Annotated in this window: 94 protein-coding genes and 6 pseudogenes (1 of these 100 only partly in view); 43 read left to right on the top strand and 57 right to left on the bottom strand. The window is 52.2% G+C overall.

Going from position 1 to position 115,343, the window contains the following annotated elements:
- Positions 1-1,269 carry the 5' portion of a Cu(+)/Ag(+) sensor histidine kinase gene (locus SK32_RS10230; protein WP_048212368.1) on the bottom strand. The gene continues 183 nt to the left of window position 1, outside the view, so the window shows 1,269 of its 1,452 coding nt (coding positions 1-1,269); it begins with the start codon at positions 1,267-1,269; its stop codon lies off the left edge, out of view.
- Positions 1,259-1,942: a copper response regulator transcription factor CusR gene (gene cusR, locus SK32_RS10225; protein ID WP_048212367.1), complete on the bottom strand. Its 684-nt coding sequence runs from the start codon at positions 1,940-1,942 to the stop codon at positions 1,259-1,261. The genes SK32_RS10230 and cusR overlap by 11 nt, the downstream gene beginning before the upstream one ends.
- Positions 1,943-2,124: 182 nt before the next feature.
- Between cusR and SK32_RS10220 the strand changes: the two genes are divergently transcribed.
- The 6 genes and pseudogenes from SK32_RS10220 to SK32_RS10190 all read left to right on the top strand — a co-directional run bounded on the left by SK32_RS10220 (position 2,125) and on the right by SK32_RS10190 (position 9,188).
- Positions 2,125-3,507 carry an efflux transporter outer membrane subunit gene (locus tag SK32_RS10220; protein WP_048212366.1) on the top strand — a complete coding sequence of 461 codons (1,383 nt, stop codon included), beginning with the start codon at positions 2,125-2,127 and terminating at the stop codon, positions 3,505-3,507.
- A 32-nt stretch (positions 3,508-3,539) separates the two neighbouring features.
- Positions 3,540-3,887 (top strand): cation efflux system protein CusF, encoded by a 348-nt coding sequence (cusF, locus tag SK32_RS10215; protein WP_048212365.1) that lies wholly within the window; start codon positions 3,540-3,542, stop codon positions 3,885-3,887.
- A gap of 77 nt (positions 3,888-3,964) precedes the next feature.
- Positions 3,965-4,930 (top strand): annotated as a pseudogene (locus tag SK32_RS10210) (efflux RND transporter periplasmic adaptor subunit); the annotation flags it as partial.
- A gap of 55 nt (positions 4,931-4,985) precedes the next feature.
- Positions 4,986-5,683, top strand: a pseudogene (locus SK32_RS10200) (IS1 family transposase).
- Positions 5,684-5,697: 14 nt separating this feature from the next.
- Positions 5,698-6,033 (top strand): annotated as a pseudogene (locus SK32_RS10195) (efflux RND transporter periplasmic adaptor subunit); the annotation flags it as partial.
- 11 nt (positions 6,034-6,044) lie between these two features.
- Positions 6,045-9,188: a CusA/CzcA family heavy metal efflux RND transporter gene (locus SK32_RS10190; RefSeq protein WP_048212363.1), complete on the top strand. Its 3,144-nt coding sequence runs from the start codon at positions 6,045-6,047 to the stop codon at positions 9,186-9,188.
- Between the two features lie 40 nt (positions 9,189-9,228).
- On the opposite strand, the gene rclR is transcribed toward SK32_RS10190, so the two are convergent.
- On the bottom strand, positions 9,229-10,083 hold the full coding sequence (gene rclR / locus SK32_RS10185; RefSeq protein WP_048212362.1) for a reactive chlorine-specific transcriptional regulator RclR: 855 nt from the start codon (positions 10,081-10,083) through the stop codon (positions 9,229-9,231).
- A 236-nt stretch (positions 10,084-10,319) separates the two neighbouring features.
- Here rclR and rclA point away from each other — a divergent pair, with 236 nt between their 5' ends.
- The 6 genes and pseudogenes from rclA to SK32_RS10160 all read left to right on the top strand — a co-directional run bounded on the left by rclA (position 10,320) and on the right by SK32_RS10160 (position 14,903).
- Positions 10,320-11,645 (top strand): reactive chlorine resistance oxidoreductase RclA, encoded by a 1,326-nt coding sequence (rclA, locus tag SK32_RS10180; RefSeq protein ID WP_048212361.1) that lies wholly within the window; start codon positions 10,320-10,322, stop codon positions 11,643-11,645.
- 50 nt (positions 11,646-11,695) lie between these two features.
- Positions 11,696-11,845: pseudogene (locus SK32_RS24630) on the top strand (YdgH/BhsA/McbA-like domain containing protein); the annotation flags it as partial.
- Positions 11,846-11,910: 65 nt separating this feature from the next.
- Positions 11,911-12,150: pseudogene (locus SK32_RS10175) on the top strand (DUF417 family protein); the annotation flags it as partial.
- 584 nt (positions 12,151-12,734) lie between these two features.
- A complete protein-coding gene (locus SK32_RS10170; RefSeq protein ID WP_048212359.1) occupies positions 12,735-13,430 on the top strand; it encodes a flagellar brake protein in 696 nt (231 codons plus the stop codon).
- A 21-nt stretch (positions 13,431-13,451) separates the two neighbouring features.
- Positions 13,452-14,033 carry a helix-turn-helix transcriptional regulator gene (locus tag SK32_RS10165; protein WP_170927356.1) on the top strand — a complete coding sequence of 194 codons (582 nt, stop codon included), beginning with the start codon at positions 13,452-13,454 and terminating at the stop codon, positions 14,031-14,033.
- Between the two features lie 102 nt (positions 14,034-14,135).
- A complete protein-coding gene (locus SK32_RS10160) occupies positions 14,136-14,903 on the top strand; it encodes a putative bifunctional diguanylate cyclase/phosphodiesterase (RefSeq protein WP_048212357.1) in 768 nt (255 codons plus the stop codon).
- Between the two features lie 194 nt (positions 14,904-15,097).
- On the opposite strand, the gene SK32_RS10155 is transcribed toward SK32_RS10160, so the two are convergent.
- The 3 genes from SK32_RS10155 to SK32_RS10145 form a co-directional block, all read right to left on the bottom strand.
- Positions 15,098-24,436 (bottom strand): autotransporter outer membrane beta-barrel domain-containing protein, encoded by a 9,339-nt coding sequence (locus SK32_RS10155; protein ID WP_048212356.1) that lies wholly within the window; start codon positions 24,434-24,436, stop codon positions 15,098-15,100.
- 196 nt (positions 24,437-24,632) lie between these two features.
- Positions 24,633-25,211, bottom strand: coding sequence for a helix-turn-helix transcriptional regulator (locus SK32_RS10150; RefSeq protein WP_048212355.1), 579 nt, complete (start codon positions 25,209-25,211; stop codon positions 24,633-24,635).
- A gap of 737 nt (positions 25,212-25,948) precedes the next feature.
- Positions 25,949-27,124, bottom strand: coding sequence for a coiled-coil domain-containing protein (locus SK32_RS10145; RefSeq protein ID WP_048212354.1), 1,176 nt, complete (start codon positions 27,122-27,124; stop codon positions 25,949-25,951).
- Between the two features lie 300 nt (positions 27,125-27,424).
- Between SK32_RS10145 and SK32_RS10140 the strand changes: the two genes are divergently transcribed.
- The 3 genes and pseudogenes from SK32_RS10140 to pheP all read left to right on the top strand — a co-directional run bounded on the left by SK32_RS10140 (position 27,425) and on the right by pheP (position 32,285).
- Positions 27,425-28,507: a YncE family protein gene (locus SK32_RS10140; RefSeq protein WP_048212353.1), complete on the top strand. Its 1,083-nt coding sequence runs from the start codon at positions 27,425-27,427 to the stop codon at positions 28,505-28,507.
- Positions 28,508-28,566: 59 nt separating this feature from the next.
- Positions 28,567-30,765 (top strand): TonB-dependent receptor, encoded by a 2,199-nt coding sequence (locus SK32_RS10135; RefSeq protein ID WP_048212352.1) that lies wholly within the window; start codon positions 28,567-28,569, stop codon positions 30,763-30,765.
- Positions 30,766-30,890: 125 nt separating this feature from the next.
- Positions 30,891-32,285 (top strand): annotated as a pseudogene (pheP, locus tag SK32_RS10130) (phenylalanine transporter).
- Between the two features lie 54 nt (positions 32,286-32,339).
- On the opposite strand, the gene SK32_RS10125 reads toward pheP, so the two are convergent.
- From SK32_RS10125 to SK32_RS10110, 4 genes are all read right to left on the bottom strand, one after another.
- Entirely contained in the window at positions 32,340-33,584 is a 1,245-nt protein-coding gene (locus SK32_RS10125) for a mechanosensitive ion channel family protein (protein WP_048212351.1), read from the bottom strand.
- Positions 33,585-33,648: 64 nt separating this feature from the next.
- Positions 33,649-34,302: an oxygen-insensitive NAD(P)H nitroreductase gene (nfsB, locus tag SK32_RS10120; RefSeq protein WP_048212350.1), complete on the bottom strand. Its 654-nt coding sequence runs from the start codon at positions 34,300-34,302 to the stop codon at positions 33,649-33,651.
- A gap of 119 nt (positions 34,303-34,421) precedes the next feature.
- Complete coding sequence (locus SK32_RS10115; protein ID WP_048212349.1) at positions 34,422-34,790, bottom strand: MmcQ/YjbR family DNA-binding protein; 369 nt, start codon at positions 34,788-34,790, stop codon at positions 34,422-34,424.
- Positions 34,790-35,371, bottom strand: a complete 582-nt coding sequence (locus SK32_RS10110) for a TetR/AcrR family transcriptional regulator (RefSeq protein ID WP_048212348.1) — start codon at positions 35,369-35,371, stop codon at positions 34,790-34,792. The genes SK32_RS10115 and SK32_RS10110 overlap by 1 nt, the downstream gene beginning before the upstream one ends.
- Before the next feature lie 191 nt (positions 35,372-35,562).
- Between SK32_RS10110 and SK32_RS10105 the strand changes: the two genes are divergently transcribed.
- Positions 35,563-36,675 carry an MBL fold metallo-hydrolase gene (locus SK32_RS10105; RefSeq protein ID WP_048212347.1) on the top strand — a complete coding sequence of 371 codons (1,113 nt, stop codon included), beginning with the start codon at positions 35,563-35,565 and terminating at the stop codon, positions 36,673-36,675.
- Between the two features lie 17 nt (positions 36,676-36,692).
- Positions 36,693-37,034 carry a RamA family antibiotic efflux transcriptional regulator gene (locus SK32_RS10100; protein ID WP_005122005.1) on the top strand — a complete coding sequence of 114 codons (342 nt, stop codon included), beginning with the start codon at positions 36,693-36,695 and terminating at the stop codon, positions 37,032-37,034.
- A gap of 22 nt (positions 37,035-37,056) precedes the next feature.
- On the opposite strand, the gene SK32_RS10095 is transcribed toward SK32_RS10100, so the two are convergent.
- Together SK32_RS10095 and SK32_RS10090 are read right to left on the bottom strand one after the other, a co-directional pair.
- Positions 37,057-37,305: a DUF1158 family protein gene (locus tag SK32_RS10095; RefSeq protein ID WP_005122002.1), complete on the bottom strand. Its 249-nt coding sequence runs from the start codon at positions 37,303-37,305 to the stop codon at positions 37,057-37,059.
- A gap of 66 nt (positions 37,306-37,371) precedes the next feature.
- Positions 37,372-38,490 carry a YbdK family carboxylate-amine ligase gene (locus tag SK32_RS10090; protein ID WP_048212346.1) on the bottom strand — a complete coding sequence of 373 codons (1,119 nt, stop codon included), beginning with the start codon at positions 38,488-38,490 and terminating at the stop codon, positions 37,372-37,374.
- A 143-nt stretch (positions 38,491-38,633) separates the two neighbouring features.
- On the opposite strand from SK32_RS10090, the gene SK32_RS10085 reads away from it, so the two are divergent.
- Complete coding sequence (locus SK32_RS10085; protein WP_048212345.1) at positions 38,634-39,338, top strand: GNAT family N-acetyltransferase; 705 nt, start codon at positions 38,634-38,636, stop codon at positions 39,336-39,338.
- Between the two features lie 79 nt (positions 39,339-39,417).
- Here the strand turns inward: SK32_RS10085 and SK32_RS10080 are convergent, their stop codons facing one another.
- Genes SK32_RS10080 through SK32_RS10065 form a run of 4 tightly spaced genes read right to left on the bottom strand, consistent with a single transcriptional unit; the run spans position 39,418 to position 44,182 of the window.
- Positions 39,418-40,926 carry an FGGY family carbohydrate kinase gene (locus SK32_RS10080; protein WP_048212344.1) on the bottom strand — a complete coding sequence of 503 codons (1,509 nt, stop codon included), beginning with the start codon at positions 40,924-40,926 and terminating at the stop codon, positions 39,418-39,420.
- A gap of 32 nt (positions 40,927-40,958) precedes the next feature.
- Entirely contained in the window at positions 40,959-42,377 is a 1,419-nt protein-coding gene (locus SK32_RS10075; protein ID WP_048212343.1) for an L-fucose/L-arabinose isomerase family protein, read from the bottom strand.
- 34 nt (positions 42,378-42,411) lie between these two features.
- Entirely contained in the window at positions 42,412-43,359 is a 948-nt protein-coding gene (locus SK32_RS10070; RefSeq protein WP_048212342.1) for a transketolase family protein, read from the bottom strand.
- Positions 43,352-44,182, bottom strand: coding sequence for a transketolase (locus SK32_RS10065; RefSeq protein ID WP_048212341.1), 831 nt, complete (start codon positions 44,180-44,182; stop codon positions 43,352-43,354). The genes SK32_RS10070 and SK32_RS10065 overlap by 8 nt, the downstream gene beginning before the upstream one ends.
- A 316-nt stretch (positions 44,183-44,498) precedes the next feature.
- Here SK32_RS10065 and SK32_RS10060 point away from each other — a divergent pair, with 316 nt between their 5' ends.
- A complete protein-coding gene (locus SK32_RS10060; protein ID WP_048212340.1) occupies positions 44,499-45,449 on the top strand; it encodes a sugar-binding transcriptional regulator in 951 nt (316 codons plus the stop codon).
- A gap of 127 nt (positions 45,450-45,576) precedes the next feature.
- Here the strand turns inward: SK32_RS10060 and SK32_RS10055 are convergent, their stop codons facing one another.
- From SK32_RS10055 to SK32_RS10030, 6 genes are all read right to left on the bottom strand, one after another.
- Entirely contained in the window at positions 45,577-46,665 is a 1,089-nt protein-coding gene (locus SK32_RS10055; protein WP_048212339.1) for an ABC transporter permease, read from the bottom strand.
- Between the two features lies 1 nt (position 46,666).
- Positions 46,667-48,193, bottom strand: coding sequence for a sugar ABC transporter ATP-binding protein (locus SK32_RS10050; protein ID WP_197081312.1), 1,527 nt, complete (start codon positions 48,191-48,193; stop codon positions 46,667-46,669).
- A complete protein-coding gene (locus SK32_RS10045) occupies positions 48,193-48,801 on the bottom strand; it encodes a DUF2291 family protein (RefSeq protein WP_048212338.1) in 609 nt (202 codons plus the stop codon). The genes SK32_RS10050 and SK32_RS10045 overlap by 1 nt, the downstream gene beginning before the upstream one ends.
- 11 nt (positions 48,802-48,812) lie before the next feature.
- Positions 48,813-49,754, bottom strand: a complete 942-nt coding sequence (locus SK32_RS10040; protein ID WP_048212337.1) for a D-ribose ABC transporter substrate-binding protein — start codon at positions 49,752-49,754, stop codon at positions 48,813-48,815.
- A 117-nt stretch (positions 49,755-49,871) separates the two neighbouring features.
- Positions 49,872-50,534 (bottom strand): enterobactin synthase subunit EntD, encoded by a 663-nt coding sequence (gene entD / locus SK32_RS10035; protein ID WP_048212614.1) that lies wholly within the window; start codon positions 50,532-50,534, stop codon positions 49,872-49,874.
- A 48-nt stretch (positions 50,535-50,582) separates the two neighbouring features.
- Positions 50,583-52,874: a TonB-dependent siderophore receptor gene (locus SK32_RS10030; protein WP_048212336.1), complete on the bottom strand. Its 2,292-nt coding sequence runs from the start codon at positions 52,872-52,874 to the stop codon at positions 50,583-50,585.
- A gap of 252 nt (positions 52,875-53,126) precedes the next feature.
- On the opposite strand from SK32_RS10030, the gene fes reads away from it, so the two are divergent.
- From fes to entF, 3 genes are read left to right on the top strand one after another with little or no spacing between them, the layout of a single operon-like run.
- Positions 53,127-54,344, top strand: a complete 1,218-nt coding sequence (gene fes, locus SK32_RS10025; protein WP_075551393.1) for an enterochelin esterase — start codon at positions 53,127-53,129, stop codon at positions 54,342-54,344.
- A 30-nt stretch (positions 54,345-54,374) separates the two neighbouring features.
- Complete coding sequence (locus tag SK32_RS10020) at positions 54,375-54,593, top strand: MbtH family protein (RefSeq protein ID WP_048212335.1); 219 nt, start codon at positions 54,375-54,377, stop codon at positions 54,591-54,593.
- A complete protein-coding gene (gene entF / locus SK32_RS10015) occupies positions 54,590-58,480 on the top strand; it encodes an enterobactin non-ribosomal peptide synthetase EntF (RefSeq protein WP_048212334.1) in 3,891 nt (1,296 codons plus the stop codon). The genes SK32_RS10020 and entF overlap by 4 nt, the downstream gene beginning before the upstream one ends.
- A 33-nt stretch (positions 58,481-58,513) precedes the next feature.
- Here the strand turns inward: entF and fepC are convergent, their stop codons facing one another.
- Genes fepC through fepD form a run of 3 tightly spaced genes read right to left on the bottom strand, consistent with a single transcriptional unit; the run spans position 58,514 to position 61,310 of the window.
- Entirely contained in the window at positions 58,514-59,317 is an 804-nt protein-coding gene (fepC, locus tag SK32_RS10010) for an iron-enterobactin ABC transporter ATP-binding protein (RefSeq protein ID WP_048212333.1), read from the bottom strand.
- A complete protein-coding gene (gene fepG, locus SK32_RS10005) occupies positions 59,314-60,306 on the bottom strand; it encodes an iron-enterobactin ABC transporter permease (protein ID WP_048212332.1) in 993 nt (330 codons plus the stop codon). The genes fepC and fepG overlap by 4 nt, the downstream gene beginning before the upstream one ends.
- Positions 60,303-61,310 (bottom strand): Fe(3+)-siderophore ABC transporter permease, encoded by a 1,008-nt coding sequence (fepD, locus tag SK32_RS10000; RefSeq protein WP_048212331.1) that lies wholly within the window; start codon positions 61,308-61,310, stop codon positions 60,303-60,305. Before fepD ends, fepG begins: the two co-directional genes overlap by 4 nt.
- 109 nt (positions 61,311-61,419) lie before the next feature.
- Between fepD and entS the strand changes: the two genes are divergently transcribed.
- Positions 61,420-62,655 (top strand): enterobactin transporter EntS, encoded by a 1,236-nt coding sequence (gene entS / locus SK32_RS09995; RefSeq protein ID WP_048212330.1) that lies wholly within the window; start codon positions 61,420-61,422, stop codon positions 62,653-62,655.
- A 61-nt stretch (positions 62,656-62,716) separates the two neighbouring features.
- Here the strand turns inward: entS and fepB are convergent, their stop codons facing one another.
- Positions 62,717-63,673 (bottom strand): Fe2+-enterobactin ABC transporter substrate-binding protein, encoded by a 957-nt coding sequence (fepB, locus tag SK32_RS09990; RefSeq protein ID WP_048212329.1) that lies wholly within the window; start codon positions 63,671-63,673, stop codon positions 62,717-62,719.
- Between the two features lie 188 nt (positions 63,674-63,861).
- Here fepB and entC point away from each other — a divergent pair, with 188 nt between their 5' ends.
- The 7 genes from entC (at position 63,862) to SK32_RS09955 (ending at position 71,295) form a co-directional block, all read left to right on the top strand.
- Complete coding sequence (gene entC / locus SK32_RS09985; protein WP_048212328.1) at positions 63,862-65,037, top strand: isochorismate synthase EntC; 1,176 nt, start codon at positions 63,862-63,864, stop codon at positions 65,035-65,037.
- A gap of 54 nt (positions 65,038-65,091) precedes the next feature.
- Positions 65,092-66,702: a (2,3-dihydroxybenzoyl)adenylate synthase EntE gene (gene entE, locus SK32_RS09980; protein WP_048212327.1), complete on the top strand. Its 1,611-nt coding sequence runs from the start codon at positions 65,092-65,094 to the stop codon at positions 66,700-66,702.
- 13 nt (positions 66,703-66,715) lie between these two features.
- Positions 66,716-67,573 (top strand): isochorismatase, encoded by an 858-nt coding sequence (locus SK32_RS09975; protein ID WP_048212326.1) that lies wholly within the window; start codon positions 66,716-66,718, stop codon positions 67,571-67,573.
- Complete coding sequence (gene entA, locus SK32_RS09970; RefSeq protein WP_048212325.1) at positions 67,573-68,328, top strand: 2,3-dihydro-2,3-dihydroxybenzoate dehydrogenase EntA; 756 nt, start codon at positions 67,573-67,575, stop codon at positions 68,326-68,328. The genes SK32_RS09975 and entA overlap by 1 nt, the downstream gene beginning before the upstream one ends.
- A 2-nt stretch (positions 68,329-68,330) precedes the next feature.
- On the top strand, positions 68,331-68,744 hold the full coding sequence (entH, locus tag SK32_RS09965) for a proofreading thioesterase EntH (RefSeq protein WP_048212612.1): 414 nt from the start codon (positions 68,331-68,333) through the stop codon (positions 68,742-68,744).
- Between the two features lie 184 nt (positions 68,745-68,928).
- Entirely contained in the window at positions 68,929-71,034 is a 2,106-nt protein-coding gene (gene cstA, locus SK32_RS09960) for a pyruvate/proton symporter CstA (protein WP_016152202.1), read from the top strand.
- Positions 71,035-71,097: 63 nt separating this feature from the next.
- Positions 71,098-71,295 carry a YbdD/YjiX family protein gene (locus SK32_RS09955; RefSeq protein WP_003022064.1) on the top strand — a complete coding sequence of 66 codons (198 nt, stop codon included), beginning with the start codon at positions 71,098-71,100 and terminating at the stop codon, positions 71,293-71,295.
- Between the two features lie 98 nt (positions 71,296-71,393).
- Here the strand turns inward: SK32_RS09955 and SK32_RS09950 are convergent, their stop codons facing one another.
- Positions 71,394-72,482 carry an oxidoreductase gene (locus tag SK32_RS09950; protein ID WP_048212324.1) on the bottom strand — a complete coding sequence of 363 codons (1,089 nt, stop codon included), beginning with the start codon at positions 72,480-72,482 and terminating at the stop codon, positions 71,394-71,396.
- Positions 72,483-72,614: 132 nt separating this feature from the next.
- Here SK32_RS09950 and SK32_RS09945 point away from each other — a divergent pair, with 132 nt between their 5' ends.
- Positions 72,615-73,775: a pyridoxal phosphate-dependent aminotransferase gene (locus tag SK32_RS09945; RefSeq protein WP_048212323.1), complete on the top strand. Its 1,161-nt coding sequence runs from the start codon at positions 72,615-72,617 to the stop codon at positions 73,773-73,775.
- A 13-nt stretch (positions 73,776-73,788) separates the two neighbouring features.
- Here SK32_RS09945 and SK32_RS09940 read toward each other — a convergent pair whose 3' ends face one another.
- The 4 genes from SK32_RS09940 to dsbG form a co-directional block, all read right to left on the bottom strand.
- Positions 73,789-74,406: an IbrB-like domain-containing protein gene (locus tag SK32_RS09940; RefSeq protein WP_048212322.1), complete on the bottom strand. Its 618-nt coding sequence runs from the start codon at positions 74,404-74,406 to the stop codon at positions 73,789-73,791.
- Complete coding sequence (locus SK32_RS09935) at positions 74,391-75,614, bottom strand: phosphoadenosine phosphosulfate reductase (RefSeq protein ID WP_048212321.1); 1,224 nt, start codon at positions 75,612-75,614, stop codon at positions 74,391-74,393. Before SK32_RS09935 ends, SK32_RS09940 begins: the two co-directional genes overlap by 16 nt.
- A 122-nt stretch (positions 75,615-75,736) precedes the next feature.
- Positions 75,737-76,678, bottom strand: a complete 942-nt coding sequence (gene citR, locus SK32_RS09930) for a DNA-binding transcriptional repressor CitR (RefSeq protein WP_048212320.1) — start codon at positions 76,676-76,678, stop codon at positions 75,737-75,739.
- A gap of 225 nt (positions 76,679-76,903) precedes the next feature.
- Positions 76,904-77,650 carry a thiol:disulfide interchange protein DsbG gene (gene dsbG, locus SK32_RS09925; RefSeq protein WP_048212319.1) on the bottom strand — a complete coding sequence of 249 codons (747 nt, stop codon included), beginning with the start codon at positions 77,648-77,650 and terminating at the stop codon, positions 76,904-76,906.
- A 374-nt stretch (positions 77,651-78,024) separates the two neighbouring features.
- Between dsbG and ahpC the strand changes: the two genes are divergently transcribed.
- Both ahpC and ahpF read left to right on the top strand, forming a co-directional pair.
- Positions 78,025-78,588 carry an alkyl hydroperoxide reductase subunit C gene (gene ahpC / locus SK32_RS09920; RefSeq protein WP_002894394.1) on the top strand — a complete coding sequence of 188 codons (564 nt, stop codon included), beginning with the start codon at positions 78,025-78,027 and terminating at the stop codon, positions 78,586-78,588.
- 187 nt (positions 78,589-78,775) lie between these two features.
- Complete coding sequence (gene ahpF, locus SK32_RS09915) at positions 78,776-80,341, top strand: alkyl hydroperoxide reductase subunit F (protein WP_048212318.1); 1,566 nt, start codon at positions 78,776-78,778, stop codon at positions 80,339-80,341.
- Between the two features lie 122 nt (positions 80,342-80,463).
- Here the strand turns inward: ahpF and uspG are convergent, their stop codons facing one another.
- Complete coding sequence (gene uspG / locus SK32_RS09910; RefSeq protein ID WP_005120854.1) at positions 80,464-80,892, bottom strand: universal stress protein UspG; 429 nt, start codon at positions 80,890-80,892, stop codon at positions 80,464-80,466.
- Positions 80,893-81,088: 196 nt separating this feature from the next.
- Complete coding sequence (gene rnk / locus SK32_RS09905) at positions 81,089-81,499, bottom strand: nucleoside diphosphate kinase regulator (protein ID WP_005120853.1); 411 nt, start codon at positions 81,497-81,499, stop codon at positions 81,089-81,091.
- Between the two features lie 975 nt (positions 81,500-82,474).
- Between rnk and SK32_RS09895 the strand changes: the two genes are divergently transcribed.
- Together SK32_RS09895 and SK32_RS09890 are read left to right on the top strand one after the other, a co-directional pair.
- Positions 82,475-83,305 carry an alpha/beta fold hydrolase gene (locus SK32_RS09895; RefSeq protein ID WP_048212316.1) on the top strand — a complete coding sequence of 277 codons (831 nt, stop codon included), beginning with the start codon at positions 82,475-82,477 and terminating at the stop codon, positions 83,303-83,305.
- A gap of 96 nt (positions 83,306-83,401) precedes the next feature.
- A complete protein-coding gene (locus tag SK32_RS09890; RefSeq protein WP_048212315.1) occupies positions 83,402-84,025 on the top strand; it encodes a flavin reductase family protein in 624 nt (207 codons plus the stop codon).
- A gap of 41 nt (positions 84,026-84,066) precedes the next feature.
- Here the strand turns inward: SK32_RS09890 and rna are convergent, their stop codons facing one another.
- The 8 genes from rna to citC form a co-directional block, all read right to left on the bottom strand.
- Complete coding sequence (gene rna, locus SK32_RS09885) at positions 84,067-84,873, bottom strand: ribonuclease I (protein WP_048212314.1); 807 nt, start codon at positions 84,871-84,873, stop codon at positions 84,067-84,069.
- 110 nt (positions 84,874-84,983) lie between these two features.
- Positions 84,984-86,447, bottom strand: coding sequence for a citrate/succinate antiporter CitT (gene citT / locus SK32_RS09880; protein ID WP_048212313.1), 1,464 nt, complete (start codon positions 86,445-86,447; stop codon positions 84,984-84,986).
- A 23-nt stretch (positions 86,448-86,470) separates the two neighbouring features.
- On the bottom strand, positions 86,471-87,376 hold the full coding sequence (citG, locus tag SK32_RS09875; RefSeq protein ID WP_048212312.1) for a triphosphoribosyl-dephospho-CoA synthase CitG: 906 nt from the start codon (positions 87,374-87,376) through the stop codon (positions 86,471-86,473).
- Complete coding sequence (gene citX / locus SK32_RS09870; protein ID WP_048212311.1) at positions 87,345-87,899, bottom strand: citrate lyase holo-[acyl-carrier protein] synthase; 555 nt, start codon at positions 87,897-87,899, stop codon at positions 87,345-87,347. Before citX ends, citG begins: the two co-directional genes overlap by 32 nt.
- A 3-nt stretch (positions 87,900-87,902) precedes the next feature.
- Entirely contained in the window at positions 87,903-89,435 is a 1,533-nt protein-coding gene (gene citF, locus SK32_RS09865) for a citrate lyase subunit alpha (RefSeq protein ID WP_048212310.1), read from the bottom strand.
- 9 nt (positions 89,436-89,444) lie between these two features.
- Positions 89,445-90,353 (bottom strand): aldolase/citrate lyase family protein, encoded by a 909-nt coding sequence (locus SK32_RS09860; protein WP_048212309.1) that lies wholly within the window; start codon positions 90,351-90,353, stop codon positions 89,445-89,447.
- A complete protein-coding gene (gene citD / locus SK32_RS09855; RefSeq protein WP_005120843.1) occupies positions 90,350-90,646 on the bottom strand; it encodes a citrate lyase acyl carrier protein in 297 nt (98 codons plus the stop codon). Before citD ends, SK32_RS09860 begins: the two co-directional genes overlap by 4 nt.
- A complete protein-coding gene (citC, locus tag SK32_RS09850) occupies positions 90,643-91,719 on the bottom strand; it encodes a [citrate (pro-3S)-lyase] ligase (RefSeq protein ID WP_048212308.1) in 1,077 nt (358 codons plus the stop codon). Before citC ends, citD begins: the two co-directional genes overlap by 4 nt.
- A gap of 389 nt (positions 91,720-92,108) precedes the next feature.
- Here citC and dpiB point away from each other — a divergent pair, with 389 nt between their 5' ends.
- Positions 92,109-93,770 (top strand): sensor histidine kinase DpiB, encoded by a 1,662-nt coding sequence (dpiB, locus tag SK32_RS09845; protein ID WP_048212307.1) that lies wholly within the window; start codon positions 92,109-92,111, stop codon positions 93,768-93,770.
- Positions 93,739-94,419: a two-component response regulator DpiA gene (gene dpiA, locus SK32_RS09840; protein WP_048212306.1), complete on the top strand. Its 681-nt coding sequence runs from the start codon at positions 93,739-93,741 to the stop codon at positions 94,417-94,419. The genes dpiB and dpiA overlap by 32 nt, the downstream gene beginning before the upstream one ends.
- A gap of 149 nt (positions 94,420-94,568) precedes the next feature.
- Here the strand turns inward: dpiA and dcuC are convergent, their stop codons facing one another.
- Positions 94,569-95,951, bottom strand: a complete 1,383-nt coding sequence (gene dcuC, locus SK32_RS09835) for an anaerobic C4-dicarboxylate transporter DcuC (protein ID WP_048212305.1) — start codon at positions 95,949-95,951, stop codon at positions 94,569-94,571.
- A gap of 457 nt (positions 95,952-96,408) precedes the next feature.
- On the opposite strand from dcuC, the gene pagP reads away from it, so the two are divergent.
- Together pagP and cspE are read left to right on the top strand one after the other, a co-directional pair.
- Positions 96,409-96,972 (top strand): lipid IV(A) palmitoyltransferase PagP, encoded by a 564-nt coding sequence (pagP, locus tag SK32_RS09830; protein WP_048212304.1) that lies wholly within the window; start codon positions 96,409-96,411, stop codon positions 96,970-96,972.
- A 189-nt stretch (positions 96,973-97,161) separates the two neighbouring features.
- Positions 97,162-97,371, top strand: a complete 210-nt coding sequence (gene cspE / locus SK32_RS09825; protein ID WP_000034825.1) for a transcription antiterminator/RNA stability regulator CspE — start codon at positions 97,162-97,164, stop codon at positions 97,369-97,371.
- Between the two features lie 51 nt (positions 97,372-97,422).
- Here the strand turns inward: cspE and crcB are convergent, their stop codons facing one another.
- Positions 97,423-97,806 (bottom strand): fluoride efflux transporter CrcB, encoded by a 384-nt coding sequence (crcB, locus tag SK32_RS09820; protein WP_043015566.1) that lies wholly within the window; start codon positions 97,804-97,806, stop codon positions 97,423-97,425.
- 90 nt (positions 97,807-97,896) lie between these two features.
- On the opposite strand from crcB, the gene SK32_RS09815 reads away from it, so the two are divergent.
- Together SK32_RS09815 and tatE are read left to right on the top strand one after the other, a co-directional pair.
- The gene (locus SK32_RS09815) at positions 97,897-98,685 is read left to right on the top strand and encodes a deaminated glutathione amidase (protein ID WP_048212303.1); all 789 of its coding nucleotides are present in this window, start codon (positions 97,897-97,899) and stop codon (positions 98,683-98,685) included.
- 128 nt (positions 98,686-98,813) lie between these two features.
- A complete protein-coding gene (tatE, locus tag SK32_RS09810; protein WP_048212302.1) occupies positions 98,814-99,017 on the top strand; it encodes a twin-arginine translocase subunit TatE in 204 nt (67 codons plus the stop codon).
- Positions 99,018-99,114: 97 nt separating this feature from the next.
- Here tatE and lipA read toward each other — a convergent pair whose 3' ends face one another.
- From lipA to SK32_RS09760, 10 genes are all read right to left on the bottom strand, one after another.
- Complete coding sequence (gene lipA / locus SK32_RS09805) at positions 99,115-100,080, bottom strand: lipoyl synthase (RefSeq protein WP_003022702.1); 966 nt, start codon at positions 100,078-100,080, stop codon at positions 99,115-99,117.
- Positions 100,081-100,286: 206 nt separating this feature from the next.
- On the bottom strand, positions 100,287-100,928 hold the full coding sequence (lipB, locus tag SK32_RS09800; protein WP_048212301.1) for a lipoyl(octanoyl) transferase LipB: 642 nt from the start codon (positions 100,926-100,928) through the stop codon (positions 100,287-100,289).
- A gap of 113 nt (positions 100,929-101,041) precedes the next feature.
- Positions 101,042-101,305: a DUF493 family protein YbeD gene (gene ybeD, locus SK32_RS09795; protein ID WP_000850547.1), complete on the bottom strand. Its 264-nt coding sequence runs from the start codon at positions 101,303-101,305 to the stop codon at positions 101,042-101,044.
- A gap of 106 nt (positions 101,306-101,411) precedes the next feature.
- A complete protein-coding gene (gene dacA, locus SK32_RS09790; protein WP_048212300.1) occupies positions 101,412-102,623 on the bottom strand; it encodes a D-alanyl-D-alanine carboxypeptidase DacA in 1,212 nt (403 codons plus the stop codon).
- A 142-nt stretch (positions 102,624-102,765) separates the two neighbouring features.
- The gene (gene rlpA, locus SK32_RS09785) at positions 102,766-103,869 is read right to left on the bottom strand and encodes an endolytic peptidoglycan transglycosylase RlpA (protein WP_048212299.1); all 1,104 of its coding nucleotides are present in this window, start codon (positions 103,867-103,869) and stop codon (positions 102,766-102,768) included.
- A gap of 10 nt (positions 103,870-103,879) precedes the next feature.
- On the bottom strand, positions 103,880-104,992 hold the full coding sequence (gene mrdB / locus SK32_RS09780) for a peptidoglycan glycosyltransferase MrdB (protein WP_003022718.1): 1,113 nt from the start codon (positions 104,990-104,992) through the stop codon (positions 103,880-103,882).
- Positions 104,993-104,994: 2 nt separating this feature from the next.
- Positions 104,995-106,896, bottom strand: a complete 1,902-nt coding sequence (gene mrdA, locus SK32_RS09775; protein WP_048212298.1) for a peptidoglycan DD-transpeptidase MrdA — start codon at positions 106,894-106,896, stop codon at positions 104,995-104,997.
- A gap of 30 nt (positions 106,897-106,926) precedes the next feature.
- On the bottom strand, positions 106,927-107,394 hold the full coding sequence (gene rlmH, locus SK32_RS09770) for a 23S rRNA (pseudouridine(1915)-N(3))-methyltransferase RlmH (RefSeq protein ID WP_003022725.1): 468 nt from the start codon (positions 107,392-107,394) through the stop codon (positions 106,927-106,929).
- Positions 107,395-107,397: 3 nt separating this feature from the next.
- Positions 107,398-107,715 (bottom strand): ribosome silencing factor, encoded by a 318-nt coding sequence (rsfS, locus tag SK32_RS09765; RefSeq protein WP_003022728.1) that lies wholly within the window; start codon positions 107,713-107,715, stop codon positions 107,398-107,400.
- A 255-nt stretch (positions 107,716-107,970) separates the two neighbouring features.
- Positions 107,971-108,582, bottom strand: coding sequence for an adenosylcobalamin/alpha-ribazole phosphatase (locus SK32_RS09760; RefSeq protein WP_048212297.1), 612 nt, complete (start codon positions 108,580-108,582; stop codon positions 107,971-107,973).
- A 97-nt stretch (positions 108,583-108,679) separates the two neighbouring features.
- Here SK32_RS09760 and cobD point away from each other — a divergent pair, with 97 nt between their 5' ends.
- Complete coding sequence (gene cobD / locus SK32_RS09755) at positions 108,680-109,774, top strand: threonine-phosphate decarboxylase CobD (protein ID WP_048212296.1); 1,095 nt, start codon at positions 108,680-108,682, stop codon at positions 109,772-109,774.
- On the opposite strand, the gene nadD is transcribed toward cobD, so the two are convergent.
- The 4 genes from nadD to leuS are packed head-to-tail and all read right to left on the bottom strand — an operon-like array spanning position 109,749 to position 114,613.
- Entirely contained in the window at positions 109,749-110,390 is a 642-nt protein-coding gene (gene nadD / locus SK32_RS09750) for a nicotinate-nucleotide adenylyltransferase (protein WP_086523834.1), read from the bottom strand. The two genes, cobD and nadD, sit on opposite strands and share 26 nt — an antisense overlap.
- 1 nt (position 110,391) lies before the next feature.
- Positions 110,392-111,423, bottom strand: coding sequence for a DNA polymerase III subunit delta (holA, locus tag SK32_RS09745; RefSeq protein WP_048212294.1), 1,032 nt, complete (start codon positions 111,421-111,423; stop codon positions 110,392-110,394).
- Entirely contained in the window at positions 111,423-112,016 is a 594-nt protein-coding gene (lptE, locus tag SK32_RS09740) for an LPS assembly lipoprotein LptE (protein ID WP_048212293.1), read from the bottom strand. Before lptE ends, holA begins: the two co-directional genes overlap by 1 nt.
- A 14-nt stretch (positions 112,017-112,030) precedes the next feature.
- Positions 112,031-114,613, bottom strand: a complete 2,583-nt coding sequence (gene leuS / locus SK32_RS09735) for a leucine--tRNA ligase (RefSeq protein WP_086523620.1) — start codon at positions 114,611-114,613, stop codon at positions 112,031-112,033.
- A 235-nt stretch (positions 114,614-114,848) separates the two neighbouring features.
- On the opposite strand from leuS, the gene SK32_RS09730 reads away from it, so the two are divergent.
- Positions 114,849-115,331: a zinc ribbon-containing protein gene (locus SK32_RS09730; protein WP_005121423.1), complete on the top strand. Its 483-nt coding sequence runs from the start codon at positions 114,849-114,851 to the stop codon at positions 115,329-115,331.
- Positions 115,332-115,343: the final 12 nt, after the last annotated feature.

The raw sequence follows: 115,343 nt of genomic DNA, 5'->3' as shown, positions 1-115,343 counted from the left end.
ATGTTCCGCGGCTATTGGCGTACCAGGATTTTCCACAATAATATGCACGAGATCATCAGCCTCTTTCACTCGCACGGTGACAGATTCGCCTTTGGGCGTATAGCGCATTGCGTTAGAGAGCAGGTTGCTCATTGCCCGGCGTAACATTAACGGGTCGCCAGAAACCCGGCATGCCCGACCTTCAAAGCGCAGGCTGACTTCGCGTTCTTCCGCCCAGGCTTCGAAAAAGTCGAACACTTTACTGACCTCATCCGCAAGATTCAGCGCTGTTTTTTCCGGGATCAACTGATTATTGTCTGCCTGTGCCAAAAACAACATATCACTCACCATCTTCGACATACGCCCAAATTCTTCGAGATTAGAGTAGAGCACATCTTCCAGCTCTTTCGTACTGCGGGGATGGCTGAGGGCAATTTCTGTTTGCGTGACCAGGTTGGTGATTGGCGTGCGGATTTCGTGAGCAATATCAGCAGAAAAATTGGACTGACGTTTAAACACATCTTCGATTCGTTCGATCATATGGTTAAATGACTCGACCAGTTGCTCAAGCTCAATCGGCACGGCCTGCGGGTCCAGGCGAACATCGAGATCTTTAGAGGTGATATTTTGGATGCGCCGACTGACATTACGGATCGGTTCATGACCTTTATAGACGGCGAACAGCACAATAAAAACAATCATCATGCTAATTAACGATGCTGTCATGATCAGTTTGTTTTTCAGATCGTTAATATAGTGCAGATGAAAATCAATCGATAACGCCATAAACAACGTATAGGCCGGTTTTCCGTCTGGCAACTGCCCAATGGGTAAACGAATCATTCGCCAGTTGGAGGATGCGTTTTTCCCGTGCGCATGTTCTGATGTTTGCAGCGTTGGGCCGGAAATTAAAAAGACATTACGGGTATGTGCATTTTTATCCGGCGTTGCCGAGGCGATAAACTGACGAAGATCCGGCGCATTAGGTGAATGGAAAATGGCCCTCTGATTGGCATCTTCCAGAGAAATAATGACGTTAGAATAACCCGAAACTACGTTTTTTAGTGTTTCCAGCCGACGCGATTCCGGTTCGTTCGGGTGGTTAATAATACGCTCCAGCGTCGCGCTGATCTCTTTTAAATCATTGATATCCTGCTCTGCGAAATGGACTTTCACCGAGTGGATCATTATCCATGCGAAAGCGAAAAATGAGGCGATAGTCGCCAGACTGATAAAAAAGGTTAACCGTGTTGCCAGCGAAAAAGGGCGCTGTAATCGTTTAGTTGCCATCCGGCACCTCAAGCATGTACCCCACGCCACGCACGGTCTGAATCAGTTTCGGCTCAAAGTCATTATCGATTTTGGCCCGCAGACGCTTCACGGCGACATCAATCGCATTGGTGTCGCTGTCAAAATTCATATCCCAAACCTGAGAGGCAATCAGCGAACGCGGCAACACTTCTCCCTGATGACGCAGGAAAAATTCAAGCAGCGTAAACTCTTTACTGGTCAGGGTGATGCGTGTGCCGTTGCGGGTGACCTTTCTGCTGACCAGATCGACCATTAAATCCGCGACCTGAAACTGACTTTCGACAATGACCGCGGCTCCCCGTCGCAGCAGCGTTCTGACCCGCGCCAGCAATTCTGCAAAGGCAAACGGTTTAACCAAATAATCATCAGCCCCCAGCTCCAGACCTTTGACCCGATGCTCAATGGTACCCAGTGCGGTGAGTAGCAGAATGGGCATGCCTTTATTGGCGGTGCGCAGCATCCGCACGATATCCCAGCCGTTTACATCGGGCAGCATGATGTCGAGAATGAGCAGGTCATAATCACCGGTCATTGCCAGGTGATATCCGTTCAGACCGTTGTCCGCCAAATCCACAACAAAACCCGCTTCCGTCAGGCCTTTCGTCAGGTATTCGCCGGTTTTTTTTTCATCTTCGACAATCAAAATCTTCATGACATTCTCCATCACGCACTGGCTGTGCGGATTTTCAATTCTAGAGAAGGCGGATCGGATAGCAATCGGTTATTGGGAAAATGACAGTTTTGTCATTTTCCTGTCACCGCTTAAACAGAGTCATTCAGGTATAAATTCACACATCTTTTATGGTTATCAGTCCGGTCTGGACGAGAAGAACTATGTACAAATTTAAGCTTCTTACCCTCAGCGCTATTTTTGTTCTGGCTGGCTGCTCGTTGGCTCCGGACTATCAACGTCCGGCATTGCCGGTTCCGCAGCAATTCTCCTTAAGTCAGCACACGCTGGTTTCGGCCCCGACGGGATATCAGGATACGGGCTGGCGTAACTTTTTTGTTGACTCCCAGGTGAAGGCGTTGATTGGTGAGGCGCTGGTCAATAACCGTGATTTACGCATGGCGGTACTGAAGGTTCAGGAAGCGAAAGCGCAATACGGTGTGACGGATGCCGATCGTTACCCACAGCTTAACGCTGGCTCCAGCGGTACCTATAGCGGGAAATTAAAAGGCGATAGCAGCACCAACCGGGAATTTGAAGCGGGACTGAATCTCAGTTTCGATCTGGATTTCTTTGGACGACTGAAAAATATGAGTGAAGCCGATCGGCAGAATTTTTTCGCCAGTGAAGAAGCGCGTCGAATGGTGCATATCTCATTAATTTCTAACGTGGCGCAAAGTTATTTCAACCAGCGTCTGGCTTATGCGCAACTGCAAATTGCCGAAGAAACGTTGCAAAACTACCAGCGCTCATATGCGTTTGTCGAGAAACAGTTGATGACCGGCAGTACGAACGTGCTGGCACTGGAGCAGGCTCGCGGCGTGATTGAAAGCACACGCAGCGATATTGCCAAACGTCAAGGCGAACTGGCGCAGGCGAACAACGCACTGCAACTATTGCTGGGGACGTACGGGAAATTACCGGACGACCGCGTGCGCAGTCGCGGTGATATAAAACCCGTGACACTGCCCCCCGCACTCCCATCGCAAATATTATTGCAGCGCCCGGATATTATGGAGGCCGAACATGGATTGCTGGCGGCGAACGCCAATATTGGCGCTGCACGAGCCGCATTTTTCCCATCGATTACGCTGACCAGCTCTGTATCCAGCAGCAGTGGCGATCTCTCCAGCCTCTTTAATGCGGCCAGCGGCATGTGGAATTTTGTCCCGAAAATAGACATTCCGATCTTTAACGCTGGACGTAATCAGTCAAATCTCGATTTAGCAGAAATCCGCCAGCAGCAATCGGTGGTGAATTACGAGCAAAAAATTCAGAACGCATTTAAAGAAGTTGCGGATGCACTGGTGTTGCGTCAAAGCCTTGCCGATCAAATTACCGGACAACAGCGTTATCTGGACTCATTACAAATCACGCTGCAACGCGCTCGTGCACTCTATCAACATGGTGCGGTTAGTTATATCGAAGTACTGGACGCCGAGCGTTCTTTATTCACTACACAGCAATCGTTGCTCGACCTTAACTATGCCCAACAGGTTAATGAAATTAAGCTGTTTGCTGCCTTAGGCGGTGGCTGGGTTGAATGATCTTTAATCTTAAATTCTCAGGAGTATATTGCATGAAAACTACCGCTAAAGCCGCTTTGTTTACTGTGTTATCTGTAGTCATGTTTAACGCTCAGGCCAATGAACATCAGCATGGCGAGATGATGAATATGGCGCCTGCGGCCCAGCAGGAGCAAGTGATTAGTGCGACAGGCGTGATTGAATCTATTGATATGGATAGCAAAAAAGTCACGATTAAACATGAACCTATTCCCGCAGTGAACTGGCCGGCAATGACGATGCGTTTCACGCTGGTATCTGATACCAGGGCCGACGATATTCAGCCAGGCGATAAAGTTACATTTACGTTTGTTCAGCAGGGAAATCTCTCTGTCTTACGCGATATTCACATCAGTAAATAACGGATCTCGCTGGTCTCTTTTATTCTTGCCCGGGTTTTCCTGGACACGGGCGAGACTATCGCGCAATGGAAATCACTATGGCGTCTTTAAATATTAAAAATACCGCGCTTATTCTCGGCAGCATGATTGTCGGCGGAATTATTTCTGTCGGTGTGTATACCTATTATTCATCCGCAAAAATATCGGCCGATACCGGCGCTGCTCAAAAAAAAGAAGAGCGTAGAGTTTTATTCTGGTACGACCCCATGTATCCCAATACGCGGTTTGATAAACCGGGTAAATCTCCGTTTATGGATATGGATTTGATCCCGAAATATGCCGATGAAGAGACGGCGAGTACATCCACACCGGGTGTGCGTATTGACCCGACACAGACTCAGAATCTGGGGCTAAAAACCGAACCCGTGCGCCGTGGGCCATTGCAATATGCACAAACTTTCCCGGCGAACGTCAGTTATAACGAATATCAATTTGTCATTGTCCAGGCGCGTTCGGCAGGCTTTATCGAGAAAGTTTATCCGCTGACTGTGGGCGACAAAATTAAGCAGGGCTCGCCGCTTATCGATCTGACAATTCCTGACTGGGTAGAAGCACAAAGTGAATATTTACTGCTGCGGGAAACGGGCGGCAGCGCGACGCAGGTTGAAGGTATTCTGGAGAGATTACGCCTGGCGGGAATGCCGGAGGCGGACATTCAACGCTTGAAAGCGACGCGGAAAATTCAGACCCGCTTTACCCTGAAGGCCCCTATTGATGGGGTGATTACCGCGTTTGATTTACGTACTGGTATGAACATCTCAAAAGATAATGTGGTCGCGAAAATTCAGGGAATGGATCCGGTTTGGGTCAGTGCTTCAGTCCCGGAATCTATCGCCTGGCTGATTAAAGACGCCTCGCAATTCACCATTACCGTACCTGCCTGGCCGGGTAAATCCTTCACCATTAGCAAATGGAGTATTTTGCCGAGTGTGGATTCCACGACGCGCACGCTCCAGCTTCGTCTACAGGTTAATAACCCGGATGAGGCCCTTAAGCCGGGAATGGGTAATGCTGCCAACTTACTGATTTAGTGTATGATGGTGATTTTAAGGTGCTTGCGTGGCTTCCATTTCCATCAGATGTCCTTCCTGCTCCGCTACTGAAGGCGTGGTGCGTAACGGCAAAAGCACTGCCGGACATCAGCGCTATCTCTGCTCTCATTGCCGTAAAACATGGCAACTACAGTTCACTTACACCGCCTCTCAGCCCGGTACGCACCAGAAAATCATTGATATGGCCATGAATGGCGTCGGATGTCGCGCCAGTGCACGCATTATGGGCGTTGGCCTCAACACGGTTTTACGTCACTTAAAAAACTCAGGCCGCAGTCGGTAACCTCGCGCATACAACCGGGCAGTGATGTGATTGTCTGCGCTGAAATGGACGAACAGTGGGGCTACGTCGGTGCTAAATCACGTCAGCGCTGGCTGTTTTACGCGTATGACAGGATACGGAGGACGGTTGTGGCGCACGTCTTCGGTGAACGCACTCTGGCCACACTGGAGCGTCTTCTGAGCCTGCTGTCGGCCTTTGAGGTCGTGGTATGGATGACGGATGGCTGGCCGCTGTATGAACCCCGCCTGAAGGGAAAGCTGCACGTTATCAGCAAGCGTTACACTCAGCGCATTGAGTGACATAACCTGAATCTGAGACAACATCTGGCAAGGCTGGGACGGAAGTCACTGTCGTTCTCAAAATCGGTGGAGCTGCATGACAAGGTCATCGGGCATTATCTGAACATAAAACACTATCAGTAAGTTAGAGTCATTACCCGGGAATGAATGCCTATCTGCAGCTAAAAACGCAAAGCGAGCCGATGCTGCTGATTCCGTCTAAAGCGCTGATTGATACCGGTACCGAACAGCGGGTTATCACCGTCGATAATGAAGGACGATTTGTACCTAAGCAGGTAGCCGTATTCCATGAGTCTCAGGGGTTAACGGCCATTCGCTCTGGTTTGAGCGAAGGTGAAAACGTGGTGTCCAGCGGTCTGTTTCTGATCGATTCCGAAGCGAATATTTCTGGCGCCCTGGATCGTATGCGCGCCCAGGCAAACGGGACGCTCGCTGTACCCGCGATGCCAGCCCAGGCGACCCATTCACACTGAGGACATGATAAATGATTGAATGGATTATTCGCCGCTCGGTGGCAAACCGTTTCCTGGTGATGATGGGGGCGCTGTTTCTCAGCATCTGGGGCACCTGGACCATTGTGAATACGCCGGTTGACGCACTGCCCGATCTCTCTGATGTGCAGGTGATCATCAAAACCAGTTATCCGGGGCAAGCGCCGCAAATTGTTGAAAATCAGGTGACCTATCCGCTGACCACCACCATGCTGTCGGTGCCGGGAGCGAAAACGGTGCGTGGTTTCTCGCAATTTGGCGACTCTTACGTATATGTCATTTTTGAAGACGGGACCGATCCTTATTGGGCGCGCTCCCGTGTCCTGGAATATCTCAACCAGGTGCAGGGGAAATTACCCGCTGGCGTCAGTGCTGAAATGGGACCAGATGCGACAGGGGTCGGCTGGATATTTGAATATGCGCTGGTGGATCGCAGCGGCAAACATGATCTTGCCCAATTACGTTCCCTGCAGGACTGGTTCTTAAAATATGAATTGAAAACTATCCCTAACGTGGCGGAAGTTGCCTCGGTGGGTGGTGTGGTCAAAGAGTACCAGGTTGTCATCGATCCGATGAAGCTGACGCAATATGGCATCAGTCTGGGTGAGGTGAAATCGGCGCTGGATGCCTCAAACCAGGAAGCCGGTGGTTCATCTGTCGAAATGGCAGAAGCGGAATATATGGTCCGCGCCAGTGGGTATCTGCAGTCCCTTGATGACTTTAATAATATCGTGCTGAAAACTGGCACAGATGGCGTTCCGGTCTATCTGCGTGATGTTGCCCGCGTACAAATTGGGCCGGAAATGCGCCGCGGGATCGCCGAGCTGAATGGCGAAGGCGAAGTGGCAGGCGGCGTAGTGATCCTGCGCTCCGGTAAAAATGCGCGCGAGGTGATCTCCGCGGTTAAGGCTAAACTTGAAACGCTGAAGAGCAGTCTGCCGGAAGGCGTTGAAGTAGTTACAACATATGATCGCAGTCAACTGATCGATCGCGCGATTGATAACCTGAGCCACAAGCTGCTGGAAGAGTTTATCGTTGTGGCGCTGGTGTGCGCGCTGTTCCTGTGGCATATCCGCTCGGCGCTGGTGGCCATTATTTCTCTGCCGCTGGGACTGTGTATCGCGTTTATCGTGATGCATTTCCAGGGACTGAACGCCAACATTATGTCGCTTGGGGGGATAGCCATCGCGGTCGGGGCGATGGTCGATGCCGCAATCGTGATGATTGAGAACGCGCATAAGCGGCTGGAAGAGTGGGGGCATCAGCATCCGGGTGAAACGCTGGATAACGAAACTCGCTGGAAAGTCATCACCAACGCCTCGGTGGAAGTCGGTCCGGCGCTGTTCATTAGCTTACTGATTATCACGCTGTCGTTTATCCCTATCTTCACTCTTGAAGGGCAGGAAGGGCGGTTGTTTGGTCCGCTGGCGTTTACCAAAACCTACGCTATGGCAGGTGCTGCGTTTCTGGCCATTGTGGTGATCCCGATCCTGATGGGATTTTGGATCCGTGGCAAGATCCCGGCGGAAAGCAGCAACCCGCTTAACCGTTTCCTGATTCGTATTTACCACCCGTTATTGTTGAAAGTGCTGCACTGGCCGAAAACGACCCTGCTGGTGGCGGTGCTGTCGATCCTGACCGTCATCTTCCCGCTGAATAAGGTTGGGGGCGAATTCCTACCGCAGATTAACGAAGGCGATCTGTTGTATATGCCTTCAACCTTGCCGGGGATTTCCGCAGCGCAGGCGGCAGATATGCTGCAAAAAACCGATAAGCTCATCATGACGGTTCCTGAAGTGGCGCGCGTGTTTGGTAAAACCGGTAAAGCTGAAACGGCGACCGACTCCGCGCCGTTGGAAATGGTGGAAACCACCATCCAACTGAAGCCGCAGGATCAGTGGCGTCCGGGGATGACGATGGACAAAATCATTGAGGAACTGGACAAAACCGTTCGTTTACCGGGGCTGGCGAATCTGTGGGTCCCGCCAATTCGTAACCGTATCGATATGCTCTCTACGGGGATTAAAAGTCCTATCGGTATTAAGGTTTCGGGTACCGTGTTGTCGGATATTGACGCCACGGCAGAGCAAATCGAAGAAGTCGCAAGAACGGTGCCTGGCGTGGCATCTGCATTGGCTGAACGTCTGGTCGGCGGACGTTATCTTAGCGTAGATATTCATCGTGAAAAGGCCGCCCGTTATGGGATGACCGTCGGCGATGTGCAACTGTTTATCACCTCAGCGGTAGGCGGTGCCATGGTAAGTGAAACGGTTGAAGGTATCGCCCGCTATCCGATCAATCTGCGTTATCCACAAAGCTATCGCGATAGCCCGGAAACGCTACGGCATCTGCCGATACTGACGCCAATGAAACAGCAAATCACGCTGGCTGATGTTGCAGATGTGCAGGTGGTTTCGGGGCCGTCGATGTTGAAAACCGAGAACGCGCGGCCAACCAGTTGGATCTATATTGATGCCCGCGATCGCGACATGGTGTCGGTGGTGAACGATCTGAAAAAAGCGATTGCTGAAAACGTCCAGCTAAAACCGGGAACCAGCGTGGCATTCTCCGGGCAGTTTGAGCTGCTTGAGCGCGCCAGCCACAAGCTTAAACTGATGGTGCCGATGACGCTGATGATTATCTTCGTGCTGCTGTATCTGGCATTCCGTCGTTTTGGTGAAGCACTGTTGATTATCACCAGTGTGCCCTTTGCGCTGGTAGGTGGAATTTGGTTTCTCTACTGGATGGGATTCCATATGTCGGTCGCGACCGGGACCGGATTCATCGCACTGGCAGGCGTGGCTGCCGAATTTGGCGTGGTGATGCTGATGTACCTGCGCCACGCCATTGAAGCAGAGCCTGCGCTGGAAAACCCGCAAACCTTTACCGTAGATAAACTGGATGAGGCGTTGTACCACGGAGCGGTACTGCGTGTGCGTCCTAAAGCAATGACTGTCGCGGTCATCATTGCGGGTCTGCTGCCGATTTTATGGGGAACGGGAGCCGGGTCTGAAGTCATGAGCCGTATCGCTGCACCGATGATTGGCGGCATGATCACGGCACCTTTGCTGTCACTGTTCATCATTCCGGCAGCGTATAAGCTGATGTGGCTACACAGGCATCGCACCCAGAAATAGCCCCTGATAGCGCTCGCCTTCAATCCTTTGAAGGTGGGCGCTATGATTCCAGCGCCTTCACCCGTTTACGGTACTCACCAGGCGTACAGCCGAATTCACGCAGAAAAACTTTGTGAAAAGATGACTCGCTGGCATATCCCACCGATTCGGCAATCACGACCAACGGCTGGGCGCCGCGCGACAGCATCTGGGCGGCGAATTGCAGACGCAATGTAGTGAGTACGGCGAGCGGCGTGGAGTTTGAAACCTCGCGAAACAGTTGAGCAAAACTGGCCCGGGACATATGCGCGCGCTGCGCCAGTTCTTCAACACTCCAGGGATGTGCGGGTGATTCCAGCATCTGGAACACCACCGCTCCCAGTCGGGGATGTAATAGCAGATTCAGCACATTTTTGGCAGGGGGGGCCTGAGATAACCATTCGCGAACGGCAAGCGTGAACAGCGTGGCGCATTGCTGGCTGCACACAACGTTGGAACCGGGCAGCATGCTCAATGATTCCTGCTGCATCAGCCCGATCATCGCCTTAAGCCAGTGGTAAACGGGGCTATTTTCGCCAGGTGCCAGCAGCAAAACTTCCGGCAGCGCGGTTAAAAAATAGCGGGAGGATGTCTGTAGTTGCAGACTTCCGCAGACAATATGCGTTTGCTCTTCACCTGACTGGCACAACCGATGCGCGGAGTTTTGCGGCAAGATGACTACCGTACCAGGACGCAGTGTATAAGTGTTGCCATCAGGCATCTCCAGTAAAGCGCTACCCTGGGTTACCGTATGCCAGCGGATCACGGATAACTCACCTGCTGCATGAGGGAGTTGCCAGTCTCTGCTCAATACGCAGTTTTGATCAATAGAACCCTGCGGATCGTTAAGCATTAGCAAGCGGCTAAGTGCATCCATAAAGACTCCTGAACAATTTTTATTGTTGTTGATAGAACCGTAATTATCGCCATATTTTTACATTAAATTAATTTTATCAAATAGTTACTTTTTGTTTTGTTTGGCAGATTTTTGGTTTTTATTATTTGGTCTTAGACGATTGAACAAAAAATTGCGCGTTATGGATATGCTGGCCTGACAGGGCACTGCCTATAATCCAGAGTAACAAATGAACAATGACTTTGCGGAGAGGCAGCATGAAACAATATCAGGCGATCATTATTGGATTTGGCAAAGCAGGTAAGACGCTGGCGGCTACGCTGGCAAAGACGGGCTGGCGGGTAGCAATTATTGAGCAATCCAACACCATGTATGGCGGAACATGCATTAATATCGGCTGTATTCCAACCAAAACCCTGGTACACGATGCTGAGCTGCAGCATGACTTTGCAACTGCGATGCAGCGTAAGGCTTCCGTGGTCAGTTTTCTGCGCGATAAAAACTTCCATAATCTGGCCAATCTGGAAAATGTGGACGTGATTGAAGGGCGTGCTGAATTTGTCGACAACCATACCGTGCGGGTAATGCAGTCGACAGGAACGCTTGAGCTGAGCGGTGAGAAGATTTTTATTAATACCGGTGCACAGTCGACGATTCCTGATATTGAGGGATTATCCAGTACGCCGGGCGTCTTTGACAGCACCGGGTTGCTGAATTTGACCCAACGCCCACAGCGCCTGGGTATCCTGGGGGGTGGCTATATCGGCGTTGAGTTCGCGTCGATGTTTGCCAACTTCGGCAGTCAGGTCACTATTTTTGAGGCTGCACCGCTGTTTTTGCCCCGTGAGGACCGGGATATCGCCGATGCGATCGCTGATATTTTACGCGATAAAGGCGTAGAGCTGATCCTCAATGCTAAGGTGCAGTCGGTTTCGTCTCATGATGGCGCGGTGCAGCTACAGATGCCGGAAGGGGAACAGGTTGTTGACGCACTGCTGGTCGCATCAGGCCGCAAGCCGGCGACGGAACAGCTGCAACTGAAAAAAGCCGGTGTCGATGTGAACGATCGTGGCGGCATTATTGTGAATAAATATTTGCGGACGTCGGCGGATAACATCTGGGCTATGGGAGATGTAACAGGGGGGCTGCAATTTACCTATATCTCACTGGACGACTTCCGTATTGTGCGTGATGGCCTGTTAGGCGAAGGGGTGAGAAACACCGGCGATCGGCAAAATGTGCCATATTCCGTCTTTATGACACCACCACTTTCCCGCGTGGGGATGACAGAAGAGCAGGCCCGTGCCAGCGGTGCGGCGGTACAGGTGGTGACGCTTCCCGTCGCTGCGATTCCACGGGCGCGAGTCATGGATGATACGCGTGGTGTACTTAAAGCTGTGGTGGACACGGATACGCAGCAGATATTAGGTGTCTCACTGCTGTGTGTGGATTCGCATGAGATGATTAATATCATTAAAACTGTGATGGATGCCGGGTTACCTTATACCGTGTTGCGTGACCAAATATTTACCCATCCAAGTATGAGTGAGTCATTAAACGATCTGTTTTCTCTCGTTCAATAATAAATATAGAGTCTGCATCTTTGCCCCACCTGTGTGGGGGTTTTTTGGCCCACGTCAGTGTATCCGCTGTTTCAGCGGCACCTTCTGATGTCGAAGAGGACATTGCTAAACTGGCGCAAGAAAAGCTGGCATCATCATGGAAAATTACTTCGATGAGAATTGATAGCAGTACTTATGTCACTGCAATTTTGTACAAGTAGGATTGCCATCATGGAAAAATATCTTCGTTTACTGGGGCAGGGGGATCGAATTGGATTAACCTTGACCGATTAGCCGTTGGTCAGGATTGATGGGGGAAATTCTGGCATTTGCAACGCCGGTGGTCACCTTGTTGCTTTTAATTACCACACCAGAAGTATGGGTTATGCCATTGGGTGATTTACACTACGGCTTTCCGTATTTATCGGGGGCGGGACGTCTGGTGCTAAAAAACACGTTAATGTTGGCTGGGGCAGTGATGATAATTGCTGATTCTGCCCGGGCAATCGTTAAACAACGGTATTGAATTTTTAACGCTGTACCCTCTGTAAGAGAGTTTGCCACTCTAATTTAATTCGGTATTTACCGGGGCCAGCATCATGCTGGCCTTTTTATCACTTAAGTTAAATTACGATTAATATACCTGAATGATACATTCATTCCTGTGAAATGAGACGTCATGGTATTGGTATCAGTTGGCTAATGACCACCTGCTGGATATTGTGCCTATAGGTTCAGCACCCCCCCTCCACGCTCTGTATTGTCAACTCCTTAGTTTTACAGCATTTTTTCTATTTTATTTCTATGCGATTATTGCTATTTATTATCTCAAAATCGCATTTTGAAAAGTCTTGTTATTCGCTTTTGTTATAGCTATTGCGTAGGTTTGCATGGTTTTAGGCATGGCTTAAGCTAAAATTAATTCTGATTAAATGTTTTTACGTATCAATAAATGACGAAAGATAGTTAAAAACTTAAGTTTTAATCAACTGTTCGACATGGAATCCACTATGGTAATTAGGCACCAGGGGTGGATGCTGATCTCGCGTTTTTGTCTGTCATCAGACCGGGGCCGAGACATATCTTAAATATGGAAATAAGGGTTTTAGAATGAACTTTGGATTAGCAAAGGACAACAAGTTTGAGATCATCGCTATCCTTCGTGAAGAGCTGCATAAGAAGACGAAGCTGGAAGTTTTATGTGAAAACACCAGCGTCATCACGCAGTTAGAAAGGATCGATTTCGAACGCTTTGTGGTCACCGGTCATGAAGACATCATTCCCGAAAAGATCCAATACTTTATCCTGCACAGTGACAGCGGGATTATAAAATTTAGCGCCAGATTTGAAGCCACCCCATCAACAGGTGCTGAGGCAGGATTATCCTACCTCATCCCGGATATGATTTTCTTTGCCCAACAGCGACAGAATCAGCGGTTTTCTTTTCTGAAGGGGTTCGTTTTTTTCTGTTTTGGTCGTTACAAAAACGGAGAGAACTACTCACTTAAGATTAAAAACATCTCTCAGGGTGGTTGTGCGTTAATCGCTAAAGATGTTAATGCCCGTTTTCTTTACAAGGATGCAGTGATTAAAAATGCTGCTCTGGATTTTGATACGTTCGGCAGTTTTCAGCTTGATCTAAAAGTCATTGATGTCGTCGCGATCAACGAATTTGATGAGGATAATCAATTGTATTCCTGTCATCAGGTTTCTTGCGAGTTCGATTTTAAGAACCGTCGTGAAGAGGCTGAAGTTGAGAAAACCATTATTAAATTTTTAATGAGTAATAAAATTAGAAGCTTATAAGGAGCGGTGAACAGGATGTTGATGTGTGGCAGTGATAATTTTGTGGGCAACGGTATGTTTGCCTACCTGACAAGCAAACATGTGCCGATAAAAACATTCCAGTTTGAGGATATGTTGCAGCAGTCGTCATTATGCCAGCATCAGACAATGGTTTTTAATATCATTAACAATGAACAGCCTTGTTCTGCCATTGTGCAGTTTTTGAATAAAAACCGGTTCAAGTTTTATAATAGCGTTGTCGTTATCGTTGCTGATAGTTTGGTGGCGAAATTATGTGTTGAATTATTATACGTTGAAAAAACCATAGTATTGACTGAGAAATCCTCATTGCGTGATTTTGCTCAGTTGGCTACGTTGTCGGTCGGGAAATGGAATCCCCGACTGTATCGTTCGCAGAAGAGATTGACGGAAAGAGAACAACAAATCCTCAATCTATTGGTAAGTGGTTATTCTGCCAAGGAAATCTCTGAGTTGGTTAGTCTGAACTATAAGACTATTCAGGCGCATAAGATGAGAGTTGTCGCCAAGCTGGGACTGACTAATACCTCTGATCTGAATAAACTGATTGTCAGATTTACCCACAGCATGTCTTTTTTACCCTAACCTGGCTATTCTTTTCTGATGTAACGCACTTAACAGCAGGTACAACTCGGGAGTGACTTTGACTGGTTTTTAATTTATATGATTTGTAGAGGGAGAGGGGGAATGTTTAATTCCGATGAGGTGCTCACCGCGCTTGAAAAGGCATTGAATACCAGTCAACTTTATATGGTTTATCAGCCTATTTTTAATTTACATACCGAGTGTATTAGCGGATTTGAAGCATTAATGCGGTGGAACAGCCCTCAGATGGGTATGATTTCTCCTGATGTATTTATTACGTTACTGGAAGACAGCGGCAATATATTTTCAATTGAAGATATGGTTGCCAGTCCGCCGTGGAATGTTGCGAGTACCTGGCCCGAACCTCTTGTATTATCAGTAAATATTTCTGCACTTGAATTCTGCGATCCTCTTTTACCTCAACGAATCAGACAAAACCTGGCCGCTTCCGGCCTTCCGGTTCATCGCTGCCAGATTGAAGTAACGGAAACATCGCCGCTGTGTGACAGCCAAATAGCGGCGAAAAATATGACGGAACTGAAGGCAATCGGGGTCAAGTTAGCGCTTGATGATTTTGGTACCGGGCACGCTAATCTTAATTATCTGTTGAAATATCCTTTTGATACCTTAAAAATTGATAAAGAGTTTGTCACCGAAATAGAGCCCGACACTAAATCGACAAGGATTATTGAGGGTATCATTTCTTTAGCGCACAATTTTGGCATTGAAGTCCTGGCCGAAGGGGTTGAAACCCAGTCTCAACTTGATCGCCTGACGCAGATTGGCTGTGACAAAATTCAAGGCTTCTTCATTTCTCCCCCGGTGTTGGCAGAAGAGATTCCTTCACTCTTAGCGCAATATAGCCGTTAATCTCATCCCTCTTTGTTGTTCCCCTTAGTCTGAATTCTTTCTCGTTGTCGGGTGGCGGCGCCTGTGCCTTATCCGACCTGCAAGAACGAACACTAATCCGTAGGCGTGATAAGTGCAGCGTTTCAGGCAGCGCTGTATTCTGGAGTGACAAAAAAAGCCCCCTGTGAACAGGGGGCTTGCGAGTTTATGCCTGCTTAAAACGATTTCTTAAAGCCAATCGACGCATTGACCGGGGCTTCAACCTGCGATTTATTGCTGCCGTTGCTGAACTGTGTCCCCAGTTCGCCGTAGACCTGCAGATTTCGGTCGATAGACCATGACAGACCCGCTGCAACCTCGGTGCTGGAGTACTGCTGTGAAGATTCCAGCGTGGTGGTGGCGACCGCGTTGCTGAAGTGCGTTTTATCTTTGGAACCCAGACCCTGCCAGACGTTTACCCGGCCGTACGGCTGGAACTTGCCATGGTTGGTGTCGTAGTCCGCGACCAGACGCACGCCCAGACGCGCGGTAAACGAATCGGCGGTATCCATTTTCACTTTCGTTTGGGTCACACCATCCAGCGTGCTGTTATCAACGTTGCTGTACTGATAGATCAACTGGGCCTGCGGTTCCAGGCTCCATGCGCTGGCACCTAAACGGAATGCTTTACCCACTTCAGTTGAGGCCGTCAGCGTATTGCCTTTGACGGTGTAAGAGCCGTTGTTACCCGATGCTGACAGGCGGGATTTATGGTTCCCGTATTGCAGCACGTTATCGACATACATACCGTCACCAGAGAACCAGGTAGCATAACCGCCAACGTAAAATGCGTTGTCGTCGATGTTGCCGCCTTTGCCGTTGCTGCCCGTTTTACTGCCTTTTACATTGCTGTCGATATCCAGAATGCTGGTATACATACCGGCTTTCCAGCTTTCATTGGCGTACATATCGACGCCGACCTGAATACCCATGGTATGGGAACTGGTTTGCGTACCGGCTGCATCATCCAGTTTGGTTTTACCGGAATAACCAATCATTCTCGCCCAGGCGCGATTGTCTTCATCAATACCCGGTTTAACCTCATCACCCATACGCTGGTGCATGTTGCCCAACAGACTGATATCCCCCTGGCGAACCACGCTGGCGAGACCGGAATACAGCATGGTTTCCGGACGATATTCACTCCTCAGGTACCAGTTTTCGCCCTGGCCCTGAGCGTTTCCGGCGTGGAGCTGATACTCAAAGGCACCCGCAGCCATACGTTCAGCGACAAGATGGAAGGCATCCCGTGAGGTTTGCGCCGTGGTGGTTGCACCGTTGAGCGCCGTAACCACTTCGATGCCGTCACCCACGGTCGGTGCGCCAAGGCCGGAGCCGTCGACATCCAGCAGCGTGCTTCCGCTGGCTTTACCGCCATCAATAATCAGGCGATCAGCAATACCTGTGCCGCCGGCATTCTGCCGGGCAGCCATGTTGATAGTGCCTTGTTCGCCGCTGTAATCCCCTTTAACCGTTAAGGTTGTGCCTGGTTGCTGGCCGGTGAGCGACACATCGCCACCGTTGCTCAGCCCTGCGACTGTCTGGTTATAACCCTGGGTATTCAGGGTGGTGCCCGCGACAACATAGTGGTGCGAGGCGGCGCTCAGAGTATTGGTATCACCGGCTTGCAATACCCCGCTGGTGATGAGCGTTGCACCGCTGTAGCTGTTTTGGCCTTGCAGCTCCGTTGTACCGCTACCGGTCTGATGCAGTTGGCCTGCACCACTGATGTTTCCGCCTAACGCCAACGTATCGGCGCGATTAACGTTGAGCACGCCGTTATCAACGATATCCCCTTCAATACTCCCTATCGTACCGCCCGTGCCGAGCTGCAATACACCTTGTTCGATGGTGGTGCCGCCGGTATAGGTGTTATCCAGCGTCAACGTCAGTGAACCTTTACCGGTTTTGGTCAGTTGACCGTTACCTTCGACTTCCGTCAGCAGGGACACATCATGTCCGTTGGTGTCGAATGTCCCACCACCAGATTCCAGCGTCACCTGACGGGCGGTATCAAACGCTTCACCATATTTCAGCGTACCGCCGTTAAAGGTGATTCCGGTCTCTGCTGCGCCGAGGTTGGTATCGCCTGCAACCTGAAGCGTCCCTGACGTGATAGTCGTGCCGCCGCTGTAGGTGTTGTTGCCCGTCAGAATTAACGTACCGAGGTCGCCTTTATTCAGACCACCGGTACCGCGGATCACGCTGTCAATGGTTGCGGTGTAGTTGACGCCATCGACCGTACCATCACCGACGCGAATCAACGTATTGGCGGTATCGGTAGTAATGGCTTCACCGCCTACACGATAACCGTCGGTGGCGAATTGTGCGCCACTGATGATGACATCGCCTTTACTGTTATCGACGGTCACATTACCGGCTTCCCCCTGGAAGACGGCAAATGCGGCATCGGTAAACGGAGCATTCAGCGCGCCCTCTGGCGTCGATTCATCCGTGGTCCAGTTGTCGTTCCCCTGGCTGGATTGCCAGATACCGTCGCCGCCGTTGATGACGCCGTTATTTTTCAGCTCGCCATTCTCACCGCCGGTGCCGTCCCAGAAGCGCAGCGTCAGTCCGGCATGGTTGACCAGGTTGACCTGATTTTTCACCGATGTTTGTACATACAGGCTGTCAGCCGCTTCCGGCGCGTTAGCAATATCCATCACATTGTTAGTCAATGTGCCGGTGTAGTTGATGACGCGATAGACACCAACATCAAAGCTACCGCCCGGTGAGGTTTCAATGTTGAGCTTACCGTCGAGCGTCAGGGAGCCATTCACGTCGATCAGGTCGTTGAAAGCACCGCCCGGGGTATAAGCCTGACCAAACTGATAATCCAGTTGGGCGTTATCGCTTAGCGTCAGTGAACCGGTAGTCAGTTTACCCACGCTATTGATGGCGGCACCGGCGGTAATATGGCCGTTATCCTGCACATCGACCGCACCGCCGATAATGCCGTTACCGCCGAGGGTGGCACCCGATTTCACTGTGACCTGACCGGTAGAAGCAGACTGATTGCCGTTGACCAGCAGCACACCTTCGTTGACGTCCGTGGTGCCGGTGTAGGTGTTGTCGCCGGTCAGGATCAGTGTACCGTTACCGATTTTCACCAGGCTGCCGTCGTTGCCGCTGATAATGCCGCTGATGGTGTCAGGCTCCGGAAGCACCAGATTCCCCAGCGACAATTCTTTATTGCCCAGTTCGACATTACCCGCACCGGACAATGAACCGATGGAAGTCGCGCTGTTGACTGCGCTGACATCTACCAGACCGCCTGCAAGGTTTTTGACGACGGTATTCTCTGCCATTGCCTGGTCAGCAAAGGTCATCAGCCCGCTGTTAGTTACATCGGCATTGCCGCCGTTGGCGTTTTCTTCCAGCGCCAGTGTGCTGTCTTTTGCCACGCTGACCGTCGCGTTGCCCGCAGTGGCGTTATTGGTTAACAGCGCTTTCGCTGTGTCCGTCAGGTTCAGTTTGGCGCGGGCGGCTGTGACGGTATCCGCCAGCGTTAACAGGCTGTCGGCAATGTTCATGGTCAGTGATTGTAGACGGGTGTCTGCGCCGCTGACGTTGAGCGTTGCCCCATTATTAACGGTGATGGTGCTGCTCTCGTTGCTGCCGAACGCGCCGGTTTTGCTGGCATTGACCGTCACATTGTTGGCATTGCCGGTGCCGGCAATTTCGGTGTCGCCTTTGTAGCTGTTCGCGCGGTCGAGCGTTAAGGTACTGCCCGCATCGCTTGAGCTGCTGGTGACTTTCAGTTTACCGTCGCCGGTAATCTCACCGGTTGGCGTGAAGTGGTGCGAATTAAGGTCAAACACCGCGGCTTTATCATTCGCGCCCAGTTCAATGGTGCGATTGCTGGTCAAATCCGCACCTAATTGCAATGTCGAGGCGTTGTTAATCGCCAAATCGGTTCCGCTCTGTCCGAGGTTATTATCGGAGGAGATCTGCAACGTGCCGCTATCAATGCGCGTACCGCCACGATACTCGTTATTGCCACTGAGGATCAGGCGACCGAGGTCGGTTTTCACCAGTGTCAGTTTGTCGTTGGTGCTGGCTTCACGAAGGATTGACTCAATGGTTGCCGTAAAGTTTTGTCCCGCACCGCCGGCGCCTACGCGCAGCAACAGTTCACCGGTCCCCGGCGTCTGCCCCGCATGGGTGGCATTTTCTGTGGTGGCCCAGGCGTTAAGTGCATCGCCTTTTACGACGTAACCATCGGCATCAAACTGCGCCCCGGAGAAGTTAACTTCACCTGCAGCGTTATCCACGGTAACGGTACCGCCTTTGGTGGTGAAGACGGCAAATGACTTCTGCGCCCACGGGGCGTTGCCCTCACCGGTGGATGTTGTCCAGTTGTTGTCGCCCTGAGCACCGATCGCCATCCATTTACCGTCGCCGCCGTCAATCTTGCTGTTGCCTTCGATGCCGGATGCGCCGTGACTCTGATTGACGGTTGCGCCATCCCAGAATTGTAGGGTAACGCCGTTGGCGTTCACCAGGTTGACCTGTTTGTCGATAGAGGTCTGGACAAAGATGTTGCTCTTATCCTGAGTGTCCGGTACAGCACCTAACTCCAGCGTCTGGTTATTCAGCGTACCGCCATAGTTATAAATACGGTACACACCAGGCCCGAAATTCCCGCCCGATGACGTGGTGACATCCAGAGTCCCGTCCAGTTGCAGATCGCCTGTGACGTTAATCAGGTCATTCAGCTTACCGCCCGGCGTATAGGCCTGGCCCAGTTCGAAGGCGGAAGTCGTTTTGCTGCCAAGCTGCAGATTACCGTTAATGGATAACGTACCCGCACCGCCGTCACCAGCGCTAATCGTTGTGGCGTCGTTCATCAACACGTTGCCGCCGATAATGCCATTCCCACCCAGTGTGGAGGTGCCGCTGACGGTGGTTGCGCCACGTGCCGCGCTTTGATCGCCATTCACCAACAGCGTGCCATGGGTGACAGTTGTGTCGCCGGTATAGGTGTTGTTGCCGGTCAGACGGGTAATGCCGCCACCTATTTGCTGCAGTGCACCGATACCGGATATAACGCCATTCAGCAGGACGTCGTTGGCGCGATTAATCGCCAGTATGCCGTTATCGATGATGTCAGATTCGGTGCTGACTTCGCCCGTGTTTCCGCCGGAACCTAACTGCAACGTACCTGTTTGCGCAATGGTGGTAGAGCCGGTGTAGCTGTTGTTGGCGGTAAAGACCGTGGTGCCGCCTGCCGCACGTTCAAACTTCCCGTCGCCGCTGATAGTACCGTTATAGATTTGCGCCGCGGTGTTATCACCCCGGGTATCAAAGACGACCCGGCTGTCTGGGCCATCGGTTGTGACATTGTAGTCGCCAATACTGGCGGCAGTACTGGTTGGCTCGACGTGGTCGCCGGTGCGCAGCGTTGCACCATTGTTTACAGCAATAGTTTTGCTTGCCAGACTCAGGTTTTCAACGATGCGGACATCCGCGTTTGACCCGCTGAGTGTCAGCGAATCCCAGCCGGTGCCAATATTCGTGCCGGTAGTCAGGTTGTCGCTGACCAGCGTTCCAATCTTCGCATCTTTTGTATCGGTGAAGGTGAGGGCGTTGCCCGTACCGGCAGCGGTAATGATGTGGCGCGTGTTCTCCAGCGTCACATTGCCGATGTTGGCTTTATTGTTACCGCCAGTACCGGCGAAATTCACTTCACCGGCATAGGAGCCGCTACGCCAGTTGAAGGTGTCCATACCTTCACCGGTATTGATTACGCCGCTGGTGACACCGCCGCTGATATCAATGGTGTCATTGCCTTTACCAGACTGAATGGCCACCGCAGTGTCGGTGATGGCCTGCAGAGTGCCGGTGTTGGTAATGGTTTTACTGCTGTCACCGCTGGCGTCGATTACCGGGGAGGTGGTGCTGGCAGAGATAATCTTGCCACTGTTGGTTAACGCGCTGACGTTTTTCGCGATGATTGCCGAACCGCCAGCGCTGTCGTGCACGTTAATGTCGGCCTTGGTGTCGATGCGGCCATCAGTATTGGCGCGGATACCGCTGCCTTCGCTGTTCAGTACCTCAATGGTATAGCCTTTGCCGACGGTCAGATTGCCCGTTACTGCGTCACCATTGCGCTGTTCAAAGGCGAAGCCGGTACCTTTACCGTTAACGTTAAGGATGTTGTTAAGCCCATCTTTCATGTTCAGGGCTACGCTGGTGCGGATCCCCGCGCCGTCGTTGGAATCGATGGTCACATTTTGCAGTGTGATATTGGTGTTGTTAGCATCGTTTTGAATGCCTGCGCCCGTGCCATCAGCACGGATCTTCACATGCTGCGCTGACAGGTCGCCGGCTTTATCTGCCAGGCGAATGCCATCAGCAGTACCGTTGGTGGTAATGCTGTCGCCACTAATGCCGTTAATCTGCAGGCTGGCCCCTTCCGTCAGTAATACGCCAGCGGTGCCATCATCAACCTTAACCTGGCCCAGTTGATTAATTTGCGCACTGGCACCCGACGCGCGAACGCCGATGCCGTTGCTGACATGCAGGGCGCTGGAGGAGTTGTTGGTTAAGCTACCGCCTTGTTGAACGTCCACGCCGATACTGTCGATGCTGGCCAGATCGATAATTGATTTGGTATCGAGGATCAGGTTACCCAGATTTCTCGCTATATAGGCGATCACTTCATTGCCACTGGCTTCAGAGGTGATCTTCGCGTTTGAAGTAAGCGTAGTGCTGGTGGCATTACCCTCTGCGCTGCCATTCAACCGATGCGCCTGGCCATCAACCACCCCGGCAACGGTACGTTCACCTGTTAAATTAATGGTGGTTTTGTCGCTGATATTACCGCTGGCGCCGCCTTCGATGACCAGTGCTGCGGAATCGCTACCCTGCACGGTAAATGTGGCTTCACCAGTATCGACTTGACTGCCTGCACCGGTAGCGAGAACGCCAACGGAGTTCTTACCGCTGAGGGTAAGGTCAAGGTTGGAGCTGGCCTGGCCGCCAGGAGGGGTGGTGTTACCGGCCAGCAATGCGCCATTGGCGATACGGAAAATGGTGGTGCGATCCTGACCGTTGTCATTCATCACCGCCTGACCAATATTGGCGATCGCGTCTTTCCCATACAGATAATAGCCAATCTGATCGGTGTTGTTGAACACCGGGCTACTCAGGCTATCAACGTTAGCAATGGCGTTATCACGCACGTGTACGCCGATGTTCCCGGCCTTGTCCAGCGTAATGTTGGAGTAGACGTTGACCACGGCCTGACCTTTGGCGCCTCCTTCAGCCCAGATGGCGTAGTTACGATCGTTGATGCCACCCGTACCGCCCACGATAATAGAGCCTGTGGCACTGGTGGTTACTTCGGCATTTTTGTTATTGGCGCTGACGTGGATCCCCACGTTATTCGTGCCGTTGACGTTAATCTTGCCGTCGTTGCGGATTTCCTGATTATTTTCCGTGCCGCTGTCACGCACGGAGATGCCGTAGTTCTTGTTGTTCCCCGCATCCCCATTACCATTGATGACGATGTTGCCCGTATTCAGTACGTTGCCTGTTGCGTTGCCGATCAAAATTCCTGCCGCGTTACGGACACCGGTACCCAACGTGATGAGACCGTTGTTAATCACCTCTTTGGCGCTTTTGGTCATAATTCCGGCGCTCAGGCTGGCACCACCTGGCATGATGACATCCTGGGTCAGGTTACTTGCGTCACGACCAAGGTAAATAGCGGCATCAGCACTGTTGGTAAAGGTCGCATTTCCGGCGACTTCCACGCCAAAGGCGGTGCCGTCACCGTAAGATGCACCGTTTTTACGTCCGTCGACGACGTTAATATTGCCGTTATTGACACCTTTTGCCTCGCCGGACAACTGCATACCAATGGCCAGCGTCAGCGAAGTATCAGGTTTATCCTTGCTCCAGGGATCGGCGGCAGATGCGGTGCCGAAGTTATCGGTGGTGATCGCCTGGTTGATGGTGCCTTCGTTGGTGATAACGCTGGTACCTTGTCCCTGCATACCGAATGCGCCGTAGCTGTTAACGTTCTGATTACCATCTTTATCAATGAACAGACCTGAGTTGATAGTCCCGCGGTTGGTTGCCTCGGCGTTTTGCGCCAACATGCCAATCGCCAGGCTTTGCCCGCCAGAACTGCGTAGCGCGTTCAGCTCGCCGAGGTTGTTGATAACCCCACCATCAATGGCTTTCATGACGCCATTGATACTGCCGTCAACGGCAATTATCGCCTCTTTGTTCAGAGTACCGGTGGTGCCAGCGCCGTTGGCATAAATGGCATGCAACTCACCGCGGGCGGCAGTGGCGTTGTTGATATGTGACTCTCCATCGGTCCAGACTTTGTAGTCCCAGGTGAGTTCATCAGACGGCTGACTGGAATTAATTAAGCTATCGATATACCCGGCATACTTTGCTTGTGCTGCTGTGACGGTGGTGACCTCTTCAGCCTCCAGCCACAATTGGATTTGGCTGACCTTATCGCCATTGGCATTTTCTGCGGCGTCGGCACTTCTGCCCAACAGGAAGTCGTTAAAATCAGCCAACTCCTGCGTACTGGTAATGGTGAATGTGCGCACCCCGGTTTCGATAACCTGGCCATCTGCATCATAGCCATAAGTCATCAGCGACACATCATCGCCAAAGACAGAGGCTTGCGCTGAGCCGGTGAACGTTTGTGTGGGGATCACGGGTGCTGCGTTAAATTTTATATAGTTGTCAGACTGCCAGTTTACCTGGCTGTTGGCGCCTTGTGCTTCCAGTAAGGAGGAGTCTTTGGCCAGTAACTCGATGGTATTGGCTTTGTCGCGTACATTGAGCGTGTCATTACCTATGTTCAGGTTGGCCGTAGCACCATTGGTTGCCAGCGCGATACCAAACTGCTTATAGATTTCAGACCTGGTTGCATCATAAGTATTTAATACGGAATCGCCGATTTGCGATTTAGTAAGAAAGCTACTTAACACATTGGTATCATAGACCTTAATGGTTTCTGTGCCGTCCGGGAATGCCGGGTCAACCACCTCGAAGTTTTCGCTTTGAGAAGGCGTAGCCGATTGGTTATACGTCAGGTATTCCGCCAGCTCTTCTGCTGTGGTGATTGTTTTTGCACCCTGGCCTGGGCTGGTAGCCTGCAGCGTGATTTTTCCTGTTCGCAGTAACTCACTGATGGTGGTTGATTCTACAACGCCGCTTTGACCCGGATTAATCGTCGGGATTGCGCCGCTGATATTGAGTGTCTGACTGGCAGTATTATTTTCATATAAGAAGCCGTAGTCGTGGGGAACCTGATAAACGCCCGCAGAAATACCGTTCTGGAAGTCGTCAGAAATATTTCGATCGCCCGTAGTGGTAATCTGCGCAGCTGAGGCCATCATCGTAGCGCCACTTAATGCGCTGGCGGCCAGTACCGCAACAGTTTTACGTGAACTGCTTTTTTTCTTACCTCTGGTTAATTCAGAGACGACAACCCAGATGCCGAGTGCCGCGTTCCAAATAATGCTGTAAACCTTATTCATATATAACCCTCGTTTACATTCCTGTTATGTATGTGTTAATGCGTTGAGTTGTTGGCGATGGTTGGCACGCGGATGTGCTACCCGGTATGTCGATTTTCGAAAATAGCGATCCCTTCCGGGCCAGGCGGAATTAAAAAATGAGCCGAAAGAAAATCTGTTAATAATTAACTGTGATTACTATCCTTAAATAAGTCAGTTACGGCTGGCTATAGTGAGAAATGGTGTACTTGAGCCGGGTATTACTTTTACCCAGCTTTCTGGCAATGTTGCTTTTGTACGCCCCGATTGTTTTTTCGCTTTTTTGCGATACTCCGGCGATTTGTGCCAGTGACCACCCGCGGGCTAGCATCATCATCACATTGAATTCGTTGGTCGTTATTTTTTTTTGTAGTTCTTTGATATTGCGTGGATTTTTTCTGTCGATGATACGAGTGATTGTTTGCAATAGCTGATCAAGACTGGTGTCCTGATCGAGGAACTGCAGGGCCATTCCGCACACTGTTTGAAAAATAGAAAAAGTGGCTTCATCGGCTAACACGATGATCGTTGTGGATGGTCGTATAGCCATGTTGCGGATAATCCTGGCATATTTTAAAAAATCTGACTTGTCAGGATTAATAATGATGCAATCCGTTTCATAAGATAGCGTTTGGACGGCAGAAAGCGTCTGGGAGGAATGGTACGCGATATCAATATATAATGATGAGCCACGTAGGATTTCTCGCATGCCTAGCCAGGGGTAAATTGAGTCACCCAAAAAAATAGCTTTAGACATAACGATCTCCTTGAAATTTTGGTGCAAGCAGTCGCCTCTTTTTTTGGTTAAAAAAGAGTTTCTCGCGATGCATGAAATGTTAATTAATTCTCGTATGCCCTAAATAATTCAAGTTACAGGAAGTCCGGGGAGAGAATTCCCAGGCGTACAGATACTATGTGGCTGAGGTGAACTAACGCAGCCAACGCATATGTAACTTGAAGTATGACGGGTATATTTCGCTCTTTGCTTTGAACGTATCCTTATTTATTCGGATATCAACAGATAATATCTGTCTTTATTTAAATCATTAACTATTCTTAAAGTGGATATTACACTTTGTTAAAATTTAAGATAAATCGTTTATATCACCTCTGTGAAGATGATTGATAGATTTCGCTTATTGATCGGCGAAGTTTTGTGTCCGTCGATTCGATAATGACAGGGGATTCCTATAGGTTTAGAGGGGGAATACTGTTAATTGTTATTAATTTCAAACAGATATGTGATTTTCTTAACGGGGTAGGAAACAACCAGGAGAATTCTTAATCAAAGGCCGGGCAGGGAAGGAGCTAAATGTTTGGAAGGAGAAAATAGTGTTTAATTTGAATTAATGGGCTGAAAATGAAAATAATTTAGATTTATATTCTTGTTTTGTTAATATTTTAAGGTGTTTAATCTGAAGTAAGCTTTTTGTGCTTAATCTGAAAATCAGTCTTGCAGCCGCTTTTTTGTCTGCTTTTTGTACGCGCATTTTCTCAGCCAGCCAATAGCTCTTGCTCCACTTGTTGTACCTGCATTTCCAGCGTAGTGCGGATTTCGGTCAGTGCCCGTTGCTGATCGGAGAAGTAGGCTTCTTTGTCTGTTACTGAAGTAGCAAGACGCCAGGCGTTTTCCGCTTCCAGATCGCTAATCTCTTTGAGCAGCGCATTAATTTGCTCCCTGAGCTGCTGAATCTTGCTACGTAAATGCTGCAGATCGTTTAATCGGTCACTTGCCATCATCGGTTCGAGTCCGCTTTGTAACTGGGTCAGCAATGCCCGAACTGCGGCCAGATCGGCATTTTGTCGTGCCTGATTAAGCTGCACCATCATCTGATGGGCTTTCTCTTTCAGGTCATCCGCTACCACGTCCGGGTGGCAAAGGCGACTGGCCTGACGCCACAGGCGTTTTAACTCATTACGTTCATCCGCTGAAAGCCGCTGGTCGCGGGTGTAGCGGTGCTGCGCATCCTGCTGTTGTTCCTGATATTCATCATATTCGTGGCTGGCTTCCTCCTGTGCCTGACGGGTCGCGCTGTCGTCCTGGCGAGAAAAGTCGTTTTCCAGTTCACGAATTTCCGCCAGCAGGGCGGTGATAAGCTCAGTCTGTTGCTGAATGCGCTGGCGAGTTTCCACGGATTCGCGGGAGTCCGAACTCAGATTTACCCAGTGCTGCTTGAGTTTCGCCAGTTGATCAACGGCCTGTGAAATATAGTGCAGACAGGACTGATAATCTTTTTCGCGACGTTTTCGTTCTGCTTCCTGCTTACGTTGTGCGCTGGCGGCCAACTGCTTACGCAGTTCGAGAATTCGGCTCATTAACGGTCCGAGGCGAAGATGATACAGGTCATTGAAATCATCGAGGATTTGAATGCGCGTGTTGCGCTTATCAATCAGATCACGCAGTTGGGTTTCAAGCGCTTTCAGTTCGAGCTTACTGGCGGCAATGCCGGGGTCCTGCCACGTTGATACTGCGCGCTGGGATTGTAGCCAGTGCGTAATTTCACGCAGGGCATCGCCGAAACGCCGTTCTTCAATCGCCTGCACGATGACGCCGGGAATGACTGGCAAAGGTTCATTTTTCAGATGCGCCAGCTGCTGGAAAATAATCTCTTCATCTTCCAGTTCGATGGCGCTTTTGACGATCTCAAGTCGTTTAATGATCTTATTCATGACAGTCGTTGCCTGGCGTGGTTCAAAAACGAGTGACTGAACCACGACAGGTTCACCCGTTTGAAAATGTTGGAAAAACAGTAAAGTGCATTCTGTGGCCTGCGATGCCTTTTCGTCCAGAATAATTAACTGTAATTATGAAAAAGCGGTACTGGCGCGCACTTCTTCATGTCTTTAAACCCTCGTTTCATCTTTTTTATTCACCGGCTAATTATTCTTGATCTGATAAAGATAATGCGTATAGTTCTCATTCTCTTTTGATATTAACAATCTGCGTGAATTCTGGTAAGGATCCTGACAATGAAACAAACAACATCCGCTCTGGCATTGTTGGCTGCCGTTGCATTGAGCGGCTGCACAGCTAACGCCACGCCAGCCAGTAACCCGCTGGCACAGGAAAAAGCAATCGCACCGGCAGCAACGGATATTCAGCAACGCGCACTGGCTGACGGCTTGTATGAAATGGCGCTGAGTCCTGCGGGTGATACGCTGTACGTCGCCAGCGCGGAAGGGTTCAAAGATGTTCAGGGTGGGGTGGTTTACAAGCTGGATCCGCAAACGCTGAAGACCATCGGTCTGAGCCACACCGATCTGAAAAACTTTGGTATGGCTATCTCGCCAGACGGTAAAACGGTGTATGTCACCAACTCTCTGGATGGTGGTCTAAGCGCGCTGAATGCCGCAGACGGCAAAGTGAAGAATCGCGTGCTGTTCCCGGAACGTAACCCGCAAGGTTTCCCATACGGTGCGCGTCAGGTACTGCTGCATAACGGTCTGCTCTATATTGGCGCCGTTGCCGATCCGGCGGTGATCTGGGTGGTTGATGCCGAAACGCTGAAACTAAAAACCCGGATTAAAAATACCGGTAAATGGATGACCGGACTGCATTACTCAGAAATGACGCAGCGTATTTATGCGGCAAATGGCGGCGGTGAAATCCTGGTTATCAACCCGCGTACTCAGCGCGTTGAAAAACGCTGGCAGCCGCTGGGCGATAAACCCGCGTTGCTGTTGAATATGGCGGAAGACCCGCAAACCGGTCGCCTGTTTGTCACCGACAATTCCAAAGCGAAAACGACATTGGTGTTGGATATTCATACGGGCAAGCTGCTCAAACAACTGGATATCGGGGATTCTCTGGCGGTGAAATTCAATGCGAAGCGTAATGAAATCTATATTACCCAGCGTGATTCCGGAAAACTGCTTAGCCTAAACGCAACGGATTACAGCGTGAAGAAAAGCTGGGAGCTCCTCCCCAATCCAAACAGCCTGTTGCTCTCTGCTGATGGCCAAACCTTGTTTGTCACCGTGAAACAGAAATTCAATAAAGACCACTCCACCTCCGCGCCAGATAACGTGGTGCGTATTGATCTGAATAAATAATAACAACATGTTGCCGGGGCGCTCTCCGGCAACGTCGTCAGACTTTTAATGGCATGGCTATGGACAACACTAAAACATACGCACAATTAATGAGAAAAACTGTGCTGGCCGCTACTATTGGCGCGCTTTCCGGCACGGTGAATGCTGCTGAAACCCCGACAGAAGCGGAAGATACCATTGTCGTACAGGCTGCAGAGGGACGTGATTTTAAACCCGGTGGCGATACGTTACTGCCTGCCTTCCTCGACGGCCAGGTCGCCAATGGCGGCAGGCTGGGGATGCTTGGTCAGCAAAATGCCATGGATGTGCCATTTAACGTTATAAGCTACACCTCAAAACTGGTCGAAGATCAGCAAGCTAAGACCGTAGCCGATGTTGTCGCCAATGACGCGAGCGTGCAGGCGGTGCAAGGCTACGGTAACTACGCAGAGACATACCGTATTCGCGGTCTGAAACTTGACGGCGATGATATGACCTTTGGTGGATTATCAGGTGTGCTGCCGCGCCAGGTGGTGGATACGCAGATGATTGATCGCGTTGAAATCTTTAAAGGCGCGAATGGATTGCTCAATGGCGCGGCCGGTAGCGGCGTTGGCGGGATGATTAATCTTGAACCCAAGCATGCAGACGATACGCCGATCACACGCCTTGGTATGGACTACACCAGTGACTCACAGGTGGGAACGTCGCTCGATGCCGGACGTCGTTTTGGTGACAATAACCAGGTCGGCGCCCGTGTGAATCTGTTGCATCGTGAAGGGGAGGGGGCGGTTGACGACGATAAACGTCGTACCACGCTGGCATCGCTGGGACTGGATTACCGTGGCGACCGTTTCCGCAGTTCATTAGACGTCGGGTATCAAAAAAAGACGTTTCACGGCGGTAACATGGGGATCAATGTCTACTATGTGCCATTTGTCCCCGATCTGCCGAAAAATACGCACAACTATAGCCAGAGATGGGGTTATAGCGATATTGAAAATGAGTTCGGAATGGCGCGCACGGAATATGATCTGACCGATAACTGGACCGCTTATGCTGGTTTAGGTGCGCAGCACGCGCATGAAATTGGTTTGTACAGTGCCCCGGAAATATACAACCAGGCCGGTGACGCCAAAGCCGGACGCCTTGATACCAATCGTATTATTGATGCGTTCAGCGGGATGGCAGGGCTGCGCGGGAATTTTGATACGGGTTTTGTGTCACATAAGGTTAATGTAGGTTATTCCGCCGTCACTAAAGAAGACAAAATCGCCTGGCGCATGGGGTCACGTGCCGCACGTCCGGACGTCAATATCTACGATACGCAAGCTGTAGCAAAACCAGCGGTGACGGCGACGGGAGGTAACTATAGCGATCCGTTAACCAGTGGACGTACGCGTAGCCAGGGGTGGTTACTCAGCGATACGTTGGGCGTGCTTGATGATCAGCTTCTGTTTACCGTCGGTGCCCGCCACCAAAAGGTCGTGGTACGTGATTACAACAAAGAAACAGGCGCTGAAAACGTTAAGAACAGTTTTGATGACAGCCGCTGGATGCCGACGTACGGTGTCGTATATAAGCCGTGGCAGGAACTTTCTCTTTATGCGAATCATACCGAATCGCTACAGCCTGGCAGCACCGCGCCAAGCAGTGCGGTGAACTACGGTCAAAGCACCGGAATCATCCATGCAAAACAGAATGAGGTTGGGGTCAAAACAGACTTTGGGCGTGTAGGCGGTTCACTGGCGCTGTTTGAAATCAAAATGCCGGTTGCGCAGTTGGATAGCCAGACCCGGTATTACGCAATCAACGGTGAGCAGCGTAATCGTGGCGTGGAGCTGAATGTATTTGGTGAACCGGTGTTAGGACTGCGGCTGAACGCCAGTGCAACGTGGCTGGATGCGACGCTCAGTAAAAATCAAAACGGTATCAACAACGGTAAGACGGCAATCGGCGTACCGGACTTCTATGCGGTGCTGGGGGCTGAATATGATATTAAACCTGTTGAAGGACTCACCGCGACGGCACGGCTGAACCATTCTGGCGCTCAGTATGCCAACGCGGAAAATACCAAGAAACTCGACAGTTTTACCACACTGGATTTAGGTGTGCGTTACCGTATGTCACTCAATCAAAATCAGAACCAGATGATTTTGCGTGCAGGGGTCGATAACGTCACCAACGAGAATTACTGGTCAGGTATTGATGATACCGGGACTTATCTGTTCCAGGGCGAGCCACGCACGCTGAAGGTTTCCGTCAGTTACGACTTCTGATTTTTTTCCTGGGCCTCGGTGCGTTGGGCAAGGATGCCCGGCGTATCCAAACGATTGCGCCTTGCGACAACCAGGTTGAAATGTTAAAAGAAGCCCCTTCAATAAAAACCACACAGGGGTAGGGCGTGAAAAACGCGTCAACTGCATCTGACACCAGCGTGTCTGATGCCGCGTCGACGAATGAACCGACGCTTCAGCGGGGGTTGCAAAACCGCCATATTCAGTTAATTGCGCTGGGCGGCGCAATTGGTACAGGCTTGTTTCTGGGAATCGGCCCGGCTATTCAGATGGCGGGACCTGCTGTATTACTCGGTTACGGTGTTGCCGGGATTATCGCGTTTCTGATCATGCGTCAGCTGGGCTAAATGGTGGTTGAAGAACCCGTTTCCGGATCGTTTGCCCACTTTGCCTATAAATACTGGGGTCCGTTCGCGGGTTTCTTGTCTGGCTGGAACTACTGGGTGATGTTTGTGCTGGTTGGCATGGCAGAACTCACCGCAGCCGGAATTTATATGCAGTACTGGCTGCCTGATGTCCCAACCTGGATTTGGGCCGCGGCTTTCTTCGTGATTATCAATGCGGTCAACCTGGTCAACGTGCGTCTGTATGGCGAAACGGAATTTTGGTTTGCGCTGATCAAAGTCCTGGCGATTATCGGCATGATTGGCTTTGGTATCTGGATGCTGGTTTCCGGCAACGGTGGCGAACATGCAAGTATTGATAACCTCTGGCGTTATAACGGCTTTTTCGCGACTGGCTGGAATGGACTGATCCTGTCGTTGGCGGTGATTATGTTCTCGTTTGGTGGTCTGGAACTGATCGGAATTACCGCTGCCGAAGCGCAGGATCCGCAAAAAAGTATCCCGAAAGCGGTAAACCAGGTGGTGTATCGTATTTTGCTGTTTTACATCGGCTCATTGGTGGTGCTGTTGGCGCTGTATCCGTGGGTGGAAGTGAAATCCAACAGCAGCCCGTTTGTGATGATTTTCCATAATCTTGACAGCAACGTGGTGGCTTCTGCGCTGAACTTTGTCATCCTGGTGGCTTCGCTGTCGGTGTATAACAGTGGCGTCTACTCTAACAGCCGTATGCTGTTTGGTCTGTCGGTACAGGGAAATGCACCGAAGTTCTTAACCCGAGTCAGCCGTCGTGGCGTACCGGTAAACTCATTGATTCTGTCCGGCGCGATTACGTCGCTGGTGGTGCTGATCAACTATGTGTTGCCGCAAAAAGCCTTCAGCCTGTTGATGGCGCTGGTGGTTGCGACGCTGCTATTGAACTGGATTATGATCTGTCTGGCACACCTGCGTTTCCGGGCGGCAATGCGTCGTAAGGGGCGTGATACTCAGTTTAAAGCGTTGTTGTATCCAGCGGGTAACTACGTGTGCATCGCCTTCCTTGGTATGATTCTGGTGCTGATGTGCACCATGGATGATATGCGCCTGTCCGCTATCCTGCTGCCGGTGTGGATCCTGTTCCTGTTCGTGGCCTTCAAACTGCTGCGTCGCAAGTCCCGCTAATATCTAACCGATCTCATCCTGGTGATGAGATCGGTCCTTTCTTCATGCTACCGATTAACGCTGAAAGACACCTGCCAGGGCGCGAATATCATTTCCGGTAGGGGATTGATGAATGCGTAAACCAAACTCTTCGACGACGGCAAAAATATGGTCGAAGATATCAGCCTGAATACTTTCATATTCCAGCCACACCACCGTATTGGTAAACGCATAAATTTCAATCGGTAAACCGTGGTCATCTGGTGCAAGTTGGCGCACCATTAATGTCATATCTTTGCGAATACGCGGGTGGTGGCGTAAATATTCGTTCAGATAAGCGCGGAAGGTGCCGATATTGGTCATCTGGCGATGATTCAATACGGACTCAGGCGCATCTAATTGCTGATTCCACGCGTCGATTTCCTGGTGACGCGTGGTCAAATACGGTTTCAGCAGATGCGCTTTATGCAATCGCTGACGTTCATCTTCATCAAGAAAATGAATGCTGGTGGCATCGATGCTGATGCTGCGTTTAATTCTCCGACCACCGGAAGCCGACATCCCGCTCCAGTTTTTAAACGAGTCTGATACCAGCGACCAGGTGGGGATCGTGGTGATGGTATTATCCCAGTTGCGCACTTTTACGGTGGTTAAGCCAATATCAATAACCGCACCATCTGCGCCGTATTTCGGCATTTCCAGCCAGTCGCCAAGCTTAAGCATGTCGTTGGCCGAGAGCTGTATTCCGGCCACCAGACCGAGAATCGGGTCTTTAAACACCAGCATTAATACGGCTGCCATGGCACCCAGACCGCTTATCAGTATTGCCGGCGATTGGCCTATCAGCAGGGAAATCATCAGGATCCCGACGAGGATGGCGGCAATCAGTTTGATACCCTGAAATATACCTTTCAAGGGCAACTGGGATGCGGCAGGGAGTTTTTGCGACAGGTTGAGAATAACGTCCAGCAGGGAGAATAAAGACAGCAGGGCGTACATCATGATCCACAGCTGTGCGCAAGTCACTAATATATCTGCCGCTTCACTGCCTTTTTGTAGCCAGAGTGTGGCCTGTATATTGACGATGATACCTTGTAGCGTAAACGCCAGACGGTGGAATAATTTGTTCTGCGTGATAATTTGCAACCACAGACGGGAACTGGTGCTGGCACGTTTTTCAAATGCGCGTAATACCACCCAGTGCAAAATAACGTGAACAATAATGGCGGTGATAAAAATAATGCCAAAAATCATCACCAGCGAGGTGGTGTGATTTATTTCAATGCCGAGTTCTTCTACCTGAGATATCAATTCCTGCATAATGTCTCCTTAATAAACAGCGGTCTATGATGACCGCTGTGTGGAGCTTATGCAAATGTGGGGATCAGACTTCTGTCAGCGTCGTTTCTTGCGGCAGACGTGATTTTGGCAGGGCGGCGTTGAAGTCTTCTACGCTGTGATGACCCACCGGGACCACGACAACGCTGGTGTAACCTTTTTCTTTCAGACCAAACTCTGCATCCATCACTGCCGCATCAAAGCCTTCAATCGGCACTGCATCCAGACCCATTGCTGCAACGCCCAGCAGGAAGTTACCGACGTTCAGGTACACCTGTTTTGCCATCCAGTGGTTGTCATCTTTCAGTTCTTTGCGATGCATATCAGCAAAGAAGGTACGACCTTTGTGGTTTGCGGCTTTGGCTTCAGGGGTGGCGAAGCGTCCATCGCGCTCTTCTTGATCCACCACGCGCTCCAGCCACGCATCGTCCATCGCCGTTTTGGCGCAGAACACCACGACGTGGGAAGCATCCAGCATTTTACGTTCGTTGAACACGAAGCCGCCGGCTGCGGATTTAGCCACCCGCACTTTTCCTTCGTCAGTGCTGGCAACGATAAAGTGCCATGGCTGAGAGTTGGTACTGGACGGACTAAACTGCAGCAGTGTTTTTAATTTTTCGGCCTGCTCAGCGGTCAGTTTTTTAGTCGGATCGAATGCCTTAGTGGAGTAACGTTTTAAGGCGACAGAAACAATATCCATAACTACTCCTGGTGGTTTTTTATACCCTGCGGGTACGTTTTGTTTCAGCAGGGTACAGGGTTAGCGGGAAAATGATAAGACCGAAAAATGCAAAAACACTTATCGACGCTAACGATAAATCAGCCAGGCCGCAGGCGTTTTTGATCCCGCTTAGGCAGGCCGTCTACCACCCGATGCCATGAGTCGTTCACCAGGTCAGTCAGTAATGACTCGCTAATATCATCGCCGGGGTAGACGGATATCCAGTGCTTTTTATTCATGTGATAGCCCGGTTCGATACTGCGGTAAATCTGCTGATTCAGCAGTGATTTTTGTGGGTCTGATTTCAAATTAACCAACGGACGACCGCGCTGCTCTGAGACAATCATAAAAATCTTACCGCCGACTTTGAAGACATCGTATTCCGGGCCGAACGGCCAGCATTGCTCAGTAAAAGGCAGTTCGAGCGCAATACGTTTAGCACAAGCATGCAGCGTTTGGCCGTCCATTATTTTTCCTCGCGGGTCAGTGCGCGCCACATGGCCTCAAACCCCATCGAAATATATTCATTCGCGCGGGCAGGATCGCGGGCGGCAAATTCCATGGTTGTTTCTGCCAGTGAAAGAAAAAGCCCATCACCGAAGGCACGATATTCGTCAGACATAAATTCAGGGCGAACGGAACGATGACATAAATCGCGCAGTTCCGGGAACATATCATCAGCCTGCTGTTCGGTTTCTTTGCTGATCTTTTCGCTGACGGCCAGTTGGCGGATAGTGCGATGTCCACAAGTATGGTCCAGACCCCAGCTAATGTAGCTGTTCCAGATGTAGTGAGTCATGGTTTTGGCATCGGTCACTGAGCGATCCAGATTTGCCATCATTGACTGGCAGAGGTCTTGCTTTAAATGGAGGTAAAGCTCGTTGATCAGATCATCTTTTGTTGCGAAATAGCGAAACAATGTTCCTTCTGCGACACCTGCATTGCGGGCAATTACGGCGGTAGAGGCCGCAATACCTGATTGTGCAAATGCTGCGGTTGCAGCTTCCAGTAATGCCTGTTTTTTGTCTTCACTCTTCGGACGAGCCACTACACTTTACCCCTAAGTCTGTAAAAAAATAGGATTGAATCACGGCCTTTGCAGCACCGCAACGGCGAATGTCAAAGATTGAAAATCATCTTGACGACAAACTTTCGATTTCTATAATGAGTGCTTACTCACTCATAATCAAGAGTCAGTCGCGCAACCCAGCGGAAAGGGTGCGCGTTTAAGGTCAGGATATGAAGCGTCTCACAGTTTGTGTGGTTGTTATTATGCTCATTGCCGCAGCAGCAAGTTTACCGTTTGTCCTCAATGCCGGATTTGGTCAGGCGCCGCAAGGAGCACAACTGAGTCAGGTTGAACAGTCACCACACTATCGTGATGGACAGTTTCATAATCAGGTCCCGACCCCGGGCTATACCGGCAACAAAGGTATGCTGGCGGCCTGGTGGGAGTTTCTGATCGCGAAGCGAGAAAACGCGCGACCCGCGCAGCCGTTACCACTGGTTGCGACCGATCTCGCCAGTTTATCGCCAGAGCAGGATACCCTTGTCTGGCTGGGACATTCCTCGTGGTATTTACAGTTGGCGGGCCAGCGTATTCTTATTGATCCGGTGTTGAGCAATTATGCCGCACCGTTTTCATTCCTGAATAAAGCTTTTGCTGGTGAGTATCCGTGGACCGCGCAGACGATGCCGGAGATCGATCTTCTTATTATCTCGCATGATCATTATGACCATCTGGATCTCGCCACCATCAAGGCCCTGATGCCGAAGATTAAGCGCGTGATTACGCCACTTGGCGTGGGATCGCACCTGCGTTACTGGGGAATGAACAGCGAGATTATTGAGGAACGTGACTGGAATCAATCCGTCAAAGTGACGGACTCGCTGATCGTCCATGTCCTGCCGGCCCGCCATTTTTCTGGCCGGGGGATTAAACGTAACCAAACGCTGTGGGCCAGTTTCATGTTTGAAACGCCGGAACAGAACGTTTACTACAGCGGTGACTCCGGCTACGGGCCGCATTTTAAAGCGATTGGCGAGCAGTTTGGCAAGGTCGATTTGGCAATCATGGAAAATGGTCAGTATGACCCGGACTGGAAGTTCATTCATATGATGCCGGAAGAAACCGCCCAGGCTGCGGCCGATCTCCACGCGAAAGCGGTATTACCCGGACATGCGGGTCGCTTCGTTCTGGCAAAACACACCTGGGATGATCCCTACAAAAGACTGGCACTTGCCAGTCGCCGCCAACATTACCGATTGCTGACGCCGATGCTGGGTGAGCCGGTAGCACTGTCCGAACCGGACCAACAGTTTACGGCCTGGTGGCAGCAGGCAACGCAATGAACAGAGGGGAGAGCATGATGACGATTTCTGCTCAGGTAATTGATACGATTGTTGAATGGATTGATGATAATTTGAACCAACCCTTGCGCATTGATGATATTGCGCGCCATGCGGGGTATTCAAAATGGCATCTGCAACGCCTTTTTCTGCAGTACAAAGGCGAGAGCCTCGGGCGTTATATCCGTGAACGTAAGCTATTATTAGCGGCACGTGATTTGCGAGATACCGACCAAAAAGTTTACGATATCTGTCTGAAGTATGGCTTCGATTCGCAGCAGACTTTCACGCGTATTTTTACCCGTACGTTTAGCCAGCCGCCTGGGGCGTATCGTAAAGAAAATCACAGCCGCACACATTAACGGTATACGGGTTCTCGCGGGTCTATTCTGCCAGCGAGAACCAACGCCGCCAGATGAAGCGCAGTACAAAATATTCAATCACCCCGAGAAGCAAGAACCACAGACAAAACAACAAAGTATAAAACTGATTAAGATCCATTAAATGAAAGGTTGTGACTAACTTTTGCGCCAACACCAGGCCAAGCGAAGGGGCGGGCAGCAGCAGGCAGGAAAGCAGAGCCAACAGCAGTATCCCGGCGGCGGTCATCAGTGATTCAAGCGGGTGTTTCATGGCATTGTTAAACTTGAGTTAAAAAGCCATTGTCCGGGATCTCGTTGGTTAACGCAAACGTCGCACTTAATGCCCCGCCCAGATCTCACAGTGTTTTTTCACCAGTCCACTCAGCGAGCCACCGTTTGCCACAAAATCACGCATGTGCCGTACCTCATTGTGACCCTTTTTCACCTGCTGATGTAAGGTGTGAACGGCACTCGCTGCCCCCACTTTTTCCGCCGACGCAGCGACAGTGTTCAGTAAGCGTAGCGTGTCATCCGCCAGGCAGTGGTGATCCCCGGTATTCACGTCGGTGAGTATTCCTTCCATACCAAAACGACAGGCCTGAAAACGGTTGAACTTGTACAACAGATAATCATTTTCCTGATGCCTGAATGGCCGTTCGGTGAGTAACCAGTGGGCGGTAGCCTGAATTAGACCGGCTATGTTGAGAGCATGCTCAAGGGTCAGCGGGGTATCCATCACCCGTACCTCTACCGTGCCAAAATGCGGACTGGGGCGGATGTCCCAGTGCAAATCTTTAATGCTGTCAATCATGCTGGTATACGCCAGTCGGCGAAAGAGCCTGGTAAATTCCTGCCAGTTGCTTACCCACGGCATCGGGCCATTATCGGGAAATCCGGAGAAAATGTTCAGCCGTGCGCAGGCAAAGCGTGTATCGGCAGCCTGCATATAGGGGGAGGCCGCAGAGAGCGCAATAAAGTGGGGGACAAATCGTGACAGGCCGTGCAGCAGGTAAATCGCATCGTCACCGTTGGCACAACCGATATGAACATGCTGACCGAAAACCGTTGCCTGCTGAATAAGGTAGCCGAAGTTCTCCAGGTTCCGCCGATAGCGTTCGTCATCACACACTTCCTGACGCTGCCATGTCTGAAATGGGTGCGTACCACCACCGCAGATTTCGAGGTGAAGCGTTTGGGCTGCGCGCAAAACAAGGTGTTGTATGGTGGAAAACTGCGCGGCCGCCTGGTCAACATCGCAACACACCCCGGTCGCCATTTCCAGCATACTTTCGGTGATATCGTGCTTCACCTCGCCGACAGTGAGTTCTGACTTCACGGCGTCAATCAACCTGGACGCGTCCTGACTCAGATCGTAGCCCGGAGGATTGATTACCTGCATTTCCAGTTCAATACCTAACGTAAAGGGGTCTGAGACATGAAAATCGGGAAGTGACATCGTGTTCTCCTGAGCGTTGATTTCTAATCAGTATAGAAGGGCGGCGATTTTCTGTTCCGCGTGAGAAATCCCTGACCAGTGCTTTGAAGGTGAAATGGCGGGTGCTATAAATTGGTTTTTGCTTGCATAACAGGGGTTGAACAGTGCCAGAGATAAATCTGTATGGGCAGACGGTGGGAGATGCCCTGCCGGACTGGAATGGCGCAACTGCGCTGCCACGGAGTGTGCTTATCGGACAATATTGCCGTCTGGAGCCCCTGAATGCTGACCGCCATGCCGCCGATTTGTTTGACGCCTACGCGCAGGCACCTGACGAACGTGACTGGACCTGGCTTGCCAGCACGCGTCCGGCGAGCGTAGAGGAGGCCGTGCGCTGGGTCACGGGTAAATCAACGGATGCCACTTTGGTTCCCTATGCGGTGATTGATTTACAATCCGGGCGCGCCGTGGGGTTAGTCTCATTTATGGCGATCGACCTTGTAAATGGCTCGGTCGAGATAGGCCATGTGACCTGGTCGCCACGAATGAAGAATACGGTGCTGGGTACTGAAACCGTCTGGCTGTTGCTGCGCCAGGCGTTTGCGCTGGGCTATCGCCGCGTGGAGTGGAAATGTGATTCCCTGAACATCGCATCCCGACGTGCGGCGGAGCGTTTAGGGTTTATCCATGAAGGGCGCTTTCGCCAAAGGATGGTGCGCAAGGGCCGTAATCGCGACAGCGACTGGCTATCAATGATTGACGATGAGTGGTCACAGTGTGACGCTGTTTTGCAGCGTTGGCTAGCAGCGGATAACTTTGATGAAAAAGGGCTGCAGCGCCAGTCATTGGCGGCATGTCGGCAGCAATAGTACGCTTCAGAAAAATTAACGATGCGCCCGCAGTCAGTACAGTCATGGAATGGGCGCATTTATTATGGGTGCTGATTCACTAACGGGTTTGCCAGCGGGTACGTTCGACGGCGCTTTGCCATTCATGCCAGCGTTTTTGCAGTCTTCCATGGCGTACCATATCGGGCTGGAACGACACGTGATCGGGCAGGTAGTCGTGTAACTGGCTGGTTGCTATACCCAGCAGGTTCTTGCGTGCCAGCAGTCCTGCACCTATCGCGGAAAGTTCAGGGATATCGCTGCGCATGACCGGACAGCCCAGCAAATCAGCCTGATACTGCATCAGCCAGTCATTTTTTGTTGGTCCACCGTCAACCATTAACGCACTGAGTTGAAAGCCTTTGTGCTGGCGCATCGCGGATACAACATCGGCAATCTGATAGGTAATGGACTCCAGTGCTGCACGTACCAGATGTGCGCGCTTTACTCCGCGGCTAAGACCGTGAATCAATCCTCTGGCATCTTCATCCCACCAGGGGGCGCCCAGTCCGGTCAGTGCCGGAACAAAATAGACGCCCAGTGTCGAGTCAACCGTGGCAGGCAGTGTATTGAGCTCGTGCAGCAATTGCGCGTCCGGTAATTCGCTAAGACCTGTGCTATCGGCCATCCATGCGACGGCGTCCCCGGTATGCGGAATATTGCCCTCCAGACCGTAGACCAGGGTATCACCATCATGCCAGGCGATGGTCGTTGCCAACGCGTTCACCGCAGACTGTGTCGTGAATACAGGAGCCATAACGGAAGATCCGGTGCCATAGGTGGCTTTGACACAGCCTTCGGTCCCCAGTCCATGAGCAAACAGCGCGGCATGAGAGTCGCCGATCATCGCCAGAATAGGGATGCCATCAGGTATCGTCGCCAGGCCTTGTGTGACGCCAAAAGGGTAGCTGGAAGGGCAAATTTCAGGCAGTGCCTGTCGTGGGATACCAAACAGCGCCAGCATCTCGCTATCCCATTGGCCACTGTTCAGATTGAGCAATTGCGTACGCGAAGCGTTCGAGATGTCGCAACGAAATGACTGGCCGTGTGTCAGGTTCCACAATAACCAGCTATCGATGGTTCCGAGACATATTTCGGCTTGCTGTGCGAGCGCCATACCGTTGGGAACAGACTCCAGTAGCCAGCGCATTTTAGAGGCAGAAAAGAGCGGGGCGACGGGTAATCCGGTGGCGGATTTTATGTGTGCCTCGCGGCCCTGTTCACGTAATGCACGACAAAAATCGGCCGTCCGCGAACACTGCCAGGTGATGGCAGGGCCGATGGGGCGTCCGCTGGTACGATACCAGCCGATCGCCGTTTCACGTTGATTGCTGATCGCCAGCGCGGCGACGCGATGTGCGCCAACGGCAGCAATGGCTTGTGCCACCACAGCCAGCGATGCTTCCAGCAGCGCATCGCCCGACTGTTCAACCCAGCCTTCGCGGGGCGTGTGGATCGCCAACGCCTGGGAGAATTTCGCGACCACATTTCCCTGGCTATCCAGCGCGACGGCTTTGGCATTGGTGGTGCCTTCATCGAGCGCAACAATAATGTCTTTTTGTGCTGACATTGTTTTCTCCAGCCCCTCTGATTCCCTGAGCATTAGCGATGGAAAAAGGTGTCCACCCCGAGATAGCGGGTGAAAGCTTCATGCAGCACCTCGGCACTGGCAGAATGGTTCATGGCCACGTGATGCTCAAAGCCGTTGCGACAGATCCAGGACAGTAGATCCTCCAGATGAGGCACCTGAATTACCGCGCGACAGCCAACCGTATCCAGTGGATCGTCAACCGATTGCCCTTCCCCGACGTAGGCTTTGATTTCACCGGTTAAATCGTCGGTGCTCAGGCGGAAGTAGGTCAGCGCACCGCTTTTCATGCGTCCATGTACCGCACCACAGGTGTTCTCTTTTCCCACCGTGGTGCCGATGATATCTGCCGTGCCCATCTTCGGGTTATCCAGACTGGCTGATGCGAAGTTACCGCAGTGAAACAGGACACATTTGTCACGATCGTCGCCGAAATTATTATTCCAGTCAGCAATCGATGCAGGGCTTAAATTACTGCTGGCGAGCGCGTACATTGACAATGCACCCATCACGTCCACTTCGCAGGCGCTGGGCATTAACTGCCCGGACATTACGCTCATGATCGAACAAACATTGATACCCAAATTTTCCTGCAGCGAGGTCCAGCACTGGATGGCTGTCGTATCAATATCGTTGGCAACAACCCATTCGCTGATAACGACAAACAGTTTTGCCATTGTGACCAGTTTGTCAGTTGGAATGGTGCTGGCGTCGGCGTTATCCAGCAACAGACGTCGCTTCTCATCCACGCGAATATCGTCGTCGCGCAGTCGTTTGATGCGGGTAAAGACTTCAGACAGGTCCAGTGTTTCCACGGCGATCCCCAGCCTTTCGAGTAATTTTTCGCTGTAGCGGACGGTATTAAACCCGGCCGGACGTGCACCGATTGCGCCGACGCGTACACCGCGCATGCTGGTAACAACCCGGCAGATTTGTTCGAAGCGTTTCAGATCCTGTTCAAACACTTCGCCTGACAGATCGCAGACATGCTGAGTGGTCAGCGTAAACGGTATACCGTACTGGCGCAGGTTATTGCACAGGGAGATCTTGCCGCAGAAGCTGTCACGGCGGGTGGCCAGTCCCATTTTATCAAGATTGTCCTCCTGCGCCTGTACCAGCACCGGCACATTTAAACCAGAAAGACGCAGCGTTTCCGCTATCGCTTTTTCGTCGCCAAAGTTAGGCAACAGTACCACCACACCGTGAATGTCATCGCGGTGTGTGCGGAATAATTCAGCACAAATTTTCGCATCCTGACGGGTTTCAACCCCACCGAGCTCGGTCTGCGTATCGTCGAGCATAATGGTTTTAATGCCCAGCCGGTCAAAGAGTGCGCTGGCCTGTTCGCGGGCTTCAGCAACCAGATAGCTCGGGAAAAATCCCCGGTTGCCAATGATGACAGCCATGGTCAGTTGTTGAGGAATTCGGGACATAGCTTTCTCCAGTAAGTGTTCTGTTATTATTGTTTTATCGTGTTGCCTGTAACAGCGCGGTGGCGTTTTTCACGACGCCCGCTGCGTCAATTTCGTGGCGCGCGCGTGTTGCCGCACGATCGGCGGCGATGGCATATTGGCCATCGCCAATGCCTAATCTACGCAGTGGAATCGCACTGCCTGCTTCTGCCAGCACTTCAGCCACCAGACTACCCACGCCACCATTCACGTTATGTTCTTCTACGCTGACCACAGCCTTGCAGTGGGCTAATGCCGCCAGCAACTGTTGGGTATTGCAGGGGCGAATTGACGGTACACTGATTACGCTGGCATCAATACCAGCCTGTTCCAGCTGTGTGGCAGCCTCGACAATTTCATGCACGGTTGAGCCCATCGCGACCAGCGCAACATCTTTTCCTTCCCGCAGAATATCGATATTCCCCGGGGCGAAGCGGTAGTTTTCGTCGTGCAATTCGGGCAGGGCTTTGCCATCAAGGCGAATATAAACCGGACCAACGTGGCTTAAGGCATAGTCGATAATTTGTCGGCATTCCACTGGACAGGATGGGGCGTAAATCTCAATATTGCCAAAACCTCGCAGCACGGAAATGTCATCAATGCTGTGGTGCGTACTGGCGAGCGGGCCGTAGCTGGCCCCCGCGTTCAGACCAATCAACTTCACGTTGGTATTGTTGTAGCAAATGTCGACTTTAATTTGCTCATTAGCCCGTGAAATCAGGAAGGGCGCGGCGTTACAGGTGACGGCGATTTTACCGCCCAACGCCAGACCAGCAGCGGCGCCGACCAGCGTCTGTTCGGCAATACCTACGTTGACCAGACGGCCGGGAAATTCCTGCATAAATGGGGCGATTTTAGCTGTTGATGTTGAGTCGGCCACGACGGGCACAACATCCATCCCGCGTTTGACTGCGGCAATTAACGTGTTCACCATCACGGTGGCGAGGTGTTCGCTATTACGCATCTTTCAGTTCCTCCAGCGCCAGTTCAATTTCTTCTCCTTTTGGCACACGGTGATGCCATTCCGGGCGGCCCTGAATAAAGGAGATCCCGGCCCCTTTGGTGGTGTGTGCAATGACAACGTGCGGTTTGCCTTCGGGTGTTAATCCTTCCAGCGTGCGCACCACATCATTCATATCGTTCCCACGGCACTCTGTAACCTGCATGCCGAAGGCACGCCATTTTTCATCCAGCGGATCGGTGTTCATGATCTCTTTGGTTGCTCCGGCGAGTTGGAGGTTATTTTTATCGTTGATAATAATGAGGTTATCGAGTTTATAGTGGGCGGCGACCAGGGCCGCTTCCCAGTTACTGCCTTCGGCCAGTTCTCCGTCACCGGTGACGACAAATACCCGGCGCTTGCTATTGCTACGTTTAGCTGCCAACGCAATCCCTACTGCAACCGGTAGGCCGTGGCCAAGAGTCCCTGTGTTCAGTTCGATTCCTGGTGTTTTATGTTTTACCGGATGGCCTGGCAGATGCGAATCGGCGTGTTGGTAGGTCGCCAGCCAGTCCACCGGAATAAACCCCGCTTCTGCCAGTACACAGTAGTACCCCCCCACGGCATGACCTTTCGACTGGATGTAGATATCGCGCTCGTCGCTCTCTTTAAGCGCCACAGAGCAGTTCAGGATGCGAAAATAGAGTGCTGTCAGCAGTTCAACCTGCGACAGGTCAGCGCCAGTGTGCCCGCCAGCCGGGCTTTCAGCATTCAACACGATTATGCGGCGACGCACGGCACGTGCTTTCTTTTCTAGCTCTGGTATTGAGAGCAAAAACGGATTCATAAGACACCTCTTGAATGTTTAATCTTAGTTGAATAAATATTCCGTACGGGTGCAGTAGTGCAACTGTCTCTCTATTCACTGCGTAATCTGCAGATAAAACAGTCTGTCGTTATTGGTTAGAATAAATATTCACTACTGATTTATTATTCATTATTGAAGATATGCCTTGTCTGGCAGTTTGTCTACGGCTTGTGCCACCAAATTTTGGAGAAAAGAGAAAAGGATCACACTAACGAGTTAACAGGAAAGGTGCAGATGGCTTGTTATCTATTCAGGTATGAATAAAAATAACAGGTAGTTTACCAGGGGGAATGCCATGTCAAAGCAGGATGAACAGCGGTTGCTGGTTAAGATAGCCACACTCTACTATGCCGAAAATAAAAAACAGTCTGAGATCGCTACGCTGCTGCACTTGTCGCAGTCCTTTGTCTCCCGTGCGTTGACGCGTTGCCAGAAAGAAGGGCTGGTGAAAATCACCGTCGTACAGCCGACCAATATCTTTGTGGAGCTGGAAAAAGCCATTGAAGAGCAGTTTGGTATTCGCCAGGCGATTGTCGTTGATGTTGGAGATAACCCCAGCAGTACGCAAATCAAACATGCTATTGGCAGCGCGGCGGCACACTATGTTGAAACCCGCCTGCGTGCCGAGGACCTTGTTGGGATTTCCTCCTGGAGTAGCACCATTCGTTGCATGGTTGATGAGATGCACCCGCAAAATATCCGTGCAGCGGGCGTCATTCAGTTGCTGGGGGGCGTAGGGCCGAACGGCAACGTGCAGGCCACGATTCTTACCCAGCAGTTGGCGGCGCACCTTGGCTGTCCGGCCTGGCTACTGCCTTCACAAAGCATTGAACATTCGGTGGAGGAACGTACGCGGTTGGTTAACAGCCCGGACGTTGCTGCTGTGGTTGAAAAGTTTGCCGAAGTGGATGTGGCGATTGTCGGCATTGGTGAACTCGAGCCTTCTCAACTGCTGAAAAACTCAGGCAACTACTACAACGAAGAAATGTTGCGACTGCTGGCCGAACGCGGCGCGGTCGGGGATATCTGTCTGCATTATTACGATGCAGCGGGAAATCCGGTACTTAACCATGAGGAAGATCCGGTCATCGGCATGGAGCTTTCGCAGATCCGCGACTGCAACCATGTGATTGCGCTGGCGGGCGGAGTGGAAAAACAGAATGCGATTCGCGGCGCACTGCAGGGAAATTATATTGACGTACTGATCACAGACTACCCGACAGCGCGTAGTCTGGTAAAAGGGTGATGTCGCGGCGAGTTCAGTTATAACCAGCCCCAGGGGCTGGCTATAGTCATCAGCGTTTTGTTAAGCGTAGTTTATCAGGCCTACTCTCATACGCGACGTAGGCCTGATAAGCACAGCACCTTGAGGGCTACTGCGTTTCCATCGCTGCTTTTTGCGCGACCACGGCGGCTTTTTGCTGCATGCGATTTTGCATCTGGTCGATGATGACTGCGACAATAATCACGATGCCCTTAATCACCATTTGCCAGAATTCGCTGACCCCCATCATCACCAGACCATCGGCCAGGAAACCGATAACGAAAGCGCCAATCAACGTGCCTAAGATGGTGCCACGACCACCCGCCAGCGACGTACCACCAAGTACAACGGCGGCAATGGCGTTCATCTCAAATGCCGTACCGTTCGCCGGATGGCTGGCGGAAAGTTGCGCTGAGACCACAATACCGGCAATGGCGGCACACAGTCCTGACAGGGTATAGACCCAGATTTTCACCTGTTTTACTTTTACTCCTGACAGCTCAGCAGCGCGTTCGTTATCCCCGATGGCGTACACGTGGCGACCAAAAGGCAGGCGACGGGCGACGTAAGCAATGACCAGGGCCAGCGCTATCATCATCCAGATGGCCCATGGAATGCCAAACAACGTTCCAGCACCAATCTCATCAAAACCGGTATTACCGAGCTGAGGATTACCGGAAAGCCCTGGGAAGGTTTGCCCATCGGAGGTCAGCATTGCCGCGCCGCGCAAAACGTACATGGTGCCAAGCGTACAAATAAACGGCGCAACGTTATACCGGGTGATGATCCAGCCATTCGTCGCGCCAATCAGTCCACCAATCAACAGAACGACAGGTACAATTACCCAGACACTGGGAAAAATTGCTATGCCGAACATCGGTAATACAATACCTTTGGTGATAAGCCATCCGGCAATCATGCCGCACAGCCCCAGCGTCGCGCCAATCGAGAGATCAATCCCGGCGGTAATAATGACAAACGTGATCCCCAGTGCCAGAAATGCGTTAATGGCAATGTGCTTGATCATAATGACCATACTGCCGCCAGAAAGGAATCCCGGTACGGTAAAAGCAAAAAAGCCGACTATCAAAAACAGTGCAATAAAGGTGCGTAATTTTAGGATCAACAGCAGGATATTTTCCCGTGAGAAAGCGACTGTGGAGCGAGGCGCGACGACAGCAGATTGTAGTGTTTTCATGTCAGAACCCCTGAGCACTTGCGGTTACCAGCGCCGACTCTTCGGCACGATCGCGGGCGATATCGGCCGTTAGCTTGCCGCCGGACATCACCAGAATGCGGTCAGAAACCGCCATAATTTCTTTTAAATCCGAGGTGGAGAAGACCACAGCAATCCCCTGCTGTGAAAGTTGGACCATCATGCGGAACACATCGGCTTTTGCCCCGACGTCGATGCCACGTGTCGGTTCGTCAAGAAATAGAATTTTGGGATTGGTGAGCAGAGAGCGACCAATCACCACTTTTTGCTGATTACCGCCGCTCAGCGCCTGAATTTCCACATCGGGTGAGGAAACTTTTATCGACAGATTACCAATTGTGCTGGCGACTACCGCCTCTTCATCTTTACGGGCAATGGCAAAGCCGCGCTGCAAACGGCGCCACAGGCTGGCAATGGTCAGATTGGTGGCAACGGATGAAATAGGGAAAATCCCCGTGCGTTTGCGGTCCTCTGGCACCAGACTCATCCCCATACGGATGCGATCGGCGGTCGTTAAGCGTTGCGGGACCGGTTTGCTGTCGAGCCACAGTTTGCCGAGATAGTTGCGCTCAGTCCCTAACAAGCACTCGAACAATTCAGTTCGTCCGGCTCCCATCAGCCCATAGATACCGACAATTTCACCCGCGTGAACGTTAAAGGTGACATCATTGATGACCGCGTTGCCCGCAGTATTGACGCAGGTAATATGTTCCGCTTCCAGAACCGGGGCGCCAAACGTGCGGCCAGGTTCGAGAAAGTTGCTCACCGGATCGCTGCCCAACATCTCGCGCACAATCCATGGCACATCGATCTCGCTCACCCTGGCTTCGGCCTGAAATTTACCATCGCGTAAAATGGTGATCACATCGCCAATCGACATCAATTCTTCGAGACGATGGGAAATGTAGATAATTGACACCCCCTGGCGGGTCAGTTCACGAATGACACGGAACAGGATCTCGACTTCAGTTTTACTGAGCGCTGAGGTGGGTTCGTCAAGGATCAGGATATCCGCATCTTCAGACAGGGCCTTCGCGATTTCGACCAGTTGTTGCTGTCCCACTTTGAGATTGCCAACCAGATCGCGTGGTGATATTGGCTGATCGAGTCGGGTTAACAGTTCGGCGGTACGTTTTTCCTGTTCGGCCTCATCAATGGGAGCCATGCCCGTTTGAATTTCCCGACCGAGGAAAATATTTTCCGCGACGGTGAGGTTCTCAAACAGGTTTAGTTCCTGATGCACCATGCCAATTCCGTGTGCCGCTGCGTCCCGGGTATTGGCGAAGCGCACGGGATTTCCATTAAGCGACATCTCGCCGCTGCTGGGCTGCTGAACACCCGCGAGGATCTTCATCAGTGTGGATTTTCCCGCGCCGTTTTCACCAATAATCACGTTCACTTTGCCGCGCCAGACCTGATAATCCACGCTGTCCAGCGCAATCGTGCCAGGAAACAACATGGAAATAGCATGGGTGCGCAGGATGATGTCATCAGCTGAGGTATTGCGCATTAATGAGTCTCCTGTTCAAGCGTCAGCGCTGCCGCGTTTTCCGCTTTTCCAGCATTCAACGTCACGGCGAACAGCACTGTCGCAGTCTTCCCTTGCCAACTCGTGTCTACGGCGGATAAGTGTTTTGCCGCTTCGCGGTTATAGGCCCGTGAAAGTTGGGCAAACTGAACCTGATTAGTAAAATCTTCGAACTTGAAACCGCTGGCATCACGAATAGCATTGCCGCGCATTACCGGACCAATCTGGACTGTGACGGGCATGTCATTGACCTTCACCACGATGGTGCGTTCACGCCCATTGGTGGTGTCGATGCTATCAATCGTGCTGGTCAGGCGTACAAACACGCTTTCGGGAGCGGGTGAGGGGGCCTTCAGGCGAGTGGTCAGCGCTGAAGCATCCAGAGCATGTTGCTGCGCCGCCTCCAGAACACGGGATTGCCAGGTTTGTTGCGCGATCTGATCGGGAGTTTGGTTGTCGAAACTGGCTTTGGCCTGTGGATCGGCCGGGATGATGGGTTTGCCGTTTTCGTCGAGGTCAACTACCGTGCAGGCCGTCAGCAACAGGGCGGCGCACCCAACCAGTGCGGCACCCCATTGTGTTAACGACATAGTGCCTCCGTTTAGTGGCTCAAATTAAACGAGTTCAGCTTGCTGGCATTGGTTTCATCAATCAGCACGCAATCCATAAGCTGTTTTTCCTCTTTCTGGGCTTTGCCGTTTTTCAGGTAATAATCTGCCTGCTCAACCGCCATTTGTGCCTGTTGCCAGCCGGGTTGCAGCACGGTCGCTTTGATATTGCTTTTATTGATGATTGAATCGCGGGTGTAGTCGCTACCATCAAAACCGACCACGATGACATTATTTTTCCCGGCAGCCTTCAGTGCGGCCTCGGCACCCAGCGCCATAGTGTCATTCCCTGAGATCACCCCTACGATATCCGGGTTGGTTTGCAGAATGGATTCCATGCGGGTAAAGGCTTCGGTTTGGCTCCAGTTTGCTGTTTGTTGGGCCACCATTTTCATGTCCGGGTAATCGTCGAGTACATCGTGATATCCCTGCGAGCGTACATGAGCGTTGGTGTCGGACTGACGCCCCAGTAGTTCAACGTACTTCCCTTTTCCGTCCAGCAGTTTGGCGAACGTCTCCGCACCGAGCTGTGCGCCTTGATAATTATTCGACACGATTTGTGCGACGGCGATGCCGGTTTTATTGATTTCGCGATCGATCAGAAAGGCAGGCACGCCTGCTGCTTTGGCTTTTTCCAGCGGACCCACGGTGGCATCCGCACCCGCATTATCGAGAATGATTGCTTTCGCTTTACGGGCAATGGCGGTTTCAATCAGCTGGTTTTGTTTATTGACGTCATCATCATGAGAGGCAACCAGCGTCGTGTATCCCAGCGCTTTTGCTTTGGCAACCGCGCCGTCGGCCTCGGCTTTAAAGAACGGGTTGTCGTGGGAAGGGGTAATAATCGCAATCAATCCGTTGTCAGCAGCATACAGCGAACCCGAGGCGGTCAGGATCGAGGCCAGTAATACGGATTTAACCAGGGTCTTGTTCATCTTTTTCTCCACTTTGAATATTTATTCAAATATGATTTATTATTCAAGTTAACGATAAATCGAGATAATCGAACTGTCTACGATTTGCGCAGCTAATTTCTTAAAAGGAGAAAAGGATCACGATCCTGATGGCGAGGCCGGGCACAGCGTAATGATGTTGTTACCACGCTGAAACCAACGCACGTTGACGTCCTGATTGCCGAGGTTTGCCGAAAATGATGGCATAATTTGCAGGGTTATATGCTGAGTCGTGAGGGCGGTAATTTTTGCGCTGGCGAAACCAGGTAACCCGCTTGCCTGGGTGGAGAATGCCTTATACAGACTCTCTTTGGCGCTGAAGGCCAGGGTTAAGGCAAGTGGAAAGGGGAGTGACGCATGAAGCAAAACCTTTCTCTCAGTGTTGTCTATAATGCTGTCAGCCAGCTCAGCTGCGACCTGCGGCGAAAAAATAGCCTCAATATCCAGTCCGACGGGGTGGCGTGAGACGACAGCCAGTGCCGTTGTCGCGCTATGACTGATACTGCCAAAGAGGCCATGTGGCCACAGCGGTTGTCGCTGCTCGCCGATGCCGGGCACCGTTTTGATACCGTATTCACGTAAAGCATGTATTGCGGCGATACGCCCTGCCAGGTGTTCTGCTTTACGTTTACGTGCGCCAGCGGTTAGCTGGGCATGGTGAGGGAGCCAGAGTAGATCGTGTTCGTGAAAGCTGTTGGGATCGAACTCGACAATGTGCAGCGTCTGGTCTGCGAAAGTGAGTGGTGTGTGCGTTGTGTGCATCATAGTTATGATTTCCCTCTCCCCGCAGCGAGGAGAGGGAAAGCGTTATCAGAAGTGCGTGTTAACGCTCATGAACCACGTACGACCCGGTTCGTTATAGGTGTACGCGCCAGCGCCCGCCATATAATTACCGGTAACGATATCACCAGTGGTCTGGGCATTGCCTTCACGCCACAGACGTTTGTCAAAGACGTTATCCACGCCGCCGGTCAGGCTGACGTTTTTGGTCACGTCCCAGGTCGCGCTCAGGCCGACTATGCTGTACGGACTCACTTCTTGTGCCGAGCTGCCGGTCACCGGTTTACCCTGGTAATCGTATTTCTTCGGCTGCTGTTTGCCGTACCAGGTAAAGGTGGATTGCAGTGACAGATCTTCACGCGCCTGCCAGCTCAATGTTGAGTTCAGCGTGTACTCAGGAATAATCGACAGACGTTCGCCAGTCTCTTTATTCTTGCTTTGCAGCATGTAGGTGATGTTGTTGGTCCAGGTAACGGTTTCGCTAACCGGCACGTTCAACGTTCCTTCCAGGCCTTCTACCACCGCTTTAGGAATGTTTCCCCACTGATAGATATCGGTGTAGGTTGTTGTGGTCTTGCCCGTTGTTGCGTTTTTCTTGCTGATCGAGGTTCTGTCAAACGGTACCGTACCTGCTTCAATCTTGTTACGGTAATCGTTGCGGAACCAGGTGATGCCGGCCAGCCAGCCGTCACGTTTGAACTCGAGACCAATCTCTTTGTTGATGCTGGTTTCAGCTTTCAGGTCATCGTTACCCATCATGTAGCAGCCAATACCGCTGGCAGAACCGGTGGCATAACAGCCCTGGCCTTTACTGTACAGAATGTAATTTGGGTTGAGTTGGTACAGGCTTGGTGCTTTATAGGCGCGCGCGATGCCCATTTTCAGCGTAAAGTCGTCGCCCAAACCTTGAGACAGATTCAGCGACGGGCTCCAGTTGTCGCCCACAATGCTGTGGTGATCGAAACGCAGACCCGGTGTCAGCATGGTGCTGTCGGTCAGCTCCATGTTGTTTTCGGCAAACAAAGAGAAGATCTCGGCTTTTGAATATGGGCTGCGATCGGTGCTGCTGTAGCCTGGAATATTACCGCCCATAAAGGTCTGCGAGTTAGACAACATGTCCTTCATGCGCTGCTGGTTCCATTCAGTACCCAGCGTCAGGTTTTGATTGACCAGTAGATCCAACGGAATGCTGATCTCACTGTGCAGCATGACGTCATTCAGGTCGGCATCGACATATTTTTGTGAAGCAGTCGGGTCGAAGATCCCCTCTGTTCCACCGGCCAGACCTTCCGGCGTGCGAGAGTTCCGCGTATGTTCGTACTGCACCCAGTTGCTGGTGGTGACACCATTATCCCAGCCGCCGTTCCAGGTCAGCGAGTAGTTCTGACGGTACAGACGGTTAGTTTCTTTACCGTAGTTATCTTTCACCAACTGGTTAGTGTTGGTATTTTGCGTGTCACCCGCGTACAGGTTGCCCTGGCGGCTATAACCCGCTTCCAGTTCAAGTGACTGAAGTGGGGCAAAATCCCAACGCACAATACCGTTGATGTCTTTGTTGATCACCCCTTCACGACCGGCGGGTAAGGTATTTGAATATGTGCCGGTACGTTCTGACTGATGACCCTGGTTGATGTCCCATGCGTCGGCCTGGGTTTTATCGAGATTACCGTACAGACGGAAGCTGAAATCTCCGCCCATTGGGCCGTTCAGGCTAAAGTTGGTGCGTTTGGTCGAACCTTCGTCTTTGTGTTCCGGGGCATTGAAATAGGTATCCCAGGAGCCGTGCCATTCACTGCTGCCTTTTTTGGTGATGATATTCACCACGCCACCCGCAGCACCGTTACCGTAGCGTGCCGCGGCTGGGCCGCGCAGCACTTCAATACGCTCGATCATTTCCGGCGGCACCCAGGCGGTATCACCACGGGTATCACGCTCGCCGCGCCAGCCCTGACGCACAGAGTTGCGGCTGGTGACCGGCTTGCCGTCGATCAGAATCAGGGTGTTTTCCGGGCCCATGCCGCGAATGTCTATCTGACGGTTGTTGCCACGTTGACCGCTGGTTGAGTTACCGGTCAGGTTAACGCCTGGCATGGTACGGATGATTTCCGACACGTCGCGAGCCGGAGGGTTCTTACGGATTTCATCTGCGGTGATGGTCGAAACGCCTGGAGCCTGCAGGTTCTGCTGAGCGGCGGTAACGACGATGGTGTCTTCATGAGAGATGGCGGCGCTATCGGTTTTATCTTCTGCCATCGCGGGCAGGGCTACCCCGTAAATCCCTAAATTGACCAATAAGGCCAGTGAATGAATCTTGTTGTTCATTGTATGTCCTGCTTTCTTTTAGCCACGAGTACCCGTGTGCCGTTTTGGGCACCAGGCCTGATGTCGCCCGCATCTGCGTAAACCCCTCCGTTCCAGAAAAAGTACGCAGCGCCAGGTCGGTTTATAAGTGGTGAAAAACTGTGCGCGCTTCCCACAGCGCGTCAATACGCTATTGCAAATGCAAATAGTTATCAATAATATTATCAATATATTTCACGCTCAGATATAAAATTTCACAATAAACATGGGGTTATGGCGGTGACGACGTTAATGATGGGAAGCGAGGCGTGGTGGCAGTCGAAAAAAGGCCCGGAGTGGGAGCGTGAAGACAACGGAAATTATCGGGTAACGTTCTGGTGGCGTGACCCGCAGGGAACGGAAAAAGAGTCCGCCATTCACCGCGTGTGGGTCTACATTACCGGCGTTACCGATCATCATCAAAACGCTACCCCTCAGTCGATGCAACGCATTGATGGAACAAATGTTTGGTGCTGGAGCATTTCCCTGAGCGCTAACTGGCGCGGCAGTTACTGTTTTATCCCCTCCGATCGAAACGATATTTTTGCCTCACTGGCACCGGGTGAAACACCCGATCGCACTGTGCTACGCGAAGGCTGGCGACAACTGCTGCCGCAGGCCATTGCCGATCCTCTTAATCCACAGAGCTGGCAGGGCGGTCGTGGTCACGCGGTATCTGCGCTGGAGATGCCAGATGCTCCCGTACAGCCGGGATGGGATCGCCCTGAAAATCCCGACTCGCCCGCAGTATGCCTGCAATGGCACAGCGATCGGTTGGGTAATACGCGCCGGGTGTGGGTTTTCACCACCGGTGAAGCCAACCCGCAAGAACGTCCCCTGGCTATTCTGCTGGACGGACAATTTTGGGCACACAGTCTGCCTGTCTGGCCTGCGCTGACCTCACTCACTCATCGTGGCCAGCTTCCTCCCGCGGTATATCTCCTGATTGATGCCATTGATACGCCGCATCGCAGCCATGAGTTGCCGTGTAACGCTGATTTTTGGCTGGCAGTTCAGCAGGAATTATTGCCGCTGGTCAAAACCACGACGCCATTCACCGATGACCCGCAGCGTACGGTGGTTGCCGGGCAAAGTTTTGGCGGTTTGGCTTCGCTGTATGCTGGCCTGAACTGGCCGGAACGGTTTGGCTGCGTACTCAGTCAGTCCGGATCTTATTGGTGGCCGCATCGCGGTGGTCATCAGGATGGCGTGATTATTGAACAACTGAAGGCCGGAACGGTAAGCGTTCAGGGTCTACGTATTGTGCTGGAAGCCGGGACCCGCGAGCCGATTATTTTTCGTGCTAATCAGGCGCTATTCGCCCAATTTCCCTCTGCACCACAGTCTATTTTCTGGCGTCAGGTTGAGGGTGGTCATGATGCGCTTTGCTGGCGCGGCGGCTTAATGCAAGGGCTGATGACGCTCTGGCAACCGCTCACCGACACGCTTTAACCGGATGATGTTCCACGACAGGAGTTGAGTATGGAATTCAGTAACCCCTTCGATAACCCGCAGGGACAGTTTTACATTCTGCAAAACCCACAACGTCAATTCAGCCTCTGGCCTCAGCAGTGCTCACTTCCTGCTGGCTGGACGGTTGCGTGCGAACCGCAGGCGCAGGACGCCTGCCAGCAATGGCTGGATGCGAACTGGACCACGCTGACGCCAGCAAACTATGTCGATGTACAGGAGGCGCAATGACTCAGCGCTTACCCTTAGTTGCGGCCCAGCCAGGGATCTGGATGGCAGAAAAGCTCTCCACATTGCCCTCGGCGTGGAGCGTTGCACACTATGTCGAATTAACCGGTGAACTGAATGCACCACTGCTGGCAAAGGCGGTCGTGGCCGGTCTGGAGCATGCGGATACCCTGCGGATGCAGTTCACTGAGGATAACGGTGACATCTGGCAATGGGTTGATCCTACGCTCACCTTTGCTGAACCTGACATTCTCGATTTACGCAATGAATCCAGTCCGCACGAGGCGGCACGCGCGTTGATGCGGGCGGATCTGCAACAGGATCTTCGCGCTGACGGCGGCAAGCCGCTGGTCTTCCATCTGCTCATTCAGGTGGGAGATAAACGCTGGTACTGGTATCAGCGCTATCATCACTTACTGGTTGATGGCTTTAGTTTCCCGGCTATTACCCGCCAGATTGCTGCAATTTACACAGCGTGGCTGCGCGGTGAATCCACGCCAGCCTCGCCATTTACGCCGTTTGCCGAGGTCGTGGAAGAGTATCAACAGTATCGTCAAAGCGATGCCTGGCAACGTGATAGCGCATTCTGGGCTGAACAACGCCAACAACTGCCGCCGCCGGCTTCATTGTCGAGCAAACCGCTGCCAGGTCGCTCAGCCAGCGCGGATATTATTCGTATGAAGTTAACTGCGCCTGAAGGTTCATTCCGCCAGCTTGCGTCACGCATGCCAGATGTTCAGCGTGCGGATCTGGCGCTGGCGCTGGTTGCATTGTGGCTCGGTCGTTTATGCAGCCGAATGGATTATGCCGCCGGGTTTATCTTTATGCGCCGCATGGGGTCAGCGGCGCTTACCGCTACCGGGCCGGTGTTAAATGTCCTGCCCTTTGGCGTGAGACTTGATGCAGCAGAAAGTCTCCCTGCGCTTGCGCAACGGCTGGCTGGACAGCTGAAGAAAATGCGCCGACACCAGCGCTATGATGCCGAACAAATTGTCCGTGACAGCGGGCGTGCGGCCGGGGCTGAACCACTGTTTGGCCCGGTGCTGAACGTGAAGATCTTTGACTATCAGTTGAATATTCCTGGCGTGCAGGCACAAACCCATACGCTGGCGACGGGTCCGGTGAACGATCTGGAACTGGCGCTGTTCCCGGATGAAAACGGTGGGCTGAGCATTGAAATTCTGGCGAATAAGCAGCGATATGACGCCGCTACGTTGGCACAGCATGCTTCGCGTTTAACGGCGCTTATCGCGCAATTTGCCGCAAATCCGTCGCTACGCTGCGGGGATGTGGAGATGCTGCTGGCGTCTGAGCACGAACAGTTGGCGACAATTAACAATACGGCAGTGACGATCCCTTCCACCACATTGAGTGCGCTGGTGGCCGGGCAAGCCAGCAAAACACCGGATGCGCCGGCGCTGGCCGATGCCCGCTATCAGTTTAGCTATCGCGAAATGCGTCAGCAGGTGGTGGCACTGGCAAAACTGCTGCGCGAACGCGGTGTGCGCCCAGGGGACAGCGTGGCGGTTGCCTTACCGCGCTCCGTGTTCCTGACGCTGGCGCTGCACGGTATCGTCGAAGCGGGAGCCGCCTGGTTACCGCTGGATACCGGATATCCGGACGATCGCCTGCGGATGATGCTGGAAGATGCTAAACCTACGTTGCTTATCACCACTGATGAACAACGGGTTCGTTTTAGCGGTATCCCTGGGCTGGAAAGCCTGTGCTACACCGCGCCGTTGCCAGAGCAAGATGACACACCATTCGCTTTATCACGACCAAATCATACGGCCTATATCATCTTCACCTCCGGATCGACGGGCAGACCAAAAGGGGTGATGGTGGGACAAACCGCCATCGTTAACCGTCTGCTATGGATGCAGAATCACTATCCGCTGACGGCCGACGATGTGGTGGCGCAAAAAACGCCATGCAGTTTTGATGTTTCGGTCTGGGAGTTTTTCTGGCCCTTCATTGCCGGCGCAAAACTGGTGATGGCTGAACCAGAGGCACATCGTGACCCGCTGGCGATGCAACAGTTCTTCGCGACGTTTGGGGTGACGACAACGCACTTTGTACCGTCGATGCTGGCGGCGTTTGTGGCCTCACTGACGCCAGAAACGGCGCGGGAAAGCTGCTCCACGTTGAAACAGGTGTTTTGTAGCGGTGAAGCGCTGCCGGCAGAATTGTGCCGCGAATGGGAGCAACTGACCCACGCGCCGCTGCACAATTTGTATGGGCCAACCGAGGCGGCGGTAGATGTAAGCTGGTATCCAGCCTGGGGTGAGGAGCTCGCTGCCGTAACCGGCAACAGCGTACCCATCGGCTATCCGGTCTGGAACACCGGTTTGCGGATCCTCGATGCCATGATGCGTCCAGTGCCCATTGGTGTCGCCGGTGACCTGTACCTGACGGGGATCCAACTGGCGCAAGGTTATCTGGGGCGTCCGGATCTGACGGCGAGCCGTTTTGTTGCCGATCCCTTTAGCCCAGGCGAACGTATGTATCGTACCGGAGACGTGGCGCGCTGGCTGGAAAATGGTGCGGTGGAATATCTTGGGCGCAGTGATGACCAGCTAAAAATTCGTGGGCAGCGTATTGAACTGGGCGAGATTGATCGGGTGATGCAGCAACTACCAGATGTGGAGCATGCTGTTGCCCATGCCTGCGTATTCAATCAGGCGGTAGCGACAGGCGGCGATGCGCGCCAGTTAGTGGGCTATCTGGTGTCACAATCGGGTTTACCGCTGGATATTTCGGCATTGCGCGAGAGTCTGCGCGCAACCCTGCCTGCACATATGGTACCGACAGTGCTGCTGCAACTGGCGGAGCTCCCGCTCAGCGCCAACGGCAAGCTGGATCGTAAAGCGTTACCAATGCCACAACTGACGTCACGTCAGCAAGGGCGGGCGCCGCGAGCAGGGACTGAAACCACTATTGCTCAGGCGTTCACGGCCTTGCTGGGCTGCGAGGTCAATGATGTTGAAGCGGATTTCTTTGCGCTTGGCGGGCATTCGCTGCTGGCGATGAAGCTGGCCGCGCAGTTGAGCCGCATTTTTGCGCGCCAGGTAACGCCTGGGCAGATTATGGTGGCCTCGACCGTCGAACAGCTCAGCGCATTGCTGGATAGCAATGATGACGAGCAGTCGCAACGGCTGGGATTTGAAACGCTGCTGCCGCTGCGTGAAAGCGATGGTCCTGTGTTGTTCTGCTTCCATCCGGCATCGGGTTTCGCCTGGCAGTTTAGCGTGTTGTCACGCTATCTTCCTCCACAGTGGTCGATTATGGGTATCCAGTCACCGCGACCGGATGGCCCGATGCAAACAGCAGAAAACCTGGATGCGGTGTGCGAACAGCACCTGGCAACGTTACTTCGTCAGCAACCTCATGGACCTTATTATCTGATTGGGTACTCGTTGGGCGGTACGCTGGCGCAGGGCATTGCTGCCCGATTACACGCGCGTGGAGAAACGGTCGCGTTTCTCGGCCTGCTGGATACCTGGCCGCCGGAAACGCAAAATTGGTCGGAAAAAGAGGCCAATGGACTCGACCCGGAAGTGTTGGCGGAAATTGATCGTGAGCGGGAGGCGTTTCTGACTGCTCAGCAGAGCAATGCATCCGACGCATTGTTTAGTGCCATTGAAGGTAACTACGCCGATGCGGTTCGACTGCTGAGTACGGCACATAGCGTACCTTTTGCGGGACACGCGACGCTGTTTGTTGCTGAACGCACGTTACCGCCGGGAGTCAGCCCGGAACGCAGTTGGTCGCCGTGGATTTCCAGTCTGGATGTTTATCGCCAGGACTGCGCGCACGTTGATATCATTACGCCAATGGCTTTCGAGAAGATTGGGCCAGTCATGCGTGACTTGCTCAGCGATATCCAATAAATAGACTCGCCACCTCTGCGGAGGTGGCGCGATTTACCTGTTTGCAGTGCGTCCTAACGGAACCACTAACGGCGTTCCGGCAACCGGATCGTTGATAATCATACACCGTAGCCCATAGATTTTTTCAATGAGCTCTGCCGTGACAATCTCTTTCGGCGCACCCTCGGCGACGATCTTTCCATCACGAAGTGCAATCAGATGGGTGGCATAGCGACACGCCTGATTCAGGTCGTGCAGAACGGCGGCCAGCGTGTAACCTTTCTCCCGGTTTAGCTCACTCAACAGCTCCAGCAGATCAATCTGATGGCTGATATCCAGCCAGGTGGTCGGTTCGTCGAGCAGCATAATAGACGTTTCTTGTGCCAGTACCATCGCTATCCACGCGCGTTGGCGTTGACCGCCGGAGAGGGTATCCACACTTTGCGCCGCCAGATGTGTGATCCCCGTGGCCTGCATCGCGTGGGTTACCGCGATTTCATCTTCTTTACGCCAGCGGGTAAATAAAGGTTGATGTGGATAACGCCCACGAGCAACCAGCTCCTGCACGGTAATATCGCCCGGCGTGGTGGCATTTTGCGCCAGCAGACCAATTCTGCGTGCGACCTCTTTACTGGGGTAATGTTGAATATGTTCGCCATCGAGCCAGACTTTGCCGTGCGCGGGCGTCATCAGACGACTCAATGTACGTAGCAGCGTGGACTTTCCACAACCGTTGGGGCCAATAATGGCAGTGAAGTGACCATCGGGGATCGAGACATTAAGGTTTTCTGCCACGGTAAACTTGCCATAACCCAGCGTTAACTGGTCGCCACGCAAACGGGCTACTGATTCGGTCATTTTTTGCGGGACTCCTGAATTAACAAGACGATAAGGTAAATACCGCCGAGGCTTACGGTGACAACGCCAACCGGAAGCTGATAAGGCATAAATAGTTGCTGAGCGCATAAATCGGCCATCAGCAGTAGCAGGGCGCCGCACAGCGCCGACTGCGTTAATCCCCAACGTGCCGTGCCGCTAAGCCGACGAGCGATGTGTGGGGCGACAAGAGCAATAAACGAGATAGGTCCTGCCAGCGCGGTGGCCGCAGCGGTCAACACCACGGCGACCAGCATCATCATTAAACGTGAACGCTCTACGCTGACTCCAAGCGCGCAGGCGCTGTCATCACCCATTTCCAGTAAACGCAGGCGGCGTACCAACAGCGCGGCGCACCCCAGCATCACGATAATTAGCGGCGCAGAAGGCCAGGTCTTCGCCCAGGTCAGACCGTTGAGCGATCCGGCGTTCCACAGCCCGGCGGTCAGCGCGGTTTCTAAGGACGCCTTCAGCAGCAGCCAGGTGTTGAAGGCTACCAGCATAGCGCGAATGCCGATCCCGATGATGATCAGCCGGAAGGTGTCGATGCCGTTGCGCCAGGCCAGCGCCCAGACCACCAGCGAAGTCAGGATCCCGCCGAGCATTGCCGCCAGCGCGATGGCGGTAAGATGCTGACCAAACAGCACCATTGCCACCAGTACGCCGCTCCAGGCACCGGTATTGAAGCCCATCACGTCCGGGCTACCCAGCGGGTTACGCATCAATGACTGGAATATCGCGCCGCTAACGCCCAGCGCCGCGCCAATCAGCAGCGCCATCAACACGCGTGGTAATCGCCACTCGGTCACCACCAGAGTAATGCTACGCGGTGCATCACCGAACAGGGCGGCAATAATTTGCGGGGTCTCGAGCATAACGGCACCGCTACGCAGGCTCCACAATCCAACGGCCAGGCAACCGACGACCAGCAGCAGACAACTGACAATCAGGCGACGGGAGAGGTGCATCATGCGCCACCCCCGCGCGATTTACGGCGTACCAGAAAGATAAGCACCGGCGCGCCGATAAACGCGCTGACGACCGAGACGCGCAGCTCGCCGGGCACAATCAGACGACCGATAATATCGGCAATCAACAGCAGAGAAGGGGTGGCCAGCAGAGTGACGGGCAGCGACCAGCGATGATCTGCGCCCACCAGCCAGCGTGCCATATGCGGCATCATCAGGCCGATAAAGGCGATAGGGCCGACGATGGCGGTCGCACTTCCGCACAGTACGGTAATCACCAACAGGCCAATAAACTGGGTACGCGCAACTTTGCTCCCCAACGCCGTTGCGGTGTCGCTTCCCAGACTGAGGCTATTCAGAGCACGGCTGAGGAACAGCGCGACAGCACCGGCCATCAGGACCGGGATCAGCACGACTTTCAGCGTCTGCAGGCTGCGGATATCCAGTGAACCGGCTTGCCAGAAACGCAACTGGTCGTAGACGTCCGGGTTGAGCAGGGCGATGCCTGTGGATAATCCTTCCAGAACAGCACCCAGCGCAACACCGGCCAATGTCAGACGTACCGGGCTGAGCTGCCCGCCGCCCTGACTGCCGGTAAATGCCACGATCAGCGATGCGACCAGCGCACCGGCAAAAGCCATCAGCAGTTGTTCTTGCGCAGAGGAGAAGCCGAACAGCGCGGCACCCAGCACAATAGCAAAGCTGGCACCAGAGTTGACGCCCAGAATACCGGGATCGGCGAGAGGGTTTCGCGTGAGCGTTTGCATCAGTGCACCCGCCAGGCCCAGTGCACCACCTGCGAGGAGCCCTGCCAGCGTACGCGGGAGTCGCGCGTCCAGCACGATGGTGCAATCGGCGCTTTGACAACTGCCGGTGAGTGCATCAAATACCACGGAGGTGGGCAGCGACTTTGCGCCAATAACCAGACTTAATGCCGTGGTGAGAACAAGTAGTAACAACAGTCCGGGCACGGCGAAGGCGCGTGTCACGGAAATAGAGCATGACATATCAACTTCCCTGATAATGATAGTAATTATCGTTATCGATCTTATTTGGATATGTTAGCATGTGCAGCCATTGAATGGATATTGAAAAAGTACCTGGTAAGGCTCTGTAATGAATCGACAATCCTGGCTGCTTAATCTCAGCCTGTTAAAGACCCATCCTGCATTTCGCGCCGTCTTCCTCGCCCGTTTTATTTCCATTGTCTCTCTGGGGCTATTGGGGGTTGCGGTCCCGGTACAGATCCAGATGATGACGCAGTCGACCTGGCAGGTCGGTTTGTCGGTTACGCTGACCGGGAGCGCCATGTTTATTGGTCTGATGGTGGGCGGCGTACTGGCCGATCGCTATGAGCGCAAAAAGGTGATCCTGCTGGCTCGCGGAACCTGTGGGATCGGTTTTATTGGCCTGTGTCTGAACGCACTGCTGCCCGAACCGTCGTTGCTGGCTATCTATATTCTTGGTTTATGGGATGGCTTTTTCGCCTCGCTGGGTGTCACTGCGTTGCTGGCGGCGACGCCGGCGCTGGTCGGGCGTGAAAATCTGATGCAGGCCGGGGCGATTACCATGCTGACTGTGCGTCTGGGATCGGTGATTTCGCCAATGCTTGGTGGGGTGTTGCTGGCGACCGGTGGCGTGGCCTGGAACTACGGCCTGGCGGCGGCGGGTACATTTATTACCTTGCTGCCGTTGTTGAGCCTTCCCGCATTACCGCCTCCGCCGCAGCCGCGCGAGCATCCTCTGAAATCGCTGCTGGCAGCATTTCGCTTTCTGCTTTCCAGCCCGCTGATTGGCGGCATTGCGCTGCTTGGCGGTCTGTTGACCATGGCGAGCGCCGTGCGCGTGCTGTATCCGGCACTGGCGATAAACTGGCAGATGTCGAGCGCACAGATTGGGTTACTGTATGCGGCTATTCCCCTGGGCGCGGCCATCGGGGCTTTAACCAGTGGGCAACTGGCGCACAGCGTGCGTCCGGGTCTGATTATGCTGGCATCAACTGTGGCCTCTTTCCTGGCTATCGGTCTGTTTGGCTTGATGCCCGTTTGGCAGCTTGGTGTGGTTTGTCTGGCGCTGTTTGGCTGGCTGAGTGCGGTCAGTTCTTTGTTGCAGTACACCCTGTTACAGACGCAGACGCCGGAAGCGATGCTCGGGCGAATTAACGGTTTGTGGACCGCACAGAACGTCACCGGCGATGCGATTGGCGCGGCGCTGTTAGGGGGGCTGGGGGCGATGATGACGCCTGCGGCCTCGGCAAGCGTCAGTGGGTTTGGGTTGGTGATTGTCGGTCTTTTACTGCTGCTGTTGTTGGGAGAAGTGCGCCGATTCCGGCAAGTTCCCGTGAATGTCTGATCGCGTTATGCTCTACGGATTGTAGGCCGGATAAGGCGTTAGCCGCATCCGGCACTGACCATTAAAACAGAGCCGACAGACGTTGCAGCAGCAGCGTTGCGCTGTAGTAGTCGAGACGGAAGGTTTCCGTGCCCAGCGCATAAACGCGTTTGTTTTGCACAGCAGGCAGATGCGCCAGCAGTGGATTAGCGTAAATCGCATCGGCATCTTTGCTGTCGCCTGCAAACAGGAACAGCGCTTCGCCATTCAGACCCGCCGCCAGGTTTTCACCACCAAGCTGGATAATATCGTGACGTTTACCCTGGCTCTGGCTGGTATGTAGTCCGGCAGGTAGTGGTGCCAGCGTGAAACCGAGCTGTTCCATCAGCTTGCCTTGCGCGGACTCCGGCGTCCACAGGTTGGCGCTGTGTGCGGCTGCGGTATACACCAGCGCACTGACTGGCTGTGGCGGCAGGGTGATACGTTGCTTTACCGCGAGCAGTTGCTTATCAAACTCAGCAATACGCGCCGCTGCCTGTTGCTCCTGCCCGGTGATTTCACCTAATTGTGTCAGCAGTGACTGCCAGCTTTTGTCGTCGTAATTAATGATAAGCGTAGGGGCTATGGTGGACAGTTGATCGTACAGTGCAAGCGCGGAATCTCCCCCGGTGGCGCTGACCAGAATCAGATCCGGCATTTGTGCTGCAACGGCTTCGGCGCTCGGCTCGCCAATATACAGGCGGCTCAGTTTGCGTTCTTTGGCGACGTCGCTCCACTGGCGTAAAAAGCCCTGAGCGTCACCAATACGGTTATTCGGTGTCGTGGCACCGCTGGCAATGATGGGCGCATCAATAGCGAGCAGAGAACCGGTGAGCGTGACGCTGGTGGACACAATGCGCAGTGGCTTATGTTCCAGCGTGTGCGTGCCGCGGCTGTCGGTAACCTGGCGTGGCCAGTCAGCGGCATGGCTTAAAGAAATTCCTGAAATAACGAGTCCAACCAGTAACAGCGCAGTGCGGTAAAACGCGGAAAATCTCACAAATAAGCTTCCTGTTATCAATGTGGTTAATGCTTCTCATTTTCATTGTTACGCGTCAGGGATGCAAGCCTAAGTCGCACATTGTGTTACCACAAGAGTTGACATACCGACGCTTTGCTTTTAGGTTAGCGACCGAAAATATAAATGATAATCATTATTAGAGCCTTTATCATTTTATGGAGGATGATATGGACACGTCACTGGCCGAGGAAAAAACGCAGACTATGGCAACTCTCGCTCCCGACAGTTTTTTCTTTATGTCGCCGTATCGTAGTTTTACGACGTCAGGATGCTTCGCCCGCTATGCGGAACCGGCAATTGATGGTGATTCACCAGACAGCCCATTCCAACAGAAAATGCACGCACTGTTTGCGCAGGCCAAATCGCAGGGCATCGCAAACCCCATTATGGTAGGGGCCATTCCCTTTGACACCCGCCAGCCCTCGTCGCTGTTTATTCCTAAATCATGGCAAAGCTTCTCACGCACGGCAAAGCAGCAATCAGCACGTTACTTTACTGCCCATCAGTCGCTGAATGTCGTTGAGCGTAAATCGATTCCTGAGCAGGATTTTTTCGAAGATATGGTCGCCAGAGCAGCGGCGCTGACGGCAACCCCGGAAGTCGACAAAGTGGTGCTGTCTCGCCTGATTGATGTGACCGCCGACGCCAATATCGACAGTGGTGCGCTGCTGGAGCGGCTGGTAGCGCAAAACCCGGCAAGCTACAACTTCCATGTGCCCATCGACGATGGTGGTGTACTGATCGGCGCCAGCCCGGAATTGCTGTTACGCAAAGAAGGCGACCATTTCAGTTCGCTGCCGTTGGCGGGATCTGCGCGTCGCCAACCGGACGATGTTCTGGACCGGGAGGCTGGGATCCGTCTGTTAGCTTCCGAGAAAGATCGCCATGAACACGAACTGGTCACCCAGGCGATGAAAGCGGTTCTGCGCGATCGCAGCAGTGAGTTGCAACTTCCTTCGTCTCCGCAACTGGTCACCACGCCCACGCTCTGGCATCTCGGTACCCCGTTTGAAGGTAAAGCCAATGCCCAGGAAAACGCACTGACGCTGGCTTGTCTGCTGCATCCAACACCGGCGCTAAGTGGCTTCCCGCATCAGGTCGCACGTAAACTTATCGCCGAACTGGAGCCGTTCGATCGCGAACTTTTCGGCGGCATTGTTGGCTGGTGTGATTCGCAGGGCAACGGCGAATGGGTCGTGACGATCCGCTGTGCGAAACTGCTGCGTAATCAGGTACGTTTTTTCGCCGGAGCCGGCATTGTACCCGCCTCGTCACCGATTGCGGAGTGGCGTGAAACAGGTGCCAAGCTATCCACCATGTTGAATGTTTTTGGACTGCATTAAGCGCCTGGTCTACCAGGCTATTCAGGCCTTATCGACAGGCTCTAAGGAGCAATAATGAGTATTCCTTTCACCCGTTGGCCGGAAGAGTTTGCCCGCCGCTACCGTGAAAAAGGCTACTGGCAGGATTTGCCGCTGACCGACATTCTGACCCGCCACGCCGATTGCGACCAGACGGCGGTGATTGACGGGGAACGCCATCTTAGCTACCGCCAGTTAAACCAGGTGACGGATAATCTTGCCTGTAGCCTGCGTTGTCAGGGGATCAAATCCGGCGAGACCGCACTGGTGCAGTTAGGCAACGTGGCTGAGCTGTATATCACTTTCTTCGCACTGCTCAAACTGGGCGTGGCTCCCGTATTGGCACTGTTTAGCCATCAGCGTAACGAACTCAACGCCTACGCAGCGCAAATTAAACCGGTGTTACTGATTGCCGATCGCCAGCATGCGTTATTCAGTGACGACGAGTTTCTGAATACCTTTGTTGCCGAACACGATTCAGTGCGCGTGGTCCAGTTGCTCAATGATGACGGCGAACACAATCTGCAAACGGCTATAAGCCAACCCGCAACGGCGTTTACCGCCACGCCATCGCCTGCCGATGAAGTGGCGTATTTCCAGCTTTCCGGCGGCACGACCGGGACGCCAAAGCTGATCCCGCGTACCCACAATGATTACTACTACAGCGTGCGCCGCAGCAACGAGATTTGCCATTTCACTGGAGAAACGCGCTATCTGTGCGCTATTCCAGCGGCGCATAACTACGCCATGAGTTCGCCTGGCGCGCTGGGCGTTTTCCTCGCGGGTGGAACAGTGGTGCTGGCGGCAGACCCGAGCGCGACGTTGTGCTTTCCGTTGATTGAACAGCATCAGGTAAACGTTACGGCGTTGGTACCGCCAGCGGTGAGTCTGTGGCTGCAGGCAATTCAGGAGTGGGGCAGTAACGCACAACTGGCTTCGCTGAAACTGTTGCAGGTGGGAGGCGCGCGGCTTTCGGCTTCGCTTGCCGCTCGCATTCCGGCGGAAATAGGCTGCCAGTTGCAGCAGGTCTTCGGTATGGCGGAAGGGCTGGTGAACTACACCCGTCTGGACGACAGTCCCGAGCGCATCATCAATACCCAGGGGCGTCCGATGTGCCCTGACGATGAGGTTTGGGTGGCAGACGCTGACGGTAATCCTTTACCACAGGGCGAGACCGGACGCCTGATGACGCGCGGTCCGTACACCTTCCGGGGTTACTTCAATAGCCCTGAACACAATGCCAGCGCGTTTGATGCTAACGGATTTTATTGCTCTGGTGATCTGATCGCCATCGATCGGGATGGTTACATCACCGTGCAGGGGCGCGAGAAAGATCAGATTAACCGCGGCGGGGAGAAGATCGCTGCCGAAGAAATCGAAAACTTGTTACTGCGCCATCCGGCGGTGATTCATGCGGCATTGGTCAGTGTGGATGACGAACTGATGGGCGAGAAAAGCTGCGCCTGCCTGGTGGTGAAAGAGCCGCTGCGCGCGGTACAGGTGCGTCGTTTTCTGCGCGAACAGGGCGTGGCGGAATTCAAATTGCCGGACCGTGTCGAGTGCGTTGAGTCATTGCCGCTGACCCCGGTAGGCAAAGTGGATAAAAAACAATTACGTCAGTGGCTGGCATCACGTTCACCGGCCTGAAGGAGAAGAAGAAATGGCAATCCCTAAACTGCAGGCTTATGCGCTGCCAACGGCGCTTGATGTTCCGGCAAATAAAGTTGACTGGGCATTTGAACCAGAATGCGCCGCGCTGCTAATCCACGACATGCAGGACTATTTTATCGGCTTTTGGGGCGAGAACTGCCCGATGATGGAACAGGTAGTGGCCAACATCGCCGCGCTGCGTCAGTACTGTAAAGCACATAATATTCCGGTCTATTACACTGCGCAGCCGAAAGAACAAAGCGATGAAGACCGTGCGTTGTTGAACGATATGTGGGGACCCGGCCTGACGCGCTCGCCTGAACAGCAAAAAATCGTCGATGCGCTGGCACCGGACGAAGCGGATACCATTCTGGTTAAATGGCGTTACAGCGCGTTTCATCGTTCACCGCTGGAGCAGATGCTAAGAGACACTGGACGTAACCAGCTGATCATCACCGGCGTGTATGCGCATATTGGCTGCATGACCACCGCGACTGATGCCTTCATGCGTGATATTAAGCCGTTTATGGTCGCAGATGCGCTGGCAGACTTTAGCCGTGATGAACACCTGATGTCACTGAAATACGTGGCGGGGCGTTCCGGTCGCGTGGTGATGACCCAGGAGTTACTGCCGACACCTGTTCCGGACAGTAAAGATGCGCTGCGCAGCGTGATTCTGCCGCTACTCGATGAGTCTGAAGAGCCAATGGATGACGAAAACTTAATCGATTACGGTCTGGACTCAGTACGTATGATGGCGCTGGCGGCTCGTTGGCGGAAAGTGCATGGCGATATCGACTTTGTGATGCTGGCGAAAAAACCGACCATTGACGCCTGGTGGACGCTGCTCTCCCGCGAGGTGAAGTGATGGCCGGATTTGACTTCACAGGGAAAACCGTCTGGATAACCGGCGCGGGAAAAGGCATTGGCTACACCACGGCGCTGGCGTTTGTTGATGCCGGGGCACAGGTTACGGGCTTCGACCGCGAGTTCGCGCTGGCAGAGTATCCCTTTGCTACTGAGGTGATGGACGTGGCGAACGCGCAGCAGGTGGCGCAGGTATGCGAGCGTTTGCTGGCGAATACCGGGCGTCTCGACATACTGGTGAACGCCGCAGGGATCCTGCGTATGGGACCAACCGACGCGCTGAGCGTGGAGGACTGGCAGCAAACCTTTGCCGTCAACGTGGGCGGAGCATTCAATTTGTTTCAGCAGACGATGGCGCAGTTTCGTCGCCAGCGGGGCGGGGCAATTGTCACCGTCGCATCGGATGCGGCGCACACGCCGCGTATCGGCATGAGTGCTTATGGGGCGTCAAAAGCCGCGCTGAAAAGCCTGGCGCTAACCGTGGGACTTGAACTGGCGGGCAGCGGCGTGCGCTGCAATGTGGTTTCGCCAGGCTCGACCGATACCGACATGCAGCGTACGTTGTGGGTCAGTGATGATGCGGAACAGCAGCGTATTCGAGGGTTTGGCGAGCAGTTTAAGCTCGGCATTCCGTTGGGGAAAATCGCCCGGCCGCAGGAGATCGCCAACACGATTTTATTCCTCGCCTCCGATCTGGCCAGCCACATTACGTTGCAGGATATTGTGGTGGACGGCGGCTCCACGTTGGGGGCATGACGATGATCTGGAAACGTCATTTAACGCTGGATGAACTGAATGCCACCAGTCAGAACACCATGGTGGCGCATCTGGGCATGGTTTATACCCGACTGAGTGATGATGTGCTGGAAGCCGAAATGCCGGTGGATGAGCGTACGCATCAGCCGTTTGGTTTGCTGCACGGCGGCGCGTCGGCGGCTCTGGCGGAAACGTTGGGGTCAATGGCGGGTTATCTGATGACTCGAGACGGGCAGTGTGTGGTGGGAACTGAGTTGAACGCCACGCATCACCGCGCAGTATCGCAGGGGAAAGTGCGCGGTGTGTGCCAGCCGTTGTATCTTGGGCGACAGAATCAAAGCTGGGAAATCGTCATCTTTGATGAACAGGGGCGGCGCTGCTGCACCTGCCGTTTAGGCACGGCGGTGATGGGGTGAAGTCACCCGGCAAAGTAAAATGAAATTGCAGGGTTAACAGGTAAATGAAGTGATCTAGTTAACAATGCAATGTAAATACTCAGTGATACTTCGGGTTTGCATGGTTGTCAGGTTGTTAAATCCAGAAAAGATGTTATAGAAACAAAATGTAACATCTCTCTGGATAGGACAACGGATAACAACTATGAATAAATCAGGGAAGTACCTCGTCTGGACAGTGCTCTCCGTAATGGGAGCATTTGCCCTCGGCTATATAGCATTAAACCGTGGTGAACAGATCAACGCGTTGTGGATAGTCGTGGCGTCGGTCTGTGTCTACCTTATCGCTTACCGTTTCTATGGCCTGTACATCGCGAAAAATGTACTGGCGCTGGACCCGACGCGTATGACGCCAGCCGTGCGTCATAACGACGGTCTGGACTATGTTCCCACCGATAAAAAAGTACTGTTTGGTCACCATTTTGCAGCGATTGCCGGAGCGGGTCCGTTAGTTGGACCGGTGCTGGCGGCGCAAATGGGCTATCTGCCAGGGATGATCTGGCTGCTCGCCGGGGTAGTGCTGGCCGGCGCGGTGCAGGACTTTATGGTGCTGTTTGTTTCTACCCGTCGCGATGGTCGTTCCCTTGGCGAACTGGTGAAAGAAGAGATGGGCCCAACGGCAGGCGTCATTGCGCTGGTGGCCTGTTTTATGATCATGGTGATTATCCTCGCGGTACTGGCGATGATTGTCGTGAAAGCGCTAACCCACAGCCCGTGGGGAACTTACACCGTAGCGTTCACTATCCCGCTGGCGATTTTTATGGGGATTTACCTGCGTTATCTGCGCCCGGGTCGCATTGGCGAAGTGTCGGTCATCGGTCTGGTGTTCCTGGTATTTGCCATTATTTCCGGTGGCTGGGTGGCGGAGAGTCCTACCTGGGCCCCTTATTTTGACTTTACCGGTGTACAGCTGACCTGGATGCTGGTGGGCTACGGTTTCGTGGCTGCCGTGCTGCCGGTCTGGCTGCTGCTGGCACCGCGCGATTACCTTTCTACCTTCCTGAAAATCGGCACCATTGTGGGTCTGGCGGTAGGGATCCTGATCATGCGCCCGACGCTGACCATGCCTGCGTTGACCAAGTTTGTTGACGGTACCGGCCCGGTCTGGAGCGGTAACCTGTTCCCGTTCCTGTTTATTACCATCGCCTGCGGCGCAGTCTCTGGTTTCCACGCGCTGATTGCCTCCGGCACCACGCCGAAGATGCTGGCGAATGAAGGTCAGGCCTGTTTTATCGGCTATGGCGGGATGCTGATGGAATCCTTTGTCGCCATTATGGCGCTGGTAGCGGCCTGTGTTATCGATCCGGGCGTCTACTTTGCGATGAACAGCCCGATGGCGGTACTGGCACCTGCCGGAACCACCGATGTGGTTGCGTCAGCGGCACAGGTCGTGAGCAGTTGGGGCTTTGTTATCACGCCTGATACGCTGCATCAGATCGCGAACGATGTCGGCGAACAATCCATTATCTCCCGTGCAGGCGGCGCGCCGACGCTGGCGGTGGGCATGGCGTATATTCTGCACGGTGCGCTGGGTGGCATGATGGATGTGGCATTCTGGTATCACTTCGCCATTCTGTTTGAAGCCCTGTTTATTCTGACGGCAGTAGACGCCGGTACGCGCGCCGCGCGCTTTATGCTGCAGGATCTGCTGGGCGTGGTGTCACCAGGGCTGAAACGTACCGATTCGCTGCCAGCGAACCTGTTGGCGACGGCGCTGTGCGTACTGGCCTGGGGTTACTTCCTGCACCAGGGCGTGGTGGATCCACTGGGCGGTATTAACACCCTGTGGCCGCTGTTTGGTATCGCCAACCAGATGCTGGCCGGTATGGCGTTGATGCTCTGTGCGGTGGTGCTATTCAAGATGAAACGCCAGCGCTACGCATGGGTGGCGCTGGTGCCAACCGCCTGGCTGCTGATTTGTACCCTGACCGCTGGCTGGCAGAAAGCGTTTAGCCCGGATGCGAAAATCGGCTTCCTGGCTATCGCCAACAAATTCCAGGCGATGATCGACAGCGGTAACATTCCGGCGCAGTACACCCAGTCGCAGCTGACGCAGCTGGTGTTTAACAACCGCCTGGATGCGGGTCTCACCATCTTCTTCATGGTAGTCGTTGTGGTGCTGGGTCTGTTCTCCATCAAAACTGCGCTGGCAGCGTTGAAAGAGGACAAACCAACGTCGAAAGAGACGCCGTACGAGCCGATGCCTGAGAATGTCGAAGAGATCGTGGCGCAGGCGAAAGGCGCGCACTAATATTCTCTTAACCAATGAGCCCTCTCCTGAACGGGGAGGGCGTTTGTACGACAGGGAATCACTATGTTTGAAACACTCGCCAAAGCCGGGAAGTATTTAGGTCAAACCGCCCGGTTAATGATCGGTGTGCCGGATTACGACAACTATGTTGAACATATGCGCGTCACGCATCCGGACCAAACGCCAATGACCTACGAAGAGTTTTTCCGCGAGCGCCAGGATGCGCGCTATGGGGGGAAAGGCGGCGCGAAGTGCTGTTGATTTTTTGCCGGATGGCGCTAACGCTTATCCGGCCTACAACAATGCTTTGACCGTAGTCCTGAAAAGGCGAAGCCGCCATCAGGCAACCTGCACCATAGTCATACCGTAAATGACTCTACCTTTTCGAATGCTGCGCGCAGTGTCTCCGACGTTAACGTTACCGGCAGGGCGTGAATGGACTCCACCGGGCGCAGGGTGTGCGCAATCACTTTGTCGATTTCTGCGCGGTTTTGGATGTCCACGTCCAGTTGAGCTAATCGGGTTGGCAAATTGAAGCGCTGATAGGCGGTAATTAACTGCGCCAGCACAGCATCTTGTCCCAACAACGCGCTCTGCACCAGTATGCCGTACGCTACTTTGGTGCCATGTAAAAATTTCTCCGTTTGCGGGAGGACGGTCAGGCCATTATGCACCGAGTGTGCCGCCGCCACGCGGGTGTAGCGCTCGCCCAGACCGCCGACCATGCCGCCTCCGGCAATGATCGCATCCACCACGTCGCAAAATGCACGGGTCAGTTCACCATGCTGCTTATCTGCCAGCGCCTGCTCGCTGCTCTGAAGGAGAACGTCGCGGATCGCCAATGCGCCGTTGATGCCAAGACGTACAGTCAGCGGCAAGGTTTCAGGCTGTGGGGCGAGCACAACCGCTTCGTACCATTTCGCCAACGTGTCCCCGATACCAGCCAGCAAATACGCGTCTGGCGCATTAAGCACGATCTCTGGCTCTACCAGTACCAAAAAATTGGCATCATCGAAAATTTCGAAATGCAGTGCCTGACCTGCATCGTTGTACCACACGGACAGCGGCGTCCAGGCAGCGCAGGTCGCCGCAATCGTAGGAATACCGACAAACGGCAAATCCAGACGACGGGCCAACGCTTTAGCGGTGTCGAGCAATGTTCCTCCACCCACGCCAATCACCACGCTGCGATTCTCTCCCGACTCTTTTGCCAGTTGAGTAACATCGGTTTCGCTGCAATGTCCCGTAAACAGTAGGCGCTTAGCCTCGGCAAGATGAAAGGCCTCTGGCAGATAAGGCCGGGCTGCATTGATGGCGCGCTCACCATATACCCAGACGGCGCGTGAGAGTTGATCCTTTGTGAAAAAATCGTTGAGTCTCGACAGGCTGCCGCGATGGGAAAAATAGTTAGCCGGGCCGGTGACGACGCGAATCTCGGTATTACTCATGTTGTGTTGTCCTTTTGGCTGTCCTGTCCAGGCAGGTTATTTTTATATAGACGTCTGAACGTCTTGATTGCCAAATACTAGCATCGTGCTATAGTGGCTTCAACCACAACATTACACGCTGGGATAACAATAATGAGTAATAACCCGCTGATTCCGAAAAGCAAACTGCCTAATCTGGGCACCACTATTTTCACGCAAATGAGCGCGCTGGCGCAGCAGCACCAGGCCATTAACCTCTCGCAGGGATTTCCTGATTTTGATGGTCCACTCTTTTTACAAGAACGTCTGGCGTATCACGTCGCGCATGGCGCAAACCAGTATGCGCCGATGACGGGCGTACAGCCGCTGCGAGAGGCCATTGCGGATAAAACCGCGCAGTTGTACGGCTATAGACCCGACGCAAATAGCGAAGTGACCGTTACTGCGGGGGCAACGGAAGCATTGTACGCCGCGATCACGGCACTGGTACGGCCTGGCGATGAGGTGATCTGTTTTGACCCGAGCTACGACAGCTATGCGCCCGCGATCGAATTATCCGGCGGCGAGGTTAAACGCATCGCGCTGCAACCGCCGTCTTTTCGCGTCGACTGGCAGGAATTTGCTGCGCTAATCAGTGACCGCACCCGGCTGGTGATCCTAAATACACCGCATAACCCCTCGGCTACGGTATGGCAGAAGGCGGACTTTGAGGCGTTATGGCAGGCTATTAACCGGCATGAGATTTATGTTGTCAGTGACGAAGTCTACGAGCATATCTGTTTTGCCACGCATGGGCATGCCAGCGTGCTGGCGCATCCGCAACTAAGGGCGCGCGCAGTTGCCGTTTCATCATTTGGCAAAACCTATCATATGACGGGCTGGAAAGTGGGGTACTGTGTTGCGCCACCAGCTATCAGCGCGGAGTTACGTAAGGTCCATCAGTATTTAACCTTCTCGGTCAACACGCCGGCACAACTGGCGCTGGCGGATATGCTGCGCGAAGATCCGACGCACTACCGTGAGCTGCCCGCGTTTTATCAGAGAAAACGTGATGTGCTGGTGAATGCGCTGCGTGACAGTCGGCTGGAAATACTACCCTGCGAAGGGACGTACTTTTTGCTGATTGATTACAGTGCTGTTTCTGATCTCAACGATGTGGCGTTTTGCCAATGGCTGACTAAAGAGGTCGGCGTGGCGGCGATACCACTGTCCGTTTTCTGCGCCGATCCTTTCCCACATAAGCTGATTCGCCTGTGTTTTGCTAAGCAAGAATCGACGCTGCTGGCAGCGGCAGAACGCCTGGTTACGCTGTAGTGACGCGATTTCGCTACTTCACCGTCCAGGCTTTGGAGAATCGACGGTCGGCAAATAACTCTTGCAGACCGTTGATTTGCTTCAGACGTAAGACTTCGTCGCTATCCATCCCCAGTTCTTTACCGATTTTCTCTTCGCTCCAGCCTAATTGTGATAATTCACGAACGATTTCCGACATGGCATGGATTTGATGCCGCCCACGGGCACGATTGTGGCGGATTGTCGCCGCCATGCGCTCATGACGCCCGCGTTGCAGACAGGCAACGGGCAGATAACCTTTCAGGCGTGATTTTAGCGATGATTTGTTTTTGCCGATTTCATGTCGATGGAATCCGTCGACGATTTCATATTCTTCCGGGGTTGATTGAACCACGACGATCGGTTGTGTGAAGCCATCGGCTTCAATGGATTTCAGCAGTAGCTTTTTCTCCGGCGGCGCAACGTTATTTGGGTTGTAATCATTTGGCGAAATAGCGCTGTTTTTGATCCACAGAACGCAGTCTACCGGTTCTTCACGGAAAGGACTGACGCTATGGATTGCCATCCTGAATTCATTGATTGCTTCAATTCGTTCTTCTTCTGAAAGGCCAGAAAGAAAACCGGTGAGTTCCTGAGTTAGTCGTCGTTGCATAAGATCCCCCATTCCTGGCGTTTGGTTTTCATACGTTCGTTATAACGCTGATAGTTTTTCATTTTTGTGGGACTGAATGAGAGTGCCCGACACCAGTAGTCATTATTCAGCAGTACTTTGCAGATCCGTCTCCATGAGGGGATATCTTTAGAACCAATATCGTTTTCCTGGGTTTGAGGAATATTATCGATCCCTTTTTTCTTGTACCACTGTAAATAGACGGCGATTTTGTTGCGGTAGTGCTCTGCGGTCTGTTGCGGCATGCTGTCTAATAGCAGCATGGCGTACGCTTGCCAGCTTAAATGCTCAGGTTTTAATATTTTCCGGTGGCCGTAAAAATGGTTGTCATGACCGGCGTATATTCCGCCGCTTTTAACGCCGCTAACCCGGGTGCACATGGCTGCCCATCGCTGTGGCTCAATAACATGATACAGCCACAGTCCCTGGCGTTGTTCCGGGCCAAAGGGTTCGCAAATGCGCATATATCGTGTTGGCACGCCAGCCTGGTACATCAGGTTATACAGGGGGTTGCATGGCATTTTTGTTTTCGCAAACCATGTCCATATATCGGCTGTTTTCCAGTCATACACCGGATAGATATACCAGGTGTGTCCTCCCGGTGCGGCGGTAGTCCACGGTTTGTCATCGGCAAAACGTTGCTTACGTGAATGGGCAATGGCGACAAAACGGTTATATGACTCGTCGGCACGGATGCCTACCATCATTGCCGCAGGACGTTTTTCTGAAAACCAGTCAGCGAACTCACGAACGAATTGTTCAAAGGTCATGCCGGGTTGGTAGAAATGAAAGAAACTGGGATCGGTAATCGCATCTGCTGGTGGTTGCCGCACCCATTGTGTATTGGGTTCCCAACACTGCCATTCCGGTTGAAATTGTGAGAGAGAATTTTGGGTGGTGAGCGGTATTGCTACCCAATAAAAACGTTCTATAACGTCAGAATAGTGTTCTCGTAGCGCTTCAACATAGTCGATAGTACAAGAGAACTGGGCTTCCCAGTCAATAAACAATACGCTTATTTTTTTATGTAACTGGCGTGCAAGAGTGGCGGTGAGATGCATCATGAGCCCGGAGTCTTTCCCTCCAGACAGTGAAACGCACACGCGAGGCAGTGTTTCCAAAGTCCAGGTAATGCGTTCCTGAGCGGCTTCCAGCACGCTCTGACTCAGAGGGATTTTGTAAACAGACATAGCAAGTCCATACTGAAAGAATAAAAGAGTAACATCTCTAATGTATACTTTGAATAAGATATGCCAATTTACGAAGCGTGCAACCTTTAAATATATTCACTTAATGTATTTAAAATATTTTTTTATTTAGTGTATGTATGGTTCTTTGAGATGTCGCTTTTTTCGGTTTTTTTGTTTATTTTTGTTATGGAGTTCTCAAAGTTTTTGTTGTTAAGTGAGGCCCGGTTGTACATTAAAAATAGATTTATTGATGGCGGCTTAATATCTGTTCTGATTTTCTTTAAATTGAATAATGACGAATATAATTCAAAGGTTGGTTTAGGAATGAAACCAATGATATCTGTAATGGATATAATGTTGATAATAGACATTAGTGAATCACTAGAGAACCCGGTTTTACGATTGGCGAGAAAAGCATTTGTTTCCGACTGGTGCTCTTTTACACCAGCATCGTCAGAGAGAAACCGCGAAAACTGTTCTTCCAGTATTTCATTTAACGTTGTTTTTTCATTTATTCTGGGGTGGTTTTTGCCACAGACCAATACGGTCTCAATTGTCCTGAATGGGGTGCATATAATTGAGCGGTTAACGATCGGTGATGTCGTGATGACAACATCCGCTTTACGGTAGGCGAGTAAGTCTTCAGCGGTTTCCGATGTTATCAGAATATCACGATGTTCAATTTCAACATATTTGTCTTCCCTGATAGATTTAATTAACTCACTTATGTAGGCATTGCTGATAATTTGCGGACTGTAAATGACGAATTTTTTCTTCAGACTGGAGCTGTGCATGATATTTATTGTTTCTTCCAGACTGTTGAGATTGTTCTCAAGGTGATGGTGTAGATTGACCGCCGTTACGGTAGGCGTAATACCTTTCCCTGCCCGAATAAACAAAGGATCATTGAATTGAGTGCGAAGCCTTTGTAGCGACTGGCTAACGGCTGAGGGGGTAATAAACAGCGTTTCGGCGGCTTTGCTTATGCTCAGATTCTGATAGATACACTCGAAAATAACCAGCAGGTTCAGATCGAATTTTTTGAGGTCGTAAAGGTTAGCCATACGCTAATTCCTGTTTTAGTTTAGTTGTGAAATATTTCATTTTGTTATGTATAAGTTGTAATGCATTATCGTTTCATATACATGTAAAACTTAATGAATAGTTTACTACTACTTAAAATAGCACAGGCAGGGTTATTTTTTCGGTAAAAAGTGCTAACGGGTTAATTGATATAGAAAAGAAGAATGATTGATATGAAAATAATATCAATCATTCGTTGCGTATATTTATTTGGCTCCCATGATAATATCCAGCTTCTCTTTATCGGGCAAACCTACTGCCTGTTGCAGGGTATTATCTTTGCTCATGTAATAAATGGCGGGTGTGACATTGGCGCCTAAATCGTCCATTAGTTTTTGGTTGATATTCAGCGTCTTCATTTGCTCGGCAGGCGGGTTTGCTGGCAGTGCCAGCGTCATTTTGCCGCCGGAGGCTTCATAGTCGTGCCAGGTTTTAGCGGGGTCCTTGCTTGCCAGAATGGCCGCAGCGGTTGCCGGGCTTTCGGGTTTTATTACGCCAACCAGCAACGTGCGCAGTTGGACTTTACCGGCGTCCACCCACGGGCGCGCCTGCTGCCAGAACTGTTTACAATAGGGACAGAAGGGATCGGCAAACACATACACAATAACTGGCGCGTCTTTTTTGCCATCCAGAATCCACGACGCTTTTTCCATGCGTTGCCACATCTCGCGCCCGGCAGGGGCATAGATCTCTTTTTCTATCAGCGCATTACTCAGGTTTTCACCTTTCTCGTTATACATATAGCCGGAGATCGCCTGTTTTCCATCAGGCGTCACATAGATAGTGACCCCCATGTCCTGATATTTGCCCAGATAACCTTTCATGCCTCCCGGGGCGTCGAACGACTTCAGAATCGTAATGCCCTGTTTCTCAATCGCTTTCACGGGGGCAGGAAGCTCTTCAGCGTGGACGACTGCAGGGAGCAGAGCTAAGAGTAATGTACGTTTAAACATTGATTTTCCTTATAAAATTAGAAGGAAAGGGAGTTAAGTTGCAAAACCTATCGCAGCCATAGGTAAGATCGACAGTCTGTCGATTGCCCTTTCGGTAGTTGGGTGATGTAATCCCAATCGCTGTTACGACCTTGGTTAAGGTAATGTAGAGCGCAACACATAGCCAGTTCTGCTGGCACTGAAGTTACTTGCGGGTAACTCGGGTAATGAGGCTCCCTGCAAAGGGAGCCTTTTTTACTTTTAGAATAGGGTTTACACCATGCGGTTGAGTCGGTTGTTAGTTAACGCTTATTGATTTGATAAAGGAAACGCATTAGCCCTTATCAATGATTTTCGTTAACTTATCCCTCAACGAAAACACGGAGGAAGTACAGATGTCTTTGATTAATACCAAAATTAAACCTTTCAAAAACCAGGCGTTCAAAAACGGTGAGTTCATCGAAGTAACCGAGAAAGATACCGAAGGTCGTTGGAGTGTCTTCTTCTTCTACCCGGCTGATTTTACGTTCGTATGTCCGACCGAGCTGGGCGACGTTGCTGACCATTACGAAGAACTGCAGAAACTGGGTGTGGACGTTTACTCTGTTTCCACTGACACTCATTTTACTCACAAAGCATGGCACAGCAGCTCTGAAACCATCGCGAAAATCAAATATGCGATGATCGGCGACCCGACTGGCGCCCTGACCCGTAACTTCGACAACATGCGTGAAGATGAAGGTCTGGCTGACCGTGCAACATTTGTTGTTGACCCGCAGGGTATCATCCAGGCAATCGAAGTTACCGCTGAAGGTATCGGCCGTGATGCGTCTGACCTGCTGCGCAAAATTAAAGCTGCACAGTATGTCGCTTCCCACCCAGGTGAAGTTTGCCCGGCTAAGTGGAAAGAAGGCGAAGCGACCTTAGCACCATCTTTAGATCTGGTCGGCAAGATCTAAGTCTGTTTTGCCTTGCGGCGCTGCGCTTGCATAGGCCTACGAAACCGTAGGCCGGGTAAACGAAGTGCCACCCGGCAATCAATGGGCGCAGACGCGCCCATTTCATTCCAGCACCATGACGCAAGTTGCATTGATGCGGCCCCGCGAATTCGGCTTGCATGATGATGTTTTCAGAGAGGGAAGAATAATGCTCGACACAAATATGAAAACCCAGCTCAAGGCTTATCTTGAGAAACTGACCAAACCTGTTGAGCTGATTGCTACGCTGGATGACAGCGCTAAATCGGCAGAAATCAAGGAACTGCTGACTGAAATTGCTGAACTGTCAGAAAAAGTCACCTTTAAAGAAGACAATACTCTGGCCGTACGTAAGCCATCGTTCCTGATTACCAATCCTGGTTCTCACCAGGGGCCGCGCTTTGCCGGTTCTCCGCTGGGGCATGAGTTTACCTCTCTGGTTCTGGCGCTGTTGTGGACAGGCGGTCATCCGTCAAAAGAGGCACAGTCACTGCTGGAGCAGATCCGCGACCTCGACGGGGACTTTGAGTTTGAAACCTATTATTCGCTTTCCTGCCATAACTGCCCGGATGTGGTGCAAGCGCTCAACCTGATGTCTGTACTTAACCCACGCATCAAGCATACGGCGATTGATGGCGGTACATTCCAGAACGAAATTACCGATCGTAACGTCATGGGCGTACCGGCGGTCTATATGAACGGCAAAGAGTTCGGCCAGGGTCGTATGACGCTGACTGAAATCGTAGCGAAAGTGGATACCGGTGCAGAAAAGCGCGCAGCGGAAGAGTTGAATAAGCGTGATGCTTACGATGTGCTGATCGTCGGTTCGGGTCCTGCCGGGGCAGCGGCTGCGGTGTACTCTGCACGTAAAGGTATTCGCACCGGTCTGATGGGCGAACGCTTTGGCGGTCAGGTTCTTGATACCGTTGATATCGAAAACTACATCTCTGTACCTAAAACCGAAGGCCAGAAACTGGCTGGCGCACTGAAAGCACATGTTGATGATTACGATGTTGATGTTATTGATAGCCAGAGTGCGAGCAAACTGGTTCCGGCAGCTCAGGAAGGTGGTTTGCATCAGATTGAAACGGCTTCCGGCGCGGTGTTGAAAGCACGCAGCATCATCATTGCTACCGGTGCAAAATGGCGCAACATGAATGTTCCGGGTGAAGATCAGTATCGCACCAAGGGCGTAACCTACTGTCCGCACTGTGATGGCCCGCTGTTTAAAGGCAAGCGTGTCGCGGTGATAGGTGGCGGTAACTCGGGTGTTGAAGCGGCTATCGATCTGGCGGGTATCGTCGAGCACGTGACGTTGCTGGAATTTGCCCCGGAAATGAAAGCCGATCAGGTTCTGCAGAATAAAGTCCGCAGTCTGAAAAACGTCGACATTATTCTGAATGCGCAAACCACAGAAGTGAAAGGCGACGGCAGTAAAGTCACCGGTCTGGAGTATCGTGACCGCGTCAGCGGTGATATCCACAATGTGGAACTGGCGGGTATCTTTGTGCAGATTGGCCTGTTGCCAAATACCAACTGGCTGGAAGGCGCCGTTGAGCGTAACCGCATGGGTGAAATCATCATTGATGCCAAGTGCGAGACCAGCGTGAAGGGCGTTTTCGCGGCCGGAGACTGCACCACCGTACCGTATAAGCAGATTATCATTGCGACTGGCGAAGGTGCCAAAGCATCATTGAGCTCGTTTGATTATCTGATTCGCACCACAACCGTATAAGAAAGTAAGACTCACCTGCAAAAGAAGCGAAATGCCCGATAGCACAAGCATATCGGGCCTACAAATGGGATATCATCGGTTTGTAGGAGAAAGAGGCTACCGGAAGGTAGCCTCTTTTTTTATTAGCGAACTACCAGCACCGGTAAGGTAGCGTGGCGGACAACGCTGGAGGCGTTAGATCCGAGCAGATGGGTGCTGATTGATGGGTTACGCGATCCGATGACCACCACATCTGCATTCAACTCTTCACCCAATTCGTTTACCACATCACGCACGCTACCAAAGCGAACGTGCTGCTTAATGCGGGAAGGATCGATACTGAAGTGACCGACCATCGTTTGCAGACGGGTTTCCGCTTCGTGTTGCAGATGCTCTTCAAAACGACGAACGTCAGCGGCAAAACGGTGCAGACTCAGACTGGCAGAACCCGGGAGCACATGCAGCAGATGGATCACCCCTTTATCTTGTGCCAGAAATTCTGCATGGCGAACAGCCTTGTCGCTCAGTTCCATTTCGAATACATCAACAGGCATTATGATTGTGTTGTACATAAACATTCTCCTTGTCATTACATGAACACATAACAGCATAGTATTAAAAATGATTCTGTCAGTCACGACACAGATTTATGTTTTGCGAACAGGAGAAAAGGAAGTGTAGTAAGTGAAAGAAAGCAGGGGTTGAAGCGGAAAGAGGATGCGGATGCATCCCCTGTAAGATAAAGCGAGTCGCTTTGATAAGACAGAGTTAGCGCAGGTAGTCGCCTGCAGCTTCAGGCTGGTACTCAAGCTCGATGACTTCGAGGTGGGTCGATGTACCGCCCGGTAATTCCCAATGGATCGTATCGCCAACGCGCAGGCCCAGAAGCGCTGCACCGACTGGCGCCATTACCGAAAGCTGTGTACTGCTGTCAGTCATATTGGCCGGATATACCAGGGTACGTACACGCACTTCGCCATCGCTCAGATTGCGGAATTTCACGCGGCTGTTCATGGTCACCACGTCGTGCGGCATGGTTTCCGGGGAACACATTTGGGCGCGATCCAGTTCAGCGTTTAATGCGTCCGCTATCGGTAAACCAGCAAACGCAGGTTGCTCCAACAGGCGGTCAATGCGTTCCGCATCGAGGTCGTTAATGATAATAGTTGGTCTGGACATTTATTACTCCATGTCGTCGATACTGCGGATGCGCAGGTAAATAATCCCAAAAGAAAACCCTCACCGTCAGGCGGCAAGGGTTTAGCTTTTATGATGATACTGAGACTTACCCCATGTTTGAAGTGATTTAGTTCACATTCAGGCAAATCATCAATATTGTCGCGTATGGTGTAATGTCAGCCAGTTAAGCATTATAGGGAACATGTGATTCCGGCTCAGGGTTCCGTTCACTTCAGCGGCATCACTTTTCTGCGGCACAGCCCCCGTGAACGGGCAAGGGAGGCTCGCCGCCGCCTCCCTTGCAACCCAGGCTCCCGGCGGGAAAATCGTCGCTACGCGATGTATTCGTCTTATGCCGTCTGCCTGTCGGGTCGGGGCCGAGCCTACGTCCATGCAGGCCGTCCCCTCTGTCCGCATCCCTGCGGACAGACCCGGTCAGCCGTCAACGCCTCATCGATTTTCAGCCGGACCGGGGTCATCGCTTCAACGCTCTGACTTCCAGCTCAATCTGTTTTGCTGTTTAAACAAAAAACGCAGATGGTCAGGTGTGGGCTGGTCCGGCTGAAAATTGCCAACGTGTTTCCGTAAGGCCGGGAGAGCCAGCATGGATGCTGGCTCAGGGCGCGCTTTGCAGGGACGCTACCTCGCGCCCGGCCCGGTAGCCTGGAGGAATAAGCGGAGGGAACCACGAAGTGGCAATTTTCCGCCGGGAGCCGGGATTGTTAAGGGTACAGCGATAGTACCCTTAACACGTTCACAGGCAGTATGGTTTCAGAGAAGTGAAAAACATAAGGTGAACGGAACAATACACCAGAGGCAACAGGTTCATTACCTTTAGTTCGTTAACTGACAAGCATTACGCGTATGGTGTGATTTTAGCCGAAAAACGTGATCGTTCTCAAATTTGCATTATGCTTTTTAAGCGCTCGCTGCGGGCGCGTCACGACAACTCAGTGTTCCTCGACAGGAGATCTCATGAGCCAGTACGACAAACTTACCTTAAAAGATGGCAGCTATTTGCATTTCAAAGACTGGGGAAGCGGCCAGCCCATTGTGTTCAGCCATGGTTGGCCGCTAACCGCAGATGCATTTGAAGATCAGATGCTGTTTCTCGGGTCGAAAGGATTTCGTGTGATAGCCCATGACAGACGAGGGCACGGGCGTTCGGCCCAGCCCTGGGATGGCCACAATATGGATCAGTATGCTGACGATTTGGCCGAACTTACCGCGTATCTCAATCTCAAAGATGCTGTGCATGTCGGGCACTCTACCGGCGGTGGCGAAGTTGCTCGTTATATTGGCCGCCATGGGACGCAGAGGGTCGCAAAAGCGGTGTTAATTGGCGCGGTGACGCCCATTATGATCAAGACCGACTTTAATCCAAATGGCGTGCCGAAAGAGGTATTCGATGGCATTCGTGAAGGGGTTGTGAACGATCGCGCCGCCTTTTTCTATGAATTGACCGCTGCATTCTATGGCTACAACCGTCCTGGCGCAAAAGAGTCGAAAGCCGTCAGGGAAAGTTTTGTTGAACAGGGTTTACAAGGCTCCATCAAAGCGTTGTACGACTGTATCCACGCGTTTTCGGAAACAGATCTGCGTGAGGATCTCAAAAAAATGACCATCCCGACGCTGGTGATCCACGGTGACGACGATCAGATTGTCCCGTTTGAAACCTGCGGAAAGGTCGCGGCGGAAATACTGCCTGATTCGCAGTTGAAGATATATGTCGGCGGCTCGCATGGTATTTGCACCACCCATAAACAACAGATCAACGGTGACCTGCTCAACTTTATTCAGTCGTAATCGTTGGCAGATTGTTCTACGCTGATCTTCTTTTTCCAGGGGGATGAGCGAAGCATAATTTGTGCTGCGCTGACGTTAACTTCAACAGGGAACGCTATGTATTTCTATCAACCGTCACAGGGACACGGCTTACCGCATGACCCGCTAAATGCCATCATTGGACCGCGCCCGATTGGCTGGATTGCGTCGCGTGACAGTAACGGTCGGCATAATCTGGCACCGTACAGTTTCTTTAACTGCTTTAACTATCATCCACCGATTATCGGTTTTGCCAGCAGCGGCTGGAAAGACAGTGTGCAGAATATTATCGAAACAGGTGAGTTTGTCTGGAACCTGACCACCCTTGAGCTGGCCACTGCGATGAACGAAACGTCAGCCAGCTTGCCGCACGGTGAGGACGAGTTTTTTGCCGCCGGGCTTAGCAAAGCAGAGAGTCGGTTAGTTAACGTGCCGCGCGTGGCACAAAGTCCCGTCAATTTTGAGTGTCGTTTATCACAGAGCCTGCAACTGACTGCCGCAGATGGCTCACCGGTTGATACCTGGCTGGTATTGGGGGAAGTGGTGGGCATCCACATCGATGAAACGCTGCTGGAAGACGGCATCTATCAGACGGCGAAAGCGAAGCCGGTACTGCGTGCTGGTGGGCCAACGGCGTATTATTCGATCAGTGAAACACACCGTTTTGATTTAGTTCGCCCGGACGCCCGAGCAAAACGCTAAGCTTACGGACCGACGCCAGCTTGCAGCGTCGGTCGCAAGTTTCAATATCCCACTTTGTCGATAATAAACTGTTTACCACAGCTACCTGGATGTGGTTGCGGTAAGAATGACTGTGCAGATAACGTCTGGTTGATGTTGTCGGCTTTCAGGGATAACTGGATCTCAGTGAGATACGCTGGATTGCCGTGGCAGCTTAGCTTCACAGCTTTGACGTTCTCTTTGCCCCAGCTTTTGGCAACTGCAGCGTCAAATGCGTTACGGCTGACGGTTTTGCCGTAGTTTTCCGCCAGGAATTTGCCCACCTCGCTGTTCTTAACCTCATTATTCAGCCGTACCATCGTGCCAAAGTACGCGTCGGGATCAAAACCGAAACACGCGCCATGTTTGGCATACTCGTAACGTTCCAGACAGGATCTCCCTCCAGCGCCGGGCATTACAGCGCTGAGTTTTGCTGCGCTTTCCAGCGACAGTCCGGTTTCGGGGGCCGCGCATTTACGGCTGGCACGTGCTTCAGGCAGGTTGGGAATTGGTCGCGTTGCGCAGCCAAAACGCATCCAGCGGCGGTTGTCTACTCCACGGGCGGCAATGGATTTAGGCAGGCTGGGCCATAAACCGTGAACGGTCAGGAAATCCGCTTTGTCTGCGCTCTCTTTTTGTAAACGACATTCGTCAGGTTCCTGACGATTACGCTCGTATTGGCTCTGACAAAATCCGGTTTGCCAGGAGAGGGCCAGCACGTAGCTGTCAAAGTCAGCGTACTGTTTTGCCTGGAGTTCATCGGCCTGAGCCGCAGAAACTGGCAGCAGAAGCGCTGCCAGTAATGAAGAATAACGCCATGTTGATGTCATGATGATTTCGAATACTTATATAAATTCTGAATATCATCTATTTAATCATAAAAAATGCCAGTCAGGTTTAGCTGACTGGCATCATTTTCATCAGGCGTGAACCGAAATGATTAGCTCCACATTGCCAGAATCGGCCAGCCGACCAGCAGAAGCATAGAGATGTAGATAACGCCGAAGATAGCACCCAGACGCCAGTAGTCTTTAGACTTCACATAACCACAGCCGTAGATGATAACGCCAGGGCCTGTTGCATACGGAGTCAGACAGCCCATGATACCGATGGACAACACCAGCAGGATACACAGGTGTTCCATCGGCACGCCCGGGATACCTTTACCTACCGCCAGAATAACCGGCAGCATGGTGGCGGTGTGCGCAGAAAGGCTGGCAAACAGGTAGTGAGCAAAGTAGAACACCAGCACCAGAACGATTACTGTTGCGTTAGGCGAGAAGCCTTCCAGGTGCGTGCTCATGGTGTTGGCGAACCAGTCGATAAAGCCTGAACGGGTTAAACCGTTGGCCATTACTACCAGAGTGGCAAGGTTGACCAGGGTGTTCCATGCGCTGTTATAGCGGGTAATATCTTTCCACGGTACCACGTGCAGCGCCAGCATCAGGGAGACTGCCAGCAGGCCCACTGCGGTAGCGTCAATGAGCTTGCCACCGAAAACCCACAGACCCAGGCTGAGCAGAACCAGACCGATCAGCGTTATCTCTTTACGGGTCAGTTTACCCATGGTTTTCAGTTCATCACCGGCCCATGCGGCAACTTCAGCACTGTGGGTGACTTCCGGCTTGTACAGAACATAGGACAGCCACGGAGCAACGATCAGCAAAATAATACCGACCGGCAGGAAGCTGAGGAACCACTGCAACCAGCTGATTTGAATCCCGGCGATTTTGTTAACGAATTCCAGACCCAGTACGTTTGGCGCAGCGCCGGTAACGAACATAGAGGAGCTCAGGCTGGTACTGATAACCATCATCCACATCAGATATCCGCCGATACGGCGCGCGGAAGGATCGTTAGGGAAGGATTTAAACAGCGGCGGCAGGTTTTTGATAACCGGGAATACAGTACCACCGGTACGCGCGGTGTTGGACGGTGTAAACGGCGCCAGCAGAATGTCGATGATAACAATCGCATAGCCCAGCGTCAGGGTACGTTTCCCCATGAATTTCACCAGGAACAGCGCGATACGACGACCCAGACCGGTGACCTCATAACCCAGCGCGAAAATAAACGCACCAAACACCAACCACACGGTGGTGCTGGAGAAGCCCGCCAGACCCCATTTCAGCGCTTGCTTACCCGCTTTAAATGCCGGGTCGGCCAGTTCTGAAGCATCAAACAGCAGATAGTTGCTGCCGATAACGCAGATCGTTACGGCGATAAAGCTGATCGCTGTTGCCGGAATTGGCTCCAGGATCATACCGACGATCATCGCCACAAACACGGCAAAGTAGTGCCAGGCCTGTGGAGGCATTCCATCAGGGACGGGGATAAGAAACATGACGCCCATTACGACCAATGGGGCCAGTAACTTCCATATTTTATCTTTTGCTAAAGACATGTGTGATTCTCCGGAAAGGATCTTTAATTGTGATAATGATGAACTTGTGAAATCTGAGCTAAGAACCAGGTGACGATCAGCAGATCGGCGCAGCCTCCGGGACTGAGGTTGCGTTCAATGCACTGTTGGTCGAACTGGTGTAGGTATTCGAGATCGGCAGGGGTACGAATCCCCCCTTGCTGTATCAGGGCGGTGGCCTGCTGCTGTAGCCAACGCAGACCTTCTGCGCCGCCACGTGAAGCCACGTTGGTGTCGCCGTTGATTGACATCAGCAGCAATAAAGTGTCGAGTAACGCCAGTTCAGGGTCGCGGCCCTGAGTCAGCAGTGCGCGGTAGTGCGGCAGGGCATGCTGGATGACGAGCGGGTATCCCGCTTCGGCTTCGCCCCGTGCGCCGGTTAATCCCAGTTGCTGATAAAGACGTTGGCCAGCCGTGAGTTGTTGATTGTTCTGGCGCAGTTCGCGCTCGGTCAGGCCCCGGCAAAATGTTGCTGCCGTAGAGCAAATGGTTTCAGCGGTAACAGTCAGTTGGAGCTGGTGCAGGCGGCCAATGGCGGCACACAGCAGTCCCAGAGAAAAGATGCTGCCTTTGTGGGTATTTACCCCAGCGGTGGCGCGAAACATATCAGCTTCGCAGGCCATACCCAGCGGACGCAGTCCTTTCAGTACTTCTTCAGGTGACAACTGCGCGCTGAATGCGCCGTATTCGATAAAACGTGGCAGCCAGGCCTGGATAGCCTCTGCGCTGCGATGAAAATCTTCCAGCGCCATATCTTTATGCGCGCCATTATTAATGCGATCCACCAGACCTGGTTTGGGCGATAAGTTGACTTCAGTCAGCATGGCGCGCCAGGCAAGCGTTGCGTAGGCGTCGGGCAGATCCAGTGGAAGGACTGCGTTATTCGTCGATGTTGCGGGAATCGGCATCATGCAGCAGTGCCTCCATTTGAATGAGTAAGTCGGAAAGCGCGTGGGTTTTACCCCGCGCACATTCGGCAGCGCTTTGCTCGCACAACAGACAGCGGCGGGCAGGAAGCGCGAAATGACGGCGGGACAGGATTTCTCCTTCAGGGGTCAGGACATCGATGTCCCATAACCGTCCCAGCGGATGTGAATGCTCAAGCCCGATAGTGGCGAGCTTGAGGTCGTGGGCTGGTGCCTCGATGGACAACAGACCTTCCGGACCGCTGGCGGAGACCAGCGCAGTTTGCTCCCTGACAATCCAGGATGATTGTTTCGCCAGTGCAAGCAGGGCGATGACGCCGTGATTAAAGATGCGACGGGTTAATTCGCTGTCTTTGATCGGACCTGGCGCTACCACGGTAAAAGAGACCAATGGCGCGTGGTGACGCGTGAGCCAGGCATGTTGCCTCGCTTGTCTCTCATCACGGCTGGCGAGCAGCTCGGGAATGGAAACCGCGTGGCAGGTGGCGTGTTCAGGGAGCAGGTGCATGGCTTATTCCTTCACCTGATGCACAACGTCAATCACTGAGCCATCGCGATAACGCACAACGGCAATTACGCGGTCAGTAAATTCGATTGCGCGTGGCTGACCGGTAAGCTGCTGTGCACGTTCGCGTAACCATTCAATGGACACGACTTTCATACCCGCTTCTTGCAGACGTTCTGCCAGCTCAGGGCGCGCAGGGTTGACGGCGATACCGTGGTCAGTGACCAGGATATCAACGCTGGAACCTGGGGTTACGCAGGTCAGGACGTTATCAACCAGCGTCGGGATACGCCCGCGAACCAGCGGTGCGACGATGATGGAAAGCGCTGCGGCAACAGCTGTATCACAGTGACCACCGGATGCGCCGCGCAGTACGCCGTCAGAACCGGTCAGTACGTTAACGTTGAAGTGGGTATCCACTTCAAGCGCGCTCAGCACCACGACGTCCAGACGATCGACAGAGGCGCCTTTTGAGCCCCAGTTGGCATACTGGTTAGCACTGATTTCAATGTGATTTGGATTGCGGGCCAGGGACTCAGCCGCATTACGGTCGAAGCTCTGTACATCCAGCAGTTTGCGGATTAAACCTTTCTCATGCAGGTCAACGATGGTGGCAGTGATACCGCCCAGCGCAAAGTCAGCACGGATGTCGCGGCTGCGCATTTTGTCTTCCAGGAAACGGGTAACGGCCAGAGACGCGCCGCCGGTGCCTGTCTGTAGTGAGAAGCCTTCATTGAAGTAGCCGGAGTTAGCAATAACCTCTGCCGCGCTGCGGGCGATCAGCAATTCGCGCGGGTTGGTGGTCATGCGAGTGGCATCAGCACCAATTTTGTCCGCATCACCGACCTGATCGATCTGCACGATCAGATCCACCTGATCCTGGGTAATGCTGGCTGGATTATGCGGGTAGGTCAGCAGCTGTTCGGTCAGCAGGACAACCTGTTTTGCGTTTTCGGCGTCTACGCGGGCATAGCCCAGTGAGCCGCAGCACGCTTTACCGGTATAACCGTTGGCGTTACCAAACGGGTCACAGGACGGCACGCCGAGGAAGGCGACATCAATGTTGAGCTCGCCGCTTTGTACCAGATGTACACGACCACCGTGAGAGTGGACCTGAACAGGTTCAGCCAGCAGACCGCGAGAGATCTCTTCTGCCAGCGGGCCACGCAGACCAGAAGTATAAATACGGCTGACGACACCCTGACGAATGTGTTCAACCAGCGGCGCATGGCAGTCGCTCAGGGAGCTGGAAGCCAGCGTCAGGTTTTTAAAGCCCATTGCAGCGATGGTATCCATCACCAGGTTGATCGTCAGATCGCCACCACGGAAAGCGTGGTGGAAGGAGATGGTCATGCCATCCTGTAAGCCTGAACGGCGAATGGCCTCTTCCAGGTTAGCGCACAGTTTTTTGTTGCGCGGTTTTTGCGCCTGTAATTCAACTTTTGCGGTGCTCTGATAAGCGGAAAGCTCGCTTTCTGCATGACGGCTCCAGGTCGCCACGCGATCCTGGCGTTGAGACTGTTCGATTTTCTGCGTCATTTTTTTGCCTTATTCTTCGCGAATGCCGGAAAGTTCTGCACGGGAGATAACCAGAAGGGCGCGCTCGATAACCGGGCTGTCGACCATCTTGCCGTTGAGGGAAACTACGCCACGGCCTTCACGGGCGGCGGCTTCAGCGGCTTCTACCACCAGACGTGCGTGAGCCAGCTCTTTGCGCGTCGGGGCATACAGGTTGTGCAGGAGTTCAATCTGACGCGGGTTGATGAGCGACTTACCATCGAAACCCAGTTGCTTGATGTGTGCGGCTTCGTGCAGGAAACCCGCTTCGTTATTGGCATCGGAATAGACGGTATCGAACGCCTGAATGCCCGCAGAACGCGCAGCCTGCAGAATTGAGCAGCGGGCAAACAGCAGTTCAGTACCCTCCGGCGAGCGTTCAGTGCGCAGGTTACGCACATAATCTTCCGCACCCAGAGCAATACCGATCAGACGCTCGGAAGCATGGGCAATTTCTACCGCGCGGGTAATACCTAATGGTGATTCGATAGCGGCCAACAGACCGGTGCTGCCGGGTTCACGACCACAGGCTTTCTCGATGCGCAGGATTTCGCTTTCGATGTCGATGACATCCTGGGCGGTATCCGTTTTGGGTAAACGCACGATGTCAGCACCACCGCGTACCACGGCTTCAAGGTCGTTGATGCCCCATTCGGAGTCGAGGGCGTTTACGCGCACGATAGTTTCAACGTCGTGATACAGCGGATGCTGCAGCGCGTGATAGACCATGCGGCGCGCGGTGTCTTTCTCACGCAGTGCGACGGAGTCTTCCAGGTCGAACATCAGCGCATCTGCCGGGTAGATGAATGAGTTGCTGACCATCGCGGCGTTAGCGCCTGGTACGAACAACATGCTGCGGCGTGTGCGGGATTTACGTTGTTGTAAAGAATCGGAAATCATTGGCAATCCTCCCATGGCAGTGCCGGAATGCCGCTGGCGCGGGCCAGTAATGCTTCCAGTCGCGCACGTAAAATGCAGTCCAGTGCGCCTTTATCATCAACATTTAATTGCACGCCGCGGACGTTATAGCGGGACAGAACGTCCAGAATGGTGGCCCTGATGGCATCACCGAACTGCTTTTCGACGCTACTGTTAACCTGCAGGTCAATATCCTGCGTATCGAGCGGGGCGATGCGGATCATCACATCACCGGACTCGAGAGTGCCTGCGACGGCTGCCTGGTTTATTTTCATTTTTCACCTGTTGCTAATGCGGGGGTATTTTGGCGGACTGCCGCAGCCGATGAGGTTCGCTCAACCATGCTTTGCAAGTAGTGCAGCGTGGCTTCGGGTACCAGGGATGCGATAGCCGTGAGATCTTTTTTAACCAGCAGCTTGCGCACCCAGGAGGCGGAAATCGGCATCTCCTGGAAACACAGCCGCTCAATTTCCACCAGTTCAATCGGCGGGGCGGGAAGTGTTGGGGTCTCCAGCCAGTAGCGCATATCGTTGTTGTACTGGGAGGTGACGGTGCAATATGGCTCAGTACCGACGAAACGGTGCGTAACACCGAGTGCCGGGGCCAGGTACTGACGGAAAATTTTCAGGTCTATTTCGGTGTAGCAGTGGTTAATAACGCTCTGCTCTTTAATGAAGTAGCACGGGAACGTGGCGCGAGAGATGATGTATTCCGAACCGCGGTGTACGGTTAAACGTGGAATATCTTTTGTCCCTTTGAGGACCAGGTCCAGTCGGTCTTCATACGGGAAACGCGAAGTATCTTCTTTCACCAAAAACAGATGCAGCCAGTCGCACTGTGCGGCGGCTTGTTGGATCAGAAAACGGTGCCCGTTGGTGAAGGGGTTGGCATTCATCACGATACAGCCAATTTTTTTCCCTTCACGGCGCTGTTTTGCCAGTGATTCAGCGTAACGTTTCAGACGCGTGGTGCTGTTTTCCATTAACACCATAATGCCGGGCACGCTGGTCAGCGTCGAAAAGCCGCACTGCTTAAACAGTGACTCATACTCGGTTTTGGTATAGATGAAGAGATGGGTGCAATGCCGCTCGTAGGCAAGGTTGATTAACTCAGTCGCCAGCGTCAGCGCTAAGCCTTCACCGCGTACGGATTCACAGATCGCGACGCATTTAATGATATTGCCAGCGATGCCGCCACAGGCGATGAGGCGGTCATTACGGGTGACGGTGATAAATACTTCGACGGTGGTATCAACGCTCAAATCGTTCTCTTTCAGAAATTGAGCGATAACCGCCATCTTTTTATTTTCTGAGCGTTTAACTTGCGTGAATATATTATTACCGAACATAGTAAATAGAGCCCCGATGGTATATTTGTTACTGGGTTTCTGTTTTTGTTGCTCTGTTTAGCAACTTGATAACGTTTTGTTTGCAATTGAAGGGAATGTTTTTTTATTACGGAGTATTTCTTTTTTTCCCTGTTGCATACATCGTAAGGAGTATTTTGGCGGCAAATTTTGATTTATTTCACAATAAGTTAGATGGTTTTAATGTGTTTTATGGTTTTAAGTTTTTTAATTAATTTAACCCGAAAATAGCGTGTGGTTTTTATTTGTTTAATTGATTTAAGGTGGGGAATCTGTAACGATCCTATTTTAGGCCGTGACTTGTAAATAAAACATTTTTATTACATATACAACGAAAAATAAGTTTCGGTTAACGTCGGTGAGGAAAAAACATGTCAAAAAAGAAAAATAAAACGCGGTTTCCTTTTTTTCGCAGCCTGGCGTTTCCGTTGCGTATTTTTCTACTCATTCTGGTCGTTTCTGTTTTTATCATCGCGGCGTTAGCACAATACTTTACCGCCAGCTTTGAAGATTATCTGACAACGCATGTCCGCGATATGGCAATGAATCAGGCGAAAATTATCGCTTCCAACGACAGCATTATTGCTGCCGTAAAGCACCGTGATTACAAGCGTCTGGCAACGATAGCGGATAAGTTGCAGAGCGGGACTGACTTTGACTATGTGGTTATTGGCGATACCCACTCGATCCGTCTTTATCACCCTAATCCGGATAAAATTGGCTACCCCATGCAGTTCACCAAACTCGGCGCGCTGGAGAAAGGGGAAAGCTACTTTATTACCGGTAAAGGATCTATCGGGATGGCGATGCGCGCCAAAACCCCTATCTTTGATGATGATGGTAAAATCATCGGTGTTGTCTCAATTGGCTACCTGATCAGTAAAATAGACAGCTGGCGCTCGGATTTCTTACTTCCGATGGCTGGGGTGTTCATTCTGTTGTTACTGGTGCTTATGTTACTTTCCTGGTTTTTTGCCGCCCATATTCGGCGTCAGATGTTGGGTATGGAGCCTAAACAAATTGCGCGGGTGGTACGTCAGCAGGAGGCGCTGTTTAGCTCAGTCTACGAAGGCTTAATTGCTGTTGATCCTGACGGGTGCATTACGGCGATAAACCGCAGTGCGAGAAAAATGCTGGGGCTCTCGTCGCCTGGACGTAAGTGGTTGGGTAAGCCGATTGCGGACGTCGTTCAGCCAGCAGACTTTTTTACCCAGCAGATTGCGGAAAAGCGCCAGGATGCGATGGTTAACTTTAATGGGTTGAGTGTTATTGCCAACCGCGAGGCTATCCGCTCAGGCGATGAACTGCTCGGGGCAATCATCAGTTTTCGTAGTAAAGATGAAATTGCTACCCTTAATGCGCAATTAACGCAGATCAAACAGTATGTAGAGAGCCTGAGAACGCTGCGCCATGAGCACCTGAACTGGATGTCGACCATCAATGGCCTGCTGCAAATGAAAGAATATGACAAGGTTCTGGCCATGGTGCAGGGAGAATCCCAGGCGCAGCAGCAACTCATTGATAGTCTGCGCGGCGCTTTCGCCGATCGTCAGGTTGCAGGCCTGCTGTTTGGCAAGGTACAGCGTGCGCGGGAACTGGGTCTCACAATGACCATTGTGCCTGGCAGTCAACTGCATAAACTTCCTGAGGGGTTGGATAGCACAGAGTTTGCAGCAATTGTTGGCAATCTGCTTGGTAATGCTTTTGAAGCCAGTTTGCGTACCCAGCAGGGTAACAAGGTCGTTGAACTCTATCTGAGCGATGAGGGCGATGAGGTGATCATCGAAGTCGCCGATCAAGGTTGTGGCGTACCGGAAGCATTGCGCGAAAAAATATTTGAACAGGGTGTGAGCACTCGTACCGATGAACCAGGCGAACATGGCATCGGTTTGTATCTGATTGCAAGTTATGTGAGGCGCTGTAATGGGGTTATTACGCTCGAAGATAACTCCCCCTGCGGCACCTTATTTTCTTTATTTCTTCCGAAAGTGAAAAAAAACAATGACGGAACCATTAACGCTGTTGATCGTTGAGGATGAAACGCTACTGGCGGAAATGCATGCTGAATATATCCGCCATATACCCGGTTTTAGCCAGATATGGCTGGCGGGTAATCTTGCGCAGGCAAGAATGATGATTGAGCGTTTTAGGCCCGGTTTGATTCTTCTTGATAATTACTTGCCGGATGGCAAGGGCATAACTCTGTTACACGAGCTGACTCAGGCACGTTACCCTGGCGGCGTGGTGTTTACCACGGCAGCCAGTGATATGGATACGGTCTCAGAAGCCGTACGCAGCGGGGCGTTTGATTATCTGGTTAAACCTATAGCCTACGAGCGACTGGGGCAGACGCTTACCCGCTATCAGCAACGCAGAAGAATGCTGGCCGGTAATGACAGTGCCAGCCAAAAACAGATTGATGAAATGTTTAATGCCTATGCGCGCGGTGAGCCGAAAGGGGATTTGCCGACGGGGATCGACGCGCTAACGCTGAATGCTGTACTGAAGTTATTTGCTGATCCGACGGTACATCATACTGCGGAAACGATCGCCCAGGCGCTAACCATCAGCCGTACAACATCCAGACGCTACCTGGAGTACTGTGCCAGCCGCCATTTGATCATTGCAGAGATTATTCACGGGAAGGTAGGTAGACCGCAGCGTATTTACCACGGCGGCTAATACACGTCATCCTTTAAACTGCCTCTTTGTTGGCTGCGTGCAGAAACCCCAGTCACATAGTTATCTATGCTCCTGGGGATCTCTTCACTTGCCGCCGCGATGCAGCATAAATGATTTTGTGTATTAAGGTCAGGTATTAACAGGTATCGTTAACCGCCAATCAGGGCAGACGTTGCCGGTACCATCACTTCAGTGGCGATAATCACAATCAGCAGTCCGACCATTACCGGAACAGAAGTTCGTTTTACGACTTCAAACGGTGAAATCTTCGCCATCCCCGCGACAGCCACAACCACACCGGATACCGGGGAGATTGTGCGTCCGAGGTTTGACGCCTGCAGCATTGGGATCGAAAGGTAGGCAGGGTTGATACCGGAAGAGTGCGCCAGTTTTGGGATCATCTCAACGAAGGCGTAGAAAGGCGCGTTACCGGAGCCCGTGGTCATTGCGGCCAGCATGGTCAGTATCACCAGGACCAGCATCAGAATAATGCTCGCAGAACCAAATGAGGTGGCGATAGAGATCAGACTCTGAATAAAGCCAATGGTGCTCAGACCCTGAGCAAATACACCGGCTGCAACTAACAACATGACGACGTTAGCAAAGGCATCTGCCATTCCGCGGTAGGCGACTTCCAGACCTGAGAAAACCTTCTGGGTGTTGAATCCGCGGATGAACTCCAGCACTGCGGCAATAAGCATGCACAGCACCAGAATCGTGATAATGTGCAGTTGCGGGCCCCATTTACCATCAAAAATCAGTACACCGACGATCGGGGTAAACGGCAGAATGGCGTAAAACGAGGGAGCCGTAGTGGTGATTTCTGCCACATCTAACATTTCGTGAGAGATGTTCTCTTTTTTATCCAGATAGCGCTGCCAGAAGTAATGAGCAATCGCCATACCAATAATGGCAGCAATGGAAATCGGCAACGTGGTTTTAAACGCGAAGTCGATCAGTGGCATTTCCGCTGCTTTTGCAGCCAGCACGACATCCCCGGAAGTTGGAGAAAGAATGATTGCGGCAGGGGAGGCGCAAATGGCCGCCGCAGCACCACGACTGATCCCAACGTTAACCATGACCGGAAAGAGTGTCGCCATCAACAGCACGCCCAGCCCGGTTGCCGAAGAGACTGCCAGTGACATCAGGCAGGCAACAAAATAGGCGGCAATCATTAGCATGTAAGGCGAGTTGATATATTGCAGGGGCCTGGAGGCCAGCTTAACGACCATATCGTTCGCGCCGATATGCGTCATGTAGGCGGCAAAACCACACAGCATCATAATCATCATGCCGAGGTCGCCGCCGCGGCTCATCAGCAAAATTTTAATATATTCAACAATATCTGTCGCGGTGTAGCCGGTACTTTCGGCACTGCCGGGCAGAACTTTATGTCCCATCAGGGCGCTGATAATCAATAAAACCAGGCCCCCGACAAACAATACGCCGGTCGCGGAATAACCTTTAATGATGTAGCGAGCCACACCCACAATAACAACGACTCCAATAAGGAGTTCTATAAATGTCAACATTGTTTCCCCTGTCATATTGACGCCCAGAAAGTAAAAAAACTAAAAAAAGCATAAAGCGGTGTGAGAATGTGCCTAATAAACACCTGCCTCTTGCTGATTAAAATCAATAAAAATACGGATTCAACCGATGGCGCAGGCGTTTTTTCAACATAGCGGATGAAAAGGGAGTACGGCAATCAAAAACTGTGAAACACTCTGGTTTTATGTGTTGTTTTGTTTTGTGATGATGCATTAATGTTAATTAATTGTAATTTATTTGGTGTTTTTGTGTAAAAGAAGCCGGTTAATAGAAATAAGAGAACATGTCACATATAAAAACCACAATAAATATAATGACAACGATCTGAAATTTATATGTGGAGAATATTCTGATTTTTTATTAGCGCATCTTTGTTAAGCTAACATTAAGGTTTTGTTTGCTACAATTAATACTAACTCCCAGGATGGTAATTAAGTCGTGATTGTCGCTAAACGTTATTTTCTCATTTTTTCATTTCTTTTTATTCAGTTAGCCTTTATTCCTCAGGGTTTTGCTGAGGATAAAGGGTGGTTTGATACTTTTAAAGATAATGTCAGTGAAACCTGGCAGCAGCCTGAGCATTATGATCTGTATGTGCCGGCCATTACCTGGCATGCGCGTTTTGCCTACGATAAAGAGAAAACCGATCGCTACAACGAACGTCCCTGGGGGGCAGGATTTGGCCAGTCCCGTTGGGATGATAAAGGTAATTGGCACGGGCTCTATATTATGGCCTTCAAGGATTCCTTTAATAAATGGGAGCCGATTGGCGGCTATGGCTGGGAAAAAACCTGGCGACCGCTGGCCGATGATAATTTCCGGCTGGGGCTGGGCTATACAGCTGGTTTCACCGCGCGCGATAACTGGAACTATATTCCCGTGCCATTGATCCTGCCGTTGGCATCGATAGGCTATGGGCCGGCAACGTTCCAGATGACCTACATTCCGGGTACGTATAACAACGGAAATGTCTACTTTGCCTGGATGCGTTTCCAGTTTTGACAGGCTACCTGTATTGTCAGGTGGATTATTATAAACTTGTTTAAAAACAGATGGATACATTGTTTGTCCGAAAAATAACGCGACATTTATCACTTTTTGACAAAGTTCGACTGGACAAAGTGCATCACAATTGTTGTACTGATACCCGACACAGCATTTGTGTCTATTTTTCATGTAAAGGTAATTTTGATGTCTAAGATTAAAGGTAACGTTAAGTGGTTTAATGAGTCCAAAGGATTCGGTTTCATTACTCCGGAAGATGGCAGCAAAGACGTGTTCGTACACTTCTCTGCAATCCAGACCAATGGTTTTAAAACTCTGGCTGAAGGTCAGCGCGTAGAGTTCGAAATCACTAACGGTGCCAAAGGCCCTTCTGCTGCAAACGTAATCGCTCTGTAAGCATACGACAGCAAGCATTCAAAACCCGCTTAATTGCGGGTTTTTTTTCGCCTAGTGTGCAGGAGAGGCAGAAACCAGCCAGAATGCCAGAGCCGTCATCGCAAATGAACCCAACAGGTTAACCAGCACATTCACCATTGCCCAACCAAAGCGTCCCTCTTGCAGCAAAAACACGACTTCTGCCGAGAAGGTTGAAAACGTCGTCAGCCCTCCGCAGAAACCGGTGGTAATGAGCACTTTCCACATTGGATCAATGTTTGTCATGCGGTTAAACCACGCCAGCCCCATGCCAATAATAAACGCGCCAATCAGATTTGCTGCCAGGGTACCGAATGGGATAGCCTGATGCAGCGGATTGAACCGCATGCTTAACATCCATCTTGCTACGCTTCCTGTACCGCCACCGATAAAAACTGCTAAAAGGAGTTGTAACACTGCATAATCCTGCTATTTGATTGTATATAGCGTGAGTGTAACGCTGAATAATCGTTGTTGGCGAGCTTAACCCATTTTTCTGGAGGGAATATGTTTGTTGCAGCAGGGCAATTTGCCGTGGGCCCCTCGTGGGAAAAAAATGCGGAAACGTGTGTCCAGTTGATGTCTCAGGCCGCAGGAGAAGGCGCATCTCTGTTGGTGCTGCCGGAAGCGCTGTTGGCCCGTGACGATCTCGACCCCGATCTATCGGTGAAGTCAGCCCAGCTACTGGAAGGCGGTTTTCTGACGCGGTTACAGCAAGAGAGTGCGCAAAATGAGATGACGACGATTCTGACGATTCATGTTCCCTCTGTACCTGGCCGGGCGTTGAACATGCTGGTTGCGTTACGGAGAGGTCGGGTTATCGCCCATTACGCAAAATTACATCTCTATGATGCCTTTTCGATTCAGGAGTCGCGGAATGTCGATGCAGGTGAGGCTGTAGCGCCATTGCTGGACGTAGACGGATTAAAGGTAGGGTTAATGACCTGCTATGACCTGCGCTTTCCTGAGCTGGCATTGGCGCTCGCGTTACAGGGGGCTGAAATCCTGGTCTTACCGGCGGCCTGGGTGCGAGGATCGCTCAAAGACCATCATTGGACAACGCTGTTGGCGGCAAGAGCTCTGGATGCAACCTGTTATGTGATTGCTGCGGGGGAGTGTGGTAACAAGAATATCGGTCAAAGCCGGGTTATCGATCCGTTTGGCGTGACGATTGCCGCTGCGGCGGAAACGCCTGCGCTGATAATGACGGAAGTTTCTGCTGAGCGGGTGAGGCAGGTCAGGGCGCAACTTCCTGTGTTACGTAACCGCCGCTTTGCGCCACCGCAATTATTATGACGTTTTTTTAAACAAGGCTTGATTCACCTTGTTACAGATTGCTATTGTGTGCGCGCGTCGAAAGGCCGTTAATATTCTCAGGTTAATATGGCGCTTTATGCAGCCTGGTTTAAGTTAAGAAGGTATCTATGGGTGAGATTAGTATTACCAAACTGCTGGTGGTTGCCGCACTGGTCGTTCTGCTGTTTGGTACCAAGAAGTTACGTACACTGGGTGGAGACCTGGGAACGGCAATTAAAGGCTTCAAGAAAGCGATGAACGATGATAATGCCGATGCTAAGAAAGATGCTGACGGTAGCGTTCAGACTGAGAAGCTTTCCCATAAAGAGTAATGTCAGGAGCACGATGCTCATACTGCATACTCTGCATGAAAAAAAACCGGCAATTGCCGGTTTTTTTATTGCTGAAATGTAAGTGAGTATTACACGATTACTTCACTTCCAGCCCTTTCGCCTGCATGTCCGCATGATAAGAAGAACGAACAAATGGGCCGCAGGCTGCATGGGTAAAGCCCATTGCCATGGCTTCAGCCTTCATCTCATCAAACTCGTCCGGGCTTACATAGCGCTGAACCGGCAGGTGGTGACGGCTTGGCTGTAAATACTGCCCCAGTGTCAGCATGGTCACGCCATGGCTGCGCAGGTCACGCATAACCTCAATGATTTCAGCATTGGTTTCACCCAGACCCACCATCAGACCGGATTTGGTTGGGATCTCAGGGTGCGCTTCCTTGAAACGTTCCAGAAGCTTCAGTGACCAGTTGTAATCAGCCCCAGGGCGTACGTTACGGTAAATACGCGGAACGTTCTCGAGGTTATGGTTAAACACGTCTGGCGGAGTGGCCGTGAGGATATCCAGCGCACGATCCATACGACCACGGAAGTCAGGTACCAGCGTTTCGATTTTAATCGACGGGCTTTTCTCACGGATTGCGGTGATACAATCCGCGAAATGCTGAGCGCCACCATCGCGTAGATCGTCGCGGTCAACGGAGGTAATGACAACATAGCGTAGCGCCATGTCCGCAATCGTCTGGGCCAGTTTTAACGGTTCGTTAGCATCAGGGGCAACCGGGCGACCGTGGGCAACGTCACAGAATGGACAGCGGCGAGTACAGATTGCGCCGAGGATCATAAAGGTCGCGGTCCCGTGGTTGAAACATTCTGCCAGGTTAGGGCAGGACGCTTCTTCGCAGACAGAGTGCAGGCCATTTTTGCGCATCGCTGCTTTGATACCCTGGATGCGAGTGGAGTCCGCTGGCAGTTTTATTTTCATCCATTCCGGCTTACGCAGCAGGGCTTCGCGCTCTGTTGCTACATTTTTTACCGGGATAAGAGCCATCTTATCGGCATCGCGGTATTTAACACCGCGTTCCATCACAATGGGTTTACTCATAGCTTGCGTGTTCCAGTTGCGAATTACGAAGGAAAGCGTTTCAATTCAAGGGAATGTTGCATTTATCAACTATTTTTGAATTAGTGATACGCAGTATATCATTGAAACGGGCCAGAAAGCAGCCTGACAGGCTGGCAAAATGTAAAATAGTTGTTGTTTTGTGCCATTTGCCACAACATATGCTGCGGCAAACGATAACCTGTTTTTCAGTCTGCGATGTACTCGTGGGGGGGATTGCCCAACAGCGCTAAAATGTTAGCCAGCAGACGAGGACGCACGCTCTCGGTCGTGGCTGCGCTATCCCACTGCGATACTTTCGCCATCTCCATTCCGGCGTAACCACAAGGATTGATACGCAGGAAAGGCGACAAATCCATATCTACGTTGAGCGCTAAGCCGTGAAACGAACATCCTCTACGAATACGTAACCCCAAAGAGCAGATTTTCTTCTCCCCGACGTATACGCCAGGCGCATCAGCGCGCGGATGAGCGTCAATACCTATCTCCGCAAGCGTATTCACCACGGTTTGTTCCAGCAGTGTTACCAGTTCACGCACGCCCAGTTTGCGGCGTTTGAGATTCAACAGAACATACATAACCTGCTGGCCGGGTCCGTGGTATGTCACCTGACCGCCCCGATCGCTCTGGATAACGGGAATATCACCGGGCATCAGTACGTGCTCTGCTTTACCGGCCTGACCCTGGGTAAAAACAGGATAATGCTCTACCAGCCAGATTTCATCATGACTATGTTCATCGCGGGTATCGGTGAATTCGTGCATGGCCAGAGAGACTGGCTCGTAGGGTTGAAGACCGAGCTGGCGGACAAGAATTTTATCCTGATACAAAACGGCATCTCCGTAGATACTCACATAGAGTAGAGAATGTTAAAGAGGGGGAAAGTATATCACAGGGGGGAGGGGTTACCCGAGCGGGGATGCAGCGGGTAACCGACAGGCTTTTACAGCACCATACGTACGATATCGATATTACCTAATTCTTCGTACAGTGTTTCAACTTGCTCAATGTGTGTCGCATTAATAGTGATAGAGACCGAGTGGTAATTGCCTTTGCTGCTCGGTTTTACCGTTGGGGAGTAATCACCTGGCGCATGGCGCTGTACCACTTCAACCACCTGATCAACCAGCTCAGGCAACGCCTGCCCCATTACTTTGTAAGTAAATGGAGTAGGGAATTCAAGCAGTTCGTTAAGTTTGGTTTTCATGTCAGCTCCGGCGTTACATCAAAAAATAATAACTCCCACGGCGCGTGGGAGTTATCTGGATACCTAGTATATGGGGACGTAAATCACACTTTCAAGTGTTCGATTTTTAGCCAAACCAGTGATGGAACATTAATTTAATGTAATCAATGATTTTACCAAAGAAGTTGCCTTCCGGGATTTCCTGCAGAACCACCAGCGGACGCTGTTCAATGGTTTTGCCATCAAGCTGGAAGTTGATGGTGCCGACAACCTGGTTTTTCTGCAGCGGTGCATGCAGTTCTGTGGTGTTCAGAACATAGCTGGCTTTCAGATCTTTCATGCGGCCGCGTGGAATAGTCAGGTACACGTCTTTATCGACACCTAATGACGCACGATCGGTATTACCAAACCAGGCCGGTTCTGAAGCAAACTCTTTGCCGACTTTCAACGGGTTCACGGTTTCAAAGAAACGGAAGCCCCAGGTCAGCAGTTTTTTACTTTCAGTTTCGCGGCCTTTATAGGTGCGACCACCCATCACGGCGGAGATCAGACGCATCTGGCCTTCGGTTGCGGATGCAACGAGGTTGTAGCCAGCTTTGTCAGTGTGGCCGGTTTTGATACCGTCAACATTCAGGCTGTTATCCCACAGCAGACCGTTACGGTTGAGCTGGCGGATACCGTTAAAGGTGAACTCTTTTTCTTTATAGATAGAGTATTCGTTGGGCACGTCGCGAATTAGCGCCTGACCAATCAGTGCCATGTCACGGGCCGAGCTGTACTGACCGTCAGCATCGAGACCATGAACGGTCTGGAAGTGGGTGTTTTTCAGGCCCAGCGCATTCACATAGCTGTTCATCAGACCGACGAAAGCATCCTGGCTTCCGGCTGCGAAGTCCGCCATTGCCACGCAAGCATCGTTCCCTGATTGCAGGTTAATACCACGGATCAATTGAGAAACAGGAACCTGCATGCCAGGTTTGAGGAACATCAGCGATGAACCTTTAAACACCGGGTTGCCCGTAGCCCAGGCGTCGTTGCCGACGGTGACCAGATCGGTTTCTTTGAATTTCCCGGCTTTCATCGCCTGGCCGATGACGTAGCTGGTCATCATTTTGGTCAGGCTGGCGGGGTCACGGCGAGAGTCCGCATTTTGTTCTGCGAGAACTTTGCCTGAATTGTAGTCAATCAGGATATACGACTCCGCATCGATCTGCGGAACACCCGGGATCATGGTTTTAATATTCAGGTCATCTGCATGGGCAGCAGAAAGAGAGGCTGCGCAGAGAGCCGCGGTGAGCGCCATGCGCTGCACGAAACGAGCGGAAAAAGTGGTCTTCATGGTCTGAACTACGACGTCCGTGGTGAAATTAAAAAAAGTGCCCTACTATAGCAAATGCATAACTGGCAGGCATCTGACTTTCCGCGTGACTTTGTTAATGTCATTTACAGAAATTGACAATTCAGATGCCTGGTTTACGTTATTACACGCCGGTGATGAAGGACTGTAATTGCGCCTCGGATTGCAGACGCTGCTGCAGTGTGGAGGCTTCAGCCTTGCTGGCGAATGGCCCCATCTGAATACGCCAAACGGCACCGTTTTGCACAACCCGGCCCGGAACGCCAAACTGCTGACTTAAACGCTTTTGATACTGCTGTGCACGCGCCTGCTCGCTTACCGCACCAACCTGAACGACGTAACGACCGTTGGCTGCAGCTGCTGGAGTGGCAACGGCGACGGCTGGTGCTGCTGCGACAGTCGGTGTTGTGGCTGGCGCAGTCACAGGGGCAGCCGGTTGTGGCGCTGGCGTCGGTTCGCTACCTTCAAGCACGCCGGAAGCGAGCGTAGTCGGCGCACCGAGGAATCCACCGCTGTTTACTGGTGCTCCGGTAGGGTCATCGCTTTTCAGCGTGGAATTGCTGATCGGGCGGATATCTCCTTGCGGCTGACCCGCATCCGGTGTAGCAGGCATGCTGCCACCGCCGCTTAAATCAGGGCGAGAGGGCAGGGCATAGGTTTGTTTGGCCACTGTCGTACAGGCCATACCTGGGCCGGACAGAGAACCATCCTGTGCGACAATGATAGGATCGATACGCACTTTCGTGTTGTTAGATGTGTTCAGACGATCGGCTGCTGCTCGCGACAGCGAAACGACGCGATCGTTGCCATATGGGCCACGATCGTTAATGCGTACGACGATCATTCGACCGTTTGCCAGGTTAGTAATTCTGGCATAGCTTGGAATGGGCAGCGTCGGGTGCGCAGCAGTCAGCTGCATCGGGTCGAACGCTTCACCTGATGCGGTCAAATTACTTCCTGGCTCCGCATCGTAAATGGCGGCCAGTCCAGCCTGGCTAAAGCGGGAGGGATCCTGGACTATCTTGTAGCTCTTACCGTCACGCTGATAGTCCTGATTCGCCGTTGGGTTCAGGGGTTCAAAACGCGGATCGGCTCCGCTGATTTCAACAATCGGACCATTACACACCGCAGGTTGCGGCGCGACGGCAGCCTGTTGCTGACCATCATCACCTGAACACGCCGCGAGCATTCCTGCTGCGATGCAGATTCCAATCCACTGCTTACGCATTGCGTACCCCTTACACGCTTTTTGACAACATTTTTCTATGGGTGTGGATCGACATGACAATCCCGAACCCGGCCATCAGCACGATCAGTGCAGAGCCTCCGTAACTGACCAGTGGGAGTGGAACCCCAACTACAGGCAGAATACCGCTCACCATACCAATATTTACGAAGACATAAACGAATAATATCAACATTAAACCACCGGCCATGACGCGACCAAAGGTCGTTTGTGCGTGGGCCGCGATCCACAATCCGCGCATAATCAGCAAAATGTACAGGGCAAGCAGGATTAAAATCCCTACCAGACCCAGCTCTTCCGCCAGTACTGCAAAGATAAAGTCAGTATGACGTTCGGGCAAAAACTCCAACTGCGACTGCGTACCATGCAACCAGCCTTTGCCGCGTAGCCCACCTGAACCAATAGCAATTTTAGACTGAATAATGTGATAGCCCGCGCCCAGCGGATCGGTTTCCGGGTCGAGAAGCATCATCACGCGTTGTCGCTGGTAATCATGCATCAGGAAGAACCACAGTATTGGAATAAATGCGGCCACCAGAACCACAGCAACGCCGATTAAACGCCAGCTCAAGCCGGAGAGGAACAAGACAAACAGGCCGGAAAGCGCAACCAGGATTGAGGTGCCGAGGTCAGGCTGCGCGGCAACCAGCAGCGTGGGCATAAAAATGAGCACCAGAGCTATAGCCGTATTCTTCAGCGAAGGTGGGCAGACATCGCGGTTGATAAAGCGCGCCACCATCAGCGGGACGGCTATCTTGGCGATTTCCGAGGGCTGAAAACGCACGATTCCCAAATCCAGCCAACGTTGTGCGCCTTTGGAAATGGCGCCGAAGGCATCGACAGCAACCAACAGGATGATACAGAAGATATAGAGGTACGGCGCCCAACCTTCATAGACTCTGGGAGGAATTTGCGCCATCACCACCATGATGACCAGCCCCATAGCGATCTGGCCGACCTTACGTTCCATCATGCCAATATCCTGGCCGCTGGCGCTCCAGATGACCAGCGAGCTGTAGACCAGCAGAGCCAGCAAGATAAGCAACATTGTGGGATCGATATGAATTTTGTCCCAGAATGTTTTTTTGTTCGGATTATCCGTCACGATTATTGGTCCTCACCTGCTGCAACCGCCGGGTTTTCAGCAGGCAGATTGGTGTTGTTGTCACCCAACATAATGTGGTCAAGGATCTGGCGCATGAGTGTACCTACAGCCGGACCGGCCCCACCGTTTTCGAGGATCATCGCGACAGCGACCTCGGGTTTGTCATAGGGCGCGAATGCAGTCATCAGTTTGTGGTCACGTAAACGTTCGGCGATCTTATGTGCGTTATAGGTTTCATTGGCTTTCAGGCCAAATACCTGCGCGGTACCGGATTTCGCCGCAATTTTGTAGGGTGCGCCAGCAAAATACTTGTGCGCAGTCCCATTAGGGCGATTCGCTACACCGTACATACCGTCTTTGGCGATTTCCCAGTAGCCAGAATGAATGTCACCGACAGGAGGCTCATGTGGCTGTACCCACGGCACTTGCTTGCCGTTTTCCGCTGTGCTCATCAGCAGATGAGGGACTTTCACCATGCCGTCGTTGATGAGGATCATCAGCGCTTTACTCATCTGGATAGGTGTTGCTGTCCAGTAGCCCTGACCGATACCGACAGGGATTGTATCACCCTGGTACCAGGGCTTTTTAAACCGTTTTTGCTTCCACTCGCGGGTTGGCATGTTACCCGCGCGCTCTTCAGCGAGATCGATGCCCGTATAATGGCCGTAACCAAATTTGCTCATCCACTCAGAAAGACGGTCAATCCCCATATCATAGGCGATTTGATAGAAAAACGTATCAGCGGACTCTTCCAGAGAACGGGTGATGTTCAGATGACCGTGACCCCATTTTTTCCAGTCACGGTAACGTTTCTCTGAACCGGGTAATTGCCACCAGCCCGGATCAAATAGCCCGGTATTGCGGGTAATAACGCCTGCGCTTAACGCAGAGACCGCCACATAAGGTTTAACCGTGGACGCCGGAGGGTAAACGCCTTGAGTGGCGCGGTTAACCAGTGGGGTATTGGGGTCATTGAGTAACCCGGAATAATCTTTGCTGGAGATGCCGTCCACGAACAGGTTCGGGTCATAGCTTGGCATAGAGACCAGTGCCAGGACACCGCCAGTACGCGGGTCTGTGACCACGACGGCGGCACGGCTACCCGCCAGCAGCGTTTCAATGTATTGCTGGAGTTTCAAATCAAGCGTCAGATAGATATCGTGCCCGGCCTGCGGCGCCACTTCTTTAAGCTGGCGAATAACGCGGCCGCGGTTATTGACTTCAACCTCTTCATAACCGGTTTGACCATGAAGTACGTCTTCGTAATAACGTTCAATACCCAGCTTACCGATGTCGTGCGTCGCCGCGTAGTTGGCCAGCTTGCCGTCTTTATCCAGGCGTTCAACGTCTTTATCGTTGATCTTCGATACGTAGCCGATCACGTGGGTCAGTGCAGAGCCGTAGGGGTAATAGCGGCGTTTATAGCCTTTAACTTCGACGCCAGGAAAACGATACTGATTCACGGCAAAGCGTGCGACCTGAACTTCAGTCAGGTTGGTTTTTACCGGAATAGAGGTGAAGCGGTGTGAACGGGCGCGCTCTTTTTTGAAGGCGGCAATGTCATCGTCCGTCAGATCGACGACGTTACGCAGCGCGTCGAGCGTATCCTGAATGTTGTCGACCTTTTCCGGCATCATTTCTATCTGATAAATGGTGCGGTTAAGGGCGAGGGGAATTCCGTTGCGGTCATAAATGATGCCGCGGCTGGGGGCGATAGGCACCAGTTTGATGCGGTTCTCGTTCGAACGGGTCTGATAATCAGTAAAGCGAACGATTTGCAGATTATAAAGATTGGCGATTAGCACGCCAGTGAGCAGCAAAATCCCCAAAAAAGCGACCAGCGCCCGGCGCACAAACAGCGCGGACTCAGCCGTATAGTCGCGAAAAGAATTCTGTAGTTTCATCCGCTGCTTAATCTACTCAAGAATCAATGATCACTCACGGTGATAAGGATGGTTGGTGGTAATGCTCCACGCCCTGTACAAACTCTCTGCGACCAGCACCCGGACAAGAGGGTGGGGAAGGGTTAATGCAGAGAGTGACCAGCTTTGCTCCGCTGCCGCTTTACAGGCGGGGGACAGTCCTTCCGGTCCGCCAATCAACAGACTGACGTCACGACCATCCAGTTTCCAGCGTTCCAGCTCGGTCGCCAGTTGTGGCGTGTCCCAGGGTTTTCCTGGGATATCAAGGGTGACGATGCGGTTTTTGCCTGCGGCGGCCAGCATCTGTTCACCCTCTTTGTCGAGAATGCGCTTAATGTCCGCGTTCTTGCCGCGTTTTCCTGCCGGGATTTCGATCAGCTCAAAGGGCATGTCTTTCGGAAACCGGCGCAGGTACTCCGTAAAGCCGGTTTGCACCCAGTCAGGCATTTTCGTACCCACAGCGACAAGTTGCAGCTTCACGCATTAACTCCAGAGTTTTTCCAGTTCATACAGGCGACGGCTTTCTTCCTGCATCACGTGGACAATCACATCACCAAGATCGACGACGATCCAGTCAGCTACGTTTTCGCCTTCTACGCCAAGCGGCAGCAGACCGGCGGTGCGAGACTCCTGAACAACGTGATCGGCGATAGACATGACATGGCGGCTGGACGTGCCAGTGCAGATAATCATGCAATCGGTGATACTGGATTTGCCCTGAACATCTAAGGCGATGATGTCTTGACCTTTCAGGTCATCAATTTTGTCGATTACAAAATCCTGGAGTGCTTTACCCTGCAAGTGTTCCCCCTGGGTGAAAAAGAGTTAAAAACGTCTGTTAGTATACCTGAACCAGAGGCGATATCGGGACAAATGTCTCCGAAAGCGCTTTTGAGGTGCGCTATCATCCCACCCCACGCAACAGAATGCATCGCCATTTTTGTAAAACAATTTCTGCAAAGCTCTGAAAGGCGGGAAAAGTCAGGTTGCGGAGAATAGCAGCCTGTCATAGGGTGTCAATGGGAGAGAGGCCCTTCGGCAGAAAAAACAGTGCATTCACTCACCCTCGTGCCACACGGCGCGACTATTGAGAACTTTCAGAACTGCAAAGTCGTCACAAAAATCAATGGCACTCCAGCATCCCTGTTCGATGCGAAAGTGCCACATGGCGGCCGCGGGCATGGACAGCAGCCGGGCCACCAGCACGCTCAGCACGCCCTGATGACTTACCACCAACAGATTTTGACTGTCTTTGTAATCAGCAAGCTGAGCAATGAAACGTTCAACACGCTGTGAAAATGCCTGGAATCCTTCACCGTTGGTTGGGGTCGCATTCTGCCAGTCGTTACACCATATGGCATAATTTTCAGCGTCTTCACGCGCAAGATCGCGATGATGGCGCATTTCCCAGTCGCCAAAGAACATCTCATTAAGTTCAGGCATGATACGCACAGGAATCTCGCGATCGCCTAAGATCAACTGCGTTGTATGGTGGGCACGCTCCAGCTCGCTGCACAGAACGTTGTCGAAAGGGACATTGTGTAGCAGTCCACTCAGTGATTGCGCCTGAGCAATCCCCCGTTCCGTTAGCGGTGTTGGGGCATGACCGCTGTATAGCCCAGCGACATTGGCTTCGGTTTCTCCGTGACGTACTAACCAGAGTCTCATTTTTTCCTCTTGGGGCTATTCGCACAAAATATGATGCTTGCCCTGATTGCGCAGAGATTTTTTCAATAAAATACCCCTTTTTAACTGGAGCGGCACGATGTCTTTATTGAAGAGCGCGCACGGCGGTAATACCCGAGAAGCCGCCGCATTGTTGGGCATCCCGCCTGAGCAATTGCTGGATTTTAGCGCGAATATTAACCCGCTGGGTATGCCCGCAACCTTAAAATGCGCGCTTATCGACAATCTGGACAGGGCTGAATGCTACCCGGACGTTGACTACACCCAGTTGCATGCGGCGCTGGCGCAGCATCACCAGATACCTGTTTCGTGGATCCTCGCGGGGAATGGCGAAACAGAATCTATCTTCACCCTGGTTAATGGGCTCAAGCCGCGTCATGCGATGATTGTTGCCCCTGGATTTGCTGAATACCGCCGGGCGCTGGAATGGGGAGAATGTGCGATCCATGAATTTGCGCTGCGCGAGGAGGATGGCTGGCAGCTCACCGCCACGATCCTTGATGTGTTAACGCCAGAGCTGGACTGCCTTTTTCTCTGTACGCCCAACAACCCTACAGGGCTATTGCCCGATGGTCATCTGCTTGCTGCGATAGCAACGCGCTGCGCTGAATTGGGGATTACCTTGATTCTGGATGAAGCCTTTATCGATTTTATTGCCGGGGAGGAGGGTTTTATTCCGCGGCTACAAGAGAATCCGCACATTTGGGTTCTTCGCTCGCTGACCAAGTTCTATGCGATACCGGGGTTGCGACTGGGTTATCTGGTCAATAGCGATGAACAGGCCGTGGCACGGATGCGCAGCCGACAAATGCCGTGGTCAATTAACGCATTTGCCGCGCTGGCGGGAGAGATGATTCTTAGCGATAGCGCCTACCAGCAGGCGACGTGGCAATGGCTGGCACAGGAAGGACAGCGATTTGATCAACAATTGCAAACACTGCCCGGCCTGACAGTCTATCCCGGTCGGGCTAACTATCGGCTGTTACGCTGCGATCGACCGGATATCGATTTGCAAAAATCACTGCTGGAACAACATGTTTTGATCCGCAGTTGTGCCAATTACCCTGGCCTGGACGCGCGTTATTACCGGGTTGCTGTTCGCAGTAAGGACGAAAATGACCGCCTGTTGGCGGCGTTAAACAACACGCTTAGCGGTACAAACCCTGCTGGTTGATATAGTCGAGCACGGCGCGTGGCAGTAAGTCGTCGCACGGCTCGCCTTTTTCCAGGCGTTCGCGGATAAGCGTGGCGGAGATATTGAACCACGGCGTTTCGGCAAGGTAAATCTTACCTGCCGGCAGATTATGCAGATCATCTGCCGTATGGGTCAGATGATTTTCCAGCCACTGCTGGTGCTGTTCCTGTGCCATTTCGAGCGGGTAACCCGGACGTCGACACACGATAAGATGGGTGTTGTCCAGAATCGTGTCGTAGTCATGCCAGGAAGGAAAGGTCAGCAGTGAATCCTGACCAATAATGAATGCCAGCGGTGCATCCGGGCCTTGTTCCACACGCCACTCTTGCAGCGTTTGCGCGGTGTACGAGGCGGTATCGCGTTTTAGCTCGCGTTCATCCAGTGAAAACAAAGGTTTGTCGGCAATGGCCAGCTCAAGCATATGTTTACGCTGGGCGCTGGAGGCTTCCGGTTGCGCACGATGTGGTGGCACGTTATTGGGCATGACAATGACCCGAGAGAGGCCAATCAGATTAGCCAGAATTTCAACGGGTTTCAGATGACCATAATGCACCGGATCAAAGGTGCCGCCGAACAGAGCCTGCAATGATTTCATATCAACCATCAATAAAAACATCTGCCAGTGATTTATGGCAAAGCAACAGGGAAAGTCCCTCAAGCTCTGCCCACACTGACTGACCATAGTCTTGTTTAAGCGTAATTTCCGTACGTGTTAACAGCGTGACCGCCTGACGTAACTGCGTGGGAGTCAGTCGGTTTAACGCTTCTCCCATCATGCCACGGCGATTTTGCCATACCCGATGTTTGTCAAACAATGCCCGTAATGGGGTATGGGCCGACTGCCGTTTCAGGTTCACCAGCAGTAATAATTCCCGCTGCAGAGTACGTAACAAAATAACGGGTTCACTGCCTTCAAGACGGAGCTGTTGCAGAATATGCAGCGCGCGTTTGCTTTTGCCCATCAGCAGCGCGTCCACCCAGTGAAACGGGGTAAAGTGCGCGGCATCGTTAACGGCTTGCTCCACACGAGGCAATGTTAATTTACCGTCAGGCCAAAGTAGCGACAACCGCTCCAGCGCCTGCGCTAACGCTAGCAGATTGCCTTCGTAGCAATAGCATAAGAGTTGGTTGGCGGCGTCATCCAACTGCAGATTATGATGTTTCGCCCTTGCGGCTACCCAACGCGGAAGCTGTGCCTGTTCAGGTGTCTGGCAACTGACCAGTACCGCGTTATTCGCCAGTCCGGTATACCATGCGGCGTTTTCCTGGGCTTTGGTCAGCTTGTTACCACGAACAATAAGCAGCAGATCGTCATGTAGCAGTGTGACGAGCGAGGCAAGTTGTTCGTTAATGGCGGTATTGGGGCCATTTTCTGGCAGCTGCAGGAGTAACGTTTGACGGCTGGCAAACAGGCTCATCGCCTGGCAGAGTGAAAAAATTTCCCCCCAGTCGGTGCTGTTGTCCAGGGTGAAAGCGTGGTGTTCTTCGAACCCTTGCGTTGCGGCAGTCTGGCGGATGGCATCCTGGCTTTCCTGCAATAAGAGGGGATCGTTACCTAAGAGTAAATACGCCGCGCGCAGCCCTTCATTGAGCTGTGCGCGGAGTTGTTCAGGGTACAACTTGAGCATCAGTTACCCAGCGTGGTGGAAACACGCGCCGGAGAGGAGGACGCTGGCGCTGCAGTTTTCACTGCAGGCTCGACGTCATCGCCGGATGACTGAACATCAGCAATATGTACGCTTGGCAGTTTACGAATCAACTGCTCGGCCGCCTTGTCGTACATCTCTTTAACGATCATCTCCTGCTCGTTATCCTTCGCCAGTGCCGCTTGCGGGTTGTCGAAGAATGAACGATAGACTTTAGCGCTGATCGGGTAAATATCATGGCCCGGGATCAGGACTGAAGCACTCACGGACATCACCATCTGGTATTCAGCGGTTTGACCGTTCTGGAACACGGAGGCGGTATCCTGCGAAATGCTGACCGCGCCAAGGCGTAAGGACGGAACGTCTTTGCGCGTTGAGCTGTCTTCCAGCAGTGTAACGCCATTCAAACGCAACTGATTACGCACCGCCCGGCTTAACGGGCCGTTCGGATCACCCGTGACCAGAATCATGGTTTTCATCGTGGGGGGAACCTGCGTAGTACTACGCAGATGCCAGCCACACCCGGCGGTGACCAGCACCGCCAGAGATAACAACAATGTTGTCAGAAATCGCACGCTTCCTCCCGCGCTTAGCCAACGACCAGATTGAGGAGTTTACCCGGTACATAAATCACTTTACGTACGGTAACGCCATCAAGATATTTTGCCACCAGAGGCTCCTGGCCAGCACGTTCACGAACCTGCTCTTCAGTGGCGTTTACCGGAACGGTGATTTTGCCACGTACTTTGCCGTTTACCTGAACCACAACCAGCGTTGAGTCTTCAACCATTGCGGCGTCATCAGCTACCGGCCACGGCGCATTGTCGATATCGCCTTCGCCTTTCAGCGCCTGCCACAGGGTGAAGCAAACGTGTGGGGTGAACGGGTTGAGCATGCGTACAACGGCCAGCAGCGCTTCCTGCATCAGGGCACGGTCCTGCTCGTCTTCCTGCGGTGCTTTCGCCAGCTTGTTCATCAGTTCCATAATCGCCGCAATTGCGGTGTTAAAGGTCTGACGGCGACCGATATCATCAGTCACTTTAGCAATGGTTTTGTGCACGTCGCGACGCAGCGCTTTTTGATCTTCCGTCAGTGCAGCAACGTTCAGCGCCGGAGCATCACCCTGTGAAGTGTGCTCATAAACCAGTTTCCAGACACGCTTCAGGAAGCGGTTTGCCCCTTCTACGCCGGATTCCTGCCATTCCAGTGTCATATCAGCCGGAGAGGCGAACATCATGAACAGACGCACGGTGTCCGCGCCGTAACGTTCAACCATGACCTGCGGGTCGATACCGTTGTTTTTGGACTTGGACATTTTGCTCATGCCGGTATACACCAGTTCATGGCCTTCAGCATCCTTCGCCTTAACGATACGACCTTTTTCGTCGCGCTCAACGATGGCGTCAACCGGAGAAACCCAGTTGCGTTCGCCGTTTGCGCCAACGTAGTAGAACGCATCGGCCAGCACCATTCCCTGACACAGCAGCTGTTTAGCCGGTTCGTCAGAGTTGACCATGCCCGCGTCGCGCATCAGTTTGTGGAAGAAGCGGAAGTAGAGCAGGTGCATGATGGCGTGTTCAATACCGCCAATGTAGATATCAACCGGCAGCCAGTAGTTTGCCGCTTCTGGGTCCAGCATGCCTTCGTTGTACTGCGGGCAGGTGTAGCGCGCGTAGTACCAGGAGGACTCCATAAAGGTATCGAAGGTGTCGGTTTCACGCAGGGCAGGCATACCGTTAACGGTGGTTTTCGCCCACTCCGGATCGGCTTTGATCGGGCTGGTGATACCGTCCATGACGACATCTTCTGGCAGAATTACCGGCAGTTGATCTTCTGGTGTCGGCAGTACGGTACCGTCTTCCAGCGTCACCATCGGAATTGGCGCCCCCCAGTAACGCTGACGGGAAACACCCCAGTCGCGCAGACGGTAGTTAACTTTACGCTCACCGACACCCAGAGCGACCAGCTTGTCGGCAATGGCGTTGAACGCGTCTTCGAAGGCCAGGCCGTCAAACTCACCGGAGTTAAACAGCACGCCTTTTTCGGTCAGTGCCTGCTCGGACAAATCCGGCTCTGCGCCTTCAGAAGTCAGAATTACCGGCTTGATGGACAGGCCATACTTGGTGGCAAATTCGTAGTCGCGCTGATCGTGACCCGGAACGGCCATCACCGCACCGGTGCCGTATTCCATTAGGACGAAGTTTGCCGCCCAAACCGGGATTTCTTCGCCAGTCAGCGGATGAACCGCTTTAAAGCCGGTATCGACGCCTTTTTTCTCCATGGTCGCCATTTCGGCTTCAGCAACCTTGGTGTTACGGCATTCGTCAATGAAGGCAGCCAGTTCCGGGTTATTTGCCGCCGCTTTTTGCGCCAGCGGGTGACCTGCGGCAACGGCCAGGTAGGTCGCACCCATAAAGGTATCCGGACGGGTGGTGTAGACGGTCAGCGTGTTGTCGTAACCGTTCACGTTGAAGGTGATTTCTACACCTTCAGAGCGGCCAATCCAGTTGCGCTGCATGGTTTTAACAGTATCAGGCCAGTGATCCAGGTTATCCAGATCACGCAGCAGTTCGTCAGCGTAAGCGGTGATTTTGATGAACCACTGTGGGATCTCTTTACGCTCAACTTTGGTATCGCAGCGCCAGCAGCAGCCGTCAATAACCTGTTCGTTCGCCAGTACGGTCTGGTCGTTAGGGCACCAGTTCACCGCAGAGGTTTTCTTGTATACCAGACCTTTTTTGTACAGTTCGGTGAAGAACTTCTGTTCCCAGCGGTAATATTCCGGGGTGCAGGTCGCCAGCTCACGGCTCCAGTCGTAACCAAAGCCCAGCATTTTGAGCTGGTTTTTCATGTACGCGATGTTGTCGTACGTCCACGGTGCTGGCGCGGTATTGTTTTTTACCGCCGCACCTTCCGCAGGCAGGCCGAACGCATCCCAGCCAATGGGCTGCAGTACGTTTTTGCCCAGCATGCGCTGGTAGCGGGCGATCACGTCACCGATGGTGTAGTTACGTACGTGGCCCATGTGTAGTCGACCAGAAGGATAGGGAAGCATAGACAGGCAGTAATACTTCTCTTTGCTCTCGTCTTCGGTAACTTCAAATGTGCGCTTCTCATCCCAGTGAAGCTGTACTTTGGATTCTATCTCTTCCGGGCGGTATTGCTCTTGCATGGCAGCCAGTGGTCCTGTTTTCAATACAGCTACAAACGTAGCTCTAGATGTGGTGTTTCAGATCCGCATAGCATAGCCCAAACGCCCGCGTCAAAACAGCCTTTCGCGCATTCAGCGTTGAATTCCCGCAAGGATAATTCTGACACGAATTTACACACTCTGTGGACAGTCTTGCAAAGCGTAGCGTAAATAACGTCTATTATTATAGACAGTTAACGACCCAGGAGGCGAAGCGATGAACAAGGTTGCTCAATATTACCGTGAACTGGTGACGTCACTCAGCGAACGTCTGCGTAACGGCGAACGCGATATCGACGCGTTGGTGGAGCAGGCGCGTCAGCGAGTTATGCAGACCGGGGAGTTAACCCGAACCGAGGTGGAGGAACTCACAAGGGCCGTCAGACGCGATCTGGAAGAGTTTGCACTCAGTTATGAAGAAAGTCTCGATGAGGAGACAGACAGCGTCTTTATGCGGGTTATCAAGGAGAGTATCTGGCAGGAACTGGCCGATATTACCGATAAAACGCAGCTCGAATGGCGCGAAGTGTTCCAGGATCTCAGTCATCATGGGGTTTATCACAGCGGCGAGGTGGTTGGGTTGGGGAATCTGGTCTGCGAGAAGTGTCACTTCCATTTAGCGGTGTACACTCCGGATGTGCTGCCGCTGTGTCCGAAATGTGGTCATGATCAGTTCCAGCGTCGACCGTTTGAGCCGTGATTTTTTGCCGGA

Source organism: Citrobacter sp. MGH100 (genome assembly GCF_001034465.1).
Taxonomy (GTDB): Bacteria; Pseudomonadota; Gammaproteobacteria; order Enterobacterales; family Enterobacteriaceae; genus Citrobacter; species Citrobacter youngae.
Note: the sequence above shows the minus strand (reverse complement) of the source record. Positions and strands in the feature narration are given on the sequence as shown.

Excerpts from the sequence above, each read along its gene's own strand:
- dsbG (WP_048212319.1), bottom strand. The coding sequence starts at position 77,650 with ATGTTTAAACGTACATTACTCTTAGCTCTGCTCCCTGCAGTCGTCCAC.
- entE (WP_048212327.1), top strand. The coding sequence starts at position 65,092 with ATGAGTATTCCTTTCACCCGTTGGCCGGAAGAGTTTGCCCGCCGCTAC.
- SK32_RS09730 (WP_005121423.1), top strand. The coding sequence starts at position 114,849 with ATGAACAAGGTTGCTCAATATTACCGTGAACTGGTGACGTCACTCAGC.
- SK32_RS10140 (WP_048212353.1), top strand. The coding sequence starts at position 27,425 with ATGAAACAAACAACATCCGCTCTGGCATTGTTGGCTGCCGTTGCATTG.
- uspG (WP_005120854.1), bottom strand. The coding sequence starts at position 80,892 with ATGTACAACACAATCATAATGCCTGTTGATGTATTCGAAATGGAACTG.
- SK32_RS10020 (WP_048212335.1), top strand. The coding sequence starts at position 54,375 with ATGGAATTCAGTAACCCCTTCGATAACCCGCAGGGACAGTTTTACATT.
- SK32_RS10125 (WP_048212351.1), bottom strand. The coding sequence starts at position 33,584 with ATGCAGGAATTGATATCTCAGGTAGAAGAACTCGGCATTGAAATAAAT.
- SK32_RS10100 (WP_005122005.1), top strand. The coding sequence starts at position 36,693 with ATGACGATTTCTGCTCAGGTAATTGATACGATTGTTGAATGGATTGAT.
- SK32_RS10165 (WP_170927356.1), top strand. The coding sequence starts at position 13,452 with ATGTGTGGCAGTGATAATTTTGTGGGCAACGGTATGTTTGCCTACCTG.
- SK32_RS09945 (WP_048212323.1), top strand. The coding sequence starts at position 72,615 with ATGAGTAATAACCCGCTGATTCCGAAAAGCAAACTGCCTAATCTGGGC.
- holA (WP_048212294.1), bottom strand. The coding sequence starts at position 111,423 with ATGCTCAAGTTGTACCCTGAACAACTCCGCGCACAGCTCAATGAAGGG.
- SK32_RS10040 (WP_048212337.1), bottom strand. The coding sequence starts at position 49,754 with ATGAACAAGACCCTGGTTAAATCCGTATTACTGGCCTCGATCCTGACC.
- leuS (WP_086523620.1), bottom strand. The coding sequence starts at position 114,613 with ATGCAAGAGCAATACCGCCCGGAAGAGATAGAATCCAAAGTACAGCTT.
- cobD (WP_048212296.1), top strand. The coding sequence starts at position 108,680 with ATGTCTTTATTGAAGAGCGCGCACGGCGGTAATACCCGAGAAGCCGCC.
- rclA (WP_048212361.1), top strand. The coding sequence starts at position 10,320 with ATGAAACAATATCAGGCGATCATTATTGGATTTGGCAAAGCAGGTAAG.
- SK32_RS10105 (WP_048212347.1), top strand. The coding sequence starts at position 35,563 with ATGAAGCGTCTCACAGTTTGTGTGGTTGTTATTATGCTCATTGCCGCA.
- SK32_RS10135 (WP_048212352.1), top strand. The coding sequence starts at position 28,567 with ATGGACAACACTAAAACATACGCACAATTAATGAGAAAAACTGTGCTG.
- SK32_RS09955 (WP_003022064.1), top strand. The coding sequence starts at position 71,098 with ATGTTTGAAACACTCGCCAAAGCCGGGAAGTATTTAGGTCAAACCGCC.
- fes (WP_075551393.1), top strand. The coding sequence starts at position 53,127 with ATGGCGGTGACGACGTTAATGATGGGAAGCGAGGCGTGGTGGCAGTCG.
- entC (WP_048212328.1), top strand. The coding sequence starts at position 63,862 with ATGGACACGTCACTGGCCGAGGAAAAAACGCAGACTATGGCAACTCTC.
- SK32_RS09975 (WP_048212326.1), top strand. The coding sequence starts at position 66,716 with ATGGCAATCCCTAAACTGCAGGCTTATGCGCTGCCAACGGCGCTTGAT.
- SK32_RS10160 (WP_048212357.1), top strand. The coding sequence starts at position 14,136 with ATGTTTAATTCCGATGAGGTGCTCACCGCGCTTGAAAAGGCATTGAAT.
- entA (WP_048212325.1), top strand. The coding sequence starts at position 67,573 with ATGGCCGGATTTGACTTCACAGGGAAAACCGTCTGGATAACCGGCGCG.
- SK32_RS09895 (WP_048212316.1), top strand. The coding sequence starts at position 82,475 with ATGAGCCAGTACGACAAACTTACCTTAAAAGATGGCAGCTATTTGCAT.
- SK32_RS10090 (WP_048212346.1), bottom strand. The coding sequence starts at position 38,490 with ATGTCACTTCCCGATTTTCATGTCTCAGACCCCTTTACGTTAGGTATT.
- cspE (WP_000034825.1), top strand. The coding sequence starts at position 97,162 with ATGTCTAAGATTAAAGGTAACGTTAAGTGGTTTAATGAGTCCAAAGGA.
- dpiB (WP_048212307.1), top strand. The coding sequence starts at position 92,109 with ATGTCAAAAAAGAAAAATAAAACGCGGTTTCCTTTTTTTCGCAGCCTG.
- rlpA (WP_048212299.1), bottom strand. The coding sequence starts at position 103,869 with ATGCGTAAGCAGTGGATTGGAATCTGCATCGCAGCAGGAATGCTCGCG.
- SK32_RS10155 (WP_048212356.1), bottom strand. The coding sequence starts at position 24,436 with ATGAATAAGGTTTACAGCATTATTTGGAACGCGGCACTCGGCATCTGG.
- SK32_RS10070 (WP_048212342.1), bottom strand. The coding sequence starts at position 43,359 with ATGCGTAATAGCGAACACCTCGCCACCGTGATGGTGAACACGTTAATT.
- ybeD (WP_000850547.1), bottom strand. The coding sequence starts at position 101,305 with ATGAAAACCAAACTTAACGAACTGCTTGAATTCCCTACTCCATTTACT.
- entD (WP_048212614.1), bottom strand. The coding sequence starts at position 50,534 with ATGCACACAACGCACACACCACTCACTTTCGCAGACCAGACGCTGCAC.
- SK32_RS10030 (WP_048212336.1), bottom strand. The coding sequence starts at position 52,874 with ATGAACAACAAGATTCATTCACTGGCCTTATTGGTCAATTTAGGGATT.
- SK32_RS10060 (WP_048212340.1), top strand. The coding sequence starts at position 44,499 with ATGTCAAAGCAGGATGAACAGCGGTTGCTGGTTAAGATAGCCACACTC.
- SK32_RS09815 (WP_048212303.1), top strand. The coding sequence starts at position 97,897 with ATGTTTGTTGCAGCAGGGCAATTTGCCGTGGGCCCCTCGTGGGAAAAA.
- cusR (WP_048212367.1), bottom strand. The coding sequence starts at position 1,942 with ATGAAGATTTTGATTGTCGAAGATGAAAAAAAAACCGGCGAATACCTG.
- rna (WP_048212314.1), bottom strand. The coding sequence starts at position 84,873 with ATGACATCAACATGGCGTTATTCTTCATTACTGGCAGCGCTTCTGCTG.
- SK32_RS10170 (WP_048212359.1), top strand. The coding sequence starts at position 12,735 with ATGAACTTTGGATTAGCAAAGGACAACAAGTTTGAGATCATCGCTATC.
- SK32_RS10150 (WP_048212355.1), bottom strand. The coding sequence starts at position 25,211 with ATGTCTAAAGCTATTTTTTTGGGTGACTCAATTTACCCCTGGCTAGGC.
- SK32_RS10220 (WP_048212366.1), top strand. The coding sequence starts at position 2,125 with ATGTACAAATTTAAGCTTCTTACCCTCAGCGCTATTTTTGTTCTGGCT.
- citD (WP_005120843.1), bottom strand. The coding sequence starts at position 90,646 with ATGAAAATAAACCAGGCAGCCGTCGCAGGCACTCTCGAGTCCGGTGAT.
- SK32_RS10095 (WP_005122002.1), bottom strand. The coding sequence starts at position 37,305 with ATGAAACACCCGCTTGAATCACTGATGACCGCCGCCGGGATACTGCTG.
- tatE (WP_048212302.1), top strand. The coding sequence starts at position 98,814 with ATGGGTGAGATTAGTATTACCAAACTGCTGGTGGTTGCCGCACTGGTC.
- SK32_RS10065 (WP_048212341.1), bottom strand. The coding sequence starts at position 44,182 with ATGAATCCGTTTTTGCTCTCAATACCAGAGCTAGAAAAGAAAGCACGT.
- citT (WP_048212313.1), bottom strand. The coding sequence starts at position 86,447 with ATGTCTTTAGCAAAAGATAAAATATGGAAGTTACTGGCCCCATTGGTC.
- rnk (WP_005120853.1), bottom strand. The coding sequence starts at position 81,499 with ATGTCCAGACCAACTATTATCATTAACGACCTCGATGCGGAACGCATT.
- rclR (WP_048212362.1), bottom strand. The coding sequence starts at position 10,083 with ATGGATGCACTTAGCCGCTTGCTAATGCTTAACGATCCGCAGGGTTCT.
- SK32_RS10115 (WP_048212349.1), bottom strand. The coding sequence starts at position 34,790 with ATGGACGGCCAAACGCTGCATGCTTGTGCTAAACGTATTGCGCTCGAA.
- SK32_RS10080 (WP_048212344.1), bottom strand. The coding sequence starts at position 40,926 with ATGTCAGCACAAAAAGACATTATTGTTGCGCTCGATGAAGGCACCACC.
- lipA (WP_003022702.1), bottom strand. The coding sequence starts at position 100,080 with ATGAGTAAACCCATTGTGATGGAACGCGGTGTTAAATACCGCGATGCC.
- citC (WP_048212308.1), bottom strand. The coding sequence starts at position 91,719 with ATGTTCGGTAATAATATATTCACGCAAGTTAAACGCTCAGAAAATAAA.
- SK32_RS10145 (WP_048212354.1), bottom strand. The coding sequence starts at position 27,124 with ATGAATAAGATCATTAAACGACTTGAGATCGTCAAAAGCGCCATCGAA.
- SK32_RS10055 (WP_048212339.1), bottom strand. The coding sequence starts at position 46,665 with ATGAAAACACTACAATCTGCTGTCGTCGCGCCTCGCTCCACAGTCGCT.
- mrdA (WP_048212298.1), bottom strand. The coding sequence starts at position 106,896 with ATGAAACTACAGAATTCTTTTCGCGACTATACGGCTGAGTCCGCGCTG.
- SK32_RS10050 (WP_197081312.1), bottom strand. The coding sequence starts at position 48,193 with ATGCGCAATACCTCAGCTGATGACATCATCCTGCGCACCCATGCTATT.
- fepC (WP_048212333.1), bottom strand. The coding sequence starts at position 59,317 with ATGACCGAATCAGTAGCCCGTTTGCGTGGCGACCAGTTAACGCTGGGT.
- entS (WP_048212330.1), top strand. The coding sequence starts at position 61,420 with ATGAATCGACAATCCTGGCTGCTTAATCTCAGCCTGTTAAAGACCCAT.
- nfsB (WP_048212350.1), bottom strand. The coding sequence starts at position 34,302 with ATGGATATTGTTTCTGTCGCCTTAAAACGTTACTCCACTAAGGCATTC.
- entH (WP_048212612.1), top strand. The coding sequence starts at position 68,331 with ATGATCTGGAAACGTCATTTAACGCTGGATGAACTGAATGCCACCAGT.
- citF (WP_048212310.1), bottom strand. The coding sequence starts at position 89,435 with ATGACGCAGAAAATCGAACAGTCTCAACGCCAGGATCGCGTGGCGACC.
- fepD (WP_048212331.1), bottom strand. The coding sequence starts at position 61,310 with ATGTCATGCTCTATTTCCGTGACACGCGCCTTCGCCGTGCCCGGACTG.
- dcuC (WP_048212305.1), bottom strand. The coding sequence starts at position 95,951 with ATGTTGACATTTATAGAACTCCTTATTGGAGTCGTTGTTATTGTGGGT.
- cstA (WP_016152202.1), top strand. The coding sequence starts at position 68,929 with ATGAATAAATCAGGGAAGTACCTCGTCTGGACAGTGCTCTCCGTAATG.
- SK32_RS09890 (WP_048212315.1), top strand. The coding sequence starts at position 83,402 with ATGTATTTCTATCAACCGTCACAGGGACACGGCTTACCGCATGACCCG.
- SK32_RS10045 (WP_048212338.1), bottom strand. The coding sequence starts at position 48,801 with ATGTCGTTAACACAATGGGGTGCCGCACTGGTTGGGTGCGCCGCCCTG.
- citX (WP_048212311.1), bottom strand. The coding sequence starts at position 87,899 with ATGCACCTGCTCCCTGAACACGCCACCTGCCACGCGGTTTCCATTCCC.
- dpiA (WP_048212306.1), top strand. The coding sequence starts at position 93,739 with ATGACGGAACCATTAACGCTGTTGATCGTTGAGGATGAAACGCTACTG.
- dacA (WP_048212300.1), bottom strand. The coding sequence starts at position 102,623 with ATGAAGACCACTTTTTCCGCTCGTTTCGTGCAGCGCATGGCGCTCACC.
- fepG (WP_048212332.1), bottom strand. The coding sequence starts at position 60,306 with ATGATGCACCTCTCCCGTCGCCTGATTGTCAGTTGTCTGCTGCTGGTC.
- cusF (WP_048212365.1), top strand. The coding sequence starts at position 3,540 with ATGAAAACTACCGCTAAAGCCGCTTTGTTTACTGTGTTATCTGTAGTC.
- SK32_RS10075 (WP_048212343.1), bottom strand. The coding sequence starts at position 42,377 with ATGTCCCGAATTCCTCAACAACTGACCATGGCTGTCATCATTGGCAAC.
- SK32_RS09935 (WP_048212321.1), bottom strand. The coding sequence starts at position 75,614 with ATGTCTGTTTACAAAATCCCTCTGAGTCAGAGCGTGCTGGAAGCCGCT.
- SK32_RS09760 (WP_048212297.1), bottom strand. The coding sequence starts at position 108,582 with ATGAGACTCTGGTTAGTACGTCACGGAGAAACCGAAGCCAATGTCGCT.
- SK32_RS10190 (WP_048212363.1), top strand. The coding sequence starts at position 6,045 with ATGATTGAATGGATTATTCGCCGCTCGGTGGCAAACCGTTTCCTGGTG.
- citG (WP_048212312.1), bottom strand. The coding sequence starts at position 87,376 with ATGATGCCGATTCCCGCAACATCGACGAATAACGCAGTCCTTCCACTG.
- nadD (WP_086523834.1), bottom strand. The coding sequence starts at position 110,390 with ATGAAATCATTGCAGGCTCTGTTCGGCGGCACCTTTGATCCGGTGCAT.
- entF (WP_048212334.1), top strand. The coding sequence starts at position 54,590 with ATGACTCAGCGCTTACCCTTAGTTGCGGCCCAGCCAGGGATCTGGATG.
- SK32_RS09950 (WP_048212324.1), bottom strand. The coding sequence starts at position 72,482 with ATGAGTAATACCGAGATTCGCGTCGTCACCGGCCCGGCTAACTATTTT.
- SK32_RS09940 (WP_048212322.1), bottom strand. The coding sequence starts at position 74,406 with ATGCAACGACGACTAACTCAGGAACTCACCGGTTTTCTTTCTGGCCTT.
- ahpF (WP_048212318.1), top strand. The coding sequence starts at position 78,776 with ATGCTCGACACAAATATGAAAACCCAGCTCAAGGCTTATCTTGAGAAA.
- citR (WP_048212320.1), bottom strand. The coding sequence starts at position 76,678 with ATGGCTAACCTTTACGACCTCAAAAAATTCGATCTGAACCTGCTGGTT.
- SK32_RS09860 (WP_048212309.1), bottom strand. The coding sequence starts at position 90,353 with ATGATTTCCGATTCTTTACAACAACGTAAATCCCGCACACGCCGCAGC.
- ahpC (WP_002894394.1), top strand. The coding sequence starts at position 78,025 with ATGTCTTTGATTAATACCAAAATTAAACCTTTCAAAAACCAGGCGTTC.